We start from the raw sequence: 96344 nt of genomic DNA, 5'->3' as shown, positions 1-96344 counted from the left end.
ACGCAAAGGCCAGGCCTCAGCATTTTATTATGGTGATCCCCTGGGCGAAATGCGCCTGGTAAGCAGAGTTTTTGAAACGTAAGGCCTTTGAATAAGACAAAAGGCTGCCTCATCGCTAACTTTGCAACAGTGCCCTCGCGATGACATCGCCCAGCGGCTGGCCATCATCCTGTGCATCGACCAGGGCGCCCCCGATCTCGGCGAAGGATTTCAGGGTGTCACGCACCACCCCCGCTTCGTCTGCGACCTTTGCATGGCAAATACGCTCCGAAGCACGGTAGAGACGGCCGACGATCCGGTCGTGGGTTTCGACCACTGCGTCGGCCAACATCGCCTGCCATTCCGAGACGCAAACAGCCAAGATCGCAAGCCGCCTGTCCTCCGGGAGATCGCGCATGCCGTCGGCATAATACCGTTCACCCTGCCTGCGCAGACGAGTCACCCGATGGGCAGGAACGCCGGCAAGCAGATCCTCGGGGAGATCGACGCGTTGCAGATATTCGAGCCGGTCGAGCAGCCGGTTGGCCGACGAAGAGTTCGAGCCAGGCTCGAACTGGCGCAGCCACACAAAACGGGTCACCCGATCATCAGCCGTCTCCTCGAGCAATGCCAGCAACTGTTCTCGGATCGACATAGGCAGCCGACTGGCGATCCTCGTCTCGATGCGTCGCTCGGCATCGACGAGAGCCGCGGCACAAAGCCGCTCGATCGTGGATGTCGCGGGAAGGACAGTGCGGGTGCGTCGGCACTCGGCTACGAAGCGACGGGCGATATCCTCGTTCGACACCGCCATCTCGGCTTCTCGGAACAACCATTCCTTCAGCTCGCTCGCACCACGTCCGGAGAAGGTGCGGAAGCCGTAGAGCCCCCGTAACTCGGCAAGATGCTCGTGCCGTGTTTCCTCGCGGGCAGCATAGTCTACGAGATCGTCGGCACCCAGGCCAAGCTGCGCTCCGATAAATTCGATGACCTCTGCAGGGATCAGTTCGCCTGGAGCCAGCACCCGGCCGGGATAGCGCAGGACACACAATTGCAGGGCGAAGCCGAACCTGTTGTGAGCGCGCCGACGCAGCCTGATATGCCCAAAGTCTTCATCACTCAGCGTATAGTGCTTGAGCAAATCCGTCTGTGAAGTCGGCAAGCGCAACAGCGCGTCTTTCTGCCGATCGGTTAGAGTGACGCGACGCGGCATACATGTTCCTTTTTCAAAATCTGATAGCGTTCAAGACGCTTTGTTTATGAAGCTGGTTGAGATACATTTCCAGAGGTCAATGCAATCGTGGCCGAAGCGCCGCCTCAAACCAACGTTTGTGATACATGCTGATCGGATATGCCCGCGTCTCCAAAGCCGATGGCTCGCAGTCTCTCGACCTGCAGCACGACGCCTTGCGCGCCGCAGGTGTCGAACGGGACAATATCTATGATGATCTTGCTTCCGGCGGTCGTGATGATCGCCCTGGCTTGACTGCCTGCCTCAAGTCATTGCGTGACGGCGATGTGCTGGTGGTCTGGAAGCTCGATCGCCTCGGACGATCGCTTGCCCATCTGGTCAACACGGTGAAGGAGCTGTCAGACCGCAAGATCGGCCTGCGGGTTCTGACTGGAAAGGGCGCTCAGATCGACACCACGACTGCGTCCGGTCGCATGGTGTTCGGAATCTTCGCCACCTTGGCCGAGTTCGAGCGGGATCTGATCCGAGAGCGCACCATGGCGGGTCTCGCCTCCGCGAGAGCGCGCGGTCGCAAGGGCGGACGAAAATTCGCGCTCACCAAAGCTCAGGTGCGTCTCGCGCAAGCCGCCATGGCCCAGCGCGATACTTCAGTTTCCGATCTCTGCAAGGAACTCGGCATCGAGCGCGTCACTCTCTACCGATATGTCGGTCCCAAAGGCGAGCTCAGAGACCATGGAAAGCATGTTCTCGGACTTACGTAGCAACTCGTTTCTTTTCGCAGGTTGAGCCACCTCCGCGCTTCATCAGAAAACTGAAGGAACCTCCATTGAATCGAACTAATATTTTTTTTGGTGAATCGCATTCTGACTGGTTGCCTGTCAGAGGCGGAGAATCTGGTGATTTTGTTTTTCGACGTGGTGACGGGCATGCCTTCGCGAAAATCGCACCTGCTTCCCGCCGCGGTGAGCTCGCTGGAGAGCGTGACCGCCTCATTTGGCTCAAAGGTCGAGGTGTGGCTTGCCCCGAGGTGATCAACTGGCAGGAGGAACAGGAGGGTGCATGCTTGGTGATAACGGCAATTCCGGGAGTACCGGCGGCTGATCTGTCTGGAGCGGATTTGCTCAAAGCGTGGCCGTCAATGGGGCAGCAACTTGGCGCTGTTCACAGCCTATCGGTTGATCAATGTCCGTTTGAGCGCAGGCTGTCGCGAATGTTCGGACGCGCCGTTGATGTGGTGTCCCGCAATGCCGTCAATCCCGACTTCTTACCGGACGAGGACAAGAGTACGCCGCAGCTCGATCTTTTGGCTCGTGTCGAACGAGAGCTACCGGTGCGGCTCGACCAAGAGCGCACCGATATGGTTGTTTGCCATGGTGATCCCTGCATGCCGAACTTCATGGTGGACCCTAAAACTCTTCAATGCACGGGTCTGATCGACCTTGGGCGGCTCGGAACAGCAGATCGCTATGCCGATTTGGCACTCATGATTGCTAACGCCGAAGAGAACTGGGCAGCGCCAGATGAAGCAGAGCGCGCCTTCGCTGTCCTATTCAATGTATTGGGGATCGAAGCCCCCGACCGCGAACGCCTTGCCTTCTATCTGCGATTGGACCCTCTGACTTGGGGTTGATGTTCATGCCGCCTGTTTTTCCTGCTCATTGGCACGTTTCGCAACCTGTTCTCATTGCGGACACCTTTTCCAGCCTCGTTTGGAAAGTTTCATTGCCAGACGGGACTCCTGCAATCGTCAAGGGATTGAAACCTATAGAAGACATTGCTGATGAACTGCGCGGGGCCGACTATCTGGTATGGCGCAATGGGAGGGGAGCAGTCCGGTTGCTCGGTCGTGAGAACAATCTGATGTTGCTCGAATATGCCGGGGAGCGAATGCTCTCTCACATCGTTGCCGAGCACGGCGACTACCAGGCGACCGAAATTGCAGCGGAACTAATGGCGAAGCTGTATGCCGCATCTGAGGAACCCCTGCCTTCTGCCCTTCTCCCGATCCGGGATCGCTTTGCAGCTTTGTTTCAGCGGGCGCGCGATGATCAAAACGCAGGTTGTCAAACTGACTACGTCCACGCGGCGATTATAGCCGATCAAATGATGAGCAATGCCTCGGAACTGCGTGGGCTACATGGCGATCTGCATCATGAAAACATCATGTTCTCCAGTCGCGGCTGGCTGGTGATAGATCCCGTCGGTCTGGTCGGTGAAGTGGGCTTTGGCGCCGCCAATATGTTCTACGATCCGGCTGACAGAGACGACCTTTGTCTCGATCCTAGACGCATTGCACAGATGGCGGACGCATTCTCTCGTGCGCTGGACGTCGATCCGCGTCGCCTGCTCGACCAGGCGTACGCTTATGGGTGCCTTTCCGCAGCTTGGAACGCGGATGGAGAAGAGGAGCAACGCGATCTAGCTATCGCGGCCGCGATCAAGCAGGTGCGACAGACGTCATACTAGATATCAAGCGACTTCTCCTATCCCCTGGGAACACATCAATCTTACCGGAGAATATCGTTGGCCAAAGCCTTAGCGTAGGATTTCGCCCTCTCCCGCAAACGACCCCCCGTAGGGCCGCTCCGGCTGGGGCAGTAGGCCCTTGAGCTGATAGAAGCGGATCGTCTCCACGTTCACCCCGGCGGCCTTGGCGAAGGCCCCGATGGTCAGATTCTCTTGAGCGTTCTCCATGGTGCTTGACTCCGTAGTTGACTACGGAAGTAACGTTACAGCATCAAGCGAAGTCCCGGAAGGAGAACCTTATGTCGGAACCCAAGAACGGCCGCGGCGCACTGGCGACCGGCGGCATCGCGGCCGTCCTCGCCTCGGCCTGTTGCCTCGGCCCCCTCGTCCTGGTCGCGCTCGGCTTCTCGGGCGCGTGGATCGGCAACCTGACCGTGCTGGAGCCGTACCGGCCGATCTTCATCGGCGCGGCACTCGTCGCGCTGTTCTTCGCCTGGCGCAGCATCTTCCGACCGGCCCATGCCTGCAAGCCGGGCGACGTCTGCGCCGTGCCCCAAGTGCGGACGGCCTACAAGGTGATTTTCTGGGTCGTGGCCGCCCTGGTTCTGGTTGCCCTCGCTTTCCCCTACATCCTGCCGCTGTTCTATTGAAAGGAGAATTGCCATGAAGAAACTCGCCACCCTGATCGCCCTGGCCGCCGCCCTGAGCACGCCCGCCTGGGCCGCCACCAAGACCGTTACCCTGTCGGTGCCCGGCATGACCTGCGCCGCGTGCCCGATCACAGTAAAGAAGGCACTCACCAAGGTGGACGGCGTGCAAAAGGCCGAGGTCAGTTACGAGAAGCGGGAAGCCGTCGTCACCTTCGACGACGCGAAGACCAATGCCGACGCCTTGACCAAGGCCACCGCAAACGCGGGCTACCCCTCCAGCGTCAAGCAGTGAGGGCACTGTCATGGCCGAAGCGATCACCCTTCACATCGAAGGCATGACCTGCACGTCGTGCGCCGAGCACGTCCAGCAGGCCCTGAAAAACGTGCCCGGCGTGCGCTCGGCCTCGGTGTCCTATGCGCAGCGGCAGGCCGAAATCGAGGCGGACGCGGGCGTGAACTTGCCCCCTCTGGTAGCCGCAGTGGCCGCGCTCGGCTACCGCGCACGGCTCGCCGACACGCCGAACAAGCCTACCGGCCTGTTGGATAAGGCGCTGGGCTGGCTCGGTGGCGACACGAAGCATGAAGGCGGCGAGCCGGCGCTGCACGTGGCCGTGATCGGCAGCGGCGGCGCGGCGATGGCGGCGGCCTTGAAGGCCGTCGAGCAAGGCGCGAAAGTCACGCTGATCGAGCGCGGTACTATCGGCGGCACCTGCGTCAACATCGGCTGCGTACCGTCCAAGATCATGATCCGTGCCGCCCACATTGCGCATCTGCGCCGTGAAAGTCCGTTCGACGATGGCATCGCGGCTACTGTGCCGGCGATTAACCGCAGCAAACTACTGGCCCAGCAGCAGGCGCGCGTCGATGAGCTGCGCCACGCCAAGTATGAAGGCATCCTGGATGGCAACCCGGCCATCACCGTTCTGCATGGTGAAGCGCGTTTCAAGGATGACCAAAGCCTTACCGTCCGTTTGAACGATGGCGGCGAGCGCGTCGTGGTGTTCGATCGCTGCCTGGTCGCCACTGGTGCCAGTCCGGCCATTCCGCCCATCACTGGTTTGAAAGGCACGCCGTACTGGACATCTACCGAGGCCCTAGTGAGTGACACCATTCCCGAACGCCTAGCCGTGATCGGATCGTCGGTGGTGGCGCTGGAACTGGCGCAAGCCTTCGCCCGGCTGGGCAGCCAGGTCACGATCCTGGCGCGCAGCACACTGTTCTTCCGCGAAGACCCGGCCATCGGTGAGGCCGTCACAGCCGCCTTTCGTGCCGAAGGAATCAAGGTTCTGGAACACACGCAAGCCAGCCAGGTCGCCTATGCGGACGGCGAATTCGTGCTGACCACAGGGCACGGCGAAGTGCGCGCCGACAAGTTGCTGGTCGCTACCGGCCGCACGCCGAACACGCGCAGCTTGGCGCTGGAAGCGGCGGGTGTCGCCGTCAATGCGCAGGGAGCCATCGTCATTGACAAGGGCATGCGCACCAGTACGCCACACATTTATGCCGCAGGAGACTGCACTGACCAGCCGCAATTCGTCTATGTGGCAGCGGCCGCCGGCACCCGTGCGGCCATCAACATGACCGGCGGAGACGCTACGCTCAATCTGACCGCGATGCCGGCGGTGGTGTTCACCGATCCGCAGGTCGCCACTGTGGGCTACAGCGAGGCGGAAGCGCACCACGACGGGATCGAGACCGACAGCCGCCTGCTAACACTGGATAACGTGCCGCGTGCGCTCGCCAACTTCGACACACGCGGCTTTATCAAGCTGGTAATCGAGGAAGGTAGCGGACGACTCATTGGGGTACAGGCAGTGGCCCCGGAAGCGGGCGAGCTGATCCAGACGGCGGTGCTCGCGATCCGTAACCGCATGACCGTACAGGAACTGGCTGACCAGTTGTTCCCCTACCTGACGATGGTCGAGGGGCTGAAGCTCGCGGCGCAGACCTTCACCAAGGATGTCAAACAATTGTCCTGCTGCGCAGGATGAAAGGAGATGGAACCATGAAGCTCGCCCCATATATTTTAGAACGTCTCACTTCGGTCAATCGTACCAATGGTACTGCGGATCTCTTGGTCCCGCTACTGCGGGAACTCGCCAAGGGGCGTCCGGTTTCACGAACGACACTTGCCGGGATTCTCGACTGGCCCGCTGAGCGAGTGGCCGCCGTACTCGAACAGGCCACCAGTACCGAATATGACAAAGATGGGAACATCATCGGCTACGGCCTCACCTTGCGCGAGACTTCGTATGTCTTTGAAATTGACGACCGCCGTCTGTATGCCTGGTGCGCGCTGGACACCTTGATATTTCCGGCGCTGATCGGCCGTACAGCTCGCGTCTCATCGCATTGCGCTGCAACCGGAGCACCCGTTTCACTCACGGTTTCACCCAGCGAGATACAGGCTGTCGAACCTGCCGGCATGGCGGTGTCCTTGGTATTGCCGCAGGAAGCAGCCGACGTTCGTCAGTCCTTCTGTTGCCATGTACATTTCTTTGCATCTGTCCCGACGGCGGAAGACTGGGCCTCCAAGCATCAAGGATTGGAAGGATTGGCGATCGTCAGTGTCCACGAGGCTTTCGGCTTGGGCCAGGAGTTTAATCGACATCTGTTGCAGACCATGTCATCTAGGACACCGTGATCGGATATCGACCCAATGTTCTACGGCACCGGCATCGGATTCGCAGCGCGCGGATTGAACTCGGCGAAACGGTATATGCATTGCCGTGAACCGACCAAAAGGAGGTGTTCGATGAACGCCTACACGGTGTCCCGGCTGGCCCTTGATGCCGGGGTGAGCGTGCATATCGTGCGCGACTACCTGCTGCGCGGATTGCTGCGGCCAGTCGCCTGCACCACGGGTGGCTACGGCCTGTTCGATGACGCCGCCTTGCAGCGACTGTGCTTCGTGCGGGCCGCCTTCGAGGCGGGGGTCGGCCTGGACGTGCTGACCCGGCTGTGCCGGGCGCTCGATGCGCCGGATGCGGGTGAAGCGGCGGTGTGGCTCACCGAGCTGCGCCAACTCGTCGAACGGCGACAGCGGGCGCTTGCGGGCCTGGAGGTGCAGTTGAGCGCGCTGCGTGCCGAGGTCGCCCGGCAGGAAGGGGCGTTGCCATGAACGGCCCCGAGCGCAAGCCCATTACCGGCTACCTGTGGGGCGGACTGGCTGTGCTGACCTGCCCCTGCCACCTGCCCATCCTCGCCGTCGTGCTGGCCGGTACGACCGCCGGCGCGTTCCTCGGCGAGCATTGGGTCATCGCGGCGCTCGGTTTGACCGGCTTGTTCCTGCTGTCCCTGTCGCGGGCGCTGCGGGCGTTCAGGGAAAGATCATGAGCACTGCCAGATTGACGGATGATTTCCTTGAGATTGCTCAGAAAGCCACTGCTAGCAAACAATACAGCAATCCCCGCACAAAGGAGTCATCATGGGCAGGAAGGAACCCGACGAAGCGATTGCAGATAGCCGCACCGGCCTGCGCGTAGACCTGACAATAGGGGATAAGAATGACCGAACCGAAGAGCCTTGAAAACTGGCTGTATGAGAAGGCAGGCCCCGCCTATGACGCCTTGAAGGCCGACCCGGCCCGCGCCGCCACGCCTGACCAGGTGCGTTACACCCTGGCCGAGCTGCTGGCCGAGGCCGAAGCCGCCGGCGGATATCCACTGCCGCCGGAACAACGCGAATGGGTAGATGCGCCGGCCGTTGGTCGCGAGTGGCCGGCCTGTGATGCCTTGGAAGCTGACCAGGTGCGCGCACGCCTACATGACGACGCGATGGTCGAAACGTTCCGCAAAGACCCGGCCTATGCCGTGGAACTGCTGAACAGCATCCTTGAGGATGGCGACAAGGGCGAGCTACTGATTGCACTTCGCCAGATGACGAAGGCTGCTGGCCGTGAAATGCTGACACCGTTTGACCCGGCCAAATGGCTGACCAGCACCGAGACCGTGGCCGCGTTCCTGGCCGAAGCCGAGGCCACCGGCGACCAGGCCTATGTCGAGCACGCCCGCGCAGTTGCAGCGCGGGCCAAAGTCATGCACGGCATCGAGTAGGGAGCTGGCCAGCATCGCCATTCCTGACGGTGCTGCAGCACCATGTGCGCGACTTGGTGCGCGGGGATCTCATCGCCGGAAATGACGATGCGAGATCCACGCCAAGGGGAAAAGCCAGAGCGGCCGTCATGGTCCGATCTGGCGATGCTCGAGCACGCCGGCGCACATCGCCGGCTATGACGATGCAGGCCCGGAAACGACAAGGGCGGCCACTGGCCGCCCTTGCTGTTCCTGGTGCGCGTGCCTACGCGGCACGGAGTGACTGCCGCACCGCCTCCAGGGCCTCGCGGAAGTCAGCAGGCGTCGCCCGGCCCGTCTCGGCCTGGTAGAAGACGACCATGAAGGCATTGGCGACGGCCTCGGCGAGCGGCCCTAGCTGCCGCGCTGCGTCCTGGTCGAGCCAGTCGAGCGCGGCGAGCTGCACGGCTGCATGATGAACGGCCTGCGTTGCATTGGTAGGATTCAGGGTTGCCATGATTCACCTCTCTAACAGGTGGGTTGTGGAAGTGTCGGCCGGCCCCACGCCGGCCGGCGCGCTTATCGGCTGCCGGTGCCGTAGAAGCCGGCGGCCTCGGCCAGCGGCGTGCTTCTCGCGCTGCTGCCGTAGCTGCTGGCGTTGCCGCCCGACCTGGCCGCCGGCTTGGTGGCCTCAATGACGGGCGAGGCGGGTCGATCAACAAAGGCCGCAACTTCTGCCGCGGGGTCTGCATCAGTCGATTGATCGTCGACCGGCTCAACCTCAACCGCCTGTGCCTGGCGCTGCTCGGTAGCGGCAAGGTCCAGGCAATCGAAAAATCCTCTCGGCGTCATCGTCATACCTCCTTGTCGCGGTTGGCGAACGTGGCCACTTCATCATCAGGATCAGCAGCAGCCGAATCGGCCCCTGCCAGGCTGTTGCCGCCGAAGCTGGGCACATCCTCGGCCGCCTGGTCTGTCTGGCTGCTCGCCCGGATCGCGGCGGCGATCTTTCCGCCAGTGGTGTCGGCGATGCGTTCGGCAGCGGCGTCGCGGATGCTGGCCGCCTTGGCCTTCGCAACGTCGCCAATGCCATGCGCCAGGTTCGCAGCCGTCGCCGCGAGAAGGCTGCCCGCACCTTGGCCGGCCTTCGAGCTGCCGGCGTCGCTGCTGGCCTTCGAGCTGGAACCGCTGCCCGAGCTGTCGGCGTGGCTGGTCTGCTGTGCCACCTTGCTCTGGCCGCTGCTGCCCGAACTGCTGGAGCTTCCCGAGTTATAGAAGCCGGCCGCCTGGCCGAGCGGCGTACTTGTGCCGGCACTGGAACCGCCGCCACCAAAGCCCGCCGCCTGCGCGAACGATCCAGCATCGGAATCACCGCCAGCACCACCACCAAACATGGGCATTCCGCCCGATTCGCCACCGGCGCTGGCCCCTGCTTTCTCGAACGCTGCTTTAATCGCCGACATGCCGCCGGCGGCCGAGGCTGCACCGCCCATCACGGCCGCGCCAGCCACGCTTGCCGCTCCGGCGGCCATGCTCGCCGCGCCCATAGCCGCACCGATGGCGGCACCTGCACCGAAGTTGCCGATGCCACCAGCGCCACCGATACCCGAGCCGGTGATGATGCCGGCGACAAGCGGGGGCACGCGATTGACCAGCATGAGCAACGCCACGCAGAAAACGAGCATCACGCCCAGCTCTTCAAAGTTCAGGGTGCCGGTGTTCATCCTGGCGTAGAAGCTGGAAAGCAGGTCGTTCCCGATGCCGACCAGGAGCACCATCGTCATGATCTGCACGGCCACGCCCAGCACGGTCTTGTAGTAGTTGATCGCCATGTCTGACGTCCAACGCGAGCCGCCGAAGCCAAGGAAGAAGATACCGGCGTACATCAGCAGCCAGCCTGACACGAGAAGCAGCAACATATTCACGGCGACAACGGCCAGCAGGATCAGGATGCCGACGCTCAAGGCCACACCGATGAAGCTATCCACGGGCGACCAGATCGACGAGTTCCTGAATGCCTGCTTCAAGATCATGAAGCCAATATCCACGATGCCCGAGGGTGTCACCGACGCCACCCCAGACGCCTGCTCACCAAGCCGGGCCAGTGACTGGATGATCGAGTTGGCGAAGGTCGGGCCATAGCGCAACAGCCAGAGGAAGAAGCCGAAGAACAGGATGAACCTGATGAACTCGGCGAAGAACTCGCCAATGTCGGCCTTGCGCAGCGCCATGAAGCCGAACGTGAAAACCAGCGAGATCGTGCCCAGCGTCCAGAACAGGAACATCGCGGCATTCATCACCACCGTCTGCCAGGACGTGGCCCGCGTGGCGAACTCCGTCACCACCTGGTCAAGCATCCCTTGGTTGGTGAGCTGGGCCGACGCGGCGGTGGAGTAAAGCGCGAGGGCGACGCCGATCAGCGCCGCCTTGTGCAGTGCTTTCATGGCTTCGCCTCCTTCTGGTCTTTCGGGTCGGCCAGTTCGAGCCAGTTCATGGGCTTCTCGGTCGGCGCGATGCCGCCGGCGGCCGGCGACCGGCGCGAGCACAGCCCGGCGAATTTCTCGCGCGTGGCCCTATCCTCGATCTTCGTGATCGCCTCAATCTGGCAATTGGTGTCATTGACCTCGGGCATGGGCGGGATGGCTGGCTTGTTGTCGCAACCAGCCACCAGCACCACCACGAGGCCGGCAAGCAGCATCGTATTCTTCATGGTGCAGGGCCTCCGTCAGCGGGTCAGTTCGAGCCAGTTTCTTGGGTTGGCCGTGCGCTCGATCCTGGATTCCCTGGAAGTCGCGCCGGCGGCCTGCTGTTGCGCCTCTACGTCGGCCTGCGCCTGCATCCTGGCGGTCGCGGCGTTCTGCTGTGCGATCAGCAGGCCACGGATTTGCAGGAGCTGGTTTGCCTGGTTGGCGGCGAGCTGGTTGGCGTAGCCGATGGCCTGCATCTGCCCGGTCGCGCCCTGCGCGGCGGACTGGAGCCGTTCGAGCTGGCGAGCATCGGCGGAAAGGTTGCGCTGCTGTTGCTCCAGGCCCTTGAAAAGCGCGTCGTTCGCCTTCTTCTGACTCTCGCTCGCCAGGCTGCGGTTTTGCTCCATCGCGGCGCGCTCGGCATCCGAGCACCCGGCGGCCGAGAAGCACGGCGAACCACGGTAGTAGGCCACATCCTGGAACTTGCCCAGGTACGCATCGACGCTGCCGAGCTGATTCCGGTAGTAGTTCAGCGTGTCGGTGGCGGCCATCAATCCGTTGATGGTGGACTGCGCCTGATCCCAGATATACGCGGCCGGGGCCATTGTGTTTTGCAGCATGTTTTCGTACTGCTGCAACTGGGTCTGGTACTGCTCGATCTGCTTGAGCGTCTGCGCCACCGACTCGATGGCCGTCATGACGTTTTGCACCAGGTTGCCGCCGTCGATGACGGGGATGCCTGCCTGCGCCGGGGTGATGATGATGCTGCCGGCCAGAGCGGCGGCGAGCGCGGTTTTAGCCGCTAAAAAACGGACGTGCTTCATGGTCGCAATCTCCATTCGATGAAAGAAAGGCAATGCCTTGACCAAGCTCGCGCTTGCCCACGGCAAGGTTTCATCGAAGAGCTACGCCACTAGCTAATCGGTATCGCCCTTGGCACTGAGGCCCGGGCTTCGGTGATTCTGTTCTCGGCCCTTACGGGGTGTCCCTGGCCTTATGCGTTCTCCCAAGAGTTGATAACGCCCAGGCTGGCGGCCTGGAAGGGGCTTGTGTCGCGTGCAGCACACGGTAATTTAGCTGCTAAAACTCTCAAGGTTCGGCCCTCGGCTGCACCACCGACTTCATGAGCCGGCTCATTTCGTCCTGGGTGGCCTCGATCCGACCCAGCAGGGCAAGGATCGTGGCATCGCCGAACCGGGCTGTGCGCGGATCGTCGGTCAGCCATAGCTTGAGCAATCCGCCCAGCCGGCCAAGGTCGCCATTCACTCGCACCAACTCGCGCACATAGTGATAGTCCATGACACCCCTGACCTGGTAGCCCTGGCCTACGTCGCGCAGGTAGCGCGCCATGCTGATTCCCGCCATCTTGGCGTTCGCCTCAATCAGTTCGCGTTCTTCTGGAAGGCAGTACACCTTGATCGGTGGGCTGCCCTTCCTGGTGATTCGATTCTCGTCGCCCATTTGTCCTCCAACCGGCGGTAGCCGGCAGCCTCGCAGAGCAGGATGCCCGTTGAGCGCCCCGCGCGAATAAGGGACAGTGAAGAAGGACAACCGGCTTGCCGGTGGGCCTACTTCACACATCCTGCCCGCCTTACGGCGTTGTTTTTGTCTCGTATGACTCATCGAATTTCGCGCTGTAACCGCACCATTGCTTCGCAACAGCGCGCCAGCAGCGAGAAAACCAACGGAAATTGCCAACGTCCGTGTGCTTGCAGCGATCCAAGAGGCCGGTAACAGCGTTTCAGCCATGCGCTTGCAGCGATTGAGCATGGGACTTTGCTCACTTCGTGCCCTGACCCGTGGAGCCAGGCGGCGCATTGGTGATGTGCTGGCGAACGTATTTCAGGAACGTCTCATAGCGGAAAGGGATTCGCCCAATCTCGCGCATGTGCTCCCAGATGATCTTGAGCGCGTAGCCGGCCTCCATCGCTTCCTTCACGTCCGCGCGCGCCGCCATGAAAGCGGCCAGGTAGTCCCTGCGCTTTATCTGCGAGGTCTGCTGCTGATGAGCGAGCCGTGCGGCCAGCTCGTCTGGATAGCTGCTTTCTGTCGTCGCCATGTCCGTAAACCTCCGTTATCAACTGAACTACTCCGAAGGTTACGGAGTGCCCGCCTACACAACATTCCAATAATTGGCCGAAACGGTTGACATGGAGCCGATGACACTGGCACGCGCATCGAAATAGGGATGGCAGCCCATTCGGCACGGAAGGTTGAACGCCAAGAGGGAGGCCGAGAGAATCCCCCGCCGCTCGGCCCCTCAAGTGTCAAAGAGTGGATCACATCGTCAGAGGCGGCGATGCGAGCTCGAGCGCCGGCGGCCGCCATCGTCGGAACTGACGATGGGGCCCTCGGTGCATCGTCGGATGTGGCGATGGTCGACCGTGGCCCGGACATGGCCAGCCTCGCCGGAAATGGCGATGCTGCAGCTCGACGTGTGCGCGAAAGAAGGGCCGGCCTCATGACGTGACCGGGAATGGATTTGAACTGTTGTATGTTGTAGCGCGCTACAACATACAACATACAACATACAACACCTGCCTATTGACACTTGAGGGGCGCAGCGTTTTAGCCGCTAAAAGAACCGCCCGGAGCTGCCCCCCCTTCTGGCGTACAACTCAACGGCCGAAGGCCGACCATCGGCAAGCGGCAAGGGCTTGGCGTCGCCCTAAAGGGCGGCGGCAAGCACCGCGCCTAGTGGATGATCTTGGAAGATCATGGATGGAATTTGCGAACTAGCCGCAAGCCCGCGCCGTTGCTGTGTTTTCCGGTTTGAGACGGGGAACGTTGCTACGGGTGAAGGGGAACATTGCTACGGAGTTTGGGGAACGTTACTACGGGCTTCGGCCTGCCAATTTCCCACTTCCCTGCCGCATACTCGCTGACCTTCCAGCCCACGGTGGCAAGCTCGGCCAGAGCCTTGCGGGCCTTCTGGCGGCGCTTCTTCATGGCCTCGGCGTTCGCCTCGTCCGGCCAGACGTAGCCAGAAAGGGTATCGAGTTCCACGCGCCCGGCTTTGCCGGGATCGATCCAGCCGCATAGCCGTTGGTGAATCAGGCGGGCCGGGTCGGTTTGTAGCGCCCGCACCTCGGCCATCTCGATGCGGGTATACGGGCGCCTCCCAAGAATCGCCTCCGCAATCTGGGGATTCAGCGCGACGAACAACCGCCCGTCCTCCTCATTGAAGGCGTAGCTCATCAGGTGAAAAGACCTTTGCCTGCTTCCCTTGCTGACTACCACCGTCACGTTTGCCATGCGCAGCAAGCTCGCCTTGATCGCCCTGATATTGTCGCCGCCATCGGTCAAGCCGATTTCGCCTAGCAGGCTGGTCATACTCTCTCTCACGACCAGCGCATCCTGCCCTACCGCGTCGAACTTCGGCTCAAGGAATAGACGGAGTTGCTTCGGCAAGTCCGCTGTTGGCTCTGGCGTCAGGATGATGCCCTTCGGTCCTCCAAGAGCCACAAGACCTTGCAGCAGCCGCATGTCATCAGCACCAAGAGGCTCGAAGCCGACGAACCGCGCTTGTTCATTTTCGGCGTAGTGATACGTCACATCGAGCTTGAGCCTCTTCCGTTCGCCGCGCTTGAGACTGCGGAACAAGCCGGGGACCAAGCAGTGCATTGGATCGTGCCTGGCATGGGTGAGGTCAAAAGCCATCGCCTCGCCTCCGACCATCACGTCTTTCCTCATTCCTGCTGGCCTCATACAGCTCCACCGGCACCAGCACGCCGCCGGCGTGCCGCATGTACCAGCGATCAAGCGGCGTGGCGTCGTAGTTCTGCTTGCTGACGCCGAAACGCACGAAGTAGCCGCGCCGCTCATCGCCGATGGGCTGCCGGTCATGGGCGCGGTCGCTGAGGCGCTTCGCCTCGTCCTCGGTCATGCGGGCGACGTAACCGCACCACCTGGCGTTGTCGATCAGCGCGGACGCGCCACGCGCGGCCTGCTGCTGGTCGGTCTGCCCTTCGCGGGCGCTGCCCTTGCTGACGTGGTGCAGGTAGAGCACGGATGCACCCGTGGTGGCAGCAACGTGCTCCAGTACGGCCACGAGGTGGGCCATGTTGCCGTTGCTGTTCTCATCGAGAGTGTGAATGCGGCTCAGGGTGTCCAGCACGATCAGCCGCGCCCCGGCACCGTCCTCAATAACGCGGCGCAAGTGGGCCTTTTTCATGATGTCCAGGCGCTTGCCCATGATCGGCTCAAGCGCGAGGTTCTCCGCGATGGCTTGACGAGCCGCGTGCCCGAGGTGCTGGCCGATGGCATGAATGCGCCGCACAAGCGCGGGCGGTGGGTCTTCCCCGGCCAGATAGACCACGCGCCCGGTGTGCGCGGGAGCAAGTCCCACGAGGTCGCCGCCGGCCACGCTGCATGCGATGCTCATGGCCGCTTCCAGCGCCCAGAAGCTCTTGCCAGTGGCCCCTGGGGCGACGAGCGCGCCGACGGTTCCCGCGAGGAAGCCCGGCCATATGAAGTCCAGCACCGGCGGTTCATGCTCGAACGCCGCCAGTACATCAATCGCCATGACTCAGTTCCCCGTTCCGTACAGGGACTCGTCGCTCAATGCCTCGGCGATCTGCGAGGTTCGGAAGTAGACCCGCCGGCCGATCTTCAACCGAGCCTTGTTGATCCGCTGCGTCCACTCGTTCGTCGCGCGCAGGCTGATCCGCAATCCATCAGGCGATCGATCCAGGACAGAGGCGAGCTGCGCCATGCTCAGCAGCGGGCCAAAGCGTTGCAGCAGCGTGTCTTCTATCGTCATTGCGTAAACCTCCGTTATCAACTGAATTGCAACGAAGGTTAGGCGCTATTGGGGGTTGCCTACATCTTATTAGTTGTCCAAAATGGTTGACATGAAGAACGATCCAACCATTGTCATCTGGGAAGGCTGCGATCCCACTGTCTCGGAAGCCATCGAGCAGTTTGAGGATCGCTGGCGGCCGTATTCCGCCTCCTCGCGGCGCTACCCCATCGTTGGGCTGATACAGGAACTCATTGACCCCGCCGTGGCTGCGTACACGGCGACGCTGCCACAACGCTACTTGGGCCATATCCCCGGAGCAGGGACAGGGGTGGGCCTCAGCGGGATCATTCGACTGGTTGGACTTGATGCGATGGTTCGCATGCAGCGGCAGTTGCTGCGCCAGTTCATCAAAACGGAGGATAGGCAGACGCCAAGAGATCGGCGGTTTGTTGCGACACTCGAATCGTTGATTGGGCTTGTATGGGACTGCGCCTGCAAACGGCCGGTGAAGTCGAAGGTGCGCGACACCCGACTGAATGGCGAACGCCTCCAGGGGTTCTGCCGGTTCTGCGGATCACTCGCCGAGCTGACCTCATTCGCCGGCGGGAGCGATGATCCGAAGGCGGACGATCCAGAGGAAAAGCTTCGACTAAGCAGCCTGTATTGCCTGGATCACCGGCCTAAATTGCCGAGCGGCGCATGGAACCCTGTCTACAGACAAGCAAGGCGATCCCTCGCGCAATTCGACCTCGAACTGGCGAGACTCAACCAGCAATGCGCGAAGCCGGCCACTGCCCAAGTGAAATCGGGCGATCAACTGGTTGACAGCTACTTCTTCCACTATGTCGCGGGCCAAACCTTACAGCCGGCGGACAAGGCAGAGCTGCGCAATCAAGCACGGCTGATGGTGGACTCGAAGCTATCGGATCGCAAAAAGCAGATGCTGATGCTCCAGTGGTCTGGACTCAATCAGTCGGAGATTGCGCGAAAGCTCGGCATCGAGCGCCAAGCGGTATCGAAGGCGCTGGCGGCGATCCCCGCAATGTTCCGCTTGAGTACAAAGCCGCGCTCACGGCGTCAACCTAATTGACCAACTAATAGGACGAAACAATCCGCATTGCCAGGCACCATCAGGCACATGTTCGCAAGTGACTGAAAGAGGCCAGGGGATGCAGGCAACGACAAGCAAGACGCTCATCAATCGGAAGAAGCTACTGGCGATGATCCCGCTGTCTGAGCGCACGATCTTCAACATGGAGCAGCGCGGGGAGTTTCCGCGCCGGATCGCACTCACCAGCCGAAACGTCGCCTGGGACTTGGCCGAGGTCGAGGAATGGATAGAGGCGCGGAAGTCGTCGGGCACTCAGGCCATGCGCCCTGGCTTCACTCCGTCTGCCGTGGCCGGCGGCTCTGCTGCCCCTTTTAGCGGCTAAAACGCTGCGCCCCTCAAGTGTCAATGAAACCCGAGGCCATGCCTCGATGCTCAGGCGGCGCTGCCTAACCTGCCTTCGTCTGGTTTACACCTTCGGCCGTCTCAGCGTCCATTCGTCGATCATGTCCGCCCAGTCCTGCAACATCGCCGTGCGCTGCTCGCGGTACTCGGCCTTGTTGTAGACGGCCCTGACGCCTCTCTGCTCGTGTGCCAGGCACTTCTCGATCCAGTCCGTGTTGTAGCCGGCTTCATGCAACAACGTGCTGGCCGTGCGCCGCAAGTCATGTGGCCCGAACTTGGCGAGCGACCGCCCCTCCTTCTGCGCCAGCCGATACGTCAGCGTCAGCACCTGGTTGAGCGTGGCGCTGCTCATGGGTAAATCCGAGTCATACCGCGACGGAAGCACGTAGTCCGATCCCCCTGCGAAGGTTTTCAGGGCAATGAAGATGTCCAGCGCCTGCCGGGACAGGAACACCAGGTGCGGATTGCGCCGCTTCATCCGCTCCTTCGGGATCGTCCAAAGCGCGTCGCTGAAATTGATCTCGCTCCATGTCGCGTTAGTCAGCTCGCTCTTGCGCACCATCGTCAACAGCAGCAGCTTGGCCGCCGCCCGAATGGATGGCGCTGTGCCGATGCGCTCCATGTACTGGTACATCAGGCCGATCTCGTCGGGCGTCAGCGCACGGTCGCGCGGCTCGAACTTGGCAATGGTCGTCGGGCGCACCAGCTCGGCCGGGTTCTCGACCTTCTGGCCGCGCTCGATGGCCCAGCGAAAGACCTGGAGCACCACCTCGCGGACATGCACGGCTGTCGCCGGCGCGCCGCGCTCGACGATGGCATCGGTCAGCGCGCGCAAGTCTTCGTGGGTGATCTCCACCAGCTTCTGATTGCCGAACTTCGGCTTCAGCTCGCGCTCGTAGACCGAGCGGCGCATGTCGCGGGTGGAGTCGGCCATCTGGTAGCCGCGCAGCCACTTTTCCGCCCAGGCCCCGAACGTCTCCGCGTCCTTGACGCGGGCCTTGTCCCGCGCCTTTTCCTTGGCCGGTGACTTCCCGGCCGCGACCATCTTCTTGGCCTCGCCCAACCGCTCGCGGGCTTCCGCCAAGGTGATGCCGCCGACACCGTAGCGGCCGAAGGTGATGGTCTCCTGCCTACCGTGGATCGAGTAGTTGTAGCGGAACGAGATCGCTCCGGCGGCCGTGACGGCTACATAGAGGCCGTCACGGTCATTCACCTTGTAGAGCTTGTCCTTCGGCTTGAGGTTGCGCAGCTTGGTATCGGTCAACATGGTTCTCGCCCTGATTCAGCTCAAATACCATGATCAGAAAACCGGCCCATCCTGGCGTAAAACAACAATTAAATCATCGTCTTACACAAATTCGATACCATGAACATCCGCAAGGTGGTTGCATGGTATTGGCGACTTCTCATGGCATAGAAGCATTCAATGCCATCCATCATGCCATGAAAAAACGGTGCTTGGCGATGCCAAATGTTGCCAGGCGGTGCTGAACGAAATCACAAAAAAGCCCGCAGTGACGCGGGCTTAGGTGTGTTTTAGTGCTACTAGATGCCAGCCAGTGCCAGACGCCGGATCACTCCCATTCGATGGTTGCGGGCGGCTTGCCGGAGACGTCGTACACCACGCGGGAGATGCCGTTGATCTCGTTGATGATGCGGTTCGACACGTGACCGAGGAAGTCGTACGGCAGGTGGGCCCAGTGGGCGGTCATGAAGTCGATGGTCTCGACGGCACGCAGCGCAATGACCCAGTCATATTTGCGACCATCGCCCATGACGCCAACGGAGCGCACCGGCAGGAACACGGCGAAGGCCTGGCTGACCTGGTTGTAGAGGTCGGCTTTGCGAAGCTCTTCGATAAAGACCGCATCGGCCTTGCGCAGCAGGTCGCAGTACTCTTTCTTCACTTCGCCAAGCACCCGCACGCCTAGACCCGGGCCCGGGAACGGGTGACGGTAGAGCATGTCGTAGGGCAGACCCAGCTCGAGGCCAACGCGGCGCACCTCGTCTTTGAACAGCTCGCGCAGCGGCTCCACCAGACCCATCTTCATCTCTTCCGGCAGGCCGCCGACGTTGTGGTGAGACTTGATGACGTGAGCCTTGCCGGTCTTGCTGGCAGCGGATTCGATGACGTCCGGGTAGATGGTGCCTTGCGCCAGCCAGCGGGCGTTTTTCAGCTTTTTCGCTTCGTCGTCAAACACTTCGACGAAGACGCGGCCGATGATCTTGCGCTTGGCTTCCGGTTCAGCTTCACCCGCCAGGGCGGAGAGGAAGCGCTCTTCGGCATCGACCTTGACGATGTTCAGACCAAAGTGATCACCAAACATCTCCATCACCTGCTGGCCTTCGTTCAGGCGCAGCAGACCGTTGTCGACGAAGACGCAGGTCAGGCGATCGCCGATGGCACGGTGCACCAGCATGGCAACCACGGAGGAGTCGACACCGCCGGAGAGGCCCAGGATCACCTCGTCGTCCCCCACCTGCTCACGGATGCGGGCAACAGCGTCGTCGATGATGGTGGCCGGGGTCCACAGGCATTCGCAACCGCAGATGTCTTTGACGAAGTGCTCCAGCATGCGGGCACCCTGACGGGTGTGGGTCACTTCCGGGTGGAACTGCACGCCGTAGAAACGCTTGGCCTCACACGCCATGGCCGCGTGCGGGCAGGTCGGGGTCTGGGCGATGGTGGTGAAGTCGGCCGGGATGGTGGTGACCTTGTCGCCGTGGCTCATCCACACATCCAGCAGCGCATTGCCGTTGTCGGCGATGGCATCTTCGATGTTGCGCAAGAGGGCACTGGTCTTGCCAGAGTTGCCCAGCACTTCCACCTTGGCGTAACCGAATTCACGCTCGGTGGAGGATTGCACCTTGCCACCCAGCTGCTCGGCCATGGTCTGCATGCCGTAGCAGATGCCGAACACCGGCACGCCTGCGTTGAACACGTACTCGGGGGCGCGCGGGCTGCCCGCTTCGGTGACGGACTCGGGGCCGCCGGAGAGGATGATGCCGCTCGGATTGAATTCGCGGATCTGCTCTTCGGTCACATCCCAGGCCCACAGTTCGCAGTAGACGCCGATTTCGCGCACGCGGCGGGCGATCAGCTGGGTGTACTGGGAACCGAAGTCGAGGATAAGGATACGGTGCTGGTGAATGTCTTTAGTCATTTTATTCCTGCATCAGGCTGCTGTTGTCACAAAAAGCACGGGATAAAAAAGCGGTGGAGAAACGGGGCCGCAGCCCCGTTTTATCAGCCCATCCGATAGTTGGGGGCTTCTTTGGTAATGGTCACGTCGTGAACGTGGGACTCTTTCATCCCGGCGCCCGAGATGCGCACGAATTCGGCCTTGGTGCGCATGTCGTCGATGGTGGCGCTGCCGGTCAACCCCATGGAGGAGCGCAGGCCGCCCATCTGCTGGTGGATGATCTCTTTGAGGCGGCCCTTGTACGGCACGCGGCCTTCGATCCCTTCCGGCACCAGCTTGTCAGCAGCGTTGTCGGTCTGGAAGTAGCGGTCGCTGGAGCCCTTGGACATGGCACCCAGAGAACCCATGCCACGGTAGGATTTGAAGGAGCGACCCTGATAGAGCTCGATCTCGCCCGGCGCCTCCTCGGTACCGGCGAACATGGAGCCCACCATAACGCAGCTTGCGCCAGCGGCGATGGCCTTGGCCACGTCACCGGAGAAGCGGATGCCGCCATCGGCAATCACCGGGATGCCGGTGCCTTCCAGCGCGTCGACGGCGTCGGAGATGGCGGTGATCTGGGGCACGCCCACGCCGGTCACGATACGGGTAGTACAGATGGAGCCCGGGCCGATACCCACCTTGACGGCGTTGACGCCGGCAGCGGCCAGTGCCTTGGCACCGGCGGCGGTGGCGACGTTGCCACCGATGATCTGCAGATCAGGATAGGCTTCGCGGGTCGCCTTGATGCGATCCAGCACGCCCTGGGAGTGGCCGTGGGAGGAGTCGATCAGCAGCACGTCCACACCGGCTTCCACCAGGGCGGCGACGCGCTCTTCGTTGCCGGCACCGGCACCAACGGCAGCACCCACCCGCAGACGACCCTTGTCGTCTTTACAGGCGTTCGGCTTGCGCTCGGCTTTCTGGAAGTCTTTGACGGTGATCATGCCCTTGAGTTTGAAGTCGGCGTTGACCACCAGCACCTTCTCGATACGGTGCTTCTGCATCAGGCCAACCACCTCTTCGCGGGGGGCGCCTTCACGCACGGTGACCAGACGATCCTTCTGGGTCATGATCTGTTCGACAGTCTGGGAGAGATCGATCACGAAGCGCACATCACGACCGGTGATGATGCCCACCAGCTGATTGCCCTCGGTCACCACCGGATAACCGGCGAAACCGTTCTTGTGGCTCAGCTCCTTGATCTGGGCGATGGTCATGTCGGGGCGTACGGTGACGGGGTCAGTGACCACGCCGCTCTCGTACTTCTTGACCTTGCGCACTTCGGCAGCCTGCTGCTCGATGGACATGTTCTTGTGGATAAAGCCGATACCGCCTTCCTGGGCCAGTGCGATAGCCAGACGGGCTTCGGTCACTGTGTCCATGGCAGCGGAGATCATGGGGATGTTCAGGCTGATGGCAGAGGTCAGCTTGGTACGCAGATCGGCAGTATTGGGAAGAACTTCGGAGTGGGCGGGAACCAACAGTACATCGTCGAAGGTTAACGCTTCTTTGGCAATCCTGAGCATGGCAATATCTCACCGTTGAGGAAGTGGGGGTGTAAAATATTGCCGACGAAGTTTACTCACGCATTGGTCACTGGTAAAGAAGTTTTTTGAATTTTTTATGGCGTTTTGGCCTTTTCAGCCGCCAAGCCGCTAAAAAACCAACATTTTCAGTCGCAAAACAGCCTTTTGGGGACAAAAGAGTTGTCTCATTGCGGTTTTATGCAAAAAAGTTCCCGTTTCATTTTTTCACACAGCTCCGCTTCCCCTCACCCGTTGCAGACTGTTTGACCCTGGTCGATCGCACTCGACAACAAGCTCATGCGTGCTTGCCGTCCCCCTCAAACACTAAATCCAGCGGGGCAACATCCGGGCTGTTTCACCCAAACCGGCACGCCCAACGCAGGGGCCTTTTCGTGGCGCGGGTTTCCTTTGTGCCTGTGCCTGCGTATCATGATTAACAGTCTGAATTGAAATGGAATTTCATGATGAGCCACGGACACCAGCAAGGGCGCATGGCCATTACCCTGGCAGCACTGGGGGTCGTCTATGGCGATCTCGGCACCAGCCCGCTCTATGCCCTCAAGGAGAGCTTCGCCGGACACCTGGGTCTGCAGCCCACCCCGGAGGGGATCCTCTCCATCGTCTCCCTCTTCTTCTGGACCATCATGATCGTGGTCTCATTCAAATATGTGCTGCTGGTGCTCCGGGCCGACGACAAGGGAGAAGGGGGGATCCTCACCCTCGCCTCGCTGGCTTCCCGCCGCCTCCCCGCCAAGCCGCGCGCCCTGCTCATGCTGCTCGGTCTGATCGGCGTAGGGCTGTTCATCGGGGATGCGGTGATCACCCCCGCCATCTCGGTGCTCTCGGCGGTCGAAGGGCTGCAGGTGATCACCCCGGAGCTGGCGCCGTTCGTGCTGCCCATCACCCTCACCGTGCTGGTGATCCTGTTCGGGGCCCAGCATTACGGCACCGCCGGCATCGGTCGCCTGTTCGGCCCCATCATGCTGATCTGGTTCGGGGTGCTGGCGGCGCTCGGGGCCTATGAGATCGCGCAAAACCCCGCCATCCTGCAGGCCGTCAACCCGCTCTACGCCCTCGACTTCATGATCAACCGACCGGGTATCGCCTTTATCACCCTGGGGGCCGTCGTGCTCTGTGTCACCGGGACGGAGGCGCTCTACGCCGACATGGGCCACTTTGGCCGTGGCGCCATCCAGCTGGCCTGGGGCTCCCTGGTGATGCCCGCCCTGCTGCTCAACTACTTCGGCCAGGGAGCCCTGCTGCTGCGCAATCCCGCCGCCATCGAGAATCCCTTCTATCTGCTCGCCCCCTCCTGGCTGGCCTTTCCCCTGCTGATCCTCGCCACCCTGGCCACCGTCATCGCCTCCCAGGCGGTGATCTCGGGCACTTACTCGGTGGTGCGCCAGGCCATTTTGCTCGGCTACCTGCCGCGCCAGGAGATCCGCCACACCTCGGAGCACGAGATAGGCCAGATCTACCTGCCGCTGGTGAACTGGCTGCTGCTGGGGGGCATCGTCATCGTCATCCTCTGGTTCCAGAGTTCAAGCAACCTGGCCGCCGCCTACGGCATCGCGGTGACCGGTACCATGGCACTGACCACCCTGCTGTTGATGGTGGTGGCCGCCCGCCGCTGGAAGTGGTCGCGCTGGCTGATTGCACTGATATGCGCACCGCTGCTGCTGGTCGATGTCACCTTCTTTGCCGCCAATACCACCAAGTTTCTGGCCGGTGGCTGGCTCCCCATCCTGTTCGCGCTGCTGGCCATCATAGTGATGACCACCTGGAAGCGCGGACGGGAGCTGGTGCTCGACAAGCTGGAGCACAAGTCACTGGCGCTGAAGGGGTTTGTCGACAACATGCAGGCACACCCGCCGCTGCAGGTCCCCGGCACCGCCGTGTTTCTCTCCAAATCGGTGCAGGTGGTGCCCCACACCATGCTGCACAACCTCAAACACAACAAGATCCTGCACGAACGGGTCATTTTCCTGACCGTTCAGATCAAGGACGAACCCTGGCTCTCCTTCAAGGAGCGCATCGAGCTCACCCACCTTGGCGAGGGGTTCTGGCAGGTGGTCGCCCACTTTGGCTACAAGGAGGTGCCCTCCATGGAGGAGATCTTCCAGGCCTGCGCCCAGGAGGATCTGAAGGTCACCATGGCCAAGACCTCTTTCTTCCTCTCCCACGAGAACCTGGTCAGCACCGATCTGCCCGGCATGGCGCGCTGGCGAGAGGGCCTGTTCGTCTGGATGAACCGCAACTCCCTCAAGGCGACCGACTTCTTTCATATTCCCGCCAACCGGGTGGTGGAGCTCGGGGTATTGCTGGAGTTGTGACGCCGCCAGCCAACAGGGGGCAAGACCGGTGCGAACGCACACCGCTCAACCCGTTGCCAGTCGGGAACTCCGCTACCCGACCCGGCTTCTTATTGCCTGCGAGCCAGCTTCGCCACGATTAAAATACGATTGATAATGGTTGTTGTTTGTGATTCTTATTATCAGGCATGCTAGCGGCCTGACGCCTGTTCTGGCGCCTTCACACTAGCCGTTTGAGTATGAATATGAAGACCTGGAAGGGAGACAAGTGATGGACTCCTGCAGCCCGAGACCAACACTGCCCGCCAACGATCCCGACGCCGCCCGTCTCGTTTGCCTTGCCATCGCGATCGCCCTGCACCTTGCCGCCCTCTGGTGGCTCTATACGCACCAGCCTGCGCCCATCACCCCGCCCTTGCCGCTGACCCTGTCGGCCCGCTGGGTTGGCGAGGCCGCAACCAATGATGCGCCAGCTAAGGCGGCCCCTGCTCCCACAGCGCAGCAAGTACAAAAAGTGCAGCAAAAAGCCAAGCCATTGCCGACACCCAAAAAACCGCCGCTCAAGCCAGTCAAGAAAAGCGTCAAACCGGTGGTCAAACCGCTTAAACACAGTCCCCCGCCGGTGCAGCCCGCCAAGGTCATGCCGGTGAGCAGTCCGCAACCGCCGGTCACTGCGCCCGCCCCTGCGACGACGACAACGGCCACACAGGCGAGCGGCGGAAGTGCCAGTCAGAGTCCTGCCCACAAGGCTGGTGGCGGCGCTGGCAACAGCGCTCCCATCGCCCGCGATGCCCGGCTCAACAACCCCGAGCCCCAATATCCCTATGAGTCGAGACGACGGGGAGAAGAGGGGCGGGTCATCCTCAATGTACGGGTGACGGCCGAGGGCACCGCCGCCTCGGTGGAGGTGGACAAGAGCAGCGGCTATCGGCGGCTGGACATGACGGCCCGCAAGACCGTCAGCCGCTGGAAATTCATTCCTGCCAAACAGAACAACGTGGCCGTCGAGGCCTCGGCAAAAGTCACCATCATTTTCAAATTAAGGGCTTGAACATGGATCCTGAAATCGCAAGCAACGGCATGGGCATCGCCCACCTGCTCAGCCAGAACAGCGGTGTGGGGCTGATCCCCTTCATCCTGCTGGTATTGATGTCCCTTGGCACCTGCTACTACGCCCTGCTCAAGGGCTACCTCGCACAGCGGGAACAACGCCTCAACGCCCGCTTCATCACCGATTTCTGGCAGCATGACAGCGTGCAGGAGATGGAGCGCCAGCTGGCCCACCTGCCGCCGCAGGAGGCCTATGGCCGGCTGACCGGCGCCGCGCTGGCGGCCGTGGCCCAGCTGAACCGGGCCGAGGAGCGTGCAGTCAGCTGCAAGCTGGGCTCGCCGGATGAATATCTGCTGCGCGCCATGCGCCGTGCCATCACCCAGGAGCGGGTGCGGCTGGAGCAGGGGCTGGCCTTCCTCGCCTCGGTGGGTTCGGCAGCCCCCTTCATCGGGCTGTTCGGCACCGTCTGGGGTATCTACCACGCCCTGCTGGCTATCGGCGCCGCCGGTCAGAGCAGTCTGGACAAGGTTGCCGGCCCCGTGGGCGAGGCGCTGATCATGACCGGCTTCGGCCTCGCGGTCGCCCTGCCGGCCGTGCTCATCTACAACTTCTTCGTGCGGCGCAATCGTCTCAGGCTCGCGGCGCTGGAGGAGTTTGGCCACGACCTGTTCACCCTGCTGGTGACCGGCTTCGAGCAGGTCGCCACCAACAACGTCACCCCGCTGGTCGAGCGGGAAACCAGACAGGGGCGCGGCTGATGGCATTTGGCAAACTGTCGGACGAGGGGGACGATCAACCCCTCTCCGAGATCAACATGATCCCGATGATCGACGTCATGCTGGTGCTGCTCATCGTGTTCATGATCACCGCCCCCCTGCTCACCAACGCGGTCAAGCTGGAGCTGCCCGAGGCCAGCAGCCAGCTCAACCAGCCAGACAAGCAGGACATCAACCTCGCCATCGATGGCGCCGGCAAGATCTACTGGAACGATCAAGAGGTCGACGAGGCAGCCCTGCTCGCCAAGATGGAGAGCGCCGGCCAGGCCGAGGGGGAGCTGCCCGAGATCCAGCTGCGCATCGATCGCAAGGTGGAGTACGGCATCATCGCCAGGGTGATGGCCCAGGCCTCCCAACACGGCCTGCACAAGATTGCCTTCGTGAGCCAGCCGGAGCCGTAACGCTCCCGTCACCCACGCACCGGTACGCCAGGGCATGGATGCCCTGCTGCCATCCAGGCAGTTGCCAGCACAGGCACCTTGTCGGCATCATGCCGATGCAGCGCCAATATTGGCCACCATCACCTCAAGGACGACACCATGAAACCTGCCGATTATGGGCGCCTGCTTCTGCTGGCCGCCATCTGGGGCGCCAGCTTCCTGTTCATGCGCATCGCCGCCCCGGCGTTTGGCGCCGTCAACACCACCTTCCTGCGGGTCCTGTTCGCCCTCATCGGGCTTGCCGTCATGCTCCTGCTGCTGCGCGCCCCCATGGGGTTTCAGGGCAAGCTCAAGTCCGCCATGCTGCTCGGCGTCATCAACTCCGCCATCCCGTTTCTGATGTACGCCATCGCCGCCCTCTGGCTGCCGGCCGGCTACTCGGCCATCCTCAACGCCACCACGCCGCTGATGGGGGCCCTCATCGGCTTTTCCTGCTTCAACGAGCGCCTTGATAGGCGCAAGTGGCTGGGGGTGGTATTGGGGGTGATCGGGATCAGCCTCATCACCACCACCGGCGAGGTGAGTGCCGGTGGGCATCTGCTGCCCGGGGTGCTGGCCTGCCTGTTTGCCACCGCCTGCTACGGCCTCGCCGGTTTTCTCACCCGCAGCTGGATCACCCATCGCGGCGGACTCGATGCCAAGCTGGTGGCCTTTGGCAGCCAGCTGGGTGCCAGCCTGTTCCTGCTGCCCTTTTTCGCTTACCAGCTGGCGGCCGGCCCCGCGGTCGACTGGGCCGTGCCCACCGCCTGGGCCAGCGTGCTGGCGGTCGGCGTGGTCTGCACCGCCCTCGCCTACCTGCTCTATTTTCGACTGATCGCCGATATCGGCCCGCTGCGCAGCCTCACCGTCACCTTCCTCATTCCCCCCTTCGGCATCTTGTGGGGCGCGCTGGTGCTGGGCGAGACCTTGAGCCAGGGCTTCGTGCTGGGAGGCCTGGTCGTCTGCCTCTCGGTCTGGCTGGTGACCAGCCAGGCCAGCCCCCCGGCCGTTCAGGCCCGGGCGCAGCCTCAGGATCCGGACGCACGCTGAACCCGACAGGGCCAGCGCCGCTCGGCGTTCGCCCCGAACTGCGTTAAGATGGCGCCATTGTTTTATGCCCCCGCCCCAAGGCGGGGCACACAGTGCAGGACCAGCCTTGAACTACCGCAACGAACCGAGTCAAAGCAGACAACAGCAGGTCTTTACCGTCACCCGCCTCAACAGCGCCGTGCGCATGATCCTGGAGCAGGATCTGGGGCTGGTGTGGCTGACCGGCGAGCTCTCCAACCTGGCAATGCCAAGCTCCGGCCACTGGTACTTCTCGCTCAAGGACATGTCGGCCCAGGTGCGCTGCGCCATGTTCAAGGGCAACAACCGGCGGGTCGCGTTTCGCCCGCAGGACGGCATGCAGGTGCTGGTGCAGGCGCGGGTCTCGCTCTATGAGCCGCGCGGCGACTACCAGCTGATCATCGAATCGATGCAGCCGGCGGGCGACGGCGTGCTGGCGCTGCGCTTTGAGGAGCTCAAGCGCCGCCTCGGCGCCGAGGGGCTGTTCGACGAGGGGCGCAAGCGGCCGTTGCCGCGCGAACCGCGCGCGGTGGGCCTCATCACCTCCGCCACCGGCGCTGCCCTGCACGATATGCTGACGGTGCTCAAGCGCCGCGCACCGGATCTGCCGGTGTTTATCTACCCGACCCAGGTGCAGGGCAGCGCCGCCATCGGCCAGATCGTCTCTGCCATTGCCCTGGCCAACCGCCGCGCCGAGGTGGATGTGCTGATCGTCGGGCGCGGCGGCGGCTCGCTCGAAGATCTCTGGTGCTTCAACGAAGAGGCGGTGGCGCGCGCCATCGCCCACTCCGCCATCCCGGTGGTGAGCGCGGTGGGCCACGAGGTGGATGTCACCATCAGCGACTTTGCCGCCGACTTGCGCGCCCCGACCCCGTCGGCAGCCGCCGAGCTGGTGGCGCCGGATCAGAGCGCCCGCGCCCAGCGCCTCGCCCATCTCAAGCAGCAACTGCTGCAGGCGATGAACCGCCAGCAGACCGCCGCCCGCCACGATTTCATCCTGCTGCAAAAGCGGCTCGATCATCAGGATCCGAAGCGGCGGCTGGAACAGCAATCCCAGCGCCTCGACGAGCTCTCCGCCCGTTTGCAGCAGCTGATGAATCACAGATTGCATCAGGGGGAGCGGCGCCTCGCCAATCTGGAGCTGCGCCTGCAAGGCAAGAGCCCGGAGCGCTTGCTGGCCGCCGGCAAGCGTCGCCACCAGCTGGCCGAGGAGCGCCTCCATGCCCTCATCGCCAAACGCCGGGATCTGGCCGACCACCGCCTCGCCATGCTCAGCGCCCGCCTCGACGGGGTGAGCCCGCTCGCCACCCTGGGACGCGGCTACTCCATCACCCGCACTCCCAGCGGTGAGGTGATCAGCCGCGCCGCCCAGGTCGATGCCGGCCAGACGCTGGTCACCCAGCTTGCAGAGGGGCAACTGCGGGTGCGGGTGGAAGAGGTCCACCAGCCATAACGAACAAGGGGGGCACATCAAGTGCCCCCCTTGTTTATCATCTCCTCGTTGCCCGGCCCTCTCGGCCAGCGCACTCACACCAGCGAATGGCGCACCGCCTGCGCCGGATCGGCAGGTGGCGTACCCGACCCCGCCAGCGGATTGAGCTGCAAGTATTCAAACAACCCGGCCTGCAGATTGACGTTCCAGAAGCGCCCCGCCAGGGTGAGCTCAAGCCGCGCCTCGCTCAGCGTTGCCAGCCCGTGCTGCTGCCAGGCCTCGAACAAGGGTTGCAGATGTGCCCGCAGCGGCGTCGGCAAGCGGGCCAGCGCCAGCCAGCCGCTGTCGAGCGCGCCGCGCAGCAGGCCATCGAGGCGGCCATTGGGATTGCGCCCCATCACCATGCCGGGGGCCCGCTCATCCGCCGCCAGCGCCTCGTGCCAGAGCGCCAGATCCCGGCCATACATGAGGCCGTGCCCATGCACGTTGCCGCCCGCCCCGGCCCCGAAGGGGAGGATCTCGGCGCCGCGTTTGGCCATCTGGTTATAGCGGCTCTGTTCGGCCTCGCCGCGCCGCCAGTGGCTGCAGGAGAGCCGCTGCCAGCCCCCCTGCTCCAGCGTCTGGGCGCCATAGGCATACATGACAGCGCGCTGCTGACCGTCGGCGGCCCAGCCGAGCTTGCCCCTCGCCTCGGCACGGGCCAGATTGGTGCCGGCCATGGAGATGAGCTGATAGAGATCCACCCCGTGCACTCCGCTCGCCATCACATCCGCGATATCCTGACGCCACACGGCATCATCCTGGCCCGGCAGGCCGAAGATGAGATCGGCCACGATCACCGCGTCGTTGTGACGGGTCAGCTCCCCCAGCCGGGTCAGCAGGGTCTCCCGGTCGTCGAAGCGGGCCGCCTCCTGGCGCACCTCGGTATCAAAGCTTTGCACCCCGAACGAGAAGCGGTTGAAACCGCCCGCCAGCGCACTGTGCCACTTGGCATCGTCAAAACCGTTGAGGCGCCCCTCCAGGGTCACCTCCGCATCCGAAGTCAACGGAAAACGACGGATGGCGGCGGCCAGCATCGCCAGTTCGTCGGCGCTCATGTCCGTCGGCGTGCCGCCCCCCACATAGACGGCCGAGAAGGGGCGGCTCTGGACAAACGGTGTCTCGGCGGCCTGGGCAAGCGCGCGGCAGAGCGCATTGACATAGCGGGTGATGCGGGCCGGGTTGGCGCCATTTTCAAAGAAATTGCAGAAGCTGCAGCGCTTGCGGCAAAACGGGATGTGGATATAGAGCGCTCGCTCATCCGCCTCGCTCTCGCGGCGCCACCAGGCTTGCCAGTCGGCATGGTCGAGGGTGAGCGGGCGCATGCCGCCGCGACTGGCGTGGGCCGAGGTCTTGGCGCCAAAGGCGAACTTGAGGGGATCCGGGGTGGCAAGACCGATCATGGTCGGGGTCAGCTGTGGTGTCATGGCAGGCAAGGTTATCAAGTGAATAATGCAAATGATAACCACTATCAATAATGGCCAGGTTTGTGCTGGATCAACTCAACGACGAACAGCTCTCGTTTGCTACGCACCATTAACCTCCAACACCGATCCAGTTAACAGATAATTTACTCAAGATGAGGTAGGGTGTGCCGATAGAGAACCATCTCCCCCGTTCTGATGAGCGAGCGCGGGGAGAGTCATCAACCATTGACGATCGCTCACCTGCGCATGGACCTGCCAACGATGCAAAATCTGTCTCTGAACTGGAAAATATTTCTCCCCCTCGCCCTGGTCATCGGCTGCACCTTCGCCCTCAGCTTCGAGCTCTCCGCCTGGCTGCAACGGGATCTCGCCATCCGGCTGGCGGGTGAAAAGGTGGAGAGCGCCGCCAACACCTACATGGATCAGCTCAACGTGCTGATGATGACGGGAGCCATCGCCAACCGCCAGATCGTGCAGACCAAGCTCAAGAGCGAGGCCGGCATCGTCGAGGCCCGTCTGATCCGCGCCCCGGCAGTGACCAGCCTGTTCGGCCCCGGCCACCCGGATCAGCAGATTGAAGACAAGCTGGACGAGCGCGCCATCAACCAGGGGGAGACCATTCTCGAGCAGCAGGGCAACCAGCTCACCCTGATCAAGCCCTTCAAGGCCTACAAGGAGTACCGCGGTACCCAGTGCACCACCTGCCACCAGGTGGCGGAAGGCACCGTCATGGGGGCGGTGCGCATCAGTTACGATCTCAGCCACACCTTTGGCGAGATCCATCGCAACAACCTGATCCTGAGCGGCAGCCTGGTGGCGGTGTTCGGGCTGGGCTTCGGCCTGCTGGGCTGGGTGCTGCAGCGCTACATCAAGCGGCCGGTACGCCACCTGCAGCTGGCCATGACCCGCATGGCCAAGGAGCGGGATCTCTCCCTCCCCCTGCTCAATCCCAACCGGGATGAGCTGGGCGAGATGACCCGCGCCGTCAGCGACATGGTGCAGGGGTTTCGCCACAGCCTGCAGGAGGTGGAGAGCGCCACCCACCAGCTCTATCAGGAGTCCAACCAGATCCGCCAGGTGGCGACCCAGACCGAAGGCTCGGCCCGCCAGCAGGAGAGCATGACGGTACAGGTGGCCGCCGCCGTGAGCGAGCTGGCCGCCAGCTCCCACGAGGTGCGCGAGCACGCCCGCAAGAGCGCCGAGCTCTCCGCCCTCACCAACCAGGATGCGGCCAACACCAGTCGCCTCGCCCAGCACTCCATCAACGACATGGGCGAGATGTCGGCGGAGATCGAGCGGGTCGACAGGGTGATCCAGCAGCTCGACAACCGCTGTCTGGCGGTCGACGGGGTGCTGGAGGTGATCAAGGGGATCGCGGATCAGACCAACCTGCTGGCCCTCAACGCCGCCATCGAAGCGGCCCGGGCCGGCGAACAGGGCCGCGGCTTTGCGGTGGTGGCCGACGAGGTGCGCGCCCTCTCCAACCGCAGCCGCGCCGCCAGCGAGGAGATCTCCCAGATGATCGCCGCCCTGCAGAACGAGGCCCAGAGCGCGGTGTCGGTGATCGGGGATGCCAAGGCCAAGGCGGACGAAAGCATCCACAAGACCGAGGCGACCCTGGCCGCCATGCAGAACATCATCGGCCGTATCAGCAGCATCAACGATCTCAACGCCCAGATGGCGCAATCCGCCGAGGAGCAGGACAGGGTCTGCAGCGAAGTGGACGGCTCGGTGAGCGACATTCGCAACACCTCCAACGACACCCTGGGCCAGGCTCACGCCGCCAACCTCGCCAGCGTCCAGCTGGTGGAGCAGTGCCGCAAGCTCGAGCAGCTGCTCAAGACCTACCGCTGGTGATCATGCCTGCCGCCTGCTGCGGCCAATAAAAAAGCGCGACCCTGAGTCGCGCTTTTGTTTCGTGTCGTAGCTCAGGTGCGCCACGCGGCGCCACCAGGCCGAAATTAACCTGCGTTGCGAGTGGCCACCGCATCGGCCAGATTGCGCAGCAGGATTTCGGTGTCGGCCCAGCCGATGCAGGCATCTGTGATGCTCTGACCGACGGTGAGTTCACACCCTTCCACCAGATCCTGACGCCCTTCCACCAGATGGCTCTCCACCATGACGCCGAACACAGCCCGGCTGCCGGCACGCAGCTGACCGGCCACGTCCTCGGCCACCAGCATCTGGTTCTTGAACTGCTTGCTGCTGTTGGCGTGGCTGAAGTCGATCATCACCTTCTGCGGCAGACCGGCCTTGTCCAGCCCCTTCACCACCTCATCCACGTGGGCGGCGCTGTAGTTCGGCTCACGACCGCCGCGCAGGATGATGTGGCAGTCCGGGTTGCCCCGGGTCGCGACGATGGCGGAGTGGCCGTACTTGGTCACCGACAGGAAGTGGTGCGGCGCACTGGCAGCCCCGATGGCATCGATGGCCACCTTGATGGTGCCGTCGGTGCCGTTCTTGAAGCCCACCGGGCAGGAGAGACCGGAGGCCAGCTCGCGGTGCACCTGGGATTCGGTGGTACGGGCACCGATGGCGCCCCAGCTCATCAGATCCGCCACGTATTGCGGAGTGATCATGTCGAGGAATTCGGAGGCGGTCGGCAGCCCCATGTCGTTGAGATCCAGCAGCAGCTTACGACCGATGCGCAGGCCGTCGTTGATCTGGCAGCTGTTGTCGAGGTAAGGGTCGTTGATCAGCCCCTTCCAGCCCACCGTGGTACGCGGCTTCTCGAAGTAGACCCGCATCACGATCTCCAGCTGGCCCTTGAGTTCGTCACGTAGCACCTTGAGGCGCTTGCCGTACTCCAGCGCGGCGGCGGGGTCGTGAATGGAACAGGGGCCGATCACCACCAGCAGGCGCTGATCTTCACCGGCCAGGATCTGATGGATGGCCTGACGGGATTCAAAGACGGTACTGGATGCGGTCTCGGTGGCCGGAAACTTCTCAAGCACCGCAACCGGGGGCAATAACTCTTTGATTTCACTGATACGAACGTCGTCGGTTTGATGCTGCATGACAAGGCTTCCTGCTAGATGACTGCGATAAAGAAACTTCAATCTAGCCCGCACGGGCAGCGGTGTAAATAGAAAATTACATTATCTAGGAAGGAATTTTCTTATCCTGCCTTGCAAGTTTTGATAATGCTGCTAAGCGAGGATGAGGAGAGGGGGGTAGCAGAGCGGGACAGCCCAAAGAAACAGGCCCGCAACGAGGCGGGCCTGGGTTCATCACGCGCGCTGACTGATGCTGGCCAGCTTGTCGAAGTAGTCCGGGAAAGTCTTGGAGGTACAACCCGGATCATTGATGGTGACGGCGGTATCGGACAGCGCCACCAGCGAGAAGCACATGGCGATGCGGTGGTCGTTGTAGGTATCGATGGCCGCATGCTTGGGCTGCGCTGGCGGGGTGACGGTGATGAAGTCACGCCCCTCCTCCACCTCGACGCCCAGCTTGCGCAGCTCGGTCGCCATGGCGTGCAGGCGGTCGGTCTCCTTCACCCGCCAGTTGTAGATGTTGCGAATCGAGGTGGGCCCTTCGGCAAACAGCGCGGCCACGGCGATGGTCATGGCCGCATCGGGGATGTGGTTCATGTCCATGTCGATGCCGTGCAACGGCGCCTGCTCGGCCTCAATGAAGTCATCGCCCCAGGTGATGCGGGCACCCATCTTCTCCAGCACGTCGGCGAAGTGGATGTCGCCCTGAATGCTGTGCTTGCCGATGCCAGTGACCCGCACCTTGCCCTTGATGGCGCCTGCCGCGAGGAAGTAGGAGGCGCTGGAGGCATCCCCTTCCACCAGGAAGTCACCCGGGCTGACATAGCTCTGGTTGCCCTTGATGTAGAACAGCTTGTAGTTGTCGTGCTCGATGACCACCCCGAACTGCTTCATGATGTGCAGGGTGATGTCGATGTAGGGCTTGGAGACCAGCTCCCCCTTGATGTGGATGCGGGTGTCACCCGCCGCCATCGGCGCCGCCATCAAAAACGCCGTCAGGAACTGGCTGGAGACTGAGCCGTCGACGTGCACATCACCGCCCCACAGCCCCTTGGCATCCACCACCAGCGGCGGATAGCCATCTTTTTTCAGGTACTGGATATGGGCGCCCGCTTCACGCAGGGCATCCACCAGATGACCGATGGGACGCTCTTCCATGCGCGGTTCCCCGCCCAGGGTGTATTCGCCGGAGCCCAGACACAGGGCGGCACACAGCGGTCGCATGGCGGTGCCAGCGTTGCCGAGGAACAGATTGACCGGCTCCTTCACCGCGAAGCTGCGACCCAGACCGTGCACGGTGCACTCGGTCTTGTCGGCGGAGAGCTTGTACTTGACCCCGAGCTGGGTCAGCGCCGCCAGCATGTGACGAATGTCATCGCTGTCGAGCAGGTTGGTGAGCCGGGTGGTGCCACGGGCCAGGGCTGCCAGCAGCAGGGCCCGGTTGGACACGCTCTTGGAGCCGGGTAGATTGACCTCACCGGCCACACGAGAAATAGGTTCCAAACGCAACGAATTCATAGACTTCCTGTACGATCTCAAAAAAATGACCTGACCGGACGTTAGCAGCCCGCGCCCTGCTCGGCAAGACTGCGGGTGGCACAAAAGCAGGCCGCGGGGGCGACCGGTCCGGCATCACGGAAAAAACAGACGCCGGGGAGTCCCCGGCGTCGGCAATCGGGGAAAAACGCCTCAGCCGTGGCGCTTGGCAAAGCCGTCCATAAAGCTGACCAGCGCCTTCACCCCTTCCAGCGGCATGGCGTTGTAGAGGCTGGCGCGCATGCCGCCGACGATGCGGTGGCCCTTGAGCGCCAGCAGGCCGGCGGCTTCCGATTCGGCCAGGAACAGCTTGTCCAGCTCGGCATTTTTCAGCTGGAACGGGATGTTCATCCGCGAACGACAGCTGGCATCCACCTGGTTGCCATAGAAGCTCGACTGATCGAGATAGCCGTAGAGGAAATCGGCCTTCTCCTTGTTGCGCGCTTCCATCGCGGCGAGGCCGCCTTGTTCTTTCAGCCACTCGAACACCAGCCCGGCCAGATACCAGGCGTAGGTGGGCGGGGTGTTGAACATGGAGTCGTTCTTGGCGGTGAGCTGGTAGTCGAAGATCGACGGCACATCGGCGCGGGCCTGGTTCAGCAGATCGTCGCGCACGATGGCGATGGCCAGCCCAGAGGGGCCAATGTTTTTCTGGGCGCCGGCATAGATGATGCCGAAGCGGCTCACGTCGATGGGACGGGAGAGGATGGTGGAGGAGAGATCCGCCACCAGCGGCACCTTGCCGGTAGCCGGGATGTCGAACATCTCGATGCCATCGATGGTTTCGTTCGGGCAGTAGTGCACATAGGCCGCATCGGCGCGAAACGCCGGAGTCGGCAGCAGGTGAGAGATGCCCTCGGCACTCTTGGCCACCCCGTCAAAGGTCTGGATATCGCCGTACTTGCGCGCCTCGTCCACGGCACTCGCAGCCCAGACACCGGTCAGCAGATAGTCAGCCTTCTTGTTGGCGCCGCCGAGCAGGTTCATAGGCACCGCAGAGAACTGGCCACGGCCGCCGCCGTGCATGAACAGCACCTTGTAGTTGTCCGGCACCGCCAGCAACTCGCGCAGATCGGCTTCGGCCTTGGCAGCGACCGCCATGTAGGGCTTGCCGCGGTGGGAAAGCTCCATGACCGAGGCTCCCAGCCCCTGGAAATTACAAAATTCGCGCTGGGCGCGCTCCATGACTTCGACCGGCAACATGGCGGGGCCGGCGCAGAAGTTGTAAATCTGTTTGCTCATGACGCTTTCCGTGAGTGGATGAGTGTGATCGGTGACTTGTCTGGTTTTACACAAGTGCAGCCCCCGGATCAAAGGCTTTTTGGGAGCTGGCTCAACCTTTTGTCGACCCGCCGCCAGCGCAGTTGGCAGAAAAAAGCCCTGAACGGGTCAGGGCTTGCAGAGAACATGCGTAGAAACGGGCGCTTGCCGGTGCTCAATGCCCCCGGTCCCCTTTTTCACTAGATTACAGCTTGGCAGTGAGCTCCGGCAGCAAGGTGAAGAGATCCCCCACCAACCCGTAGTCGGCCACCTGGAAGATGGGAGCCTCGCTGTCCTTGTTGATGGCGACGATCACCTTCGACTCCTTCATCCCCGCCAGATGCTGGATGGCACCGGAAATGCCGACCGCAATGTAGAGCTCGGGGGCCACCACCTTGCCGGTCTGGCCCACCTGCAGATCGTTGGCGACAAAGCCCGCATCCACTGCCGCCCGCGACGCCCCTACCGCCCCGCCCAGCTTGTCAGCCAGCGCCTCGATCAGGGCGAACTGCGCCTTGGAGCCCAGTGCCCGCCCACCGGAAACCACCACCCGCGCTGCCGCGAGCTCGGGTCTGGCGGAGCGCACGGCGCGCCGTTCGATGAGGCGGGTACGGCAGGCCACCTCGCTCACCGGCAACCGCGCTACCTGAGCCTGGCCGCCGCTCGCCGCCTTGGCGAAGGCGGTGGGCCGGATGGTCAGCACCTTGATGGGTGCGCTGCTCGCCACCCGGGCCACGGCGTTGCCCGCGTAGATGGGGCGCAGGAAGGTGTCGCCGCTCTCGATGCCGGTCACCTCGGAGAGCATCTCCACCCCGAGCCTGGCCGCCACCCGCGGCAGCAGATCCTTGCCCTGGGTGCTGGCGGCCATCAGGCAGTGCTGATAATCCCGCGCGATGTGGGCCAAGAGCGGATCGACCCCATCGCTCAGCCCCTCCGCCAACATGGGATGCTCGGCCAGCAGTACCCGGCTCACTCCCTGCAGGGCGGCGGCCTGCTCACCCGCCTCGGTCAGCCCCTGCCCCAGCAACAGCAGATGCACTTCGCCGCCCAGCTGGCTCCCCGCGGTGACCAGACGGGCCACGTTGTCGGCCAACTGGCCCTGATGATGTTCGGCAATGATCAATACGCTCATGACTGCCCCTTGCTATCGTCCGTTGATGTCCCTGCCTGTGCGCCCATCACGCCCCCGAGCTTGTCGCCGGCGGGCGGGGTTCTGTTGATTGCTGGCAGCATCAGAGTACCTTCGCTTCGTGCTTGAGTTTGTCCAGCAGCTCGTCCACCGAGCCCACCATGATGCCGGCGCTGCGGGCCGCGGGGGCCATCACCCCGAGCAGCCGGGTCTGACCGGCCGGCTCGACGCAGAGGGCGGCGAAGGGCGCGCTCTCGAGCGGCTTGCGCTTGGCCTTCATGATGTTGGGGAGCGAGGCAAAACGCGGCTCGTTGAGGCGCAGATCCACGGTCACCACCGCTGGCAGCGGCATGCCGAGGGTCTCGAGGCCGCCGTCAATCTCGCGGGTCACCTGCAATTCGCCCTCTACCAGCTTGATGGCGGAGGCGAAGGTGGCGAGCGGCCAGTCATTGAGGGCGGCCAGCATCTGGCCCACCTGGTTGTTGTCAGAATCGATGGACTGCTTGCCGAGCAGCACCAGATCGGGCTGCTCCAGCTCGCACACCTGTTGCAGGGCGCGAGCCACGGTGAGCGGGGTCAGGGTCTCGCCAGTCACGTAATGACGCGCCCGATCCGCCCCCAGCGCCAGGGCGTGACGCAGTTGTTCGGCCGCTGCCTCGGGGCCGAAGGTCACCACTACCAGCTCGCTCGCCACGCCTGCTTCGCGCAGCCTGACCCCCTCTTCCACCGCAATTTCACAAAACGGGTTGATCCCCATCTTGACGTTGGCCAGCTCCACGTCTGAGCCATCGCTCTTGACCCGGACCTTGACGTTGTAATCCAGCACCCGCTTGACCGCGACCAGCAGCTTCATGACGCGCATCCCTCGCTTCTGTTGAGTGAATCCATGAAAACCCTCACATTTTTTTGCTTACATTTACTTTACGTTTACGTAAACTACCAGCACTACCCTAGGCCAAGTCGAGCACAGAGGCAAGATGGAACGCGAAGCAATGGAATTTGATGTCGTCATCGTCGGTGGCGGCCCGGCGGGACTCAGTGCCGCCATCGCCCTCAAACAACACAATGCCGAGCTGTCGGTCTGCCTGCTGGAGAAGGGAGCGGAGATCGGCGCCCATCTGCTCTCCGGCGCCCTGCTGGATCCCGTCGCCCTCAAGGAGCTGCTGCCAGATAGCTGGCAACAGGCCCCGCTCGGGATCGAGGTCAACGACGATCAGGTGCACCTGCTGCAAAGCGACAGCCGCGCCCTGCAACTGCCCAACTGGGCGGTGCCGCCGCGCATGCACAACGAGGGCAGCCGCATCATCAGCCTCGGCAACCTCTGTCGCTGGCTCGGTCAGCAGGCCGAGCAGCTGGGAGTCGAAATATACCCGGGTTTTACCGCAAGCGAACTCATCATGGAAGCGGGACGGGTCAAGGGTGTGATCACCGGCGATCTCGGGCTGGATCGGGCGGGCAATCCGAAAGCGGATCACGTGCCCGGCATGGCGCTGCTCGGTCGCTACACCCTGTTTGCCGAAGGGGCGCGCGGCCATCTCGGCAAGCAGCTGATCGCCGACTTTCAGCTGGAAAACGTCGCCCAGCCGCAGCATTACGCCATCGGCTTCAAGGAGCTGTGGCAGCTCCCCCCCGGCCAGGGCAAACCGGGCCGAGTGCTGCACGGCAGCGGCTGGCCGCTCTCTGAGGGGAAGGAGGACAAGAGCCAGGGCGGCTTCTATCTCTATCATCTGGAGCAGGATCAGGTGGCGGTCGGTCTCATCGTCGACCTCAACTACCGCAACCCCTGGCTCAGCCCGTTTGACGAGTTTCAGCGCCTCAAGCACCACCCGCTCATCGCCGCGGCATTGCAGGGGGGCGAGCGCATCAGCTACGGCGCCCGCGCCATCGCTAAGGGGGGCTGGCACTCCCTGCCCCGCATGCACTTTCCCGGCGGCCTGCTCATCGGTTGCGATGCCGGCACCCTCGACTTCTCCCGTATCAAGGGGATCCACACCGCCATGAAGTCCGGCATGCTGGCGGCCAAGACCGTCGCCATGAGTCTGCGCGGCGGCGATGAAGGGGGCCGGGATCTGGCCGAATACGGCGATGCGCTGCAACAGAGCTGGCTGGCCCATGAGCTCAAAACAGCGCGCAATTTCGGCGCCGCCCTGCACCGCTGGGGCCCCTGGCTCGGTGGCGCCTTCAACTGGCTGGAGCAGCGGCTGTTTGCTCACTCGTCGCCGTTCACCCTGCTGGACAAGGAGCCGGACTACCGCCAACTGCGTATGGCCAGCCGCTGCCAGCCCATCGACTATCCCAAGCCGGACGGCAGGCTCAGCTTCGACAAGCTCTCTTCTGTCTACCTCGCCAACACCAGCCACGACGAGGATCAGCCCTGCCACCTCAAGCTGCAGGATGAGACTATCCCGGTGGCGGTCAACCTGCCCACCTGGGCCGAACCCGCCCAGCGCTATTGCCCGGCCGGGGTGTTCGAGATCCTGGGTTCAGAGAGCCTGCCCCGCCTGCAGATCAACGCGGCCAACTGCATCCACTGCAAGACCTGCGACATCAAGGATCCGAGCCAGAACATCGTCTGGACGCCGCCGCAAGGCGGCTCTGGCCCCAACTATCCCAACATGTAACAGGCTGGCCCATGCAGACCTGCGCAGACAACAAAAATGCTCAGCCCCAACACATCAAAAAGAGGCGGTTTCCGGCGCACGGCCGGGGGCTCTCGCAGGGCGCTCGGCAGCCCGTCATCCCGGCCGGTGAGCCCGACTCCTCCCGCGTGCCAGGGTGAATAAAGGAGACGACGCCGGGATCACCCGTTTCGAGGTCGGCGTGGCTGCTCCGACCTCGCTGTTTTTTTGAGCGAACAGGCTGAACCTCCGATGAATAGGCCCTGACAAGCGCGGCCCGCCCCTGTATAGTTCGCCACATTCAGGTTTTCCATCGGCCCGTTCAGCTTGTCCACGGGATCGCTTTCTACGCGCTCTAAGGCCGCATGACCTGTGCAACCATCCCTGATTACCCATGACTTCTTAAGGGGGGACAGATGATCACCGCCTACATTCTCAATAACAAGGTACTGGACATAGTCACGCTCGGGCCTGACGACATAGTGCCTGACAACACAGTCTGGCTGGATGCCTACAAGCCGGACACGGCGGAACGAGAATGGTTGACGGGCCTGTTTCTGGAAGAGGTGCCCGACAAGGAGGAGCTCGATGACATCGAAGCATCCGCCCGTTTCTACTGGGATACCGACGGTCTGCACATTCACTCCCTGTTTCCCCAGCGGATCGGCCGTGACACCAAGGGTGTCCACGTCTCCTTTACCCTGCGCAACAACCTGCTGATCAGCATCCGCGAGGATGACATCGGCCTGGTGCGCCTGCTGCGCCACTATATGCGTCAGGATCGGCTGGAGGTGGAAGATGCCCTCGACATCCTGCTGGAGGTGCAGAACCTGAAAGTCGAATACCTCTCCGATCTCATCGAAGATGGCTACAAGACCCTGGAGAACACCGCCGATCAGATCTTCGAGCCGGATCAGATCAATCCCATGCTCAAGGAGTTGATGGCTCAGGAAGAGGCCAACGGCCAGATCCGTCTCTCCCTGCACGATACCCGTCGCGCCCTGCGCTTCTTGAAGCGCAGCCTGCGCCAGCGGATGAGCAACGAGCAGAACAAGTGGATCGACGAGATGCTGCACGACGTGGAGTCCCTGCTGCCCCACACCCAGTTCCTGTTCGACAAGATCAACTTCCAGCTGGAGGCCTCCATGGGGGTCACCAACCTGGAGCAGAACAAGGTGATCAAGATCTTCTCGGTGGCCGCGGTCATCTTCCTGCCGCCGACGCTGATCGCCAGCATCTACGGCATGAACTTCGGCCGCATGCCGGAGCTCGCCTGGGAATACGGCTATCCGCTCTCCCTGGTGCTGATGGTGATGTCATCGCTCGGTACCGGTCTGTTCTTCAAGCGAAAAGGCTGGCTCTGACGCCGGCAGCCCGGCACGAAAAGAGATAAGCGGATTGGGGGGCATGGCCCCCCGATTAATTCCCGCCCCTCGCCCGCCTTGCAAAGGGCCCCTCTTCGCCCCATATCCCCTTCATCTTTTGCACAGACTACCCCGGGCAACCATGACCCTCTACCCCGAACACAGATATGACGATCACGGCCAGCTGCGCCCCCCGCTCTGGTTCTGGCCCATCGCCCTCTTGCTGACCCGCTCGGTCTGGCTGTTTCTGATGGCCGGCGTCACCCGCGAGAGCGGCAGCGCCATCCTGACCCTCTTCTACCCGGACCGGCTCGCCCTCTACATCAGCCTGCTGACCGACGTGCCCGCCATACTGGCGCTGCTCGCCTGCGGTGGCACCTATCAGCAGACCCGCAGCCTCCGGGCCTGGCTCAGGCGCCACAGCCCATTGCTGCTGCTCTGCTCTGCCGTCAGCGGCCTGCTGATGCAACTGCACAGCCTCAATCTGCAGAAGTGGTCGTTCAGCTGGCCCACCGCCCTGGTACTGGTCGCCACCCTCTGGTCACTCTGGTATCTGCTGCGCAGCCGCCAGCTGCGTGAATACGCAGCCGATCAGCCCCACGCCGGCAACTGATCAGCCAGGTTCAACCAGGATAGTCAGGCATCCGAGGAGCGAGCCGATCAACCAGGCGCCTCACTGGCGCGTGACCCGGATCTGCAGGGTCTGACGATCGCTCTGGCTGCCACTGCCCCCCTGCAACTGGGTGCCCAGACTGCTGCCCTGCTGCGCCGCGCTGGTGGAGAGCTCGCCCACCGTCAGCCACTGACCGGGGGCACCGCTCACCTCGGTGGCACTCTGCCCCCGATTGATGGTGCCCTGCTCCAGTCTGGCCTGCTCGCTGCTGAGCGCTATCTGCACCCTGTCGCCGATCAGGGTGGCGGTGGCATAGAGGCCGTTCACCAGCGGCATCAGCCCCACTACCTGGCCTCCGCGCCACTGATAGAAGGTGACCGGTTGATAGGTGCCCATCTGCAATAGCACGGGCCGACCCGACAGTCCGCGTACCTGCCAGCTGTCGCTCTGGCTGCGCTGATACTGCTGGGCATTGCCCTCCAGCAACCACTGCCGTTTGGCGGCATCCCGGCCCAGCCCCACCCCGGCCTGCTGACCACTGGAAGCGCCATCCACCCGCCACTCGATGAGCAGGCTCTGGGGCGGCTGGTTGAATTTGGCCAGCGCCGCTTCGGCCTCCTGCAGCTGGGCGGCGCTGCCGCTCAGCACCAGCTGATTGCCCATGGCACTCACCCCGAGATCCGGATAGAGATCCTTGAGGGTCTGCACTGCCGCCTGGGTCTCGAATACCGGGATCACCTTCACCTCGGCCCGCAGCGGCAAGCACCAGAGCCCCCACAGCAGCCAGAATCCAAACCCGCGCCATCTGCTCATCTTCTCCTCCCGTCCCACTCGGCGGCCAACCAGATCATGGCCTGCTCATCACCTCGTCATCATGGGCCATCCGCCCCGCTTTTCAATGATTTTGCCCATGAGTGGCGAGCACCATGAAGGTCAGGCCCTTCATTTTTCTATGAAAAGAGCGGAGACAGATCAAATAACACAAATAAAAATGATTACCATTTGTTGTCACGAAAAAATCGCTCGGATACAATTCGGTCTCATTTTTTTGAGCTTGCCGTCGATGAAGCCAGTGACCACCACCCCCGCCGCCATCCACCTGGCCCTGCTTGTCAACATGCTCTCCATGGGCAGCATGATGATGGTGATGCCGCTCGGGCCGGATCTGGTCATCAGCCTCGGCATGCAGCCGGAACAGACCGGCTACTTCAGCGGCGGTGCTACTCTGGGTGCCGCCCTGATGGGGCTCATCGCCGCCCCCTGGCTCGATCGGGTCAACCGCAAGCCCGCCCTGCTGGTGCTGCTCATCTTACGTTTTCTGCTGCTGATGGCCTGCGCCCTGGTGCAAAACAGCCAGCAGCTGCTGGTGCTGTTCGTCCTGTCGGGCTGTGTGGCCGGCCCCCTCGCCGCCATCCTGATGGCGGCCGTGCTGGATCTGGTACCGCCGGCCGAGCGGGGCCGTCGCCTCGCCTACGTGGGCATGGCGTTCTCGCTGGCCGCCATCCTGGTGGTGCCCATCGCCCTGGTGCTGGCCCAGTGGTTTGGCTGGCAGAGCCCCTTCCTGCTGTTTGGCGTCTGCGGCCTGCTGCTGGCCCTGCTCTGCGCCACCCTACTCCCTTCGTTGCCGGTCAGCCGCGCCCCTCACGGCAGTGGCCTACGCCAGTTGCTGGCCTCCCCACTCTGCCAGGGCGCCCTGTTTATCCTCTGCCTGCAGATGTTCGGTCACTTCCTGCTGATCCCGCACTTTGCCAACTACTTCCAGTTCAACCTGGCATTCCCGCGCGAGCAGATCGCCGCCCTCTATCTGTGCGGCGGCCTCGCCAGCATGGCCACCATGCGGCTGTGCGGCAGCTGGATTGATCAGGGCCGGGCCCAGGCCGCCATCCTGATCACCAGCCTGCTGCTGGCGCTGATCACTTTGCTCGGTTTCGCCATGCCAGTCGGCGTGCCCGTCTACCTGCTGTTCACCCTGTTCATGGCGCTGAGCTCGGCCCGCTCCAGCACCACCCTCGCCATCACGGCCTCCATCCCAGCCCCGCATCAGCGCGCCGCCTTCATGTCTTTTCAGGGCACGGTCACCAATGTGGCGGCCGGGCTCGGCAGCCTGCTCTCCGCCAGGTTGCTGGTGTCGGATCAGAGCGGCGTCCTGCACGGATTTGCCCATCTGGCCTGGATCAATATCGGCTGCGGCCTGCTGGCCTGCGGCGGTGTCTGGCTCCTGCTCAAGGGGCTGGCACAGACAAGGAATAACAATAACCCCGAGTCTGGCACCGCCAGACAAGGAAGTCAGTGAGCCACCGGCCCCAGAGCCGGACCCCATAACCTCTGTTTTATTCATGGAGTTTTGACTATGCAGTTGCAGCCTGGCGTATTTCGCTTGAACCCGATTTTGCTCTCCCTCGGCCTGTTTGCCTTGCCGGGCCTGGCCCAGGCCGAAGCGGTCAAGGCCAACGAGACCATGGTGGTCACCGCCACCCAGACCCAGCACACCGAACTCTCCGCCCCGGCCAGCGTCTCTGTGGTGACCCGCGCCGATCTGGACAAGATGAACGCCAACAACGTCGGCGAAGCGCTCAAGCACGTGCCCGGCGTCAACATCATCGGCACCAACCCCACCGGCCGCAGCGAGATCAAGATCCGCGGCATGGGCGGCGACTACACCCTGCTGCTGATCAACGGCAAGCGGGTCAACGCTCGCGAGACCCTGGGCAGCTCGTTTGGCAATGACTTCGACTTGAGCTCCATCCCCATGGCCGCCATCGAGCGCATCGAGGTGATCCGCGGTCCCGTCTCCTCCCTCTATGGCGCCGACGCCCTCGGCGGCGTGGTCAACGTGATCCTGCGCCAGGCCAAGGAGCAGACCGAGGCGGCCTTCGGCTACACCCACACCATGCCCACCAAGGGTGATGGCGGTGATGCCAACCGTGGCAACGCCTTCGTCTCCGGCGCCCTGATCGACAACAAGCTGCTCGGCAGCCTGGTAGTAGAAGGCTATCAGCGCGACCGCTGGCACAGCGATCAGTCCAACAACAAGGACGCCGATGCGCTGGAGAAACGGGAAGTGGTCAACATGCTCTCCAGCCTGAAGTGGCTGGTGGCCGACAATCAGGATGTGGAGTTCGATCTGGGCTACAACCAGAACGACATGGACAGCTATTTCAACAACGTGCCCCGTGCCCCCACCGCCCCGGCCACCCCGCACAACGTGCAAAAACTCGATCGCCTGAGCCTGGGGCTGACCCACAACGGTCGTTGGGAGCACTTCGACAGCCGCGCCCGTTACTACTTCGAGCAGACCGATCTGATGGATGACTCCCAGCTCAACGGCGGCGCGGCTGATGTCACCCAGACCAACCACACGGTCGACGGCCAGCTGAGCGGCTACCTGGGGGATCACCTGCTGACCTCAGGCGCGGAATTCCGCAAGACCGAGCTGGAGCACAGTCGCAGCATCACCAATGGCAGCGTGGATGCGAGCCAGAGCGCCCTCTACCTGCAGGATGAATTCAGCCTTGGTGATCTGGCGCTGACCCTCTCCGGTCGTCTGGATCACCACGAGACCTATGGCAACGAGTTCAGCCCGCGCGCCTATGCGCTCTACAAGCTGAGCGACGAGTGGGTGATCAAGGGCGGCGCCGGCAAGGCGTTCAAGGCCCCGACCCTGGCCCAGTCCAGCGAAGGCTTCGCCACCACCGCCTGCCGCGGCGCCTGCAAGGTGATCGGTAACCCGGATCTGAAACCGGAAACCGCCGTCAGCTATGAGCTGGGCACCGCCTATGAAGCCGATCGCTTCGGCGCCGGCCTCACCGGCTTCCACAACGACATCGAGGATCTGATCCAAAGCGATCAGTGGGGCCCGGGTTACCGTCCAACCGTCATGACCTACCTCAACGTCAAGAAGGCCCGGGTCAAGGGGCTGGAGCTGACCGGCTGGGTCGATGTGATGGACGACCTCAAGCTGACCGGCAACTGGACCATGCTGGACTCCGAAGACAAGAGCACTGGCGACGATCTGGCCAAGACCCCGGATCACACCGGCAACCTGAGCCTGGATTGGCAGGCCACCGAGATCGTCAGCACCAACTTGGCCTGGCAATACGTAGGCAGCCAGTTCATCAAGGTGCCGATGCACAACTCTCAGGCGCTCAAGTCCGACAGCTACCAGACCCTGGACGTCAACACCAAGTGGAAGGTCACCCCGGCGCTCGACTTCAAGCTGGGCATCACCAACCTCACCAACACCAAGCGTGACCAGGTCGCCACCGACGCCGACTTCATTCTGGAAGGTCGTACCGTCTACGCCGGCGTGGATTACAAGCTGTAAACCCCGCAGGGAGCCCGTCAGGGCTCCCTTTTCTGCTGTTATTGCCTCGACGTGAAGGAGTAGCCGGGTGCACAGACACCAAACACACCTGTTCTGGCTGGGAGTGGTTCTCCTGTTCCTGCTCATCTGTCTCTCACTGGCCACCGGCGCCGGTGTCTATGGTGGCCGCGAGGTCGCCGGATTTCTGCTGGGCGATCCCGCCCTCATGGCCGATGAAAAGCTCGCCATGATCATTCATACCCTGCGTCTGCCCCGCACCCTGTGTGCCCTGGTGGTGGGCGTCTGTCTTGCGCTGGCGGCCTCCATGTTGCAAAGCGCCACCCGCAATCCGCTGGCCGAACCCGGCCTGCTCGGGGTCAACGCCGGCGCCGTGTTCGCCCTGGTGATCGGCCTCACCTATTTTGGCGTCGAATCCGCCTACGGTTACCTGCTCTGGTCCGGCATGGGGGCCCTGCTCGGCAACCTCATCGTGCTCGGCCTCGGCCTGATGGTGGGGCGCTCCAACCCCCTCAAGCTCATCCTGGTGGGGGTCGCCCTCTCCGCCACTTTCGGCGGCCTCTCCAACTTCCTGCTGCTCTCCAACCAGGTGGTGCTGGAGCAGTTCCGTTTCTGGAATCTGGGGTCGCTGGCCGCCTCGGATCTCGATGCGGTACTCACCGTGATGCCCTTTGCCCTGCTCGGCCTGCTGCTGACCCTGGCGCTCTGTCGTCAGCTCACCCTGATGCAGATGGGTGACAACCAGGCGCTGGCGCTCGGCATCCGGCCGACCCGGGTGCGCATAGGCGTGCTCCTGGCCGCCACCCTGTTTACCGCCTGCGCCATCGCCATCGCCGGTCCCATCGGCTTCGTCGGTTTTCTCGCCGCCTACTGCGCCCGCCTGGTGGAGCCGGTACGCCTCGCCATCCAGGTGCGCTTCTCCGCCCTGTTCGGGGTGCTGTTCCTGCTCGGCGCCGACATCCTGGCGCGCTGGCTGATCCAGCCGTTCGAACTGCCCAACGGAGTGATCCTGGCGCTGATCGGTGCCCCCGTGCTCATCCTGGTGGTGCGCAGCGGCGGTTTCCGCTCCCTGCTGGCCGTCAAATAAGGTTGCCTGCCTCATGAACAATTCCATCAATCCCTCCCTCACCACGGCGCTTCCTACCGGCACCGTCTGCCTGCGCATTGGCAGCCGCACCCTGTTGCTGCACCGCCGCGCCTGGTTGATCACGCTGGGGCTCCTGGTCGCCCTGGTGCTGCTCTCCCTGCTGGCGCTGACCCTGGGCTCCGGCAAGCTCACCATGCTGGGGGTGATCCAGACCCTGCTTGGCGATGGCAACCGGCTGAGCGAGGTGACCGTCTTCAAGATCCGCTTGCCGCGCATCGTCGCCGTGCTGGTGGCGGGCGCCGCCATGGGCCTCTCCGGCTGCCTGGTGCAGACCCTCATTCGCAACCGCCTCGCCACCCCGGACATGATCGGGGTCAACGAGGGGGCCTCCTTGGCCATCATCGCCTTCTCCCTCTACCTGACCCTCGGCAGCTGGCCCTGGTGGGCCGCCCCGCTGGGCGCCCTGTTTGCCGCCGCCGTGCTCTATGCCCTGTGCAACAAGCCGGGGGAGCAGGGCTACCTGTTCGTGGTGATCGGCATCGGCGTCTCCGAGCTGATGAACGCCATCGGCCAGTTCGTGATGTCCACCCAGTCGCTGGTGCACCTCACCAGCCTCTACCTGTGGAACATGGGCAACTTCGTCGGCCAGGGCTACAGCACTGTGCTGCCGGTGGGGATCCTGATCCTGCTGGTCTGCCCCTGGATCATTTATCTCTCCCGGGCTCTGGGCGTACTGCGCCTCGGCCCCGTCACCGCCCAGAGTCTGGGGGTGAACGTCAACCGGGTGCAGCTCGGCGTGCTGGCCCAGGCCATCGTCGTGGCGGCGCTCGGCACCGCCATCGGCGGCCCGGTGGTGTTCATCGCCATGGCGGCCCCGGTGCTCGCCTCCTGGCTCAGCCGGGATCGCATCGTGCCGCTGTGGATTGCCGCCCTGTGCGGCGCCCTGCTGCTGCTGGCCAGCGACACCCTGGTGCGGGTGCTGGCCAGCCCCCACGAGGTGGCCACCGGCATCATGACCCGTATTCTCGGCGGCCTGCTGCTGCTGTTCATCCTGCTCAAAGACCGCCAGAAGGCCGACTGACGATGCCATTCATCCATTTTCAAGACAGACCGAGGGCCGCCTGATGACGCTCACCATCAATCACCTGCAATTTGGCTATCAGCACAAGCCCGTCTTCAACGACATCTCCTTCACCATTCCCCAGGGCAAGCTGGTGGGGATCGTCGGCCCCAACGGCGGCGGCAAGTCAACCCTGCTCAAACTCCTGGCAGGCCAGGAGCAGCAGCAAGCCGGCGAGATCCTGCTCAAGGGCAAGCCGCTGGCAAGCTACGGCAAGAAGGCGCTGGCCCGCGAGCTCGCCTACCTGCCCCAGCGTCCGCTGGTGCCCGCCGGCATCCAGGTCGAGCAGCTGGTGCAGTACGGCCGCCACCCCCATCAGGGCTGGTTCAATCAGTGGAGCGAGGAGGATGCCCGCATGGTGCGCTGGGCCTGCGAGCGGATGCAGTTGGGCGACATTCTGCAGCAGAGCGCCAGCTCCCTCTCCGGTGGCCAGGCCCAGCGGGTCTGGCTCGCCATGGTGCTGGCCCAGGATGCCGACATCATCCTGCTGGATGAACCCACCAGCGCCCTCGACATCGGTCACCAGACCGAGGTGATGGAGGCCATCCACCAGATCACCGCCGAGGGCAAGACGGTGCTCATCGTCATCCACGATCTCGCCACCGCCGCCCGCTACTGCGACGAGCTGATCGCACTGGGAGATGGCGGCATCCAGGCCATGGGGCCGGCCCGCGAGGTGGTGACCAAGTCCCTCATCGACCGCCTCTACCAGACCGACGTGGACATACTGCACGCCCCCGGCGACGGCGCCCCCATCATAGTACCGCGCCGCAGACCGCACGCCTTTGCCATGCGCCAACCGGCCTGAGCCCCATCAAAAAACCGCCGAGAGGCGGTTTTTTGATGCATGCGTCTCGGCGCGCCGCCACTCACAGCAGCAGGCAGGTGAGCACCCCGCCCGGCCGTGTTTGCCAGTGCCCTGTTTGCCAATGCTGTGCCTGCCAGTACATTGGCTGCCAGTAGAGCGTACAGCGCCAACCCGCGGGCAGTGTCGGGGTCAGCCCGACCACCAGTTCGAGGGTGAGGGTCTGCTCCGTCATGGTCAGCCAGCGGGCATCGAGAAAGTCAAAATAGCGCCCCACCCTGGGGTAGAGCGCCTTGAACAGGCTCTCCTTGGCCGAAAAGATCAAGGTGAGCGCCTCAGCCCTGCTGAGGCCAACGGAGCGGGCAGCGGCCGCCAGCCGAGCCCACTCCTCCCCGCTGGCAATGCCGGGCCAGAGCTCGCTCGCCTGCCCCTCTGCCAACCAGCCCTCCAGATCCAGCCCCATCCCCGCCTGACCCGGGCGAACCGCACACAGGGCCATGCCGCGCCCCTGCAACAGGCTGTGGCTGATGCTGCCCTCAAACCCCGCAGGCCAGCAGGGTTCGCGGGCCGCCCCTATGCTCACCTGCTGCTGGCCCAGACCAAAGGGGTGCAAGGCCCGGCGCGTCGCCAGCCGGCCGGCCAGAAACTCCCCCAGCCGCTTGGGGGCCGCGCGCTGCAAGCTGGCGGGCAGCACCATGCCGGCCGCATCGTAACAGGCCGGGGTGAAGGCGGCGGGGTCAAAGCAGACCCGTTGCAGCGCCAGATGCGCCGCGCCGGGCAGCGGCAGGCTGTCGGCCTGCACGATAAAGCGGTCCAGTGAACAGGCTGGCGCAGTGGCAATGAACATCACGAAGAGCCCTTGGTGGATGAGCCAGCATGGTAGCAAACCGTCCGTTCCTTATGCCACAAACACAAATGACAATTCTTATCATTTGAATTTGTGGTAGCATGAGTTCGCCCGTTTGGGACCCAGTGTTCCACTGATTTCACCAAGAAGGATGTAACGATGAAGATCTCCTCTCCCCTGGCTGCCGTGCTGATGCTGGCCAGTCTGGTCGGCTTCCAGGTACAGGCCGGCAGCGAGACCCGTCAGGTGACCGATGCCGACGGCAAGACCCAGGTCGTACCGGCCCAGCCCAAGCGGGTGGTGGTACTGAGCGAAATCGATCTGGACAGCGCCTTGACCCTGGGGCTGCAACCGGTCGGCACCGTCAATGGTCGCGGCCAGTCCACCCTGCCCCGCTACCTGCTGCAACAGGCGGGCAAGGAGATCGCCGTGGTCGGCGATCTGGACAACCCCAACCTGGAGAAGCTGATCGATCTGGAACCCGACCTCATCCTCACCGGCCAGACCAAGCCCGAGCTGCTGGCCCTGCTCAAGGAGATCGCCCCCACCGTGGTTACCGGCAACTGGGGTGACTCCTGGAAGGAGATCTTCAATCGCAGCGCCCACGTGCTGAACCGGGACGCCGAAGCCAAGACCTTCCTCGCCCAGTATGACGCCCGCCTGCAGGAAGCCCGCAGCAAGCTCGCCAAGCATCAGGGCGAGCGCCTGAGCATAGTGCGCTGGAACCCCAAGGGCCCGAGCTACATGCACAGCGGCACCTTCGCCAGCAGCGTGGTGGAAGAGATGGGGCTGACCCGGCCGACCCACCAGATCGGTGACAAGACCCCCCACTCCCCGGCCCTGAGCCTCGAATCCCTCAACCTGCTGGACGGCGACTGGCTGGTGATCGGCACCCTCAGCGCCAGCGGCGACGCGGTGGATGCCATGAAGCAGGCCGAGCAGACCCCGGCCTTCCAGCAGCTCGGCGCCATCAAGAGCAAGCGTTTCGGCGCCGTGGACGGATCCCTTTGGACCTCCACCGGCGGCCCCCAGGCGGCTCTCAAGGTGATCGACGACGTCGAGCAACTGCTGGCCAAACCCGATGCGGCCCCCATCACCCAATAAGCCCGCGTGATTGCCGCCCACAAAGAAGCCCGCATTTGCGGGCTTCTTTTTTTATCCATGGCTTTTAACGTCTACTCAGACAACCATTTATTCCGGCAAAGGCAGCGCCTTTCTGTCCAGTTTGCCACTGCCGGTCTTGGGCAGGGCATCCAGCAGCATGAGCCGCGCCGGCACCATGTAGTGCGGCAGTGTCGCCTGCAGCCCCTTGCGCAGGGCGAGGCGATTGAGGGTCACCCCGCTCTTCGCCTCCACGTAGCCCACCAGCATGGCCTCGTCCCCCTCGCCCACCAGACGAACCGCCGCCTCCTGCACCCCGGCCTGGCGGCGCAGTCCCGCCTCCACCTCGCCGAGCTCGATGCGAAAACCGCGCAGCTTGACCTGATCGTCGCGCCGTCCCAGATAGAGGAAGCTGTCCGCCCCCAGCCGCCGTACCCGATCGCCGGTGCGATAGAGACGATGGGTGGCAAGGCGCAGGAAGGCGGCGCTGGTCAAGGCCGGCTTGTGCCAGTACCCCTCGCACAGGGCCGGGCTCTCGATGCAGAGCTCGCCGCACTCTCCCTCTGCCACCGGCTGCCCCGCCTCGTCCAGCACCCAGTGACGATAGCCGGGCAGGCTGTGGCTGATGGTGATCTGGCCATCAGTCGGCGGCCAGCGCACCTCGCTCACCAGGGACCAGACGGTGGCCTCGGTCGGCCCATAGCAGTTCCACAGTCGCCGGGTGCGGGCACAGAGCTGCTCGGCCAGACCTGGGTCCAGCGCCTCGCCACCGCACAGGGCGGTGAGGGTATTGCGCCCCTGCCAGCCAGCTTTGAGCAACATGCGCCAGCAGGCCGGGGTCGCCTGCAGCCAGTTGATGGAGGGATCGGCCTCGAGCAAGGCCTGCATCCCCAGCGGATCCTTGTTGTGCTCGCCACCGGCCACCGTCAGCCGGCCACCGCCCCAGAGCGGCCCCAGCATCTCCAGCAGGGAGATGTCGAAGGCCGGGGTGGTGATGAAGAGCCAGTGGCAGCCAGGTGAAAGCCCGAGCCGCTCGCGGATCCCGTCGAGGAAGCAGAGCAGGGCCCGCCGGCTGATGACCACCCCCTTGGGCTCGCCGGTGGAGCCCGAGGTGAACATCATGTAGGCAGCCAGGGCGTCATCCACCTGGGGCCAGGATACGGCCCCTGCCGCTGCGGGGCCATCGAGGGTACGCAGCGGACAGCCGAAGGCGGGAGCCGGTCTGTCGCCATCGCAGATCACCGCCGACAGGCGCGCCTGACGGGCGATCCCCTGCAGCCGCTCCACCGGAAAGTCCGGCTCGAGCGGCACAAAGGTGAGGCCGAGCCGCAGGCAGGCCAGCAAGCTGGCCACCAGATCGGGGCTGCGGGAGAGATAGAGGCCGACCCGCTCCCCCACCGCCAGCCCCTGCAATCGGGCGGCAATCTGGCCCACCCGATCATTGAGCGCGCCATAGCTAAGCCACTGCTCATCTGATCCGCCCTCACTGATGCCCTCCCCGCCCATACGGATGGCGGGGGCCAGCGGGGTGGCAGCGAGGCAAGCCGCTAGCCGCGCACCCAGGTTGGCCGCCCCCTCACGGGGGGCAGGCCGGGTTTGCAAGAGTTGGGCCTCATGCTTGATGGTCACTGTCATAGCGCGGCCTCCGTTTGGCGCACCAGCCAGTGCCGATAGAGCCGGCTGGGGGATGGATGGGCCTTGAGGGTCTGCAGGGTAAGCAGCGCCCGCTCCTGGCCAAACGCCTCGTTGAGGGCCGCCAGCAGGGCGAGCTGCTGCACCGAATCCACCCCGAGTTCACACAGGGTCTGCTGCCAGATGCCGGGCACGCCGCACAGGCGCTCCCACAGGGCCACCAGCGCGCGGGCCTCGGCCGGCGGCTGAGCCAGGCCGGGTTCATCAGCCGTGGTGGCGGCCACTTGCGCCCTCACTGGGAACGGCGCGGCCGCCGCCACTCTGGCCGGTTGGCTCAGATCCGCCTGTGCCAACCAGTCGAGCTCGGCCAGCCAGGCAGCCAGCACCGCTTCGGCCCGGGCCTCGGGGATCTGCTCGCCGTCGAACTCGAGGCGCAGCTGGAGCGTCTCGCCCCGGCTGCTGACCACCAAGGAGAGAGGCAGCTCCACCTTCTCCACCACGGTGCCAAAGCGCGGCACCAGCTGGTGAGGTTCGGGGGCGGCAGGGGCCGCCGGCGTGGGGTAGTTCTCGAACACGAACAGACCCTGGAACAGGCGTGCCCGGCCTTTGGTCAGTGCAGCCAGCGACTGGGTGCCGTGCTCGTTGAGCGCCATCAGGTCGGCTTGCAACCGGGCGATATGCTCGGCGAGGGTCAGCTCGGTGCGCCACGCCAGCGCCAACGGCAGGCTGTTGATGTAGAGCCCGACGCTCGCGGTGATCCCCTCGATGGGGTAATCCCGGCCCGGGGTCACGTTGCCCACCAGGGTGACGGCATCGCCAGAGCGGCGTGCCAGCAGACGGTGCCAGGCATATTGGGCCAACAGGCCAGCAGTCACGCCAAGCTCGCGGGCACGGTGCGCGAGCAAAGTCGCCACCTCGGCCGGCAATGCCGTGGCGCGCACCGCCGGTCGCTGCTGGGTATGGCGCCCGCTTGAGCTAGCGTCCAGCGTCACCCCGAACAGGCAGGCGAGATCGTTAGGCGTTGCCAAGAGCTCGCCCCGCCCCTGCCAGTAGGCGTCGGCGCTGCGGGTTTGGCTCGCGATATGGCGGCCAAATTCGAGCCAGGCGGTATCCGGCTCGCCCTGCGGCAACAGGCCATTCATCAGCGCCTGATAGCCGCGATGCAAGGAACCCAGCAACACGGGGCCACTCCAGCCATCCAGCACGCCGTGATGGGCGCTGAAGATCACCTTGTGGTGATCGGGGGCCAATTTGAAGCAGGCAAGGCGCAGCAGGGGCGCCTGAACGAGCGGGATCGGGCGGGCCAGATCCTGCTCGCGATAGGCCTGGACCCGTGCCTCTGCATTTCCCACTTCAGACAAGTCCTCATAGTGGAATGGCAACTCGGCATGCTTGAGGATGCGCTGCAGCGCGACCCCATCCGCCAGCACCAGTTCGCTGCGAAGGGCCGGCCAGCGGGCAATCTGCCCCTGCCAGGCCTGACGGTAGACCGCCACGTCCAGCGGCTGGTGATAGTCCATCTCGGTCTGCAGGTGATAGGCGTGATCCCGGGGCAGCAGCGCCCTGTGATGGAACATGCTCTGCTGCAAGGAGGTCATGGGCAGCAGGGTCTCCACCTCGCGCCCGCTCAGCACCCGATCGAGCGCGGCTTGCGAGAGGCCAAGCCCCGGGAAGTCGCTCGGGGTATGGCGCGGAGCCTTCAGGTTGCAGCAGTGCTCCACCAGCGCCGTCAGGTTGTCCGCCAGCCGCGCCATCAGGGCATCGCTCGCCTGCTGGTTGAGGGCGCCCACCTGGCGCAGGGTGAGGCGGCCATCAAACACGCCACCGTGCAGACTGACCAGCTCACGCGGCAGGTTGTCAGGGGACGTGGGGGCCCCCGGCGCCAGCGGCAGGGGTTGCCAGGGTTGAGCGGCCTCGCCCTGATGGCTGACCCCCAGATAGTTGAAGACCACCAGGGCTTCGGGCAGTGCCCAGCCACGTGGGTGGTGCAGCCGCAGGGCGTTGAAGCCCACCCCCTTGTCCGGCACGGCGCGCAGCTGCTCCTTGGTGGCGCACACCAGCGCATCCCACTCCTTGGCATCCGCCAGCGCCAGCGGGTAGGTGCTGGTGAACCAGCCCAGGGTACGGCTCACGTCCAGTTCCGCATCGATGGCCTCACGACCGTGCCCTTCCAGCATCACGCAGTGACGGCTGCCGTAACCCTGCTCGCTCAGGGTGCGGGTCAGTGCCGCCAGCAGCAGGTCGGGCACCCGGGTGAAGTAAGCCTGGTTGGCGGTGTCGATGAGCCGGGCCGTGGTCTCCTGACTCAGTTGCAGCAGGCTGGCGGCGGCGCGGCCATCGGCAGCGCGCGCCGCTTCCAGCAGGTGACCCTGGCTGCCTTCCCCCTGAGCCAGCCAGAAGCCAAGCTGTTCCTCTTCCCTTTTGGCGTAGGCCGCGAGCCCCTCGCCCCACTGGCGATAGCTGCTGCCCTTGACGGGCAGCGGCTCACCCCTGCTCACCCGTGCCAGATCTTCGGCCAGGATGCGCCAGGAGACCGCATCGATCACCAGGTGATGGAAGGCGAGGAAGAGCCCCTCCACCGTCTCGCCCTCGCGATCCCCCTCGAGGGCGAGATTGCGCAGGCGGGCCCAGGCCAGGGTGTGGCCGCTGGCAGGGTCGAGATCCCCCTGCAGCTCGGTCAGGCGGGCCTGCAGTTCGGCCTCATCGAGGTTGCCGGCATCCAGGGTCGGCAGCGGCGGCAATGGCAGTTCGGCCAGGTAGCGCTGGCCGGTCGGGGTCACCGCCAGGCGCAGGGCATCGTGGTGCTGGCGCAGGGTATCCAGCCAGCCGCGCAGGGCCTCATCGTCCACCCCGGCCGGCAGGCGCAGGATCACCCCCTGGTTCCAGTGACCGGACTTGGCAAAGCCCTGCTCGAAGAACCAGTGCTGAATGGGGTGGAGCGGGAACTCGCCGGTCAGGCTGCCCTGCTCGCTCCTGTGGCTGACCGCCTGCTGCTGGCCGAGCTGGCGGCAGAGGCGGCGCACCGTCTTGGCTTCGAACACGTCCTTCACGCTGCAGTGCAGTCCCGCATCCCGCAACCGGGTGGTGAGCTGGATGCTGAGGATGGAATCACCGCCCAAGCGGAAGAAGTCATCCTCCACCCCGAGCGGCTGCTTGAGCACCCCTTGCCAGATGGCAAGCACGGTCTGCTCCAGTTCGTTTTGCGGCTCGCCCTTGCTCTGCTGCCAGACGATGGCGGGCAGGCGGCGCAAGTCCAGCTTGCCGTTGGGGGTGAGCGGCATCTCGGGCAGCCAGCACAGGCGCGCCGGCACCATGTATTCGGGCAGGCACTCGCCGGCCCGCTGCAACAGGGCGTCGCCGTCGGGCTCCCTTGCACCGGCCTGCAAACAGGCGTAAGCGAGCAGACGCCCCTCCTGCACCACCACCTTGATCTGGCGGATGACCGGGCACAATTCGGCAAGCCGGGTCTCTATCTCCCCCGGCTCGATACGATAGCCGCGCAGCTTGATCTGCTCGTCTATCCGGCCCAGATACTGGATGTTGCCATCACGGCGCAGCAGGGCCCGATCGCCGGTGCGATAGAGGCGATGGGTACGTTCCGCCAGCGCCAGCTCGATAAAGGCCTCCTGGGTGCGCTCCGGCAGATTGAGGTAGCCGCGTGCCAGCCCCAACCCTACCAGGCAGAGCTCACCGGGCACCCCCACCGGGCAGAGGTTGCCCGCCTCGTCCAGGATCAGCGCCTTCAGGTGGTTGACGGGTCGACCTATGGTGATGGGCGTCCCCGGGGTGAGCCGCGCGCAGAGCGCGGTGACGGTGCACTCGGTCGGGCCGTACATGTTAAAGAGCGCCACCCGCTCCCCCCAGCGCTCCACCAGGCTGCTCGGGCACGCCTCGCCGCCAAAGCCGATGGCCTTGAGGGAGCCGAGATCCGCCGCTGGCAGCAAGTTGGCGAGCAGGGCGGTCGGCAAAATCATATGGCTGGCACCGCAAACGATGGCGGCGCCGATCACCCCCTCGCCCGGCTCGCCGAAGTGCAGGGCCGCGCCGCAGTAGAGCGGCAGCAAGCTGGTCATGTTGCCCGCATCAAACGAGAGGGACATGCAGTTGAACATGGCGCCATTCTGATCAAGGGCGATGCGCTCACCGTGATCCGCCATCAGGTTGACCAAGCTGCCCTGCTCCACCATGACTCCCTTGGGCAGGCCGGTGCTGCCGGAGGTGTAGATGATCTGGGCCAGCATGGCAGCATCCCGAGGCAGTGCGGGCGTGCTGGTTGGCATCTTGTCCAGCGCAAGCTGGTGCAGATCGTGATATTCGGCAGTCGTGCCCGCCAGCGCCTCGCCAAGGCGCCCATCCGGCACGCTACCCAGCACCAGGCTGATGGCCGCATCGCCGAGGATATGGGCCAGCCGCTCGGCAGGATAGGCAGGATCGAGCGGCACATAAGCAGCCCCCGCCTTCCAGCAGGCGAGCAGGGCGATGACGAAGGCGACATCGCGTCTGGCCTGGATGCCGATGGCGGCGCCCGGGGTAACGCCGCAGGATTGTAGCCAGTGGGCCAGCTGGTTGGCACGCACCTCCAGCTCGCCATAGGTCAACGCATCCGCTCCGTCGCTGACCGCCAGCGCATCCGGCAACTGAATAGCGCGCCGCTCGATATGACAGAGCAGGGTGTCGCGGCTCGGGTAGTCCCGCGGCAGGTCGGCAAGTTGTGCGGCCAGCGCCGCCTGGTCAGTGCCCGCCTCCAGCGGCAGTTGCCAGATGTCGGTCTCGGGGGCCGCCACCACGGCGCGCATCAGGTGCAGCAGGCGATCGGCGTAGGCCTGGATGGTCTCTCGCTCGAACAGGGCGGTGGCGAACAACCAGTCCACCCTGACGGAGTCCATCAGCTCGGTCACCTTGACCGAGATGTCGGTCTTGGCCGGCAGCACCGGCGAGGTCTCCTCCACCAGCTGGCAGCCGGGGATGAGATCGTTGAAGTCCACCTTGGCCTGATAGACCAGCATGATCTGGAAGATGGGGTTGATGGCGGTGGTGCGATCGGCGCCAATGGCCTCGGCCAGCGCCTCGAATCGGTAGAGCTGGTGATCGAAGGCCGCCAGATCCTCCTCCCGGCACTGCTGCAGATAATCGACAAAGCTGGGCTTGCCGCTGAGTTGAGTGCGCAGCACCAGGGTATTGACGAAAAAGCCCACCAGCGACTCGATCTCGTGGCGCTCGCGATAGGCGAGCGGGGTGCCGATCACCACCTCCTTCTCGCCGCTCTGGCGCACCATCAGCAGGGCAAACAGGGCGTGCAGGCCGATGAAGTTGGAGGTGCTGTGACGTTGGCAGAGGCGCTTGAAGCTCTCCCACAGATCGTTGTCGATGGTGGAGAAGACCAGCTCGCCGCCGCTGTCCTGATGGGCCGGGCGCGGCTTGTCCAGCGGCAGACCGTGTACCTCGGGGCTGCCACCGAGCCGGTCGACCCAGAACGGCTTGAACTCGGCGTGATAATCGAGAAAACGCGGTGAGTTGAACCAGCGGGCATAGTCGATGTAGGTGAGCGGCAGCTCGCTCACCTGCAGGGGCTCGCGGTTCTGATGGGCAAGAAAGGCGCGCTTGAGATCCGCGAACATGTTCTTGACCGACCAGCCGTCGGAGATGATGTGGTGCTGGGTGATCAGCAGCACGTGCTCGCGGCTGCCGAGCCGAATAAGGTGTACCCGGCTCAGATCCCCCTGGGTCAGGGAGAAGGGGCGCCCTATTTCCTCGCGCACCCGGCGGGCCACATAGGCCTCGCGCTCGGCAATGGGCTCTGCGCTCACGTCCTCAATCTGCAGCGTGAAGGGCGTGTGGGGCAGGATCTCCTGGGCCCCCCTGCCCGCCTCGTCCTTGATGAAGCGGGTGCGCATGCTGGGGTGGCGGGCAAACAGGTGGTCGAAGGCAAACTCCAGCGCCGCCGTGTCCAGCTCTCCCTTGACGCGAAAATAGACCGGCATGTTGTAGAGGTGGGAGGCCTCCTCGTACTGCTCGATAAACCAGAGCCCGCTCTGGGACGACGAGAGCGGGCCCTGCCGGGCGCCCTCGGCATCACGTTGCGCAAGAATGGGCGCCTCGAAGGCGGCACGGGCCGCCAGGCAGCGCACCAGCTCATCCTTGTGGGCCTTGATGGTGGCGCCGATGGCCGGCGTCACCGCCTCCTTGCTCGACTGGGAGATAAGCTGGCCCTTGTCGTTCAGCGCCAGCTTCACTCCCTGCCGTTCCAGCTGTTTCAACAGCAAAATCATATTGTTCATCTGTACCTCAGACAGCCGGCGTGGCGCGATAGGAAGAAAAACCGTCCTGCCCCTTCTCATTCAGGGCGAGCTTGACGCTCTGACCATCCAGCTGTTTCAACAGCAAAATCATATTGTTCATCTGTTTCTCAAGCCTCAGGCACTCAGGGTGGCGCCGCCGTCGACGACCAGATCCTGCAGCGTGATGTGGCTGGCCAGATCCGAGGCCAGGAAGAGGACGGTATGGGCGATCTCCGCCGGGGTGGCGACCTTGCGCAGGGGAATGCCGAGCTTGAACTGCTCCGGCAACCCGGCAATGGTGCGGGCCATGGCCTCCTCGCTTGGCAGCATGCCGCGCAGCATGGGGGTATCCGTCGAGCCTGGCGACACCAGGTTGGCGCGCACGCCGAAGGGGGCCAGCTCCAACCCCACCGTCTGGGTCAGGCTGGTGACCGCCGCCTTGGAGGCGCAATAGGCCGCCATCTGCATGCGCGGCACATGGGCGGCGTTGGAGCCGATGGTGACGATGGCGCCGCGCCGCTGCCCCTTGAAGTGGGGCACCAGGGCCCGCAGCAGATAGAAGACGCCGCTGGCGTTGACCGTCATGCAGTCGTGCCAGTCGTCATCGCTCAGAGTCTCGGTGGAGCCGAGGCGCAAGACCCCGGCCCCGTTCACCAGCACATCGAGCCCGCCGTCTGCCAGCAGCGCTGCGCAGCAGGTGCTGACCGCCTTCGAGTCGCCGATATCGAACAGCCGGGTGGCATAGGAGTAGTCGGCTTCGGGGAATACCAGATCCAGCCCCACCACACAGGCGCCGGCCGCCACGAACTGAGTGGCCACCTCGCGGCCGATGCCACGCCCGGCCCCGGTCACCCAGACCCGCTTGCCAGTAAAATCAAAGACCATTGCTTGTTGCTCCTTATCCATCACCACACCATCTCCACGCTCTCTTCGTCCTCGGAAAGCAGGCCGTCGAGGAAACGGCAGAAATCATCCAGCCGAGGGTGATCGAACACGTCAGAGACCTTGACCTGCACCCCGAACTCGGCGCCGAGCCGGTTGACTATCTGGATGGTCTGCAGGGACTGGCCCCCCAGTTCGAAGAAGTTGTCGGCAGGCGCCATGGTGGCGAGCCCCAGGATCTGCTGCCAGATGGCGCCGACCCGGTTCTCGGTCTCGCTGCCCAGGGTCAGGGCTTCGCCGCCCGCCTGGTAGGCGGCCAGCAGGGCCTTGCGATCCAGCTTGTTGGAGCCGGTGCGGGGCAGCTGGTCATAGTGGCGATAGTCGGTGGGGATCATGGCGGCAGGCAGCACCTTGGCCAGCTGGGCCTTGATGACCCGGCTGTCGCGCTCCGCCCCCGCCACGAAGGCCACCAGCCGGCGCACGCTGCCGATGCTCACCCCCTGCACGCAGGCCTCGTCCACCCCAGGCAGGGCCAGCAGCTGGGCCTCCACTTCGCCGGGCTGGATGCGATAGCCGCTTATCTTGAATTCGTTGTCACGCCGACCGAGGTAGACCAGCCGGCCGGCCACCAGGCGCACTCGATCGCCGGTGCGATAGACGGGCAGCTGCTTCGCCCCGACCCTCAGGGTGCCGAAACTCCCCTGCACGCCGCCCACATAGCCGTTGGCCAGCTGCGGGCCGAGCAGCACCAGCTCTCCTTCCTCGGCAGGTTGCTCCCCCGCCCCCAGGATAAGTGCCTGCATGCCGGGCAGCGGCAGGCCGATGGGCAACTGGGTCTGGCTCGGATCTTCCTGCTGCAGCTCCTGGGTGGTCACCACCACTGTGGTTTCGGTGGGGCCGTAGGTGTTGAACAGGCGCACATCGAAGCGCCCCTGGCGTTGCCACTGGGCCAGCTGCTCAGGGTAGACCGCCTCGCCGCCGATGATGACGGTGGCCAGATTGGCAGGAATGTGGGCCTGGCCCGCCGTCAGCGCCACCACCCACTCGTTCCAGAACGCGGTGGGCAGGTCGAGGTGGGTGATCCCCTGCGCTTCTACCCCAGCCGCAAAGGTGGGCATGGATTCCAGCAGGGCGTCGGTGCGCAGCACCAGGGTCGCGCCGGCGCTCAAGGTAGCGAACACCTCCTCGATGCTGGCGTCGAAGTTGAAGGGGGCGAATTGCAGCATCCGCGCGTCTTCATCCAGGTGATAACGGCAGCGGGCCGCAGCGGCGAAGTGATCCAGCGCACCGTGACTGACCGCCACCCCCTTGGGCAGACCGGTCGAGCCCGAGGTGAACATCAGGTAGGCGACGGCGCGGCCGGCGGCCGGCTGGTTCAAGCGGTTATCGCTCACCAGATCCCCCGCCAGCAGATCCCCAACCAAGAGAGTACGCCCCTCAAACAGGCTGGCCAGCTTGTGACGGTACTCGGCCTGGGTGATCAGGGTCTTGACCTCCCCCAGCCGCAGAATATGGCCCTGACGCTCCAGCGGCTGCTCAGGGTCGAGCGGCACGTAGACGGCGCCCGCCAGCAGCACCGCCAGCTGGGCGAAGATGGCCTGGGGAGTGCGAGCCAGCATGACCCCCACCTTGTCGCCGGGGGCGACGCCTACGGCCTGCAGGGCAGCTGCCATCTGTTCGGATCGGGCCAGCAGCACCTCGTAGCTGAAGCGGGCCTCTCCCTGCTCCGTGCTCTGAATCAAGGCGATCTTGTCCGGGGTCTGGGCGGCGAAGTGGCAGAGCGCCTCCAGCACCGGCCGCGTCTTGATCACTTCATGGGTGGGGCCGGCGATCAGGGCGCTGGCTCGCTGCTCGGCCAGCCAGTCGGCCTTGAGCGTTCCCAGGGTTTGGGCGGGCTCGGTCAGCCAGCGCCCCAGCAGGGCAAACAGGGTATCGGCGATGGCGGCCAGATCCCCCTGCCGGTAGCAGCCGGGGTTGGCGTCCAGATCCAGGCGTGGCTGGCCATCGACGCCAACCTGCACCTCGATGGTGAGATCCTCCACCGGGCCGGCGCTGATGTTGAGAATATGGGCAGATAGCGGCCCAAAGCGGCGAGCGTGATCAAACGGCATGATGTTGACCAGCGGGCCGAACAGGCGCTTGTCGCCCCCCACCAGGCCAAGGTCGCGGCGCAGCAGCTCGTAGCGGTAATGCTGGTGTTTGCGCACCCCGCGCTTGGCCTTGGCCACGGCGCCGGCGGCTCCCGCCAGATCCAGCCTCTCTTCGAGCTCCAGAGCAAGGGGAGTGATGTTCATCTGCATGCAGGGCACGGTCAGCGACGCCGAGCCGATGCGGTTCATCATCATCAGGCCGAGCAGGGTCTTATCCTGGCCGCTCGACAGCGACAGCTGGGCAGAGAGGCCGGCCAGCAGCAGATCGGGCCAGCCCAGCTTGTGCTCGTCGGCAAAGCCGGTCAGGGATTGCCACAGCGCCGCCGGCAGCGGGCGGCTCTCGCGGAGAAATTCGGCGGCGATGGGGGCTCGGGATTCGCTGAAGGAGCGCACCTCGGGCCATTCCTTCAACTGCTCCTGCCAGAAGGCGCGGGCGACGGCGTTCTTGCCGCTCTGCTCGCGGCTCGCCTCTTCCGCCAGCACCTCCGCCAACGAGCCAAAAGGCGATGGGGAGTTCATCTCACCGGCCAGCCCCTCTGCATACAGCTCGGCGATACGCTGGAACAGCAAGGTGGTGCCAAAGCCGTCGAGGGCGATGTGGTGCACGCAGCTGTAGAGGTAATCGCGGCCGGGGCCGCGCAGCAGGGCGAAGCGACAGGGCGCCTCTTGGGTCAGCTCGAATGGGCGGCGCAGATCGGCCCAGGCCCAGGCGCGAGCCAGCGTCTCGTCATCGCGCTCAAGGGAGACCTCTTCATAGACCAGGGGCAGCTCGGCCGGGACGAAGCAGACCGCCTCCTTATCGTCTTCGAAATGGCCCTTGAGCGCCTCGCACTCCCCCACCGCCTTGGCAAGGGCTGCGGCCAGCACGGCCGCCTCGACCTTGCCATCGAAGGCGATGCACTCGGCGGTGTTGAACATCGCCTTGTCGTCATTGAGCAGATGACCGGACCAGAGCCCCTGCTGGGGAATGGTCAAGGGGAAGCGGTTCATGGGGTCACCTCCAGCGCCTGGGCTGCCAGCTTGGCCTCGATGAGGCGCCACCAGCCGTTGAGGGTCGGCAGCTTGGCGAGATCCACGAAGCCCAGCTCCACCCCGGCGGCGCGCCACTCGGTGAGCAGGGCCATGATGCGCACCGAATCCAGACCGTAGTCGATGAGGTTCTCGTCGGGGTCAAACTCCCCCTCGTCCTCGTCGATATGGCTCAGCAGCCGCGCCTTGAGCCCCTCATACGTCAGCAACGGATTGGTCAGGAGCGGATTGCTCTGGGCGGCAGAAGCAGAAGCCGGTGCAAGGGCCAGCACCTCCTCGCAGGGGATCACCTTGCCGCAGCGGGTCGCCACGTAGTCCAGCGCCATCTGGTGATCGGCCAGGGAGAAGTCCGCCACCCCGTCCGCCAGGAAGAAGGGTTGGATGTCGCGCATGAAGGCGTCGCAGGCGGTCATCATGCAGCCGATATGGCCGTAGATCCCGCCGATGATCAGCTGATCCCGCCCCAGCGCTTTGAGCATCTGCTCGAGCTCGGAGCGCTGGAAGGCGCTGTAGCGCCACTTGACCAGCACGGTGTCATCCCGCTCTGGGCGCAGCGCCGCGACCACCTGCTGCAGCTCGGGGCTCTTGTTGAGACCCGGACCCCACATGTCATTGAGCAGGGCGCGATCTTCAGGGGATTGATCCTTGGGCTGGGCGGTGTAGAAGACCGGAATGCCGAGGGCCTTGCACTGCTTGCGCACGGCGGCCAGGCGCTCGGTGAGCGCCGCGATCAGCGGGCTGTTTTCGCCATAGAAGGCGGTGAAGTACTCCTGCATGTCGTGGATCAGCAGGGCGGCGCGTTTGGGATCCAGGGTCCAGTCGACCTTGTTGGCCTTCCACTGGCTGGGCATGGCGTAATTGTTCAGGGTTGGGATAGCCATAACGTCATGATTCCTTTTAGTTTTATGCTGTTGTCAGGGGCTGGTTGGCGGCGATGGTGTGCGCAATGCGCGCCCGCAGCCCCTGCTTGTCAATCTTGCCCACCGCCGTCATGGGCAGGGCGTCCAGGGTTTCGAAACGGTCGGGCAGCTTGAAGTCCGCCACCCCACGCTCGCGCAGAAACTTGCGCAAGGCCAGCGACTTCAAGGCGGGATCCGTGCTGACGATGAAGGCGCAGCTCTTCTCCCCCATGGCACTGTCGGGCATGGAGACCAGGGCCGCATGGGTGATGGCCGGGTGGTGCAGCAGCTGGTTTTCCACCTCTTCCGCCGCGATCTTCTCGCCGCCCCGGTTGATCTGATCCTTCTGTCGCCCTACCACTGTGAGGTAACCATCGGCATCCTGTACCACCAGATCGCCGGAGCAGTAGAAGCCCTCGGCATCGAACACCCGGGCGTTGTGGGCCGGGCTCTGGTAGTAACCACGGAAGGTATAGGGGCCGCGGGTGTGCAGAGCGCCAGGCTCGCCGGGGGCGACCGGGTTGCCCGCCTCATCGAGGATGCGCACCTCGTCGTCCAGGCTCATGGGGCGGCCCTGAGTGTGAATCACCTTCTCGTCGGGGTCGTCCAGCCGGGTGTAGTTGACCAGCCCTTCCGCCATGCCGAACACCTGCTGCAGCCGGCAGCCGAGCAGCGGCCCAATCTTGCTGGCCACCGCCTCCCCCAGCTTGGCGCCGCCCACTTGCAGCAAGTCGAGACTCTCGAGCTGAGAGCGCGCAGTGGGATCCGCTTCCGCGGCCTGCAGCCAGAGCGAGACCGCCGGCGGCACCAGCGAGGTGAGATTGATCTGATGGCGGGCAATCAGCGGGAAACAGCTGATGGGGCTGGGATCCGGCGCCAGCACCACGGTACCGCCCGCCTCGAACACCCCGAGTGCCCCGGGGGAGCTCAGGGGGAAGTTGTGGGGCGCCGGCAAGGCACACAGATAGCGGGTATGGGGGCCCAATTCACAGATTTCGTTGCTGCGGCGCACGCTGTACAGGTAGTCATCGTGGGTGCGGGGGATGAGCTTGGGGGTGCCGGTGCTGCCACCGGAGAGCTGGAAGAAGGCCACCTCGTCCGCCGGAGTCGGGCCAGATTTCACCGGCTCACTCTCAGCCACTTTCGTCAACCAGTGGGTCAGCCCCAGCTCTCCTGCGTCGCCATCCAGCAGCACCAGTTCGGCGCCGATGGTTGTCAGCAACTCGCTCTCGCGACCCTTGCTCGCAAACAGCGGATGGGCCAGCGAGCCGATAAAGAGGCGCGGTGTGATCTGCTCGGCATAAGAGAGGAGCTCCAGCCGGTTGTGGCTAAAGAGTGCGTTGACTGGCGCGATGCCGGCCTTGAGCAGGGCGAAGAACACCAGATAGAACTCGGCCACGTTGGAGAGCTGCACCAGCGCTGTGTCCCCCACCCCCAGGCCGTGGCGGGCCAGATTTGCGGCCAGCCGGCTCGAAGCTGCGTCCAGTTCGCCATAGCTGAAGCGGCGCTCGCCGCAGAGGATCGCCTCGGCGTCGGGGGCCAGTTCGCACTGACGCGCCAGCATGGCGGTCAGCGGCTCGCCACGCCAATAGCCCTTGGCGCGGTACTGCCGGGCCAAGGCATCGGGCCAGCGGGTATAGGGCAAGAAGCGGTTGGACTGGGTCATTGCGCTACCTCCAAATCCAGGCCCAGGGCTTTTAACATGGTCCCCAGCTTGGTGCCGGTCTCGGCCCACTCCATGGCGGGATCCGAACCCGCAACGATGCCGGCGCCGGCGAACAGCTCCACCTGATGGCCATCGAGTACGCCGCAGCGGATCACCACGGCCCACTCGCCGTTGCCCTGGCTGTCGCACCAACCGACGATGCCGCTGAACAGGGCCCGCCGGAAGGGCTCCTGCTCGCGGATGAACTGGCGGGCCAGATCGGTGGGATAGCCGCACAGGGCCGGGGTGGGATGCAGCTGGCAGGCCAAGGAGAGCACCGACGCCTCGCCGCCATTGAGCTGCCCGGCGATGGGGGTGCCCAGATGCCAGAGGGTATCCGTGCTCATCAGCGAGGGATGAGCGGGGATCGCCAGCTCGCGGCAGTGGGGCGTCAGCACCCGGCGGATCTCGTCGATCACCAGGCGGTGCTCATGCTGATCCTTGCGAGAGGCCAGCAGATCCCGGGCCACCATTTCGTCTTGCGCCGGTTCGCTTACCCGTCTGGCGGAGCCCGCCAGCGGGTGGGTGAACACCTCTCCCCCGCTGACCCGCAGCAGCAGCTCCGGGCTGGCGCCAAGCAGGCGGCGGTCCTGGCCAAGCGGCAGGGAGAAGTGGAAGGCATGGGGATTCTGGGCCATCAAACGGGCCATCACCTGCTTAGGATCGGCGGGCTGGTGCAGGGTAAGAGTGAGTTTGCGCGACAACACCACCTTGGCGAGCTTGCCTTGGGCAAACGCATCCAGCGCCGCGCTGACCGAGGCCTGAAACTCGCTGGCCGGCGGGGTGCTCTGCACCGAGATGACCTGGTTGGCCTCGACAGCCTGCTCTGTCATCGCTGCTGTCGCCGGCGCCTGTGCCAGCGGGACAGGGCGATCGCCCCGCTCATAGTGGCCGGGCACATAGAGGCAGGAGGCTTCCGCCGGGTCGAACGCGAAGGCACCGATCAGCAGGGGGTTGGCCTGGCCGGCGGCACTGGCCGCTGCCAGCGCGTCGGCAATCTGTTGTTCTAGCAAAGGCCATTCACAGGCGGGGGTGGTGATAGGCTGGCCCAGGTCAGTGGCACTGAGCGTGCCCTGACCCGAGGTAAACAAGAATTCGGGCGAAGACGCAGCCTGGGCAGGCGCGCTATTTTCCATCACAAGAGTATCCACTTTACACCCTCAAATATGATTCAAAATGATAATGATTATCAGTTTGTATTTGTGCGGCGGTAAAATACTCGCTTTGAAATCCCCCGGTCAATGGGATTTTTATGCCGATAAAACTGGAACTTATCTGTGGATATGGCGGGTGCCACGGCTGCTGCGGCCCACCGTGCAGGTCCGGCCAGCCTTGTCCGTATGAACACCGCAGCCAACCCCCCATATGAGGCTGCGACAAAAACCGCAGGCTCGCCGCCCGCGCTGGCAGCGAACGCCATTTCCCCCTAAGATGGCGCCATCTTTATGACCATTGCCTCAACCCACGGGATCCTCGATGTTAAAGCACCTGCTTCTGCTCCCCCTCAGCCTGCTGCTGGCCGCCTGTTCACTGACCCAGTACAACGTCAGCGAAGGGGAGATCAACCAATACCTCAAAGAGAGGGTCGCCTTCGAAAAGCAGCTGGGGATCCCCGGCATCATGTCGAGCAAGATCCGCCTCGATGAGATGCAAAGCCGCATCGGTCGCCGCCAGGCCGACCGGGTCGAACTGGATGCCGCCGGCGATCTGCAGGTAGCGAGCCCCCTTGGCAGCCAGCAGATGAAGATCCGCCTCTCTCTGAGCGCCCGCCCCGACTACGTGGCCGAGCAGGGCGCCATCTACCTGCGCGATCTCGAGCTCATCTCGGTCAAGACCGAGCCGGCCGACGTGGGTACCGCTCTCACCCCGCTGCTGCCCACCTTCAACCAGTCGCTCTCGCTGTTCCTCTCCCAGACCCCCGTCTACCGGCTGGATGGCAGTCGCAAGAACGAAGCCAGGATCAAGGATAAAGTCGAAGCCCTCAAGGTGGAGCCCGGCCGGCTGGTCATCCCCTTCAAGCTGCTCTGACCCCCAACCGCGCCCCTCTTCTCTTCAACTCCAGGGGCGCGGTTTTTTCTTCTCAAGCTTCCCCCTTTGCCTCATAATGCACACCATTCTCATTTAGATTCATGAGAAGCGTCATAATAAAATCAAACATATGGTGAGAAGGGACATGAGAAAAACCGTACTGGTCCAGGCGATCGCTTGCGCGCTCCTGAGCGGCGCCGCACACGCCGCCGTCAAGGTAGAAGACAAGACATTCAACACCGCCGCCAACATGCTGGCCTACACCGAGTTCGAGCTCTCCGGCGAGCCGCTGGCCGAGGCCCTCGGTCTGGATCTGGATGTGCTGGACGCCAACCGCGCCGATGAGCCGACGCCGTTCGACTTCGCCGCCGGCATCGAATCCTACGAATACTCCGAAGAGGCGATGTACGCCCTCAACTATCAATCCGGCATGGGCCCCCATCTGGTGAACGGTCCGCAAAACCAGGCTCGCGGCGGCACCATGGCCTCCCTCGGCCAGCGGGTGCTGGCCATGGCCGATGCGGTCGGTTTCCCGGCCGATGAAGTGCCGCAGGGCATGTATCCCCTCTCCCTGCCCTACTCTTCCGCCAACCCGGAGTTTGCGCAAGCCGTCAACGCCACCCCGGTCAACGGCGACCAGATCACCATCAAGACCGCCAAGGGCAACGAGAAGAGCGTCAAGACCCAGGTACCGGCCTACTTCCGCGACTACGCCACCCTGCGCTGGAGCGGCAGTGACAACCTGCTGGTGCCGGCGGCCGTGGGCGGCATCCTGCTCAAAGAGGTGATGTGGTCTCAGGACTTCCTCGGCGGCATGCACGTGGCCGAGACCGATGAAGAGGTGGAGGCCGCGTCCGCCACCATGGATCAGGACGGCAAGCACAAGCTGGGGGTCTCTGCCGCCGACGGCTTCAACGGCATGATGCTGACCGAGCAGTCCATCGACAAGCTGGCCATCCTGCAGGGTCAGCTCGGCTTTGACGGCAAGCAGCTGGGTGCCAAGATCACCCCGCAGTACGATCCGGCCAAGGGTATCGTCTACTTCCCCCATCAGGTAAAAGTGACCGAGACCGGCAAGAACGAGGTCGGCGCCATCGGCAAGCTCGAGGTGGTAGACGGCTCCGCCCAGCTGCGCGACGCCTGGATGATGCTGTGGCCGCTCTCCGAGTTCTACGCCTTCACCGATCAGCGCAGCGCCAACACCAACCAGAACCCGGCCTTCCACGCCGTGTTCGACGGTGCCCCGTTCGCCGCCGCACCGGCCGCCAACAAGGGCAGCGATGCCGCCAAGCTGGTGGCGGGTGATGATGCCTTCTCCCTGGCACTGAACCTCTCCGGCATGGTGTTCAAGAACCTCAATGCCCTGCACTTCGAGCCCAAGGCCGGCACCCTGGTGGACAGCTGGCAGGCCGGCAAACAGGGCAAGCACGTCACCACCTTTGACGCCGCCTACAGCCTGGTCGCCCTGCAGATCTTCCAGCGCGCCCAAGATGCGCTGCCGGTCGGTTACGCCGCTGGTGACAATGGCGAGCTGAACCTGAAAACCGCTCAGGGCCAGCAGGCACTGGTGCTGATCCGCCAGCAGGCCGACTTCATCCTCGCCAATCTCAAGGGCAAAAATGGGCTGGTGCACGATGGGGTCACCCTGGGTGGCAAGCTCGATGCCGGCCAGTCCATCGATGCGCAGTTTGCCGCCATCCGCGGCCTGACCGCCGCCTTCCTGGCGACCTCGGATGCCAAGTACCGCACGGCGGCGCGCGAGCTGTTCATCGCCGCCGACAAGGCCTACTTCAACCAGAAGGCCGGTACCTGGCTCGCTGGCAAGCAAGGCGAATACACCCCCTGGACCCAGGCCGCCATCTCCGGAGCCCTGCGCTCCGCCATGCTGAACCTGCGCAACGAAGGCGGCGAGAAAGCCCCGGCGCTGGAGCTGGCCCAGCTGACCCAGCGCTACGTGAGCTGGTTCCGTGGCACCGTCAACGGCGGCATGCAGATGGCCGAGTGGATCGGCGACTCCGGCGAAAACGTCATCGAAGGGGCCGGTGGTGACACCGACGAAGATGGTGTCCCGCAAGTGACCGCCGCCGGTGGCAAGCACGGCACCGCCATGGTGATGGCCGCCAAGGCGCTGATCACCGAAAAATAATCAGCCACTCGCTGAATAGAAAAGGGAGCCATATCGGCTCCCTTTTTAGTTGTGGCATCTGGCGTTGGGCGTGACATCACCCCAGCTTGGCCAGCATCTCCTTGGTCACCAGCACGATACCCTGCTCGGAGCGATAGAAGCGGCGGCTGTCCTCGTCGGCGTTCTCCCCCACCACCAGCCCGTCGGGCAGCTTGCAGCCCTTGTCCACCACCACCCGCCGCAACCGGCAACCCGAGCCAATCTCGACGCCGGGGAAAATGATGGCCTGATCCAGGGTGCAGAAGGAGTGCACCCGCACATGGGTGAACAGCACGGAGTTGAGCACGAAGGAACCGCTGACGATGGATCCCCCTGCGAACATGGAGTTGATGGTCATGCCGTGCTGGCCGTTTCTGTCCTGCACGAACTTGGCCGGCGGCGTCATGGTCTGGCTGGTCCAGATGGGCCAGTTCTCATCATAGATGTCGAGCTCGGGCACCACGGAGGCGAGATCCATGTTGGCCTCCCAGAACGAATCCAGGGTACCCACATCACGCCAGTAGGGTTTCTGCCCCTCTTTTGCCCCCACGCAGGACATGGTGAACGGGTGGGCAAACGCCTTGCCCTCTCCCACGATGCGCGGGATCACGTCCATGCCGAAATCGTGTTTGGACTCCTGGTTGTGAATGTCCTCTTCCAGCAGCTGATAGAGGTACTCCGCTTCGAAGATGTAGATGCCCATGGAGGCCAGGGAGACGTTTTCGTTGCCCGGCATGGCGGGCGGATTGGCCGGCTTCTCCACGAAGGCGCGGATCTTGCGCTGCTCGTCGATGTCCATCACCCCGAAGGCGGAGGCCTCCGCACGTGGCACCTCGATGCAGGCCACCGTCACCTTGGCGCCGAGGCGCACGTGATCGAGCAGCATGGCGGCGTAGTCCATCTTGTAGATGTGATCCCCCGCCAGCACGACGATGTATTTGGGGCCGTAGTCACGGATGATGTCGACGTTCTGGTAGATGGCGTCGGCGGTGCCGCGATACCAGTGCACCTCGTCCACCCGCTGCTGGGCGGGCAACAAGTCGATGAACTCGTTCATCTGGTAACGCAGGAAGGACCAGCCGGATTGCAGGTGGCGCAGCAGGCTGTGGGACTTGTACTGGGTCACCACCCCGACCCGGCGAATGCCGGAGTTGATGCAGTTGGAGAGCACGAAGTCGATGATGCGGAACTTGCCGCCAAAATGGACGGCAGGCTTGGCGCGGTTGTCGGTCAACTGCTTCAGGCGACTGCCCCGTCCCCCCGCGAGCACCAAGGCCATACTCTGGTTCAATAGTTGCCGTGCTTTGGCAGTATTTACGGGTTCTAACAACATAATTACCTCTGCCTTGTTTTGGTCCATTTTCGATTCATCTTCGCCTGTTTCCGGCGCCATGAAAGTGGTTTCACTCACATTTAACTGATTTCAATTGGCCCTTTTCCAGGAGTTGAGCGGGATCTCATGCTTTGCGGCGCGAGCTTGGTTAGAATTTCAGCATCAACGACATCATCAAGGATGACACCATGTTGAACAAGCTCGGGAGCAACCAGCTGCTGGTGATCGCTCTCCTCTGTGCTCCCCTGCTGCTGTTGCAGGGGCTCTGGCTCGCCTTCACCAGCACGCTGCTGACCCTGCTTATCATCCTCGCCACCAGCCTGCTCGGCTTCGGCTTGCTGAGCATGCTGACCCTGCGCCTCCAACAGGCGGAGCGCAGCCACCAGGAGCAGGTGTGGTGCCGGGCACTGCAGCTGCGCGACCCCACCTGCCTGACCACCCCCGAGGCCCAGGCCGCCCTGCAGCAACTGCTTGCCCACTTCAACGAGGCCGAGCGCGATGCCCACCGCCAGATCAGCGAGCTGCACAACCAGGCCACCCAGGACGAGCTGACCCAGCTGCAAAACCGCCACGCCTTTCGCCGCGACATGACCGAGCTGCTGCAGCGGGATCAGGACACCCAGACCGCCACCCTGGTGCTGATCCGCGCCACCGAGCTTGGCAAGCTCAACGCCCAGCGCGGCTTTCAGTCGGGGGATGCCTACATCAAGGATATCGCCAATATCATCACCAGGGTGGTGAGCCGCTTCCCCGGCCATCAGGTCTATCGCATCTCGGGTGCCGACTTCGCGGTGCTGGTGCAGCCCGTCGCCAACATCCCGCCCCCCCTGCTCGGGCGGGATCTCAAGATCGCCTTCGATCACTATCAGCAGCAGCATGAACTGGAGAGCGCCGCCTACTCCGGGCTGACCCGGCTCAGCAGCGGCCAGAAGATCGAGGCCATTCTGGCCAGGGCGGATCTGGCGCTGGCCCGCGCCCAGACCGAGACGGTCAACGGCTGGGCCATCCAGCAGGATGACAGCGTGGTGGAGCTGCAGGGGCAGCATCACTGGAAGCTGGTACTGACCGAGTTGCTGGAGCAGGAGCGGATCAGCTTCACCTACCAGCCGATCCAGCCCATGCACCGCAGCATGCTGGCCTACAACGAGATCTACACCCGCTTCAGCAGTGCCGACGGCACTGTGCTGCCCACCGACACCCTGTTCGCCATGGCCCAGCGGCTGGACATGGTGATGCGGCTGGAACAGATGCTGGTGACCCACGTCATGCGCCAGTACCGGGCCTTTGGCTCGAATCAGAGTCGTTGGGGCATCAACCTCTCCAGCAACCTGCTGCAAAACAGCGCCTTTCTGATCTGGCTGGACCGACAGCTGCTCAACGACCCCAACACCAGCGCCAACCTGGTGTTCGAACTGGATGAAGAACATCTGGAGCGCAACCTGACCGGAGCCAAGCGGGTGTTCGAACTGCTCAGGCGCAACGGCAGCCGCTCCGCCATCTGCAACTTCGGCAAGGGGATAGGGTCATTCAACCTGTTTCGCGAGCTCAAGCCCGACTACATCAAGCTGGATCCCGCCCTCATCACCGGGCTGGAGCAGGATCTGACCAACCAGCAGTTCGTGCGGATGATCGTCGACGTGTCACACCGGATGGGTTGTCAGGTGATTGCGGAAGGGGTGGAGCAGCTGGGTCAGAAGCAGCTGCTGCAGGGCATGTATGTGGACGGGCTGCAGGGCTATCTCATCGCCAAGCCCCAGCAGCTGCGGCCGGATATCAGCCAGCTCGGGCTGTTTACTGAGGATGCTTCAACTTCAACAGAGTCAGAATGATGTCGTTGAGCTGGCGATAGCGCTCCAGCTCCTTCTGATCGTAACGGGTCGCCAGGGTGGTGGGATTGTGGCGATTCTTGAGGTAACGGTTGATCTGCAGCCGGTTGAAACCCGCCACCTGATAGACCTGCCCCAGCAGGGCATTGAGCTCTTCGTGTTCAAGACCGGCCTTGGCGAGGTAATCCTCCTGGGCCGGGCTCTCCAGCTGGCAGTTCTGCTTGGCGATGCGGCCGGTCTCCTGCAGATAACTGAGCCACTGCTCCAGGTAGAGCGGCTTGCAGCCCGCCAGCAGATTGAAGAAGCCCACCGCATCGCAGCGGCAGTCGGTCAGCAGCAGTACCGCCAGTTGATCGTCATCGCAGCGGAAGGTGACGGGGCCGCTCTGCCCCCAGTCCAGCGCCTGAACCCGGATCTCGGCTCGCGCCCCTGCAACGCCGGTGACGTCGAATACAAACATGGCTCCTCCCGCTCGGCAAAAGGTTGATGATGGACCATCCCTCTGACGGGTGCAAAGCCAAATCGCCTTTTCATTCAGTATTCTGCAAGCCGGCCATAAAAAAACCGACATCCTCGCGGATATCGGTTCTCGTCAGACGGGCCAAGACCCGGCTCAATGCAGTGTGGTTCAGGCGTCCAGTTCCACCAGCGCCTTGGCCAGCTCGATGGGCTCGAGCTCCTGCCCTTCCAGATCGGCGTTCCAGTTCGGGCCGACCAGCACGTCGTCTTCGTCCAGATCGTTGATCCAGATGTCGAGAAACTCTTCCAGCTCGATCACTTCCGGCTCGTAGTCGGCCCACTCGTCCACGCAGTGCAGGCGAGCATCCCCTTCGGCAGACCAGAGCGGCATCACGTCGGCATCTTCGAACTCGGCAGAGCGGCAGACGACCCAGTCTTCACCGTAACGCAAGCCCCATACCTGACCCGACTCGCGGACTTCTTCGATGAACAGTTGGAAATTGGCGTCAAGATTGTCAGTTAACTTACTCATGGGGCTCTCTCTCTATCGGGTGCTGCGGCCACGGCAGTGCCGAGTGGCAATGCGGTGGCCAAATGGTGTCGCAAAAGTGACATGGACTCAAGCATCTTGGGGTTTATCACACAAAAAACTGCCCGCGGCCGGGTTTTACCTGACAAAACGCCTCCCGAAGGAGGCGTTTTCAGCGCAAGGGGCGGGATCAACGCTCCCAGTACACCTCTTCCAGGCTGTCTTCCTTCTCCGGCAGACCGCGCGACAAACGCGGGCTGCTCTGGGCCAGCACCTCGTAGCTCACCCGGTTGGCGTACTTGCACACCTGGGAGAGCGAAGAGTAGGTGAGGAACTCGGCCACGTGCTTGGCGGAGTTGGGCACGGCGCTGCGGTGATAAGCGTTGGCCACCATGTCGTGCAGCACGGCGGAGAGTGCCCCGTCCCCTGCCCCGTTGGTGTTCTTGATCTTCTCCGGCCCGCCCATGTAGGGGGAGATGTGGGAGTAGATACGCTTGGGCACACGGCAGCCGCTGCGGGTCATGGGGCGGCTGAACTCGTACATGTTGAACTCGGGGATGACACCGGGCAGCAGCGGCAGCGTGGTTTCGCGCTTGAAGTCCTCTTCGGTGTAGGCCGCCATGTAGAGCCCCACCGGCCCTGCGGTACAGAGCACCATGTCGGCCCAGTCCAGCGCCTTGTCGGCGGCAGCCAGCGGATCGGAGAAGCCGGTCAGGGCTTCGCCCTCTTCCTCGTTCATGGCGAGCACGGTGACGTTCTCGCTGATGAAATCGCGCCACCACTGGGGGTCTGACTCGATGACGAAGCGGGTACCCAGGGTCAGCACCACCGGCACACCGGCCTCGCGGGCATAACGCACCGCGGTCATGGCCGCGTCCTTCATGGGGGTGCCATCTTCACCGCGCACCAGGTAGGCGGTGATGACCAGGGCGGAGGACTCCTTGATGATGGTCTCGGGGATGTGGGCCACATCCAGATGATCCATCTTGCCGGCGTTGATGCCAAAGCTCCGTTCGCCCCCTTCGGTGATGAAGGTGAAGCAGCGGCCGACCGGGCCGTCTACCGGCTGCAGGTAGTCGAGGTTCACCCGTGACGAGGTGTTGCACAGGTAACGGTAGGCGTAGCTGCCGATGCGGATGTCCTGGCTCATGACGCCGAGCAGGATGGAGTGGGAGTCCGCCAGCACCGAGTAATTGTGCATGGTGTTGCCGATGGTGCCGCCGGCAAACTCGCTCACCACCATGTTGTTGCTCTTGAGCTCGTCGTAGATCTGCTCGGCCACGTCGTCGGAGATGAGCATGGAGTGGCCGCGGCTCAGGCCGTAACGCTCGAGAAATGCCAGATCAACGTGCGCCTCGATGTCGACCAGCGTCTGGTCAATCCCGACCACATAGGCCTTGCCCCGCTCCGCAAGCACCGCGCTCTGGGAGATGAGGGGATCACGACGATCCACTGGAAAGTAGTGTTTGGACTTGCGCTGACCGGGAAATTTCATGGCAATGTTCTTGTGCTCTGGGGGAAAGAGGGGCGGGATTTTAACACAATCCGCCGCGCCGAAAAGTCGCCTGATTAAAATATGAAGTCAGTATAGACACGGGCTGCAGAGGAAAACGTTTACCAAAACCCATCAAAAAAACCACCTCGCAAGGAGGTGGTTTTTACCGCGAACAAGACTCAGCCGGCGGCAAGCCCCTGTGCCAGCGCCAGCACCGAGAAGAGCCCCAGCGCCAGCCAGAACAGCAGGGTGCCGACCAGCCTCGGCAGGTTGGGTGCCTTGGGGATCTGGATGCCGATGGCATGCAGGATCCGCCCCACCAGCAGCGCCAGGCCGCCGGCATGAAGCCAGAAGGCCCCGACGCCCGCCAGCTCGCACAGCGCCATCAGCAGCAGGGTGAGCGGCACGTACTCGGCAAAGTTGCCGTGGGCCCGGATGGCGGCGCGCATCTCGGGCGCCTCCCCTTCCCCTATCATCACCTTGAACTGGGCCCGGCGCTTGACCACCCAGAAGGAGAGCAAGAGGAACAGCAGCCCCAAGAGGCCGGCGTAAATCAGGGTGATATGCATCATGGTGAAACTCCTTCTCCTTGGACAATCAACGATCAGAGCCCCGCACCGATGAGTGGTGCGGGCAATGCCCCGTCAGGCTAGCTCGCGGCAGATCAGCGACACCATCATGCGGATGTGGGCCTGATCGCTGTTGAGGGCTGGAATGTATTCAAACTGCTCGCCACCGGCGGCCATGAAGATCTCCCGGTTCTGCACCTGGATCTCCTCCAGGGTTTCGAGGCAGTCGGCGGCAAAGGCGGGACAGATCACATCGAGCCGCTTGATCGCGGTGGCCGGCAGGCCGCCGATGGTCACGTCGGTGTAGGGCTTGAGCCACTCCTCCTTGCCAAAGCGGGACTGGAAGCTGGCGGTCCACTGGCTGGCCTCCAGCCCGAGCGCTTCGGCCAGCAGGGCGGCGGTGCGCCGGCACTGGTGACCATAGGGATCCCCTTCCCGCTCGTAGCGTTCGGGAATGCCGTGGAACGACATCAGCAGGTGCTCGCCCTGGCCGTGCTGTTCCCAGTGGCGACGCACGCTCATGGCCAGCGCCTGGATATATTCGGGGTGAGCATGGTAATCACGAATGAGCCGCACCACCGGCAGGTTGCGCTCTTTTTTCATCGCCTTGGCCCAGCCATCGAACACCGAGGCGGTGGTGCTGACCGAATACTGGGGATAGAGCGGCAACAGGATCACCCGGTTGACTCCCTTGGCCTTGAGCGCCTGCCAGCCCTCATCCAGCGAAGGGGAGCCGTAGGTCATGGCCAGCTCCACCGGCACCTCGACCCCTTCGCGCTTGAGCTCCTGCTCCAGCGCCGCGCGCTGCTGCTTGCTTATCACCATCAGCGGCGAGCCCTGCTCGGTCCACACCTGCTGATAGAGCTTGGCCACCTTGGGGGAGCGGGTCGGCAGGATGATGAAGTGGAGCAGAGGGCACCAGAGGTAGCGCGGCAGGTCGACGACCCGCTGATCGTGCAGAAACTGGCTGAGAAACGCCTTGACGGCGGCCGTGGTGGGCGCGGCTGGGGTACCCAGATTGACCAGCAAGATCCCGGTTTTCGTGGTCACGTATGCTTCCTGTCGTTCTGTTGTTATGTCTGAATGCAAGAAAGGGCCCATGCCGGGCCCTTGTCTCACTGGCACATTGCCGCTGGCCCCTTGGGGACGATGGCAATGGCGGGCTTAGCCCAGGATGGTCGCCAGCTGCTTGCTGACCAGATCCACCGGCTGGGTGCCATCAATCTTGACGTAACGGGTGTTGCCCGCTTCCGCTTCCTTGCCGTAGAAGCCGATGAGCGGTGCGGTCTGCTGATGATATACATCCAGACGCTTGCGCACAGTGGTCTCTTCGTCGTCGGCACGGATCACCAGATCTTCACCGGTCACGTCGTCCTTGCCTTCCACTTTCGGCGGGTTGAACACCACGTGGTAGGTACGGCCGGAGCCGGAGTGAACGCGACGACCGCTCATGCGCTTGACGATCTCTTCGTCCGGCACGTCGAACTCCAGCACGAAGTCCACGGCAACACCGGCGTCCTTCATGGCTTGCGCCTGGGGAATGGTGCGCGGGAAACCGTCCAGCAGGAAGCCGTTGGCGCAATCCGGTTGGGCAATACGCTCTTTGACCAGGCCGATGATGATGTCGTCAGAGACGAGCTGACCTGCGTCCATCACGGCTTTGGCCTTGAGGCCCAGCTCGGTGCCCGCCTTGATCGCGGCACGCAGCATGTCGCCGGTGGAGATCTGCGGAATACCGTGTTTTTCCATGATGAACTGAGCCTGAGTACCCTTGCCGGCACCCGGAGCCCCCAACAGAACAATGCGCATACACGCTCCTATTGATTGGTTATTCAATTCTTGAGAAGGCAAAAAACTACACGGTTTCGCCCATTTTCACAAGCTTGCCCCGTGTGAGTGGCTTATTTTTCACCATCTTTCCGACATGGCAATACGACCATTGGCGCAGATCCGTGTACGAAAAATGAGTGAAAATGCAGCAGCGCTGCACGCAACTGGCGCCCGCCCCGGACGGGGCAGGCGCCAGAAAAGAAAGAGCCCACTGCACGCAGTGGGCCCAAACATCATGCCTGGAGTAACAGACGGTTGATACGAGAGACGAAGCTCGCCGGATCATTGAGCCCGCCCTGCTCGGCCAGCTGGGCCTGTTCGTGCAAGAGGGTGACCCACTCGCCGAACAGCGCCTCGTCCTGGATGGTATCGAGCTTCTTCACCAGGGCGTGATCGGGGTTCAGTTCCAGAATGTACTTCTGCTCCGGCACCGGCTGGCCGGCGGCACGCATCAGCTTGATCATCTGGGTGCTCATGCCGTGGGCATCGGTAACGATGCAGGACGGTGAGTCGGTCAGACGGTGGGTGACACGCACCTCTTTCACCGCCTCACCCAGGCTCTGCTTGACCCGCTCCACCAGACCGGCGTTGGCTTTCTCAGCCTCTTCCTGCGCCTGTTTGGAGGCGTCGTCTTCCAGATCGCCGAGATCCAGCTCGCCACGGGTGACGGAGACCAGCTGCTTGCCGTCGAACTCGGTCAGGTGGCTCATCAGCCACTCATCGACCCGCTCCCACATCAGCAGCACTTCGACGCCCTTCTTGCGGAAGATCTCGAGGTGCGGGCTGTTTTTGGCGGCGGCGTAAGAGTCAGCGGTGATGTAGTAAATCTTCTGCTGGCCTTCCTTCATGCGGCCAACGTAATCCTCCAGCGACACAGTCTGGGCTTCGCCCTCGCCGGCGGTGCTGGCAAAGCGCAGGAGCTTGGCGATCTCTTCGCGGTTGGCGTAATCCTCGGCCGGGCCTTCTTTGAGCACATTGCCGAACTCGCTCCAGAACTTGGCGTACTTCTCGGCATCATCCTTGGCCAGCTTGGCGAGCATGGTCAGCACGCGCTTGGAACAGGCCTTGCGCAGGGAGACGGTCACCTTGTTGTCTTGCAGGATTTCACGGCTGACGTTGAGCGGCAGATCGTTGGAGTCCAGCACCCCTTTGACGAAGCGCAGGTAAGCCGGCATGAACTGCTCGGCGTCGTCCATGATGAAGACGCGCTGTACGTAGAGCTTCAGGCCGTGTTTCTGATCCCGGTTGTAGAGATCGAACGGGGCGCGGGCCGGCACGTAGAGCAGGCTGGTGTACTCCTGCGCCCCTTCCACCCGGTTGTGACCCCATAACAGCGGATCTTCGAAGTCGTGGGCGACGTGCTTGTAGAACTCCTGATACTCCTCGTCCTTGATCTCTTTCGGGTTGCGAGTCCACAGCGCAGTGGCGCGGTTGACCTGCTCCCACTCGCCCGGGGTACCGACGATGGTTTCACCGTCTTCTTCCCGATCCGGGGTGCCCTCTTTGAACATCTCCACCGGCACGCTGATGTGGTCGGAATATTTGCTGACCACGGAGCGCAGACGCCAGTCGTCGAGGAACTCGTCCTCTTCGGCGCGCAGGTGCAGGATGACGTCGGTACCACGGCCCTCCTTGGTCACGTCAGCCACGGTGAAGGAGCCTTCCCCTTCAGATTCCCACTGCACGCCCTGCTCCGGAGCACTACCGGCGGCGCGGGACACCACGGTCACCTTGTCGGCGACGATGAAGGCGGAGTAGAAGCCCACCCCGAACTGACCGATCAGCTGGGAGTCGCGGCCCTGATCACCGGAGAGGTTCTTGAAGAACTCGGCAGTGCCGGACTTGGCGATGGTGCCCAGGTGCTCGATCACCTGATCACGGGTCATACCGATCCCGTTGTCAGAGATGGTCAGGGTCCGATTTTCTTTATCAACCACCAGGCGAACGCGCAACTGGCCGTCGTTTTCGAACAAAGAGGCATCGGAAAGCGCCTTGAAGCGCAGCTTGTCCGCCGCATCGGAGGCGTTGGAAATCAGCTCGCGCAGGAACACTTCTTTGTTGGAGTAGAGGCTGTGGGCCATCAGGCTCAGCAGTTGTTTGACTTCAGTCTGAAACCCGTGGGTTTCGGCATGAACGCTTTGGGTCATCGACACTATCCTCAGGCGATTCGGGTTGAACATATTCCCGATCCAAGATGGGGCCGGCGATCGCCATTTCAAGGGGGGCAAAACGTCGAGGCGTGCGAATGGCGATTTTTGCGCCAATCGACCCTCTTGCCCAACAAAAAACCCGCCGAGGCGGGTTCTGGTATTGCTGCTGAGTCGCGACGCAGGGCCTGTTGAAGAACAGACGCTGACTCAGTTAAGGGGCTGACGCCCCATCAGGGAGTGGGAGAGCGTGGTGCCGTCCACCAGCTCCAGCTCGCCGCCCACCGGCACCCCGTGGGCAATCCGGCTCACCTTGACGCCGGCGGCGCGGGCCATGTCGGCGATGTACCAGGCGGTGGCATCTCCCTCGATGGTGGGGTTGGTGGCCAGGATCAGCTCGCTGATCGCCTCGTCTTTCAACCGTCGCTCCAGGATCTCCAGCCCCAGCTCTTCCGGGCCAATGCCGTCCAGCGGCGAGAGGTGGCCCATCAGCACGAAGTAGCGGCCGGAGAACTGGCCGGTCTGCTCGATGGCGGCCACGTCCGCCGGGCTCTCCACCACGCACAGCAGGCCGTTCTCTTCGCGCTTGGGATTGGCGCAGATCTCGCAGCGCTCGTTCTCGGTGAAGGTGCGGCAGTGGCTGCAGTGGCCAATCTCGGTGAGGGCGCGAGAGAGCAGCTGGGCCAGCCGCAGGCCGCCGCTGCGCTCACGCTCGAGCAGGGTAAATGCCATGCGCTGGGCCGACTTGGGGCCGACACCCGGCAGCACCTGCAGGGCTTTCATCATCTCATCCAGCAGCGGGCTGAATTTCATGGGCTTGGTATCCTTTGACGCTGTGTCGGCCACGGCGCCCTGACGGGCAAGGAGCGCGACCGAACCTATCTTGTTGGCGCAGGACTATACCCGAGCCAACCCCGAGCGCCAATGGCCTTGTGCCCTCAGCCCTCTGCCGAAACGGGGGATGATGCCGCGCTCGCCAGCAGGATGCGCTGGCGACCACTGTAGATCTCCGCCCGCCCCGGGCGGCAAAAGCCCACCAGGGTGAGCCCGGTCTGCTCGGCCCGCTCGACCGCAAGCTCAGTGGCGGCCGAGATGGCGAGCAAGATCTCCACCCCGGCGCTGGCGCACTTTTGCACCATCTCGAAGCTGGCGCGGCTGGTCACCAGGATGGCGCCGTCGCGCCGTTGACTTCGCTGCAGGTGCCCAACCAGCTTGTCCAGCGCGATATGGCGTCCCACGTCCTCGCGAATGGCGAGGATGTTGCCCTCGCCGTCCACGTGCACGGCGGCATGGGTCGCCCCCGTGCTCTGCCCCAGCAGCTGGAGCGGGCGCAGCGCCGCCAGCACCTTGTCGATATGACCCACCGCAAAGCGCTGGCTGTCGGGCAGCCTTGGCTGGGCGCGCACCACCTGTTCCAGGCTCTCGCTGCCGCAGATGCCGCACCCGGTGCGCCCGGCCAGGGTGCGCCGTTTCTCTTTCAGGCGATGAACGCAGCGATTGGCCAGGGTGATGTGCAGCTCGATGCCGCGACAGGCGCTCTGCTGCTCGATGTCGTGGATATCGAGCAGACTGTCGATGATCCCCTCGGAGAGCGAGAAGCCGATGGCGAAATCCTCCAGATCGGCGGCCGAGCACATCATCACGCTGTGGGCGATGCCGTTGTAGACCAGCGCCACCGGGGTTTCGCAAGGCAGCTGCATGGCGCTGTCGGTGGTGACGCCGCGCTGATGGTAATGGACCACCTCGCGGTGGGCGCTGAGCGCCTGCGGGGTATCGGGGTCGAGTTCAAGCAACATCTGGGGCCCCTTAGTTGAGGGTGCGGGGATCTTTGGCCGAGATCCCGAGCCGTTTCATTTTCGACAGCAAGGTGGTGCGCTTCATGCCAAGGCGCTGGGCCGCGCCCCGCTCGCCGGCAACGATGCCGTTGCACGCCTTCAGCGCCCGGATGATGCTGACCCGCTCATCCTCCCCCTGTGCCTCGTCACCCTGCGGCAAGGCGGGCAGCGGCTCGCGAAACAGCTCCCGGGCCGGCTCGTCATAGACCAGGGTCTCTATCTTGTGAAAGCCCTTGAGGGGCAGCAACTCGTCCGGCGAGAGATTCAGCACATGGCCGCGGGTCATCACCACCGCCCGCTCGATGATGTTTTCGAGCTCGCGGATGTTGCCGTACCAGGGGAGCGACACCAGCATCTTCATGGCGTCGGCCGGGATGGAGGTGATGGTGCGGCGCATCCGCTTGGCGATCTTCTTGATGAAGAAGTTGACCAAGAGCGGAATATCCTCGCGCCGCTCGCGCAGGGGCGGCAGCTCGATGGGAAAGACGTTGAGGCGGTAATAGAGATCGCTTCTAAAGCGCTTGTTCTTGACCATGGAGAGCAGATCGCAGTTGGTGGCTGCCACCAGCCGCACGTCGATGGCAATGGGGTTGCTGTTGCCCACCCGCTCCAGCTCGTGCTCCTGCAACACCCGCAACAGTTTGGGCTGCAGATCGAGCGGCATGTCCCCCACCTCGTCGAGGAACAGGGTGCCCTTGTGGGCCCGCTCGAAGCGGCCGATGCGCTGGGTCAGCGCCCCGGTGAAGGCCCCCTTCTCGTGGCCGAACAGATCGCTTTCGATAAGGCCGGTGGGAATGGCGGCGCAGTTCACCTTGACCATCTCGTGATCGTGGCGGGCACTCAGGGCGTGAATGGCCTGGGCGATCAGCTCCTTGCCGGTGCCGGTCTCCCCCAGAATGAGCACGGTGCAGTCGCTCTGGGCCACCAGCTTCACCTTCTCCAGTACCTTCTCCATCACGGCGCTCTGGTAGATGATGTTGGCAAAGTCCCCCTGCGGCGCAGGTCCGTCGACCCGAAGGGTCTTCTCCCTGGCACCGGTGGTGTTGGAGATCTCCTGCTGCGCCTGCACGTTGTTCATGGCAATCGCCGTGCGCGCCGCCACTTGTTCGAGCAGCGAGATATCGAGGTCGGCGAAGAAATCCGCCTCGGGGTGGGAGAGGATCAACACCCCCAGCAGGTTGCCCCGATAGCGCAGCGGCAGGATGCAGGAGCTGTCGGCGTCGGGGGGCAGGATCTGGGAGGTGAAACGGCAGCTCGACTGGCAGCCGTGGCCCTGCTCGCGATAGAGGAAGAAGGGCTCGCTGTGGCCGAGCGCCCCCTGCAGGCAGTTCTTCTCAAAACACGAATGGTTGATGATGCCCGGCTGTTCGCGCTGCTGCTGATTAACCAGGTAGCTCTTGAAGCTGTCGGAGGTGGCGTTGTACTCGGCCAGGCACAGGCTGCTGATGCCAAAGTGGTGGTGCAGTATGGTGAACAGGCTCTGGGGCAGCTCGGCGATGCGCACTAACTTAATCACCGCGTTGGTCACGTCCACCAGGATCTTGCAGCTGTCGCGCTCAAGGCGCAGGGAGTTGGCCTGCTCCAGGGTGCGCTCCTTGTCCAGTACGTTCTCCAGCGCAATGGCGACGATGGCCGCCAGCTGGGTCAGCTTGGCCAGGGTCTCCATCGGGAAGGCATTGGCCTCGCGGCTGATGAACTCCACCCCGCCCAGGTGACTGCGGGCGGTGGTGATGGGCAGCTGGCAGTAAGAGTGCAAGCCGTCATAGACAGGAGTGCTCGCCAGCTGTTCGCAGCGGTGGCGAAAGCGGCTCGCCGGCAGCACGATGGCCTGCTCGCGGGAAAAATGGAGATCGGCCTTGCGGCAGATGAGGTGTGCCGGCCCCTGCTCCCCCAGGTAGTAGAAGACCGCCTCCTCCCCCGTTCCCAGATTGAGGATGAGGTTGACCCGGTCCACCTGGCGAAAGCAGGGCTGGATCCGGTTCAGCTTCTTGATGAAATCGTCCAGGGTGACAGCAGAGAGCAGATTCTTGGAGAGGGAGAGAAAGCCGTCATCCCAGATGGGTGAGATATCGGTCAACGGAATGGCACTCACATTCAGCATTCAGGCCTCGCATTACATCTAGATGGGTACCCTTGCTGGCCAATTGCAGCACGGCAACAACGGTAAACAATGCATCAGCCATCGCAGTCAGATGTTATAATTAATTTTTAAAAACTTAACGCTTAATTATAAAAACTAACATGCACTGAAATAGCATCGCGCAGATTATCGCAGGATGGCTGGCATAATAAGTTAGCCCCATCCCCATTACAACCAAGCCGGCCCTGGCACATATTACAGCTCCGTCAGCGGATATTTCCCGCCGCGCCCAAATATGGCGTCACTATCGCCGGCATTCGCCGCATATCGCCGCCAACTGGCCCATCCTCTGCCCCTGTTGCTGCTGTCGCAGGCTCATGAGGAGAGCAGCCGGTAGTTGTGCAGCTTCAGTCCGCCGAAGATGAAGGCGGCGGAAAAGAGCTGAAGCCCCAGCAATAACCCACTGATATTGTCAGCTATTTCCACCGACACTACCCGATGGGTGAGGTAGACCCCGAGCCCCAGCACGCCCGCCAGCAGGCAGTTGACCAGGGTGGTGGAGAGAAAGGCGATGAGCCAGGCCGCCTGCACGCTCAATGCCGCCAGCACGGCGCTCATGGCGATGCGCGCGGCGATAAAACAGCCGAAAAAGGCAAACCCCAGCAGAAATATCAATTCGTCGTGCCATAGAAAACACCCAATCCCTAACAACATCACCAGCAAATAAGCGGAGACATAAAAGATCCCGAACGAAAGATTTAATTCATTTTTCATGATGGACACCTGCCAGCTGAAAAAAGGATGAGCGGATCCGGGCCCTGTATACAGAGCCTGGATCCACTTTATTAACGACGATTACCCTTTGGCGGCGCTGCGCAATTTCGCCTTGAGCGCGCTGTATTCAGTCTGGACGTACACTTCCGCCTCAGGCTGATCCTCGATACGCTCAATTTTCACTGCGCAGTACTTGTACTCCGGCGTGTAGGAGACGGGGTCAACGTGCTCGATGGTGAGCTCGTTGCAGGCCCCGATCCACCACTGGTAGGTCATGTAGACCACCCCGGCGTTGACCCGCTCGTTGTAGTTGGCCCGGGTGATCACCTTGCCACGGCGCGACGAGATCCAGACCAGTGCCTGATCCCTCACCCCGAGCTTTTTGGCATCGCTCGGGTGGATCTGCACATAGCCCGGCTCATCGGCCAGGGTCTGCAGGGCCGAGCAGTTGCCGGTCATGGAGCGGCAGGAGTAGTGACCCACCTCGCGCACGGTGGAGAGCACCAGCGGGTACTCGGCACAGGGCTGCTCCAGCGGCGGCCGCCACTCGGAGGCAATCAGCTGGCCCTTGCCGCTCGGGGTGGTGAACACGTTCCCCTCGAACAGGGTGCTGGTGCCCGGGTGATCCTCGGTCGGACAGGGCCACTGCACGCTCTTGAGATCGGCCATCTTGTCATAGCTGACCCCGGCGTAGAGCGGGCAGAGTCCGCGCAGCTCGTCCCAAATCTGCTCGGTGTCGCAATACTCCATGGGATACCCCATGGCGGTCGCCATCAGCGAGAAGATGGCCCAGTCCGGCTTCACGTTGTCCGGCGGCGTCACCGCCTTGTAGAAGCGCTGGAAGCCGCGATCCGCCGAGCTGTAGACCCCCTCGTGCTCGCCCCAACTGGTGGCGGGCAGAATGACGTCAGCCATCTCGGCCGTCTGGGTCATGAAGATATCCTGCACGATCACCAGCTCCATCCCCGCCAGGGTGCGGCGGAACTGACCGAGATCGGCCTCGGTCTGGGCCGGATCTTCCCCAAAGATGTAGAAGGCCTTGCACTTGCCCTCCTCCACCTTGTGGCCAAGCTCGGTCAGCCGGTAACCCGGTTTCTGGGAGAGCCCATCCACCCCCCACGCCTTGGCGAACTTGGCGCTGATGGCGGGATCGCTCACCGACTGATAACCCGGGAACTGGTGCGGCAGCATCCCCATGTCGCAGGTGCCCTGCACGTTGTTCTGCCCGCGTACCGGCCCGCAGCCGGTGCCACGACGACCGAAGTTGCCGGTCAGCAGTGCAATACCCGCCAGCCCTTTGACCACGTCCACCGCCTGACCGTACTGGGTCACCCCCATGCCCCACAGGATCATGGACGCAGGCGATGCGGCATAGGTGCGAATGGCGGCGCGGATATCGGCGGCCTTGAGGCCGGTGATCCCCTCCACATATTCCGGGGTGTACTTGGCCACTGTGGCCTTGAAGGTGTCGAACCCTTCGGTGTAGTTGGCGACAAACGCCTTGTTGTAGAGCCCTTCATTGATCAAGACGTTGGCGAAGGCGTTGACCAGCGCCATATTGGAACCGTTTTTGAGCGGCAGCCACTGATCGGCGATGCGGGCGGTCTCCACCATACGGGGATCACACACAATCACCTTGGCCCCGTTTGCCTTCGCCTTGAGGATATGGCGGGCGACGATGGGGTGAGAGTCAGCAGCGTTGTAACCAAACACCAGCAGGCACTTGGTCTCTTGAATTTCGGGAATGGCGTTGCTCATGGCGCCGTTGCCTACAGTTGTCTCCAGACCGGAGACTGAGGGTGCGTGTCACACCCTCGCGCAGTGATCGACGTTGTTCGTCCCAAGCACCGCACGGGCAAATTTCTGCATCACATAGTTGGCTTCATTGCCCGGGCCACGGGCAGAGCCGGTGGTCATGATGGCGTCCGGGCCATATTTCGCCTTGATGGCAGAGAGGCGACTGCTGGCGAACTCGATCGCTTCGTCCCAGGAGACGGCTTCGAGCTTGCCACCGCGCTCGCGGCGGATCATCGGGCTCTTGAGACGGGGGGTCAGCAGGTTGGTGTCGTTCAAGAAATCCCAACCGTAATAGCCCTTGAGGCAGAGTTGCCCCTCGTTGGTCCGGCCGTTGGCGCCTTCGGCCCCCACCACCTTGTCGTTTTCAACCAGCAGGTTGATTTTGCAACCGGTGCCGCAATAAGGGCACACGGTAATGACTTTTTTCATGACTCACACTCTTGTTTGTTAACGAAAAACGGCTCGGCAAGCCCGCTCACACCCGCGCCGGCATCGCCAGCAGGGCCTCGGCACTGGCCAGCTGCTTCTGCCGGTTCAGGGTGTCAAGATGCGCCGGCGTGACCAGCCGCAGCGCCTGGGTCGGACACACCTCGACACAGGCCGGGCCCGCCTCGCGGTGCTGGCAGAGATCGCACTTGAGCGCCTGCGCCTTGGTCTGCGGCCGTTTGAAGAGCGAATCGGCCGTGGGGGCCACCTCTTTCACCACCACCGCCATGGCGCCGTAAGGACAGGCCACCACGCAGGACTTGCAACCGATGCAGCGTGCCTGCAGCACCTTGACGCAGCCATCCTCGGTGACGATGGCGTTGTTGGGGCAGGCCATGGCGCAGGGCTTGTCTTCACACTGGCGGCAGAGCACCGGCGTAGTCACCTTGCTGCCCACGATCACCTTCAGGCGCGGCTGAAAATGGCTGTCCTTGGAGACCAGATGTCCATCCTCGATGGCAAGATGCAGGCCGCCCTCCCGCTCAAGGGTCCCGCTGCAGGACCCTGACTGGTGTGAAACGGCGCAGGCCACCTCACAGGTACGACACCCAATACAGAGACTGGGATCTGCAATCACGAAGCTGTTCATAGAGAGGGATCCTAAATGGTTCGTTACACCCGACCGCCCTCACCCACCTGGCAGGCGACAACACGGTCTGCCCCCACAAAGCATTTATCAGACCAACACCGGCAGATGGCCCGTCATAAAATCACAAGCATATGAAAATAAAGAAATAATATTGACAGTAAAGGCGATATTAGCCGTAACTGACGAGGGTAACGAAGGGGCCGGCCTTCTGATCGACATGACAAAAGTGACGAGGTCGACACTGGCTGACAAGCCCCTGCCCCAACCGCGTGATGGAGCCGTTCGGAGGGGTTTGGAGCCAGGTTAAACCGCCATAAACCAAGCCCGCGAAGGGGCAACATCCGGGAAGAAAAGCCATACCAAGGGCCAAAATAGGCCACTTATTGACTGATTTATTGAGCCAGAGCCGGTTTTAGGCCCCCGCCCCTTCAGTTTTTCATCTGTCCGGTTAATATGAGCCACTTGGCAACCAGCTACGTTGGGGGTCATCTCCATGCAGATATCACTGGCTAGAAGCAAAAAGAACAGGGGCTGGCTCTTGATGAGAAACAGCTAATAAAAATCACGTAATAAAAAGCACTGAGACTCGGATGGATAAAGTAGAAGTAAATAGCAAAGGCATAAAAAACAGACTGAAAAGTGTCAAACCTTTTAAGGCCATTGCTGAGTATATTTGGAATGGCTTTGATGCCGGTGCAAACTCGATAAATATAATATATGGTCTAAATGACATTGGTTTTGTTAACGCCTTAACTATCAGCGATAATGGTAAAGGAATTCCATTCCACTTTGCAGACACTAAGTTCAAACCTATCCTCTCAAGTGAAAAGAGAGAAAAAGAAAGTCAACAAAGCTTAATTCATGGAAAAAATGGCCTTGGGCGGCTAACCTTTTATCATTTTTGTGAATCAGCAGAATGGAAAACCGTATATCAAGAAGGAAGCTCTATAAAAGAGTATTCAATATCTGTCGATGAAGCAAATATTGATCGATATACTAAAACAGCTGTCCGCGATAGTTTATGCCAAACTGTCGGAACTACTGTTTCCTTTTATAATATCTTCGGCATTGATGAGGATTACATAACTAGTGAACTAGCTAATTATCTGCAGAGAGAATTTTCATTTTTCTTACAAATAAACAAGCATTTCGGTTATGAAATAACAATCAATAATAAACCTATCGATCATTCTTCACTTATAAAAGAATCTGATGAGTTAACCACTACTTTAGATGGTCACACCTTTAATATTGAATTTATAAGATGGAATCAAAAGTTAAATAACCACTCTTCTCGTTACTATTGCAGTGATACTCACTGTGCATTTAAATACTCTAATACTACGTCATTCAATAATAAGGGGGATTCATTTTATCACAGTGTTTTTATTTCTAGTTCGTACTTTGAACATTTTATTCCATGTAACAAAGGTGATGATGAAACAAAACACCCTGATATGTTCGAAATCCCAAATGAAAGAGCGACTACATTTAGGAAGTTGATAAAGGAAGTCAATACACTCCTTAAAAATAAGAGAACACCATTTATTGTTGAGTTTGCAAAAAAACTTATTGAAGAATACGAAATCAATGGTGTATTCCCTAAATACAACAAAAACAATAAGTGGGAAGTATTAAGAATGAACGACATTAAAGAAGCAGTAATGCAACTTTATGTAGTAGAACCAAAAATATATACTTCCTTAAATCTTCAGCAAAAGAAAACACTTGTTGGCTTCCTGTCTTTAATTATTGATAGTGGAAATTTAGACGACTTATTTTCTATTTTAGATGGCGTCATCGAACTAGATTCAACTCAGAGAGAATGCTTTGCAAGACAGCTAAAAACAACAAAGATGAGTTCTATTGTTAATACGATTGAACTAATTAGCGATAGATTTAAATCAGTATCAGAGTTTGAACGACTGGTTTTTGATCCAAAAATGTATGCCGGTGAAGTTCCACATTTACAAAAAATGATGGAAAAAAATTATTGGTTGATCGGAGAACAGTATCAGCTTTTAACAGCTGCAGAGCCAAAGTTTGAAGAAGCCTTACGTCGCTATAATTACATACTTAGAGGAGATGCCAAAAAACATAATATTGAACATGAGTCAAAAAACAAGGAAATGGATCTTTTCTTGATCAGGCAAGGTTTCAATGGTCAGGTAGAAAATGTTGTTTTGGAATTAAAACACCCAATCAATGTTAGACTTGGGAAAAAAGAATTAGATCAGGTTTATGAATATTATCAAGTAATCAGAAGCGAAGCTATGTTTAACGCTTCGAATTGTACTTGGAAGTTTTATTTGATCGGTAATAAATTTGACTCAACTGACTATATACAAGGTCAAATAAATAACCTCAAAGATAAAGGCGAACCTGGATTAGCCTTTTCTGGCGACTACAAGGTATATGTTTATACGTGGAGTGAAGTTTTTTATAACTTCAAAGTTAAACATCGCTATTTGCAGGAGAAGTTGCAACTTCAAATTGACCTTCTTAATGAAGATAGCTATGAGAGTGCTGATGATATAGTTAATAAAACCAGAACTTCTGACTCAAAAAAGGAGCTTATTTTACCTTAGTTTATATTTAGCTAGGATCGTAGGGTGCAATAAGCGAAGCGCATTGCACCTCTTATGCCTCTTTTAATACTTGGCGCAATTCACTTCGTTCATTGCACCCTACTTGCTGTCTCTTGATAAATAAAGACTCTATTGCAGCCTTACCTCCTTCTCTTTTACTGCCAGAGCCACTCTTTATTGGTCAGCATTTTATCGTTTATTTCTTAGCCAGCTTGATGCAAAACGCTGGCAAAAATGGATAGCCAGTTAAAACAATCACTTGCCAGGGGCTGGACGGGGTATTTCAATCAGTGGCCAATTAATAATTTCGTTAGCCACCCCTTTTTGATTATTTATACCTGAGCATAAACCTACGACGGGTGTGTCATTATACCCTTAACGGCAGATGAACAGACTGTGTCCCATGATGAGCCTCTTTATATCCAGTTAGCTCCCTTTCCCATCGCAATCCATTAATGCGTTCCTGCGGCACCTGCCGCACGCCCGATAGACGGGGGCGGCCCGTGCTGGCCAATCGTCACCATCAAACTGACAGACAACTTCATGAACGGTAATCACAAACAAGCCCTGTCCGGCGTTACGCTGGCGGCGATCGGCGTGGTCTATGGCGACATCGGTACCAGCCCGCTCTATACCCTGCGCGAGTGCCTCTCCGGCCAGTTCGGTTTCGGGGTAGAGCCCGCCTCCATCCTGGGCTTTCTTTCACTGATCTTCTGGCTGCTGATCCTGGTGGTCTCGGTCAAGTACCTCTCCTTCGTGATGCGGGCCGACAACGCCGGCGAAGGGGGCATCCTCACCCTGATGTCGCTGGCCACCCGCAACACCCCGGCCAAGTGGACCCCCTTGCTGATCATCCTGGGGCTCATTGGCGGCAGCTTCTTCTATGGCGAGGTGGTGATCACCCCGGCCATGTCGGTGATGTCGGCCATCGAGGGCTTGAACATCGCCGCCCCCTCCCTCGACCCCTATATAGTGCCGCTCTCGGTGCTGGTGCTGACCCTGCTGTTCGCCATCCAGAAACACGGCACCGCCACCGTGGGCAAGCTGTTCGCCCCCATCATGCTCACCTGGTTCATCACCCTGGCGGTGCTGGGTCTGAACAGCATCTTCCAGCACCCCGAGGTGCTGGGGGCGCTCAACCCCGTCTGGGCGCTGCGCTTCTTTGCCAAGTACCAGACCGCCTCCTTCTTTGCTCTCGGCGCCGTGGTGCTGGCCATCACCGGGGTAGAGGCGCTCTACGCCGACATGGGCCATTTTGGCAAGAGCCCGATCCGGCGCGCCTGGTTTATGGTGGTGTTGCCCTCCCTAGTGCTCAACTACTTCGGCCAGGGGGCACTGCTGCTGGCCCATCCCGAGGCCATCACCAACCCCTTCTTCCTGCTCGCACCGAAATGGGCGCTGCTGCCGCTGCTGCTGCTCGCGACCCTGGCGACGGTGATCGCCTCGCAGGCCGTTATCTCCGGGGTCTTCTCGCTGACCCGGCAGGCGGTGCGGCTCGGTTATCTCTCACCCATCCGCATCGTGCACACCTCCGAGCAGGAGTCCGGCCAGATCTATATTCCGGTCATCAACTGGATGCTCTATATCTCGGTGGTGATCGTCATCATGAGCTTCGAGCACTCCAGCAATCTGGCGGCGGCCTACGGCATCGCCGTCACCGGCACCATGGTGCTCACCTCCATTCTCTCCTGCTCGGTAGCCCGCCACAGCTGGCACTGGAACAAGTACCTGGTGGCCGCCCTGTTTATCGCGCTGCTGGCCATCGACGTGCCGCTGTTTGCCGCCAACCTCGCCAAGATCTTCTCTGGCGGCTGGCTGCCGCTCACCCTGGGGGCGGTGATGTTCACCGTGATGACCAGCTGGAAGAGCGAGCGCTTTCAGCTTATTCGCCGCCTGAACGAGCACGGCAACTCGCTGGAGCCGATGATCGCCTCGCTGGAAAAATCCCCGCCGACCAGGGTGGCCGGCACGGCGGTCTATATGTCGCGGGTGGTCAACGTGATCCCCCACGCGCTCCTGCACAACCTCAAGCACAACAAGGTGCTGCACGAGCGGATCATCCTGCTCACCCTGCGGGTGGAAGAGGTGCCCTACGTTCACAACGTACGGCGGGTCTGCATCGAGCAGCTCTCCCCCACCTTCTGGCGGGTGGTGGCAAGCTACGGCTGGCGCGAAACCCCCAACGTGGAGGAGATCTTCCACCGCTGCAACGCCGAGGGGCTGAGCTGCCGGATGATGGAGACCTCCTTCTTCATGGCCCACGAGTCGCTGATCATGAAGGAGCGCCCCTGGTATCTCTACCTGCGCGGCAAGCTCTTCATGCTGCTGCAGCGCAACGCCCTACGCGCGCCGGATCAGTTCGAGATCCCGCCCAACCGGGTCATCGAGCTGGGATCGCAGGTGGATATCTGATGGCGTGAGTTGCGCTAAAAAAAGAGGGAGGCATTGGCCTCCCTCTTTTTTTTGGCATTAACCCCGATGGCCGCCCCCTCATCCCCAGCCCTTCTCCCACGAGGGGAGAAGGGAGCACACCACGGCGCCCCCCACAGACATCCCACCGTAGGGTGCAACAAGCGCAGCGCCGTGCACCATATGGCAGACTTCCCCCCTCATCCCCAGCCCTTCTCCCGCGAGGGGAGCAGGGAGCACACCACCGCGAACGTATTTGCAGAGCGGTGCAATTCACTTGGTTCTTTGCACCCTGCTCCCCCCGATGCCCTACCGCAGACCCGTAGCCCTTTCGCCCCTTGTCACGACCCCGCATTCAGCCAGGCCGATACCGTTTTGCGGGGGTGACGAACCCTCTTGGCCCCTTCGTCACAAGTGACGAACGTCACGCTTCGACAGTGGGGCAAGGCCTCGACACCCGTCGGCGTTATTTTTAAAGACTTTTAAAAACAAACATTTACACCATGGCGGCCAAGCAAAACCAAGCTGGCCCGTATCTTGCCAACCTGCCCCTACTTTCTCCGTTCGCGACACGACAAGGTAGGCTATGAACCGCTTCGTTATCGCTGACCCCAAGCTTTGTATCGGCTGTGGCACCTGTATGGCGGCCTGCAGCGAAGTACACAAGGCGCAAGGTTTGCAACAAGCCCCCCGTTTAACCGTTATGCGACACGAGCAGGCGACCATGCCGGTTCAGTGCCGTCACTGTGACGATGCCCCCTGCAGCAAGGTGTGCCCGGTCGAGGCAATTCGCCAGACCGGCGATTGCGTGCAACTCAATGAGTCGCTCTGCATCGGCTGCAACCTCTGCGCCGTGGCCTGCCCGTTTGGCGCCATCCAGAGCGGCGGCAGCCGTCCGGTGGCCATGGCCACCAGTTACGACACCTATATTCCCAGCTCCATCCGCTCCAGCAACCCCTCCACCTCTGCCGGCCTGCGCTGCTTTGGCGAGGATCTGCTGAGCTGGGAGCCGGGCGTGCGCAGCATCGCGGTCAAGTGCGACCTGTGCGAGTTTCGCGCCGATGGCCCCGCCTGTGTCGGTGCCTGCCCCTCCCAGGCACTGAAGCTGGTCAATGACGGCGACACCGAACGCGCCGCCCGTATCCGTCGCCAGCAAGCGGCCGACACCAACCCGCAAGGGGCCTCAGCCTTCTCGGCGCCAGCCACGGCGATCCCTGCATCCGATTTATCTACCACAGAGGGAGCGTGCTGATGTTGTCCCCCCTTGTAATGGCCACGCTCCTGCTCTTTTTGTTGGGCGCTGCCGCCGGTTTGCTCCTGCAAAAACTGCCCGCACTGGCCAACCGCCTCAACAGCGGCTTTGCCCTGCTGGGCTCGCTCGCGGGTCTGGTCGCCGCCATCCAGATCTTTGCCCAAGGCACCCCCGTCGACGGCCAGCTCTGGCTGCTGGGCTCGGTGCACCTCGACATGCTGGCCGCGCTGATGCTGCTGGTGATTAGCACGGTCGGCGTCGCCGTTGCCCTCTACTCCTTTGCCTATATCCGCGAATATCAGGGCAAGGGGGATGTGGCCATCGGTGCGCTGATGAACCTCTTCCTCTTTGCCATGGTGGGCATGGTACTGGCCGACAACGCACTCGGTTTCTTGCTCTGCTACGAGCTGGTGACCCTCACCACCTACTGGCTGGTCAAGACCAACCCGGATGCCGCCAAACAGAGCCGTCTCTACTTGGTGATGAACCATATCGGCATGGCGCTGGTATTGGTCGCCTTCTGGCTGCTCTGCCGCGAAAGCGGCTCGCTGGAGTTCGCCGCGCTGCGCGAGCACCATCTGGCGGGCACCCTGGCCTCTCTGGTGTTCCTGCTCAGCTTCTGCGGCTTTGGCCTGCGCGCCGGTTTCGTGCCTCTGCACGGCTGGCTGCCGGTGGCCGAGCCCGTCGCACCCTCCCATATCTCGGCGCTGATGTCCGGCGTGATGGTGAAGCTGGGTCTGTTTGGCATCTTGCGGGTCAGCATCGATTTCCTCGGCGCCAGCCAGCTCTGGTGGGGCTATATGGTGCTGATCTTCGGTGCCTGTTCGGCAGTGCTCGGGGTGCTGTTTGCGCTGGCCGAGCACGACCTCAAGCGACTGCTCGCCTACCACACGGTGGAGAACATCGGCATCATCCTGATGGGGATGGGGATCGGCATGATCGGCATCGCCAACCAGCAACCGGCGCTGGTGGTGCTGGGGCTGCTCGGTGCCCTCTATCACCTGCTCAACCACGCCATCTTCAAGAGCCTGCTCTTTATGGGCACCGGCTCTGTGATGTTCCGCCTGCACACCCGTGACATGGACAAGATGGGGGGGCTGGCCAAGCTGATGCCCTGGACCGCGCTGGCGTTCCTGATCGGTGCCATGGCTATCTCGGCGCTGCCGCCGCTCAACGGCTTTGTCAGCGAGTGGTTTATCTATCAGTCGCTCCTTTCCATGACCAAACTCGGCACCTCTGTCGTCGCGCCGCTCGCGGTAGTGATGCTGGCGGTGACCGGCGCCATGGCGGTGATGTGTTTCGTCAAGGTGTACGGCATCTGCTTCTGCGGCGCCCCGCGCAGCGAGAAAGCGAGCCACGCCCGCGAAGTGCCGGGGGCCATGGTGGCTGGCACCCTGCTGCTGGCCGCAGTCTGTCTGGTGCTGGGTCTGGGCGCCCCCTGGATTGCCCCCCATATCGCCAGCTATGGCCAGGACTTGGTCAACAGCCAGATGAGTGTCGCCACCGGCGCCACCCTGCTGCCACTCGATAGCAGCCAGGCGATCCTCTCCCCGCCCGTTATCGCCATCACCCTGCTGGGGCTGTTCCTCATTCCGCTGCTGGTACTGGCCATCTTCAAGGGGCCCAAGCTGGGTCGTCGTCACGCAGGCACCCCGTGGGCCTGTGGTTACGCCTACGAGGAGCGCATGAGCCTCACCTCAGGCGGTGTCACCCACACCTTGCGCCAACTCTGCGCGCCGCTCTATCGCAAGCAGCCGCAGCTCGATCTGGCCAGCGCCCTGCACGGGGTGAGCGATACCAACGGCAACACCGGCTGGCCGCTGCTCTCTTTAATAAATGGCATTGTGCTGGTGCTCTTTATCCTGATGGCTGTAGGAGTCTGATATGCCTGTTCTTGAAATGCCGAGCTGGGGCATGGTTGCCCTCGCCCTGACCCAGGCCATCGCCATGCTGGCGCTGGCGCCGCTCGCCACCGGTTTCAACCGGGTGCTGCGGGCCAAGATGCACTCCCGTCAGGGACCGGGCCTGCTGCAGGATTACCGGGATATCGCCAAGCTCCTGCGCCGCCAGGAGGTGACCCCCGAGCCTGCCGGCATCCTCTTCAACCTGATGCCTGCGCTGCTCATTGCCGCCCTCTTGCTGGTAGGGATGGCACTGCCGACCCTGACTCACGAGTCCCCCTTCCCCATCGCCGGGGATCTCATCACCGACATCTATCTGTTCGCCATCTTCCGCTTCTTCTTCTCTTTGGCGGGGCTCGACAGCGGCAGCATGTTTGCAGGGATCGGTGCCCGCCGCGAACTGACCCTCGGCATTCTGGTAGAGCCCATTCTGGTGCTCGCCTGCTTCATCATGGCGATGAT

General features: G+C 62.6%; 80 protein-coding genes and 1 pseudogene (1 of these 81 only partly in view). 37 read left to right on the top strand and 44 right to left on the bottom strand.

Features of this window, described 5'->3' with window-relative positions; translation table 11 throughout:
• A pseudogene (locus OKC44_RS08030) lies at positions 1-82 on the top strand (IS6 family transposase); the annotation flags it as partial.
• A gap of 33 nt (positions 83-115) precedes the next feature.
• Here OKC44_RS08030 and OKC44_RS08025 read toward each other — a convergent pair.
• Positions 116-1192 (bottom strand): DUF4158 domain-containing protein, encoded by a 1077-nt coding sequence (locus OKC44_RS08025; RefSeq protein WP_001138080.1) that lies wholly within the window; start codon positions 1190-1192, stop codon positions 116-118.
• A 125-nt stretch (positions 1193-1317) separates the two neighbouring features.
• On the opposite strand from OKC44_RS08025, the gene OKC44_RS08020 reads away from it, so the two are divergent.
• The 3 genes from OKC44_RS08020 (at position 1318) to OKC44_RS08010 (ending at position 3637) form a co-directional block, all read left to right on the top strand.
• Positions 1318-1932 carry a recombinase family protein gene (locus OKC44_RS08020; protein WP_000904906.1) on the top strand — a complete coding sequence of 205 codons (615 nt, stop codon included), beginning with the start codon at positions 1318-1320 and terminating at the stop codon, positions 1930-1932.
• Between the two features lie 65 nt (positions 1933-1997).
• A complete protein-coding gene (gene aph(3'')-Ib / locus OKC44_RS08015; protein ID WP_001082319.1) occupies positions 1998-2801 on the top strand; it encodes an aminoglycoside O-phosphotransferase APH(3'')-Ib in 804 nt (267 codons plus the stop codon).
• Positions 2801-3637 carry an aminoglycoside O-phosphotransferase APH(6)-Id gene (locus OKC44_RS08010; protein ID WP_000480968.1) on the top strand — a complete coding sequence of 279 codons (837 nt, stop codon included), beginning with the start codon at positions 2801-2803 and terminating at the stop codon, positions 3635-3637. Before aph(3'')-Ib ends, OKC44_RS08010 begins: the two co-directional genes overlap by 1 nt.
• Before the next feature lie 69 nt (positions 3638-3706).
• Here the strand turns inward: OKC44_RS08010 and OKC44_RS08005 are convergent, their stop codons facing one another.
• Positions 3707-3865: a MerR family DNA-binding transcriptional regulator gene (locus tag OKC44_RS08005; RefSeq protein ID WP_425859117.1), complete on the bottom strand. Its 159-nt coding sequence runs from the start codon at positions 3863-3865 to the stop codon at positions 3707-3709.
• Between the two features lie 71 nt (positions 3866-3936).
• Between OKC44_RS08005 and merT the strand changes: the two genes are divergently transcribed.
• The 7 genes from merT (at position 3937) to OKC44_RS07970 (ending at position 8342) form a co-directional block, all read left to right on the top strand.
• Entirely contained in the window at positions 3937-4287 is a 351-nt protein-coding gene (gene merT / locus OKC44_RS08000; RefSeq protein WP_022579740.1) for a mercuric ion transporter MerT, read from the top strand.
• A gap of 13 nt (positions 4288-4300) precedes the next feature.
• Positions 4301-4579 carry a mercury resistance system periplasmic binding protein MerP gene (gene merP / locus OKC44_RS07995; RefSeq protein WP_022579741.1) on the top strand — a complete coding sequence of 93 codons (279 nt, stop codon included), beginning with the start codon at positions 4301-4303 and terminating at the stop codon, positions 4577-4579.
• A gap of 10 nt (positions 4580-4589) precedes the next feature.
• A complete protein-coding gene (gene merA / locus OKC44_RS07990) occupies positions 4590-6278 on the top strand; it encodes a mercury(II) reductase (RefSeq protein ID WP_031294484.1) in 1689 nt (562 codons plus the stop codon).
• A gap of 14 nt (positions 6279-6292) precedes the next feature.
• The gene (gene merB, locus OKC44_RS07985) at positions 6293-6931 is read left to right on the top strand and encodes an organomercurial lyase MerB (protein WP_000761850.1); all 639 of its coding nucleotides are present in this window, start codon (positions 6293-6295) and stop codon (positions 6929-6931) included.
• 111 nt (positions 6932-7042) lie between these two features.
• Complete coding sequence (merD, locus tag OKC44_RS07980; protein WP_022579743.1) at positions 7043-7408, top strand: mercury resistance co-regulator MerD; 366 nt, start codon at positions 7043-7045, stop codon at positions 7406-7408.
• A complete protein-coding gene (merE, locus tag OKC44_RS07975; RefSeq protein WP_022579744.1) occupies positions 7405-7623 on the top strand; it encodes a broad-spectrum mercury transporter MerE in 219 nt (72 codons plus the stop codon). Before merD ends, merE begins: the two co-directional genes overlap by 4 nt.
• Positions 7624-7793: 170 nt before the next feature.
• Complete coding sequence (locus tag OKC44_RS07970; RefSeq protein ID WP_022579745.1) at positions 7794-8342, top strand: hypothetical protein; 549 nt, start codon at positions 7794-7796, stop codon at positions 8340-8342.
• Between the two features lie 244 nt (positions 8343-8586).
• On the opposite strand, the gene OKC44_RS07965 is transcribed toward OKC44_RS07970, so the two are convergent.
• The 10 genes from OKC44_RS07965 to OKC44_RS07920 all read right to left on the bottom strand — a co-directional run bounded on the left by OKC44_RS07965 (position 8587) and on the right by OKC44_RS07920 (position 15749).
• Positions 8587-8817, bottom strand: a complete 231-nt coding sequence (locus OKC44_RS07965; RefSeq protein ID WP_000212713.1) for a type I toxin-antitoxin system ptaRNA1 family toxin — start codon at positions 8815-8817, stop codon at positions 8587-8589.
• Positions 8818-8879: 62 nt separating this feature from the next.
• Positions 8880-9152 carry a hypothetical protein gene (locus OKC44_RS07960; RefSeq protein ID WP_022579746.1) on the bottom strand — a complete coding sequence of 91 codons (273 nt, stop codon included), beginning with the start codon at positions 9150-9152 and terminating at the stop codon, positions 8880-8882.
• Between the two features lie 2 nt (positions 9153-9154).
• Positions 9155-10744 carry a P-type conjugative transfer protein TrbL gene (gene trbL, locus OKC44_RS07955; RefSeq protein ID WP_022579747.1) on the bottom strand — a complete coding sequence of 530 codons (1590 nt, stop codon included), beginning with the start codon at positions 10742-10744 and terminating at the stop codon, positions 9155-9157.
• On the bottom strand, positions 10741-11010 hold the full coding sequence (gene trbK / locus OKC44_RS07950) for an entry exclusion lipoprotein TrbK (RefSeq protein WP_022579748.1): 270 nt from the start codon (positions 11008-11010) through the stop codon (positions 10741-10743). The genes trbL and trbK overlap by 4 nt, the downstream gene beginning before the upstream one ends.
• Before the next feature lie 15 nt (positions 11011-11025).
• Complete coding sequence (gene trbJ / locus OKC44_RS07945; protein WP_022579749.1) at positions 11026-11811, bottom strand: P-type conjugative transfer protein TrbJ; 786 nt, start codon at positions 11809-11811, stop codon at positions 11026-11028.
• A 265-nt stretch (positions 11812-12076) separates the two neighbouring features.
• Positions 12077-12448 (bottom strand): conjugal transfer transcriptional regulator TraJ, encoded by a 372-nt coding sequence (gene traJ / locus OKC44_RS07940; RefSeq protein ID WP_022579750.1) that lies wholly within the window; start codon positions 12446-12448, stop codon positions 12077-12079.
• 319 nt (positions 12449-12767) lie between these two features.
• Positions 12768-13046, bottom strand: coding sequence for a TraK family protein (locus OKC44_RS07935; protein ID WP_022579751.1), 279 nt, complete (start codon positions 13044-13046; stop codon positions 12768-12770).
• A 731-nt stretch (positions 13047-13777) separates the two neighbouring features.
• Positions 13778-14665, bottom strand: coding sequence for a replication protein C, IncQ-type (repC, locus tag OKC44_RS07930; protein WP_022579752.1), 888 nt, complete (start codon positions 14663-14665; stop codon positions 13778-13780).
• The gene (locus tag OKC44_RS07925) at positions 14637-15512 is read right to left on the bottom strand and encodes a helicase RepA family protein (protein WP_022579753.1); all 876 of its coding nucleotides are present in this window, start codon (positions 15510-15512) and stop codon (positions 14637-14639) included. Before OKC44_RS07925 ends, repC begins: the two co-directional genes overlap by 29 nt.
• A gap of 3 nt (positions 15513-15515) precedes the next feature.
• Positions 15516-15749: a hypothetical protein gene (locus tag OKC44_RS07920; protein ID WP_022579754.1), complete on the bottom strand. Its 234-nt coding sequence runs from the start codon at positions 15747-15749 to the stop codon at positions 15516-15518.
• Positions 15750-15840: 91 nt separating this feature from the next.
• On the opposite strand from OKC44_RS07920, the gene OKC44_RS07915 reads away from it, so the two are divergent.
• Together OKC44_RS07915 and OKC44_RS07910 are read left to right on the top strand one after the other, a co-directional pair.
• Positions 15841-16821: a hypothetical protein gene (locus tag OKC44_RS07915; protein ID WP_022579755.1), complete on the top strand. Its 981-nt coding sequence runs from the start codon at positions 15841-15843 to the stop codon at positions 16819-16821.
• A gap of 79 nt (positions 16822-16900) precedes the next feature.
• Complete coding sequence (locus OKC44_RS07910; protein ID WP_022579756.1) at positions 16901-17164, top strand: helix-turn-helix transcriptional regulator; 264 nt, start codon at positions 16901-16903, stop codon at positions 17162-17164.
• An 84-nt stretch (positions 17165-17248) separates the two neighbouring features.
• Here the strand turns inward: OKC44_RS07910 and OKC44_RS07905 are convergent, their stop codons facing one another.
• From OKC44_RS07905 to guaB, 3 genes are all read right to left on the bottom strand, one after another.
• Entirely contained in the window at positions 17249-18451 is a 1203-nt protein-coding gene (locus OKC44_RS07905; protein ID WP_022579757.1) for a tyrosine-type recombinase/integrase, read from the bottom strand.
• A 307-nt stretch (positions 18452-18758) separates the two neighbouring features.
• A complete protein-coding gene (guaA, locus tag OKC44_RS07900) occupies positions 18759-20348 on the bottom strand; it encodes a glutamine-hydrolyzing GMP synthase (RefSeq protein ID WP_270812087.1) in 1590 nt (529 codons plus the stop codon).
• 83 nt (positions 20349-20431) lie between these two features.
• Positions 20432-21895 (bottom strand): IMP dehydrogenase, encoded by a 1464-nt coding sequence (gene guaB, locus OKC44_RS07895; RefSeq protein WP_011705859.1) that lies wholly within the window; start codon positions 21893-21895, stop codon positions 20432-20434.
• A 464-nt stretch (positions 21896-22359) separates the two neighbouring features.
• Here guaB and OKC44_RS07890 point away from each other — a divergent pair, with 464 nt between their 5' ends.
• From OKC44_RS07890 to xseA, 6 genes are all read left to right on the top strand, one after another.
• Entirely contained in the window at positions 22360-24228 is a 1869-nt protein-coding gene (locus OKC44_RS07890; RefSeq protein WP_270812153.1) for a potassium transporter Kup, read from the top strand.
• Positions 24229-24478: 250 nt separating this feature from the next.
• Positions 24479-25258, top strand: coding sequence for an energy transducer TonB (locus OKC44_RS07885; RefSeq protein ID WP_270812085.1), 780 nt, complete (start codon positions 24479-24481; stop codon positions 25256-25258).
• A 2-nt stretch (positions 25259-25260) separates the two neighbouring features.
• Positions 25261-26016, top strand: a complete 756-nt coding sequence (locus OKC44_RS07880) for a MotA/TolQ/ExbB proton channel family protein (protein ID WP_270812082.1) — start codon at positions 25261-25263, stop codon at positions 26014-26016.
• The gene (locus OKC44_RS07875; protein ID WP_011705855.1) at positions 26016-26435 is read left to right on the top strand and encodes an ExbD/TolR family protein; all 420 of its coding nucleotides are present in this window, start codon (positions 26016-26018) and stop codon (positions 26433-26435) included. Before OKC44_RS07880 ends, OKC44_RS07875 begins: the two co-directional genes overlap by 1 nt.
• A gap of 138 nt (positions 26436-26573) precedes the next feature.
• Positions 26574-27503 carry a DMT family transporter gene (locus OKC44_RS07870; protein ID WP_139389553.1) on the top strand — a complete coding sequence of 310 codons (930 nt, stop codon included), beginning with the start codon at positions 26574-26576 and terminating at the stop codon, positions 27501-27503.
• 106 nt (positions 27504-27609) lie between these two features.
• The gene (gene xseA, locus OKC44_RS07865) at positions 27610-28974 is read left to right on the top strand and encodes an exodeoxyribonuclease VII large subunit (RefSeq protein ID WP_257702512.1); all 1365 of its coding nucleotides are present in this window, start codon (positions 27610-27612) and stop codon (positions 28972-28974) included.
• A gap of 74 nt (positions 28975-29048) precedes the next feature.
• Here xseA and hutW read toward each other — a convergent pair whose 3' ends face one another.
• The gene (hutW, locus tag OKC44_RS07860) at positions 29049-30419 is read right to left on the bottom strand and encodes a heme anaerobic degradation radical SAM methyltransferase ChuW/HutW (RefSeq protein ID WP_270812077.1); all 1371 of its coding nucleotides are present in this window, start codon (positions 30417-30419) and stop codon (positions 29049-29051) included.
• A gap of 261 nt (positions 30420-30680) precedes the next feature.
• Here hutW and OKC44_RS07855 point away from each other — a divergent pair, with 261 nt between their 5' ends.
• A complete protein-coding gene (locus OKC44_RS07855) occupies positions 30681-32276 on the top strand; it encodes a methyl-accepting chemotaxis protein (protein ID WP_162518506.1) in 1596 nt (531 codons plus the stop codon).
• Positions 32277-32380: 104 nt separating this feature from the next.
• Here OKC44_RS07855 and aroG read toward each other — a convergent pair whose 3' ends face one another.
• The 5 genes from aroG to OKC44_RS07830 all read right to left on the bottom strand — a co-directional run bounded on the left by aroG (position 32381) and on the right by OKC44_RS07830 (position 38193).
• Positions 32381-33436, bottom strand: a complete 1056-nt coding sequence (aroG, locus tag OKC44_RS07850; protein WP_011705850.1) for a 3-deoxy-7-phosphoheptulonate synthase AroG — start codon at positions 33434-33436, stop codon at positions 32381-32383.
• 213 nt (positions 33437-33649) lie between these two features.
• Positions 33650-34933 (bottom strand): 3-phosphoshikimate 1-carboxyvinyltransferase, encoded by a 1284-nt coding sequence (gene aroA, locus OKC44_RS07845; protein ID WP_270812075.1) that lies wholly within the window; start codon positions 34931-34933, stop codon positions 33650-33652.
• A 171-nt stretch (positions 34934-35104) separates the two neighbouring features.
• The gene (gene serC / locus OKC44_RS07840) at positions 35105-36193 is read right to left on the bottom strand and encodes a 3-phosphoserine/phosphohydroxythreonine transaminase (protein WP_011705848.1); all 1089 of its coding nucleotides are present in this window, start codon (positions 36191-36193) and stop codon (positions 35105-35107) included.
• A 223-nt stretch (positions 36194-36416) separates the two neighbouring features.
• Complete coding sequence (locus OKC44_RS07835; protein ID WP_201904758.1) at positions 36417-37343, bottom strand: electron transfer flavoprotein subunit alpha/FixB family protein; 927 nt, start codon at positions 37341-37343, stop codon at positions 36417-36419.
• Positions 37344-37443: 100 nt separating this feature from the next.
• Positions 37444-38193 (bottom strand): electron transfer flavoprotein subunit beta/FixA family protein, encoded by a 750-nt coding sequence (locus tag OKC44_RS07830; protein WP_270812068.1) that lies wholly within the window; start codon positions 38191-38193, stop codon positions 37444-37446.
• A gap of 124 nt (positions 38194-38317) precedes the next feature.
• On the opposite strand from OKC44_RS07830, the gene OKC44_RS07825 reads away from it, so the two are divergent.
• The 3 genes from OKC44_RS07825 (at position 38318) to OKC44_RS07815 (ending at position 41935) form a co-directional block, all read left to right on the top strand.
• Entirely contained in the window at positions 38318-39961 is a 1644-nt protein-coding gene (locus OKC44_RS07825; RefSeq protein ID WP_270812066.1) for an electron transfer flavoprotein-ubiquinone oxidoreductase, read from the top strand.
• A 413-nt stretch (positions 39962-40374) separates the two neighbouring features.
• Positions 40375-41322 (top strand): magnesium/cobalt transporter CorA, encoded by a 948-nt coding sequence (gene corA / locus OKC44_RS07820; RefSeq protein ID WP_011705843.1) that lies wholly within the window; start codon positions 40375-40377, stop codon positions 41320-41322.
• Between the two features lie 142 nt (positions 41323-41464).
• A complete protein-coding gene (locus tag OKC44_RS07815) occupies positions 41465-41935 on the top strand; it encodes a DUF2919 domain-containing protein (protein WP_024943989.1) in 471 nt (156 codons plus the stop codon).
• A gap of 60 nt (positions 41936-41995) precedes the next feature.
• Here the strand turns inward: OKC44_RS07815 and OKC44_RS07810 are convergent, their stop codons facing one another.
• Entirely contained in the window at positions 41996-42748 is a 753-nt protein-coding gene (locus OKC44_RS07810; RefSeq protein ID WP_270812063.1) for a hypothetical protein, read from the bottom strand.
• A 250-nt stretch (positions 42749-42998) separates the two neighbouring features.
• On the opposite strand from OKC44_RS07810, the gene OKC44_RS07805 reads away from it, so the two are divergent.
• The 5 genes from OKC44_RS07805 to OKC44_RS07785 all read left to right on the top strand — a co-directional run bounded on the left by OKC44_RS07805 (position 42999) and on the right by OKC44_RS07785 (position 49271).
• Positions 42999-44228, top strand: coding sequence for a siderophore amonabactin export MFS transporter (locus tag OKC44_RS07805; RefSeq protein ID WP_162517101.1), 1230 nt, complete (start codon positions 42999-43001; stop codon positions 44226-44228).
• 57 nt (positions 44229-44285) lie between these two features.
• Positions 44286-46259 (top strand): siderophore amonabactin TonB-dependent receptor, encoded by a 1974-nt coding sequence (locus OKC44_RS07800; RefSeq protein WP_044800145.1) that lies wholly within the window; start codon positions 44286-44288, stop codon positions 46257-46259.
• 67 nt (positions 46260-46326) lie between these two features.
• Positions 46327-47343 carry an amonabactin ABC transporter permease subunit 2 gene (locus OKC44_RS07795; protein ID WP_065477204.1) on the top strand — a complete coding sequence of 339 codons (1017 nt, stop codon included), beginning with the start codon at positions 46327-46329 and terminating at the stop codon, positions 47341-47343.
• Between the two features lie 13 nt (positions 47344-47356).
• Positions 47357-48424, top strand: coding sequence for an amonabactin ABC transporter permease subunit 1 (locus OKC44_RS07790; protein WP_187364669.1), 1068 nt, complete (start codon positions 47357-47359; stop codon positions 48422-48424).
• A 43-nt stretch (positions 48425-48467) separates the two neighbouring features.
• Positions 48468-49271: an amonabactin ABC transporter ATP-binding protein gene (locus OKC44_RS07785; protein ID WP_016350955.1), complete on the top strand. Its 804-nt coding sequence runs from the start codon at positions 48468-48470 to the stop codon at positions 49269-49271.
• 61 nt (positions 49272-49332) lie between these two features.
• On the opposite strand, the gene amoD is transcribed toward OKC44_RS07785, so the two are convergent.
• Complete coding sequence (gene amoD / locus OKC44_RS07780; protein WP_270812150.1) at positions 49333-50118, bottom strand: amonabactin biosynthesis phosphopantetheinyl transferase AmoD; 786 nt, start codon at positions 50116-50118, stop codon at positions 49333-49335.
• Between the two features lie 156 nt (positions 50119-50274).
• Between amoD and OKC44_RS07775 the strand changes: the two genes are divergently transcribed.
• A complete protein-coding gene (locus tag OKC44_RS07775; protein ID WP_201881882.1) occupies positions 50275-51219 on the top strand; it encodes an amonabactin ABC transporter substrate-binding protein in 945 nt (314 codons plus the stop codon).
• A gap of 87 nt (positions 51220-51306) precedes the next feature.
• Here OKC44_RS07775 and amoH read toward each other — a convergent pair whose 3' ends face one another.
• The 7 genes from amoH to amoC form a co-directional block, all read right to left on the bottom strand.
• Positions 51307-52851 carry an amonabactin biosynthesis glycine adenylation protein AmoH gene (amoH, locus tag OKC44_RS07770; protein ID WP_270812046.1) on the bottom strand — a complete coding sequence of 515 codons (1545 nt, stop codon included), beginning with the start codon at positions 52849-52851 and terminating at the stop codon, positions 51307-51309.
• Positions 52848-59126: an amonabactin biosynthesis non-ribosomal peptide synthetase AmoG gene (gene amoG, locus OKC44_RS07765; protein WP_270812043.1), complete on the bottom strand. Its 6279-nt coding sequence runs from the start codon at positions 59124-59126 to the stop codon at positions 52848-52850. The genes amoH and amoG overlap by 4 nt, the downstream gene beginning before the upstream one ends.
• Before the next feature lie 135 nt (positions 59127-59261).
• Positions 59262-60011 (bottom strand): amonabactin biosynthesis protein AmoA, encoded by a 750-nt coding sequence (gene amoA, locus OKC44_RS07760; protein WP_270812041.1) that lies wholly within the window; start codon positions 60009-60011, stop codon positions 59262-59264.
• 20 nt (positions 60012-60031) lie between these two features.
• Positions 60032-63148 (bottom strand): amonabactin biosynthesis non-ribosomal peptide synthetase AmoF, encoded by a 3117-nt coding sequence (gene amoF / locus OKC44_RS07755; protein WP_270812039.1) that lies wholly within the window; start codon positions 63146-63148, stop codon positions 60032-60034.
• Positions 63145-64068, bottom strand: a complete 924-nt coding sequence (amoB, locus tag OKC44_RS07750; protein WP_270812035.1) for an amonabactin biosynthesis bifunctional protein AmoB — start codon at positions 64066-64068, stop codon at positions 63145-63147. The genes amoF and amoB overlap by 4 nt, the downstream gene beginning before the upstream one ends.
• Before the next feature lie 22 nt (positions 64069-64090).
• Positions 64091-65752 carry an amonabactin biosynthesis (2,3-dihydroxybenzoyl)adenylate synthase AmoE gene (gene amoE, locus OKC44_RS07745; RefSeq protein WP_270812032.1) on the bottom strand — a complete coding sequence of 554 codons (1662 nt, stop codon included), beginning with the start codon at positions 65750-65752 and terminating at the stop codon, positions 64091-64093.
• Positions 65749-66942, bottom strand: coding sequence for an amonabactin biosynthesis isochorismate synthase AmoC (gene amoC / locus OKC44_RS07740; RefSeq protein WP_270812030.1), 1194 nt, complete (start codon positions 66940-66942; stop codon positions 65749-65751). Before amoC ends, amoE begins: the two co-directional genes overlap by 4 nt.
• Before the next feature lie 325 nt (positions 66943-67267).
• Between amoC and OKC44_RS07735 the strand changes: the two genes are divergently transcribed.
• Together OKC44_RS07735 and OKC44_RS07730 are read left to right on the top strand one after the other, a co-directional pair.
• On the top strand, positions 67268-67819 hold the full coding sequence (locus tag OKC44_RS07735; RefSeq protein WP_024944003.1) for a lipoprotein: 552 nt from the start codon (positions 67268-67270) through the stop codon (positions 67817-67819).
• Between the two features lie 145 nt (positions 67820-67964).
• Positions 67965-69965, top strand: a complete 2001-nt coding sequence (locus tag OKC44_RS07730) for a hypothetical protein (protein ID WP_270812027.1) — start codon at positions 67965-67967, stop codon at positions 69963-69965.
• A 76-nt stretch (positions 69966-70041) separates the two neighbouring features.
• On the opposite strand, the gene glgC is transcribed toward OKC44_RS07730, so the two are convergent.
• Positions 70042-71316: a glucose-1-phosphate adenylyltransferase gene (glgC, locus tag OKC44_RS07725; protein ID WP_011706313.1), complete on the bottom strand. Its 1275-nt coding sequence runs from the start codon at positions 71314-71316 to the stop codon at positions 70042-70044.
• 188 nt (positions 71317-71504) lie between these two features.
• Between glgC and OKC44_RS07720 the strand changes: the two genes are divergently transcribed.
• On the top strand, positions 71505-73145 hold the full coding sequence (locus tag OKC44_RS07720) for an EAL domain-containing protein (RefSeq protein ID WP_011706314.1): 1641 nt from the start codon (positions 71505-71507) through the stop codon (positions 73143-73145).
• Here OKC44_RS07720 and OKC44_RS07715 read toward each other — a convergent pair.
• From OKC44_RS07715 to OKC44_RS07655, 13 genes are all read right to left on the bottom strand, one after another.
• On the bottom strand, positions 73108-73602 hold the full coding sequence (locus OKC44_RS07715; RefSeq protein ID WP_011706315.1) for a hypothetical protein: 495 nt from the start codon (positions 73600-73602) through the stop codon (positions 73108-73110). The two genes, OKC44_RS07720 and OKC44_RS07715, sit on opposite strands and share 38 nt — an antisense overlap.
• A gap of 168 nt (positions 73603-73770) precedes the next feature.
• The gene (locus tag OKC44_RS07710; protein ID WP_010674427.1) at positions 73771-74133 is read right to left on the bottom strand and encodes a DUF2750 domain-containing protein; all 363 of its coding nucleotides are present in this window, start codon (positions 74131-74133) and stop codon (positions 73771-73773) included.
• A 187-nt stretch (positions 74134-74320) separates the two neighbouring features.
• Entirely contained in the window at positions 74321-75625 is a 1305-nt protein-coding gene (locus OKC44_RS07705; protein WP_011706316.1) for an inosine/guanosine kinase, read from the bottom strand.
• Between the two features lie 179 nt (positions 75626-75804).
• On the bottom strand, positions 75805-76197 hold the full coding sequence (locus OKC44_RS07700; protein ID WP_011706317.1) for an MAPEG family protein: 393 nt from the start codon (positions 76195-76197) through the stop codon (positions 75805-75807).
• A 72-nt stretch (positions 76198-76269) separates the two neighbouring features.
• Entirely contained in the window at positions 76270-77244 is a 975-nt protein-coding gene (gene hemH, locus OKC44_RS07695) for a ferrochelatase (protein WP_270812024.1), read from the bottom strand.
• Between the two features lie 114 nt (positions 77245-77358).
• The gene (adk, locus tag OKC44_RS07690) at positions 77359-78003 is read right to left on the bottom strand and encodes an adenylate kinase (RefSeq protein WP_011706319.1); all 645 of its coding nucleotides are present in this window, start codon (positions 78001-78003) and stop codon (positions 77359-77361) included.
• A gap of 254 nt (positions 78004-78257) precedes the next feature.
• Positions 78258-80171 (bottom strand): molecular chaperone HtpG, encoded by a 1914-nt coding sequence (gene htpG / locus OKC44_RS07685; protein ID WP_270812021.1) that lies wholly within the window; start codon positions 80169-80171, stop codon positions 78258-78260.
• 210 nt (positions 80172-80381) lie between these two features.
• Positions 80382-80984 (bottom strand): recombination mediator RecR, encoded by a 603-nt coding sequence (recR, locus tag OKC44_RS07680; protein WP_010633741.1) that lies wholly within the window; start codon positions 80982-80984, stop codon positions 80382-80384.
• A 125-nt stretch (positions 80985-81109) separates the two neighbouring features.
• The gene (fdhD, locus tag OKC44_RS07675; protein ID WP_017784686.1) at positions 81110-81967 is read right to left on the bottom strand and encodes a formate dehydrogenase accessory sulfurtransferase FdhD; all 858 of its coding nucleotides are present in this window, start codon (positions 81965-81967) and stop codon (positions 81110-81112) included.
• Positions 81968-81977: 10 nt separating this feature from the next.
• A complete protein-coding gene (locus OKC44_RS07670) occupies positions 81978-84107 on the bottom strand; it encodes a sigma 54-interacting transcriptional regulator (RefSeq protein WP_024944009.1) in 2130 nt (709 codons plus the stop codon).
• A gap of 354 nt (positions 84108-84461) precedes the next feature.
• Positions 84462-84860, bottom strand: coding sequence for a hypothetical protein (locus tag OKC44_RS07665; RefSeq protein WP_005301849.1), 399 nt, complete (start codon positions 84858-84860; stop codon positions 84462-84464).
• Positions 84861-84941: 81 nt separating this feature from the next.
• Positions 84942-87086 (bottom strand): formate dehydrogenase subunit alpha, encoded by a 2145-nt coding sequence (gene fdhF, locus OKC44_RS07660; RefSeq protein ID WP_270812018.1) that lies wholly within the window; start codon positions 87084-87086, stop codon positions 84942-84944.
• A gap of 46 nt (positions 87087-87132) precedes the next feature.
• On the bottom strand, positions 87133-87732 hold the full coding sequence (locus OKC44_RS07655) for a 4Fe-4S binding protein (protein WP_005301859.1): 600 nt from the start codon (positions 87730-87732) through the stop codon (positions 87133-87135).
• Between the two features lie 590 nt (positions 87733-88322).
• Here OKC44_RS07655 and OKC44_RS07650 point away from each other — a divergent pair.
• The 5 genes from OKC44_RS07650 to OKC44_RS07630 form a co-directional block, all read left to right on the top strand.
• Entirely contained in the window at positions 88323-90320 is a 1998-nt protein-coding gene (locus tag OKC44_RS07650; protein ID WP_270812015.1) for an ATP-binding protein, read from the top strand.
• Between the two features lie 543 nt (positions 90321-90863).
• Positions 90864-92732: a low affinity potassium transporter Kup gene (kup, locus tag OKC44_RS07645; protein WP_010633733.1), complete on the top strand. Its 1869-nt coding sequence runs from the start codon at positions 90864-90866 to the stop codon at positions 92730-92732.
• Positions 92733-93315: 583 nt separating this feature from the next.
• Entirely contained in the window at positions 93316-93981 is a 666-nt protein-coding gene (locus OKC44_RS07640) for a 4Fe-4S dicluster domain-containing protein (RefSeq protein WP_270812011.1), read from the top strand.
• A complete protein-coding gene (hyfB, locus tag OKC44_RS07635) occupies positions 93981-95864 on the top strand; it encodes a hydrogenase 4 subunit B (RefSeq protein ID WP_270812009.1) in 1884 nt (627 codons plus the stop codon). Before OKC44_RS07640 ends, hyfB begins: the two co-directional genes overlap by 1 nt.
• Before the next feature lies 1 nt (position 95865).
• Positions 95866-96344 carry the 5' portion of a respiratory chain complex I subunit 1 family protein gene (locus OKC44_RS07630; protein ID WP_270812007.1) on the top strand. Its footprint extends 475 nt past the window's final position, so only the first 479 of its 954 coding nucleotides appear in the window; its start codon is at positions 95866-95868; its stop codon lies off the right edge, out of view.

The sequence above is a fragment of the Aeromonas sp. S41-2 genome, from assembly GCF_027705845.1.
GTDB classification, from domain to species: Bacteria; Pseudomonadota; Gammaproteobacteria; order Enterobacterales; family Aeromonadaceae; genus Aeromonas; species Aeromonas hydrophila.
The sequence above is the reverse complement of the archived record's forward strand: the minus strand, read 5'-3'. Positions and strand labels throughout refer to the sequence as shown.

Coding starts and splice junctions, on each gene's coding strand:
- OKC44_RS08025 (WP_001138080.1), bottom strand. CDS start 1,192: ATGCCGCGTCGCGTCACTCTAACCGATCGGCAGAAAGACGCGCTGTTG.
- OKC44_RS08020 (WP_000904906.1), top strand. CDS start 1,318: ATGCTGATCGGATATGCCCGCGTCTCCAAAGCCGATGGCTCGCAGTCT.
- OKC44_RS08010 (WP_000480968.1), top strand. CDS start 2,801: ATGTTCATGCCGCCTGTTTTTCCTGCTCATTGGCACGTTTCGCAACCT.
- OKC44_RS08005 (WP_425859117.1), bottom strand. CDS start 3,865: ATGGAGAACGCTCAAGAGAATCTGACCATCGGGGCCTTCGCCAAGGCC.
- merT (WP_022579740.1), top strand. CDS start 3,937: ATGTCGGAACCCAAGAACGGCCGCGGCGCACTGGCGACCGGCGGCATC.
- merP (WP_022579741.1), top strand. CDS start 4,301: ATGAAGAAACTCGCCACCCTGATCGCCCTGGCCGCCGCCCTGAGCACG.
- merA (WP_031294484.1), top strand. CDS start 4,590: ATGGCCGAAGCGATCACCCTTCACATCGAAGGCATGACCTGCACGTCG.
- merB (WP_000761850.1), top strand. CDS start 6,293: ATGAAGCTCGCCCCATATATTTTAGAACGTCTCACTTCGGTCAATCGT.
- merD (WP_022579743.1), top strand. CDS start 7,043: ATGAACGCCTACACGGTGTCCCGGCTGGCCCTTGATGCCGGGGTGAGC.
- merE (WP_022579744.1), top strand. CDS start 7,405: ATGAACGGCCCCGAGCGCAAGCCCATTACCGGCTACCTGTGGGGCGGA.
- OKC44_RS07970 (WP_022579745.1), top strand. CDS start 7,794: ATGACCGAACCGAAGAGCCTTGAAAACTGGCTGTATGAGAAGGCAGGC.
- OKC44_RS07965 (WP_000212713.1), bottom strand. CDS start 8,817: ATGGCAACCCTGAATCCTACCAATGCAACGCAGGCCGTTCATCATGCA.
- OKC44_RS07960 (WP_022579746.1), bottom strand. CDS start 9,152: ATGACGCCGAGAGGATTTTTCGATTGCCTGGACCTTGCCGCTACCGAG.
- trbL (WP_022579747.1), bottom strand. CDS start 10,744: ATGAAAGCACTGCACAAGGCGGCGCTGATCGGCGTCGCCCTCGCGCTT.
- trbK (WP_022579748.1), bottom strand. CDS start 11,010: ATGAAGAATACGATGCTGCTTGCCGGCCTCGTGGTGGTGCTGGTGGCT.
- trbJ (WP_022579749.1), bottom strand. CDS start 11,811: ATGAAGCACGTCCGTTTTTTAGCGGCTAAAACCGCGCTCGCCGCCGCT.
- traJ (WP_022579750.1), bottom strand. CDS start 12,448: ATGGGCGACGAGAATCGAATCACCAGGAAGGGCAGCCCACCGATCAAG.
- OKC44_RS07935 (WP_022579751.1), bottom strand. CDS start 13,046: ATGGCGACGACAGAAAGCAGCTATCCAGACGAGCTGGCCGCACGGCTC.
- repC (WP_022579752.1), bottom strand. CDS start 14,665: ATGGTCGGAGGCGAGGCGATGGCTTTTGACCTCACCCATGCCAGGCAC.
- OKC44_RS07925 (WP_022579753.1), bottom strand. CDS start 15,512: ATGGCGATTGATGTACTGGCGGCGTTCGAGCATGAACCGCCGGTGCTG.
- OKC44_RS07920 (WP_022579754.1), bottom strand. CDS start 15,749: ATGACGATAGAAGACACGCTGCTGCAACGCTTTGGCCCGCTGCTGAGC.
- OKC44_RS07915 (WP_022579755.1), top strand. CDS start 15,841: ATGAAGAACGATCCAACCATTGTCATCTGGGAAGGCTGCGATCCCACT.
- OKC44_RS07910 (WP_022579756.1), top strand. CDS start 16,901: ATGCAGGCAACGACAAGCAAGACGCTCATCAATCGGAAGAAGCTACTG.
- OKC44_RS07905 (WP_022579757.1), bottom strand. CDS start 18,451: ATGTTGACCGATACCAAGCTGCGCAACCTCAAGCCGAAGGACAAGCTC.
- guaA (WP_270812087.1), bottom strand. CDS start 20,348: ATGACTAAAGACATTCACCAGCACCGTATCCTTATCCTCGACTTCGGT.
- guaB (WP_011705859.1), bottom strand. CDS start 21,895: ATGCTCAGGATTGCCAAAGAAGCGTTAACCTTCGACGATGTACTGTTG.
- OKC44_RS07890 (WP_270812153.1), top strand. CDS start 22,360: ATGAGCCACGGACACCAGCAAGGGCGCATGGCCATTACCCTGGCAGCA.
- OKC44_RS07885 (WP_270812085.1), top strand. CDS start 24,479: ATGGACTCCTGCAGCCCGAGACCAACACTGCCCGCCAACGATCCCGAC.
- OKC44_RS07880 (WP_270812082.1), top strand. CDS start 25,261: ATGGATCCTGAAATCGCAAGCAACGGCATGGGCATCGCCCACCTGCTC.
- OKC44_RS07875 (WP_011705855.1), top strand. CDS start 26,016: ATGGCATTTGGCAAACTGTCGGACGAGGGGGACGATCAACCCCTCTCC.
- OKC44_RS07870 (WP_139389553.1), top strand. CDS start 26,574: ATGAAACCTGCCGATTATGGGCGCCTGCTTCTGCTGGCCGCCATCTGG.
- hutW (WP_270812077.1), bottom strand. CDS start 30,419: ATGACACCACAGCTGACCCCGACCATGATCGGTCTTGCCACCCCGGAT.
- OKC44_RS07855 (WP_162518506.1), top strand. CDS start 30,681: ATGCAAAATCTGTCTCTGAACTGGAAAATATTTCTCCCCCTCGCCCTG.
- aroG (WP_011705850.1), bottom strand. CDS start 33,436: ATGCAGCATCAAACCGACGACGTTCGTATCAGTGAAATCAAAGAGTTA.
- aroA (WP_270812075.1), bottom strand. CDS start 34,933: ATGAATTCGTTGCGTTTGGAACCTATTTCTCGTGTGGCCGGTGAGGTC.
- serC (WP_011705848.1), bottom strand. CDS start 36,193: ATGAGCAAACAGATTTACAACTTCTGCGCCGGCCCCGCCATGTTGCCG.
- OKC44_RS07835 (WP_201904758.1), bottom strand. CDS start 37,343: ATGAGCGTATTGATCATTGCCGAACATCATCAGGGCCAGTTGGCCGAC.
- OKC44_RS07830 (WP_270812068.1), bottom strand. CDS start 38,193: ATGAAGCTGCTGGTCGCGGTCAAGCGGGTGCTGGATTACAACGTCAAG.
- OKC44_RS07825 (WP_270812066.1), top strand. CDS start 38,318: ATGGAACGCGAAGCAATGGAATTTGATGTCGTCATCGTCGGTGGCGGC.
- corA (WP_011705843.1), top strand. CDS start 40,375: ATGATCACCGCCTACATTCTCAATAACAAGGTACTGGACATAGTCACG.
- OKC44_RS07815 (WP_024943989.1), top strand. CDS start 41,465: ATGACCCTCTACCCCGAACACAGATATGACGATCACGGCCAGCTGCGC.
- OKC44_RS07810 (WP_270812063.1), bottom strand. CDS start 42,748: ATGAGCAGATGGCGCGGGTTTGGATTCTGGCTGCTGTGGGGGCTCTGG.
- OKC44_RS07805 (WP_162517101.1), top strand. CDS start 42,999: ATGAAGCCAGTGACCACCACCCCCGCCGCCATCCACCTGGCCCTGCTT.
- OKC44_RS07800 (WP_044800145.1), top strand. CDS start 44,286: ATGCAGTTGCAGCCTGGCGTATTTCGCTTGAACCCGATTTTGCTCTCC.
- OKC44_RS07790 (WP_187364669.1), top strand. CDS start 47,357: ATGAACAATTCCATCAATCCCTCCCTCACCACGGCGCTTCCTACCGGC.
- OKC44_RS07785 (WP_016350955.1), top strand. CDS start 48,468: ATGACGCTCACCATCAATCACCTGCAATTTGGCTATCAGCACAAGCCC.
- OKC44_RS07775 (WP_201881882.1), top strand. CDS start 50,275: ATGAAGATCTCCTCTCCCCTGGCTGCCGTGCTGATGCTGGCCAGTCTG.
- amoH (WP_270812046.1), bottom strand. CDS start 52,851: ATGACAGTGACCATCAAGCATGAGGCCCAACTCTTGCAAACCCGGCCT.
- amoG (WP_270812043.1), bottom strand. CDS start 59,126: ATGAACAATATGATTTTGCTGTTGAAACAGCTGGAACGGCAGGGAGTG.
- amoA (WP_270812041.1), bottom strand. CDS start 60,011: ATGGTCTTTGATTTTACTGGCAAGCGGGTCTGGGTGACCGGGGCCGGG.
- amoF (WP_270812039.1), bottom strand. CDS start 63,148: ATGAACCGCTTCCCCTTGACCATTCCCCAGCAGGGGCTCTGGTCCGGT.
- amoB (WP_270812035.1), bottom strand. CDS start 64,068: ATGGCTATCCCAACCCTGAACAATTACGCCATGCCCAGCCAGTGGAAG.
- amoE (WP_270812032.1), bottom strand. CDS start 65,752: ATGACCCAGTCCAACCGCTTCTTGCCCTATACCCGCTGGCCCGATGCC.
- OKC44_RS07735 (WP_024944003.1), top strand. CDS start 67,268: ATGTTAAAGCACCTGCTTCTGCTCCCCCTCAGCCTGCTGCTGGCCGCC.
- OKC44_RS07730 (WP_270812027.1), top strand. CDS start 67,965: ATGAGAAAAACCGTACTGGTCCAGGCGATCGCTTGCGCGCTCCTGAGC.
- glgC (WP_011706313.1), bottom strand. CDS start 71,316: ATGTTGTTAGAACCCGTAAATACTGCCAAAGCACGGCAACTATTGAAC.
- OKC44_RS07720 (WP_011706314.1), top strand. CDS start 71,505: ATGTTGAACAAGCTCGGGAGCAACCAGCTGCTGGTGATCGCTCTCCTC.
- OKC44_RS07715 (WP_011706315.1), bottom strand. CDS start 73,602: ATGTTTGTATTCGACGTCACCGGCGTTGCAGGGGCGCGAGCCGAGATC.
- OKC44_RS07710 (WP_010674427.1), bottom strand. CDS start 74,133: ATGAGTAAGTTAACTGACAATCTTGACGCCAATTTCCAACTGTTCATC.
- OKC44_RS07705 (WP_011706316.1), bottom strand. CDS start 75,625: ATGAAATTTCCCGGTCAGCGCAAGTCCAAACACTACTTTCCAGTGGAT.
- OKC44_RS07700 (WP_011706317.1), bottom strand. CDS start 76,197: ATGATGCATATCACCCTGATTTACGCCGGCCTCTTGGGGCTGCTGTTC.
- adk (WP_011706319.1), bottom strand. CDS start 78,003: ATGCGCATTGTTCTGTTGGGGGCTCCGGGTGCCGGCAAGGGTACTCAG.
- htpG (WP_270812021.1), bottom strand. CDS start 80,171: ATGACCCAAAGCGTTCATGCCGAAACCCACGGGTTTCAGACTGAAGTC.
- recR (WP_010633741.1), bottom strand. CDS start 80,984: ATGAAATTCAGCCCGCTGCTGGATGAGATGATGAAAGCCCTGCAGGTG.
- fdhD (WP_017784686.1), bottom strand. CDS start 81,967: ATGTTGCTTGAACTCGACCCCGATACCCCGCAGGCGCTCAGCGCCCAC.
- OKC44_RS07670 (WP_024944009.1), bottom strand. CDS start 84,107: ATGCTGAATGTGAGTGCCATTCCGTTGACCGATATCTCACCCATCTGG.
- OKC44_RS07665 (WP_005301849.1), bottom strand. CDS start 84,860: ATGAAAAATGAATTAAATCTTTCGTTCGGGATCTTTTATGTCTCCGCT.
- OKC44_RS07655 (WP_005301859.1), bottom strand. CDS start 87,732: ATGAACAGCTTCGTGATTGCAGATCCCAGTCTCTGTATTGGGTGTCGT.
- OKC44_RS07650 (WP_270812015.1), top strand. CDS start 88,323: ATGGATAAAGTAGAAGTAAATAGCAAAGGCATAAAAAACAGACTGAAA.
- kup (WP_010633733.1), top strand. CDS start 90,864: ATGAACGGTAATCACAAACAAGCCCTGTCCGGCGTTACGCTGGCGGCG.
- OKC44_RS07640 (WP_270812011.1), top strand. CDS start 93,316: ATGAACCGCTTCGTTATCGCTGACCCCAAGCTTTGTATCGGCTGTGGC.
- hyfB (WP_270812009.1), top strand. CDS start 93,981: ATGTTGTCCCCCCTTGTAATGGCCACGCTCCTGCTCTTTTTGTTGGGC.